Annotated in this window: 102 protein-coding genes (1 of these 102 only partly in view); 62 read left to right on the top strand and 40 right to left on the bottom strand. The window is 44.1% G+C overall.

The window, feature by feature from the left end; genetic code table 11:
• From Q0230_RS04080 to Q0230_RS04105, 6 genes are all read left to right on the top strand, one after another.
• Window positions 1-247: the final stretch of a hypothetical protein gene (locus Q0230_RS04080; RefSeq protein ID WP_298608439.1), read on the top strand. It extends 437 nt beyond the left edge of the window; only the last 247 of its 684 coding nucleotides appear in the window; the start codon falls outside the window, past its left edge; the stop codon is at window positions 245-247.
• Window positions 244-1,944 carry a vWA domain-containing protein gene (locus Q0230_RS04085; protein WP_298608442.1) on the top strand — a complete coding sequence of 567 codons (1,701 nt, stop codon included), beginning with the start codon at window positions 244-246 and terminating at the stop codon, window positions 1,942-1,944. Before Q0230_RS04080 ends, Q0230_RS04085 begins: the two co-directional genes overlap by 4 nt.
• A 9-nt stretch (window positions 1,945-1,953) precedes the next feature.
• Window positions 1,954-2,340 carry a hypothetical protein gene (locus tag Q0230_RS04090; RefSeq protein ID WP_298608445.1) on the top strand — a complete coding sequence of 129 codons (387 nt, stop codon included), beginning with the start codon at window positions 1,954-1,956 and terminating at the stop codon, window positions 2,338-2,340.
• A 128-nt stretch (window positions 2,341-2,468) separates the two neighbouring features.
• Complete coding sequence (locus Q0230_RS04095; RefSeq protein ID WP_298608446.1) at window positions 2,469-3,557, top strand: GSCFA domain-containing protein; 1,089 nt, start codon at window positions 2,469-2,471, stop codon at window positions 3,555-3,557.
• A gap of 4 nt (window positions 3,558-3,561) precedes the next feature.
• Window positions 3,562-4,317, top strand: coding sequence for a hypothetical protein (locus Q0230_RS04100; RefSeq protein ID WP_298608448.1), 756 nt, complete (start codon window positions 3,562-3,564; stop codon window positions 4,315-4,317).
• Window positions 4,318-4,902: a hypothetical protein gene (locus Q0230_RS04105; RefSeq protein WP_298608450.1), complete on the top strand. Its 585-nt coding sequence runs from the start codon at window positions 4,318-4,320 to the stop codon at window positions 4,900-4,902. It begins immediately after the preceding gene.
• 159 nt (window positions 4,903-5,061) lie between these two features.
• Here the strand turns inward: Q0230_RS04105 and Q0230_RS04110 are convergent, their stop codons facing one another.
• Window positions 5,062-6,279 carry a nitrate/nitrite transporter gene (locus tag Q0230_RS04110; RefSeq protein WP_298608452.1) on the bottom strand — a complete coding sequence of 406 codons (1,218 nt, stop codon included), beginning with the start codon at window positions 6,277-6,279 and terminating at the stop codon, window positions 5,062-5,064.
• 151 nt (window positions 6,280-6,430) lie between these two features.
• Here Q0230_RS04110 and Q0230_RS04115 point away from each other — a divergent pair, with 151 nt between their 5' ends.
• Genes Q0230_RS04115 through Q0230_RS04125 form a run of 3 tightly spaced genes read left to right on the top strand, consistent with a single transcriptional unit; the run spans window position 6,431 to window position 9,745 of the window.
• Window positions 6,431-7,954 (top strand): GTPase, encoded by a 1,524-nt coding sequence (locus Q0230_RS04115; RefSeq protein ID WP_298608454.1) that lies wholly within the window; start codon window positions 6,431-6,433, stop codon window positions 7,952-7,954.
• Window positions 7,944-9,266, top strand: a complete 1,323-nt coding sequence (locus tag Q0230_RS04120; protein ID WP_298608455.1) for a YcjF family protein — start codon at window positions 7,944-7,946, stop codon at window positions 9,264-9,266. Before Q0230_RS04115 ends, Q0230_RS04120 begins: the two co-directional genes overlap by 11 nt.
• Complete coding sequence (locus Q0230_RS04125) at window positions 9,266-9,745, top strand: DUF3465 domain-containing protein (protein ID WP_298608456.1); 480 nt, start codon at window positions 9,266-9,268, stop codon at window positions 9,743-9,745. The genes Q0230_RS04120 and Q0230_RS04125 overlap by 1 nt, the downstream gene beginning before the upstream one ends.
• Before the next feature lie 43 nt (window positions 9,746-9,788).
• On the opposite strand, the gene Q0230_RS04130 is transcribed toward Q0230_RS04125, so the two are convergent.
• The 5 genes from Q0230_RS04130 to Q0230_RS04150 form a co-directional block, all read right to left on the bottom strand.
• The gene (locus tag Q0230_RS04130; protein ID WP_298608458.1) at window positions 9,789-9,947 is read right to left on the bottom strand and encodes a hypothetical protein; all 159 of its coding nucleotides are present in this window, start codon (window positions 9,945-9,947) and stop codon (window positions 9,789-9,791) included.
• A 26-nt stretch (window positions 9,948-9,973) separates the two neighbouring features.
• Window positions 9,974-10,303, bottom strand: coding sequence for a hypothetical protein (locus Q0230_RS04135; RefSeq protein WP_298608460.1), 330 nt, complete (start codon window positions 10,301-10,303; stop codon window positions 9,974-9,976).
• A gap of 137 nt (window positions 10,304-10,440) precedes the next feature.
• The gene (locus tag Q0230_RS04140; RefSeq protein ID WP_298608462.1) at window positions 10,441-11,229 is read right to left on the bottom strand and encodes an NRDE family protein; all 789 of its coding nucleotides are present in this window, start codon (window positions 11,227-11,229) and stop codon (window positions 10,441-10,443) included.
• A gap of 63 nt (window positions 11,230-11,292) precedes the next feature.
• Complete coding sequence (locus Q0230_RS04145) at window positions 11,293-11,490, bottom strand: hypothetical protein (protein WP_298608463.1); 198 nt, start codon at window positions 11,488-11,490, stop codon at window positions 11,293-11,295.
• 49 nt (window positions 11,491-11,539) lie between these two features.
• A complete protein-coding gene (locus Q0230_RS04150; protein ID WP_298608465.1) occupies window positions 11,540-12,637 on the bottom strand; it encodes an anthranilate phosphoribosyltransferase in 1,098 nt (365 codons plus the stop codon).
• A 139-nt stretch (window positions 12,638-12,776) separates the two neighbouring features.
• Here Q0230_RS04150 and Q0230_RS04155 point away from each other — a divergent pair, with 139 nt between their 5' ends.
• A complete protein-coding gene (locus Q0230_RS04155) occupies window positions 12,777-13,214 on the top strand; it encodes a sel1 repeat family protein (RefSeq protein ID WP_298608467.1) in 438 nt (145 codons plus the stop codon).
• A gap of 359 nt (window positions 13,215-13,573) precedes the next feature.
• On the opposite strand, the gene rlmKL is transcribed toward Q0230_RS04155, so the two are convergent.
• On the bottom strand, window positions 13,574-15,721 hold the full coding sequence (rlmKL, locus tag Q0230_RS04160) for a bifunctional 23S rRNA (guanine(2069)-N(7))-methyltransferase RlmK/23S rRNA (guanine(2445)-N(2))-methyltransferase RlmL (RefSeq protein ID WP_298608469.1): 2,148 nt from the start codon (window positions 15,719-15,721) through the stop codon (window positions 13,574-13,576).
• Between the two features lie 260 nt (window positions 15,722-15,981).
• Between rlmKL and sdhC the strand changes: the two genes are divergently transcribed.
• From sdhC to Q0230_RS04210, 10 genes are all read left to right on the top strand, one after another.
• Window positions 15,982-16,359, top strand: coding sequence for a succinate dehydrogenase, cytochrome b556 subunit (gene sdhC, locus Q0230_RS04165; RefSeq protein ID WP_298608471.1), 378 nt, complete (start codon window positions 15,982-15,984; stop codon window positions 16,357-16,359).
• 18 nt (window positions 16,360-16,377) lie between these two features.
• A complete protein-coding gene (gene sdhD / locus Q0230_RS04170; RefSeq protein ID WP_298608472.1) occupies window positions 16,378-16,758 on the top strand; it encodes a succinate dehydrogenase, hydrophobic membrane anchor protein in 381 nt (126 codons plus the stop codon).
• Between the two features lie 10 nt (window positions 16,759-16,768).
• Window positions 16,769-18,556: a succinate dehydrogenase flavoprotein subunit gene (sdhA, locus tag Q0230_RS04175; RefSeq protein WP_298608475.1), complete on the top strand. Its 1,788-nt coding sequence runs from the start codon at window positions 16,769-16,771 to the stop codon at window positions 18,554-18,556.
• A gap of 18 nt (window positions 18,557-18,574) precedes the next feature.
• On the top strand, window positions 18,575-19,357 hold the full coding sequence (locus Q0230_RS04180) for a succinate dehydrogenase iron-sulfur subunit (protein ID WP_298608477.1): 783 nt from the start codon (window positions 18,575-18,577) through the stop codon (window positions 19,355-19,357).
• 80 nt (window positions 19,358-19,437) lie between these two features.
• On the top strand, window positions 19,438-19,671 hold the full coding sequence (locus Q0230_RS04185; protein ID WP_298608480.1) for a succinate dehydrogenase assembly factor 2: 234 nt from the start codon (window positions 19,438-19,440) through the stop codon (window positions 19,669-19,671).
• Window positions 19,671-19,940, top strand: a complete 270-nt coding sequence (locus Q0230_RS04190) for a succinate dehydrogenase assembly factor 2 (protein ID WP_298608482.1) — start codon at window positions 19,671-19,673, stop codon at window positions 19,938-19,940. The genes Q0230_RS04185 and Q0230_RS04190 overlap by 1 nt, the downstream gene beginning before the upstream one ends.
• Window positions 19,941-19,978: 38 nt before the next feature.
• On the top strand, window positions 19,979-20,404 hold the full coding sequence (locus tag Q0230_RS04195; RefSeq protein ID WP_298608484.1) for a rhodanese-like domain-containing protein: 426 nt from the start codon (window positions 19,979-19,981) through the stop codon (window positions 20,402-20,404).
• A 164-nt stretch (window positions 20,405-20,568) separates the two neighbouring features.
• Window positions 20,569-22,275 (top strand): OmpA family protein, encoded by a 1,707-nt coding sequence (locus Q0230_RS04200; RefSeq protein ID WP_298608485.1) that lies wholly within the window; start codon window positions 20,569-20,571, stop codon window positions 22,273-22,275.
• Between the two features lie 23 nt (window positions 22,276-22,298).
• Window positions 22,299-22,424, top strand: coding sequence for a hypothetical protein (locus Q0230_RS04205; RefSeq protein WP_298608487.1), 126 nt, complete (start codon window positions 22,299-22,301; stop codon window positions 22,422-22,424).
• Window positions 22,425-22,436: 12 nt separating this feature from the next.
• Entirely contained in the window at window positions 22,437-23,174 is a 738-nt protein-coding gene (locus Q0230_RS04210) for a hypothetical protein (RefSeq protein ID WP_298608489.1), read from the top strand.
• A gap of 49 nt (window positions 23,175-23,223) precedes the next feature.
• On the opposite strand, the gene pgsA is transcribed toward Q0230_RS04210, so the two are convergent.
• A complete protein-coding gene (gene pgsA, locus Q0230_RS04215; RefSeq protein WP_298608491.1) occupies window positions 23,224-23,781 on the bottom strand; it encodes a CDP-diacylglycerol--glycerol-3-phosphate 3-phosphatidyltransferase in 558 nt (185 codons plus the stop codon).
• 9 nt (window positions 23,782-23,790) lie between these two features.
• The gene (uvrC, locus tag Q0230_RS04220; RefSeq protein WP_298608493.1) at window positions 23,791-25,617 is read right to left on the bottom strand and encodes an excinuclease ABC subunit UvrC; all 1,827 of its coding nucleotides are present in this window, start codon (window positions 25,615-25,617) and stop codon (window positions 23,791-23,793) included.
• A 356-nt stretch (window positions 25,618-25,973) separates the two neighbouring features.
• Here uvrC and Q0230_RS04225 point away from each other — a divergent pair, with 356 nt between their 5' ends.
• Window positions 25,974-26,972, top strand: a complete 999-nt coding sequence (locus Q0230_RS04225; RefSeq protein ID WP_298608496.1) for a class I SAM-dependent methyltransferase — start codon at window positions 25,974-25,976, stop codon at window positions 26,970-26,972.
• A 165-nt stretch (window positions 26,973-27,137) separates the two neighbouring features.
• Here Q0230_RS04225 and Q0230_RS04230 read toward each other — a convergent pair whose 3' ends face one another.
• Together Q0230_RS04230 and Q0230_RS04235 are read right to left on the bottom strand one after the other, a co-directional pair.
• Window positions 27,138-27,467, bottom strand: coding sequence for a multidrug efflux SMR transporter (locus Q0230_RS04230; RefSeq protein ID WP_298608499.1), 330 nt, complete (start codon window positions 27,465-27,467; stop codon window positions 27,138-27,140).
• 10 nt (window positions 27,468-27,477) lie between these two features.
• Window positions 27,478-28,680 carry a DUF1343 domain-containing protein gene (locus tag Q0230_RS04235; RefSeq protein ID WP_298608501.1) on the bottom strand — a complete coding sequence of 401 codons (1,203 nt, stop codon included), beginning with the start codon at window positions 28,678-28,680 and terminating at the stop codon, window positions 27,478-27,480.
• A 132-nt stretch (window positions 28,681-28,812) separates the two neighbouring features.
• On the opposite strand from Q0230_RS04235, the gene yciA reads away from it, so the two are divergent.
• Window positions 28,813-29,214 carry an acyl-CoA thioester hydrolase YciA gene (gene yciA, locus Q0230_RS04240; protein ID WP_298608503.1) on the top strand — a complete coding sequence of 134 codons (402 nt, stop codon included), beginning with the start codon at window positions 28,813-28,815 and terminating at the stop codon, window positions 29,212-29,214.
• Between the two features lie 3 nt (window positions 29,215-29,217).
• Here yciA and Q0230_RS04245 read toward each other — a convergent pair whose 3' ends face one another.
• Entirely contained in the window at window positions 29,218-30,141 is a 924-nt protein-coding gene (locus Q0230_RS04245; RefSeq protein WP_298608505.1) for a DMT family transporter, read from the bottom strand.
• 164 nt (window positions 30,142-30,305) lie between these two features.
• Here Q0230_RS04245 and recJ point away from each other — a divergent pair, with 164 nt between their 5' ends.
• Entirely contained in the window at window positions 30,306-32,078 is a 1,773-nt protein-coding gene (gene recJ, locus Q0230_RS04250) for a single-stranded-DNA-specific exonuclease RecJ (protein ID WP_298608507.1), read from the top strand.
• Here recJ and tsaB read toward each other — a convergent pair.
• Genes tsaB through mrcB form a run of 4 tightly spaced genes read right to left on the bottom strand, consistent with a single transcriptional unit; the run spans window position 32,075 to window position 38,090 of the window.
• Window positions 32,075-32,773: a tRNA (adenosine(37)-N6)-threonylcarbamoyltransferase complex dimerization subunit type 1 TsaB gene (tsaB, locus tag Q0230_RS04255; protein ID WP_298608509.1), complete on the bottom strand. Its 699-nt coding sequence runs from the start codon at window positions 32,771-32,773 to the stop codon at window positions 32,075-32,077. The genes recJ and tsaB overlap by 4 nt on opposite strands.
• Window positions 32,754-34,733 carry an ATP-dependent DNA helicase gene (locus Q0230_RS04260; protein WP_298608511.1) on the bottom strand — a complete coding sequence of 660 codons (1,980 nt, stop codon included), beginning with the start codon at window positions 34,731-34,733 and terminating at the stop codon, window positions 32,754-32,756. Before Q0230_RS04260 ends, tsaB begins: the two co-directional genes overlap by 20 nt.
• 18 nt (window positions 34,734-34,751) lie before the next feature.
• Window positions 34,752-35,558, bottom strand: a complete 807-nt coding sequence (locus tag Q0230_RS04265; protein WP_298608513.1) for a M48 family metallopeptidase — start codon at window positions 35,556-35,558, stop codon at window positions 34,752-34,754.
• Entirely contained in the window at window positions 35,559-38,090 is a 2,532-nt protein-coding gene (gene mrcB / locus Q0230_RS04270) for a penicillin-binding protein 1B (RefSeq protein ID WP_298608515.1), read from the bottom strand.
• A 271-nt stretch (window positions 38,091-38,361) separates the two neighbouring features.
• Here mrcB and Q0230_RS04275 point away from each other — a divergent pair, with 271 nt between their 5' ends.
• On the top strand, window positions 38,362-38,991 hold the full coding sequence (locus Q0230_RS04275; protein ID WP_298608517.1) for a DedA family protein: 630 nt from the start codon (window positions 38,362-38,364) through the stop codon (window positions 38,989-38,991).
• A gap of 142 nt (window positions 38,992-39,133) precedes the next feature.
• Here the strand turns inward: Q0230_RS04275 and Q0230_RS04280 are convergent, their stop codons facing one another.
• A complete protein-coding gene (locus tag Q0230_RS04280) occupies window positions 39,134-39,715 on the bottom strand; it encodes a glutathione peroxidase (protein WP_298608520.1) in 582 nt (193 codons plus the stop codon).
• A 114-nt stretch (window positions 39,716-39,829) separates the two neighbouring features.
• Between Q0230_RS04280 and fsa the strand changes: the two genes are divergently transcribed.
• Window positions 39,830-40,486, top strand: coding sequence for a fructose-6-phosphate aldolase (gene fsa, locus Q0230_RS04285; protein ID WP_298608522.1), 657 nt, complete (start codon window positions 39,830-39,832; stop codon window positions 40,484-40,486).
• Between the two features lies 1 nt (window position 40,487).
• Here the strand turns inward: fsa and Q0230_RS04290 are convergent, their stop codons facing one another.
• Window positions 40,488-40,961, bottom strand: a complete 474-nt coding sequence (locus tag Q0230_RS04290; RefSeq protein WP_298608524.1) for an NYN domain-containing protein — start codon at window positions 40,959-40,961, stop codon at window positions 40,488-40,490.
• 87 nt (window positions 40,962-41,048) lie between these two features.
• On the bottom strand, window positions 41,049-41,429 hold the full coding sequence (locus Q0230_RS04295) for a hypothetical protein (protein ID WP_298608526.1): 381 nt from the start codon (window positions 41,427-41,429) through the stop codon (window positions 41,049-41,051).
• Between the two features lie 129 nt (window positions 41,430-41,558).
• Between Q0230_RS04295 and yaaA the strand changes: the two genes are divergently transcribed.
• From yaaA to Q0230_RS04320, 5 genes are read left to right on the top strand one after another with little or no spacing between them, the layout of a single operon-like run.
• Window positions 41,559-42,359, top strand: coding sequence for a peroxide stress protein YaaA (yaaA, locus tag Q0230_RS04300; RefSeq protein WP_298608527.1), 801 nt, complete (start codon window positions 41,559-41,561; stop codon window positions 42,357-42,359).
• 36 nt (window positions 42,360-42,395) lie between these two features.
• A complete protein-coding gene (locus tag Q0230_RS04305) occupies window positions 42,396-42,989 on the top strand; it encodes a HupE/UreJ family protein (protein ID WP_298608529.1) in 594 nt (197 codons plus the stop codon).
• Window positions 42,986-43,528, top strand: a complete 543-nt coding sequence (locus Q0230_RS04310; protein ID WP_298608530.1) for a HupE/UreJ family protein — start codon at window positions 42,986-42,988, stop codon at window positions 43,526-43,528. Before Q0230_RS04305 ends, Q0230_RS04310 begins: the two co-directional genes overlap by 4 nt.
• Window positions 43,529-43,542: 14 nt before the next feature.
• A complete protein-coding gene (locus Q0230_RS04315; RefSeq protein WP_298608532.1) occupies window positions 43,543-44,163 on the top strand; it encodes a DUF1007 family protein in 621 nt (206 codons plus the stop codon).
• Window positions 44,164-44,214: 51 nt separating this feature from the next.
• Window positions 44,215-44,832 (top strand): DUF1007 family protein, encoded by a 618-nt coding sequence (locus Q0230_RS04320; RefSeq protein WP_298608534.1) that lies wholly within the window; start codon window positions 44,215-44,217, stop codon window positions 44,830-44,832.
• Window positions 44,833-44,884: 52 nt separating this feature from the next.
• On the opposite strand, the gene Q0230_RS04325 is transcribed toward Q0230_RS04320, so the two are convergent.
• On the bottom strand, window positions 44,885-45,394 hold the full coding sequence (locus tag Q0230_RS04325; protein WP_298608537.1) for a hypothetical protein: 510 nt from the start codon (window positions 45,392-45,394) through the stop codon (window positions 44,885-44,887).
• A 390-nt stretch (window positions 45,395-45,784) separates the two neighbouring features.
• Here Q0230_RS04325 and Q0230_RS04330 point away from each other — a divergent pair, with 390 nt between their 5' ends.
• Window positions 45,785-46,060 carry a hypothetical protein gene (locus Q0230_RS04330; RefSeq protein WP_298608540.1) on the top strand — a complete coding sequence of 92 codons (276 nt, stop codon included), beginning with the start codon at window positions 45,785-45,787 and terminating at the stop codon, window positions 46,058-46,060.
• On the opposite strand, the gene Q0230_RS04335 is transcribed toward Q0230_RS04330, so the two are convergent.
• The 3 genes from Q0230_RS04335 to uvrA all read right to left on the bottom strand — a co-directional run bounded on the left by Q0230_RS04335 (window position 46,057) and on the right by uvrA (window position 50,759).
• On the bottom strand, window positions 46,057-46,698 hold the full coding sequence (locus Q0230_RS04335; RefSeq protein ID WP_298608542.1) for a hypothetical protein: 642 nt from the start codon (window positions 46,696-46,698) through the stop codon (window positions 46,057-46,059). The genes Q0230_RS04330 and Q0230_RS04335 overlap by 4 nt on opposite strands.
• A 77-nt stretch (window positions 46,699-46,775) precedes the next feature.
• Window positions 46,776-47,759, bottom strand: coding sequence for a right-handed parallel beta-helix repeat-containing protein (locus tag Q0230_RS04340; protein ID WP_298608545.1), 984 nt, complete (start codon window positions 47,757-47,759; stop codon window positions 46,776-46,778).
• Window positions 47,760-47,936: 177 nt separating this feature from the next.
• Window positions 47,937-50,759, bottom strand: a complete 2,823-nt coding sequence (gene uvrA / locus Q0230_RS04345; RefSeq protein WP_298608547.1) for an excinuclease ABC subunit UvrA — start codon at window positions 50,757-50,759, stop codon at window positions 47,937-47,939.
• 254 nt (window positions 50,760-51,013) lie between these two features.
• Between uvrA and Q0230_RS04350 the strand changes: the two genes are divergently transcribed.
• From Q0230_RS04350 to Q0230_RS04360, 3 genes are all read left to right on the top strand, one after another.
• Complete coding sequence (locus tag Q0230_RS04350; RefSeq protein WP_298608549.1) at window positions 51,014-51,493, top strand: hypothetical protein; 480 nt, start codon at window positions 51,014-51,016, stop codon at window positions 51,491-51,493.
• Window positions 51,494-51,528: 35 nt separating this feature from the next.
• Window positions 51,529-52,923 carry a radical SAM protein gene (locus Q0230_RS04355; protein ID WP_298608551.1) on the top strand — a complete coding sequence of 465 codons (1,395 nt, stop codon included), beginning with the start codon at window positions 51,529-51,531 and terminating at the stop codon, window positions 52,921-52,923.
• A gap of 122 nt (window positions 52,924-53,045) precedes the next feature.
• Window positions 53,046-53,501, top strand: a complete 456-nt coding sequence (locus Q0230_RS04360) for a hypothetical protein (protein ID WP_298608553.1) — start codon at window positions 53,046-53,048, stop codon at window positions 53,499-53,501.
• Window positions 53,502-53,622: 121 nt separating this feature from the next.
• On the opposite strand, the gene Q0230_RS04365 is transcribed toward Q0230_RS04360, so the two are convergent.
• The gene (locus tag Q0230_RS04365; RefSeq protein WP_298608556.1) at window positions 53,623-55,227 is read right to left on the bottom strand and encodes an NAD(P)/FAD-dependent oxidoreductase; all 1,605 of its coding nucleotides are present in this window, start codon (window positions 55,225-55,227) and stop codon (window positions 53,623-53,625) included.
• Between the two features lie 878 nt (window positions 55,228-56,105).
• Here Q0230_RS04365 and Q0230_RS04370 point away from each other — a divergent pair.
• Together Q0230_RS04370 and Q0230_RS04375 are read left to right on the top strand one after the other, a co-directional pair.
• Entirely contained in the window at window positions 56,106-56,393 is a 288-nt protein-coding gene (locus Q0230_RS04370; protein ID WP_298608559.1) for a hypothetical protein, read from the top strand.
• Window positions 56,394-56,779: 386 nt separating this feature from the next.
• Window positions 56,780-57,151, top strand: coding sequence for a hypothetical protein (locus tag Q0230_RS04375; RefSeq protein ID WP_298608561.1), 372 nt, complete (start codon window positions 56,780-56,782; stop codon window positions 57,149-57,151).
• A 65-nt stretch (window positions 57,152-57,216) separates the two neighbouring features.
• Here the strand turns inward: Q0230_RS04375 and Q0230_RS04380 are convergent, their stop codons facing one another.
• From Q0230_RS04380 to Q0230_RS04395, 4 genes are read right to left on the bottom strand one after another with little or no spacing between them, the layout of a single operon-like run.
• Complete coding sequence (locus tag Q0230_RS04380) at window positions 57,217-59,169, bottom strand: acetoacetate--CoA ligase (RefSeq protein WP_298608563.1); 1,953 nt, start codon at window positions 59,167-59,169, stop codon at window positions 57,217-57,219.
• A gap of 23 nt (window positions 59,170-59,192) precedes the next feature.
• Complete coding sequence (locus Q0230_RS04385) at window positions 59,193-59,849, bottom strand: SPOR domain-containing protein (protein ID WP_298608564.1); 657 nt, start codon at window positions 59,847-59,849, stop codon at window positions 59,193-59,195.
• Window positions 59,834-60,607 (bottom strand): type III pantothenate kinase, encoded by a 774-nt coding sequence (locus Q0230_RS04390; protein ID WP_298608566.1) that lies wholly within the window; start codon window positions 60,605-60,607, stop codon window positions 59,834-59,836. Before Q0230_RS04390 ends, Q0230_RS04385 begins: the two co-directional genes overlap by 16 nt.
• Window positions 60,604-61,410: a biotin--[acetyl-CoA-carboxylase] ligase gene (locus Q0230_RS04395; RefSeq protein WP_298608567.1), complete on the bottom strand. Its 807-nt coding sequence runs from the start codon at window positions 61,408-61,410 to the stop codon at window positions 60,604-60,606. The genes Q0230_RS04390 and Q0230_RS04395 overlap by 4 nt, the downstream gene beginning before the upstream one ends.
• A gap of 179 nt (window positions 61,411-61,589) precedes the next feature.
• Here Q0230_RS04395 and Q0230_RS04400 point away from each other — a divergent pair, with 179 nt between their 5' ends.
• The 4 genes from Q0230_RS04400 (at window position 61,590) to Q0230_RS04415 (ending at window position 67,309) form a co-directional block, all read left to right on the top strand.
• Complete coding sequence (locus Q0230_RS04400) at window positions 61,590-62,807, top strand: M24 family metallopeptidase (RefSeq protein WP_298608569.1); 1,218 nt, start codon at window positions 61,590-61,592, stop codon at window positions 62,805-62,807.
• A 256-nt stretch (window positions 62,808-63,063) separates the two neighbouring features.
• The gene (locus tag Q0230_RS04405; RefSeq protein ID WP_298608571.1) at window positions 63,064-64,650 is read left to right on the top strand and encodes a hypothetical protein; all 1,587 of its coding nucleotides are present in this window, start codon (window positions 63,064-63,066) and stop codon (window positions 64,648-64,650) included.
• A 13-nt stretch (window positions 64,651-64,663) separates the two neighbouring features.
• On the top strand, window positions 64,664-65,608 hold the full coding sequence (locus tag Q0230_RS04410; protein ID WP_298608572.1) for a hypothetical protein: 945 nt from the start codon (window positions 64,664-64,666) through the stop codon (window positions 65,606-65,608).
• Between the two features lie 207 nt (window positions 65,609-65,815).
• Window positions 65,816-67,309, top strand: coding sequence for an AAA family ATPase (locus tag Q0230_RS04415; protein WP_298608573.1), 1,494 nt, complete (start codon window positions 65,816-65,818; stop codon window positions 67,307-67,309).
• Window positions 67,310-67,382: 73 nt separating this feature from the next.
• Here the strand turns inward: Q0230_RS04415 and Q0230_RS04420 are convergent, their stop codons facing one another.
• From Q0230_RS04420 to sufB, 6 genes are read right to left on the bottom strand one after another with little or no spacing between them, the layout of a single operon-like run.
• Window positions 67,383-67,805, bottom strand: coding sequence for a SufE family protein (locus tag Q0230_RS04420; protein WP_298608575.1), 423 nt, complete (start codon window positions 67,803-67,805; stop codon window positions 67,383-67,385).
• An 11-nt stretch (window positions 67,806-67,816) separates the two neighbouring features.
• Window positions 67,817-68,143: an iron-sulfur cluster assembly accessory protein gene (locus tag Q0230_RS04425; RefSeq protein ID WP_298608637.1), complete on the bottom strand. Its 327-nt coding sequence runs from the start codon at window positions 68,141-68,143 to the stop codon at window positions 67,817-67,819.
• 6 nt (window positions 68,144-68,149) lie between these two features.
• Window positions 68,150-68,524: a DUF59 domain-containing protein gene (locus Q0230_RS04430; RefSeq protein ID WP_298608576.1), complete on the bottom strand. Its 375-nt coding sequence runs from the start codon at window positions 68,522-68,524 to the stop codon at window positions 68,150-68,152.
• A 9-nt stretch (window positions 68,525-68,533) separates the two neighbouring features.
• Complete coding sequence (gene sufD / locus Q0230_RS04435; protein ID WP_298608578.1) at window positions 68,534-69,823, bottom strand: Fe-S cluster assembly protein SufD; 1,290 nt, start codon at window positions 69,821-69,823, stop codon at window positions 68,534-68,536.
• Window positions 69,820-70,572 carry a Fe-S cluster assembly ATPase SufC gene (sufC, locus tag Q0230_RS04440; RefSeq protein WP_298608579.1) on the bottom strand — a complete coding sequence of 251 codons (753 nt, stop codon included), beginning with the start codon at window positions 70,570-70,572 and terminating at the stop codon, window positions 69,820-69,822. Before sufC ends, sufD begins: the two co-directional genes overlap by 4 nt.
• A 13-nt stretch (window positions 70,573-70,585) precedes the next feature.
• Window positions 70,586-72,034, bottom strand: a complete 1,449-nt coding sequence (gene sufB / locus Q0230_RS04445) for a Fe-S cluster assembly protein SufB (RefSeq protein ID WP_298608581.1) — start codon at window positions 72,032-72,034, stop codon at window positions 70,586-70,588.
• A 188-nt stretch (window positions 72,035-72,222) separates the two neighbouring features.
• Between sufB and Q0230_RS04450 the strand changes: the two genes are divergently transcribed.
• A complete protein-coding gene (locus Q0230_RS04450; protein WP_298608582.1) occupies window positions 72,223-73,170 on the top strand; it encodes an ornithine cyclodeaminase family protein in 948 nt (315 codons plus the stop codon).
• A 330-nt stretch (window positions 73,171-73,500) separates the two neighbouring features.
• On the opposite strand, the gene Q0230_RS04455 is transcribed toward Q0230_RS04450, so the two are convergent.
• A complete protein-coding gene (locus Q0230_RS04455) occupies window positions 73,501-74,394 on the bottom strand; it encodes a LysR family transcriptional regulator (protein ID WP_298608584.1) in 894 nt (297 codons plus the stop codon).
• 110 nt (window positions 74,395-74,504) lie between these two features.
• On the opposite strand from Q0230_RS04455, the gene Q0230_RS04460 reads away from it, so the two are divergent.
• Window positions 74,505-75,710, top strand: a complete 1,206-nt coding sequence (locus tag Q0230_RS04460) for an MFS transporter (protein ID WP_298608587.1) — start codon at window positions 74,505-74,507, stop codon at window positions 75,708-75,710.
• Here the strand turns inward: Q0230_RS04460 and Q0230_RS04465 are convergent.
• Window positions 75,707-76,492 (bottom strand): enoyl-CoA hydratase, encoded by a 786-nt coding sequence (locus Q0230_RS04465; RefSeq protein WP_298608589.1) that lies wholly within the window; start codon window positions 76,490-76,492, stop codon window positions 75,707-75,709. The genes Q0230_RS04460 and Q0230_RS04465 overlap by 4 nt on opposite strands.
• A 222-nt stretch (window positions 76,493-76,714) precedes the next feature.
• Between Q0230_RS04465 and hflK the strand changes: the two genes are divergently transcribed.
• From hflK to Q0230_RS04550, 17 genes are all read left to right on the top strand, one after another.
• Window positions 76,715-77,920, top strand: coding sequence for an FtsH protease activity modulator HflK (hflK, locus tag Q0230_RS04470; RefSeq protein WP_298608590.1), 1,206 nt, complete (start codon window positions 76,715-76,717; stop codon window positions 77,918-77,920).
• Window positions 77,917-78,840 carry a protease modulator HflC gene (gene hflC, locus Q0230_RS04475; protein ID WP_298608592.1) on the top strand — a complete coding sequence of 308 codons (924 nt, stop codon included), beginning with the start codon at window positions 77,917-77,919 and terminating at the stop codon, window positions 78,838-78,840. The genes hflK and hflC overlap by 4 nt, the downstream gene beginning before the upstream one ends.
• Complete coding sequence (locus tag Q0230_RS04480) at window positions 78,837-79,031, top strand: DUF2065 domain-containing protein (RefSeq protein WP_298608594.1); 195 nt, start codon at window positions 78,837-78,839, stop codon at window positions 79,029-79,031. The genes hflC and Q0230_RS04480 overlap by 4 nt, the downstream gene beginning before the upstream one ends.
• 6 nt (window positions 79,032-79,037) lie before the next feature.
• Window positions 79,038-80,225, top strand: coding sequence for an ATP phosphoribosyltransferase regulatory subunit (locus Q0230_RS04485; protein ID WP_298608596.1), 1,188 nt, complete (start codon window positions 79,038-79,040; stop codon window positions 80,223-80,225).
• Window positions 80,226-80,237: 12 nt separating this feature from the next.
• Window positions 80,238-81,533, top strand: a complete 1,296-nt coding sequence (locus tag Q0230_RS04490) for an adenylosuccinate synthase (protein WP_298608599.1) — start codon at window positions 80,238-80,240, stop codon at window positions 81,531-81,533.
• A 351-nt stretch (window positions 81,534-81,884) separates the two neighbouring features.
• A complete protein-coding gene (gene hfq, locus Q0230_RS04495) occupies window positions 81,885-82,106 on the top strand; it encodes an RNA chaperone Hfq (RefSeq protein WP_298608601.1) in 222 nt (73 codons plus the stop codon).
• Window positions 82,107-82,130: 24 nt separating this feature from the next.
• Window positions 82,131-83,015 carry a DUF533 domain-containing protein gene (locus Q0230_RS04500; protein ID WP_298608603.1) on the top strand — a complete coding sequence of 295 codons (885 nt, stop codon included), beginning with the start codon at window positions 82,131-82,133 and terminating at the stop codon, window positions 83,013-83,015.
• A 207-nt stretch (window positions 83,016-83,222) separates the two neighbouring features.
• Complete coding sequence (locus Q0230_RS04505) at window positions 83,223-84,194, top strand: KpsF/GutQ family sugar-phosphate isomerase (RefSeq protein WP_298608605.1); 972 nt, start codon at window positions 83,223-83,225, stop codon at window positions 84,192-84,194.
• Window positions 84,194-84,724 carry a 3-deoxy-manno-octulosonate-8-phosphatase KdsC gene (gene kdsC / locus Q0230_RS04510; RefSeq protein WP_298608607.1) on the top strand — a complete coding sequence of 177 codons (531 nt, stop codon included), beginning with the start codon at window positions 84,194-84,196 and terminating at the stop codon, window positions 84,722-84,724. Before Q0230_RS04505 ends, kdsC begins: the two co-directional genes overlap by 1 nt.
• Window positions 84,721-85,302, top strand: a complete 582-nt coding sequence (lptC, locus tag Q0230_RS04515) for an LPS export ABC transporter periplasmic protein LptC (protein WP_298608608.1) — start codon at window positions 84,721-84,723, stop codon at window positions 85,300-85,302. Before kdsC ends, lptC begins: the two co-directional genes overlap by 4 nt.
• The gene (gene lptA / locus Q0230_RS04520) at window positions 85,259-85,783 is read left to right on the top strand and encodes a lipopolysaccharide transport periplasmic protein LptA (RefSeq protein WP_298608610.1); all 525 of its coding nucleotides are present in this window, start codon (window positions 85,259-85,261) and stop codon (window positions 85,781-85,783) included. The genes lptC and lptA overlap by 44 nt, the downstream gene beginning before the upstream one ends.
• A gap of 6 nt (window positions 85,784-85,789) precedes the next feature.
• Window positions 85,790-86,515, top strand: a complete 726-nt coding sequence (gene lptB, locus Q0230_RS04525) for an LPS export ABC transporter ATP-binding protein (RefSeq protein ID WP_298608612.1) — start codon at window positions 85,790-85,792, stop codon at window positions 86,513-86,515.
• A gap of 119 nt (window positions 86,516-86,634) precedes the next feature.
• Window positions 86,635-88,140 (top strand): RNA polymerase factor sigma-54, encoded by a 1,506-nt coding sequence (locus Q0230_RS04530; RefSeq protein ID WP_298608614.1) that lies wholly within the window; start codon window positions 86,635-86,637, stop codon window positions 88,138-88,140.
• A 55-nt stretch (window positions 88,141-88,195) separates the two neighbouring features.
• Window positions 88,196-88,531, top strand: a complete 336-nt coding sequence (gene raiA, locus Q0230_RS04535) for a ribosome-associated translation inhibitor RaiA (protein WP_298608615.1) — start codon at window positions 88,196-88,198, stop codon at window positions 88,529-88,531.
• Window positions 88,532-88,543: 12 nt separating this feature from the next.
• Window positions 88,544-89,017 (top strand): PTS sugar transporter subunit IIA, encoded by a 474-nt coding sequence (locus Q0230_RS04540; protein ID WP_298608616.1) that lies wholly within the window; start codon window positions 88,544-88,546, stop codon window positions 89,015-89,017.
• 11 nt (window positions 89,018-89,028) lie between these two features.
• On the top strand, window positions 89,029-89,898 hold the full coding sequence (gene rapZ, locus Q0230_RS04545; RefSeq protein ID WP_298608617.1) for an RNase adapter RapZ: 870 nt from the start codon (window positions 89,029-89,031) through the stop codon (window positions 89,896-89,898).
• A 227-nt stretch (window positions 89,899-90,125) separates the two neighbouring features.
• A complete protein-coding gene (locus tag Q0230_RS04550; RefSeq protein WP_298608619.1) occupies window positions 90,126-90,950 on the top strand; it encodes a transglycosylase SLT domain-containing protein in 825 nt (274 codons plus the stop codon).
• 44 nt (window positions 90,951-90,994) lie between these two features.
• On the opposite strand, the gene Q0230_RS04555 is transcribed toward Q0230_RS04550, so the two are convergent.
• The 4 genes from Q0230_RS04555 to Q0230_RS04570 all read right to left on the bottom strand — a co-directional run bounded on the left by Q0230_RS04555 (window position 90,995) and on the right by Q0230_RS04570 (window position 94,771).
• Window positions 90,995-92,668, bottom strand: a complete 1,674-nt coding sequence (locus Q0230_RS04555; protein WP_298608620.1) for a formate--tetrahydrofolate ligase — start codon at window positions 92,666-92,668, stop codon at window positions 90,995-90,997.
• 85 nt (window positions 92,669-92,753) lie between these two features.
• Window positions 92,754-93,173 carry a hypothetical protein gene (locus Q0230_RS04560; protein ID WP_298608621.1) on the bottom strand — a complete coding sequence of 140 codons (420 nt, stop codon included), beginning with the start codon at window positions 93,171-93,173 and terminating at the stop codon, window positions 92,754-92,756.
• Between the two features lie 36 nt (window positions 93,174-93,209).
• A complete protein-coding gene (locus tag Q0230_RS04565) occupies window positions 93,210-93,875 on the bottom strand; it encodes a TetR/AcrR family transcriptional regulator (RefSeq protein WP_298608623.1) in 666 nt (221 codons plus the stop codon).
• A gap of 29 nt (window positions 93,876-93,904) precedes the next feature.
• Window positions 93,905-94,771, bottom strand: a complete 867-nt coding sequence (locus Q0230_RS04570) for a quinoprotein dehydrogenase-associated SoxYZ-like carrier (RefSeq protein WP_298608625.1) — start codon at window positions 94,769-94,771, stop codon at window positions 93,905-93,907.
• A gap of 280 nt (window positions 94,772-95,051) precedes the next feature.
• Between Q0230_RS04570 and Q0230_RS04575 the strand changes: the two genes are divergently transcribed.
• The 3 genes from Q0230_RS04575 to Q0230_RS04585 all read left to right on the top strand — a co-directional run.
• Entirely contained in the window at window positions 95,052-96,950 is a 1,899-nt protein-coding gene (locus Q0230_RS04575) for a methanol/ethanol family PQQ-dependent dehydrogenase (RefSeq protein ID WP_298608627.1), read from the top strand.
• 92 nt (window positions 96,951-97,042) lie between these two features.
• Entirely contained in the window at window positions 97,043-97,927 is an 885-nt protein-coding gene (locus Q0230_RS04580; RefSeq protein WP_298608629.1) for a quinoprotein dehydrogenase-associated putative ABC transporter substrate-binding protein, read from the top strand.
• 11 nt (window positions 97,928-97,938) lie between these two features.
• Window positions 97,939-98,621, top strand: a 683-nt coding sequence (locus tag Q0230_RS04585; RefSeq protein WP_298608631.1) for an SRPBCC family protein, incomplete at its 3' end; no start/stop codon positions are given.

A 98,621-nucleotide genomic window follows, 5' to 3' on the forward strand; every position in this document is an offset into this window, starting at 1 on the left:
TGGACATAGTATGTCTAGTATTCAGAATAATCTGCAAGCAGGTGGCGACCAAAAAAATAGTCGCTATTTAGAGCAATCTGAACGAATTGCCACTCTCTTAGATGAGAATAAACAACTTTTTTCTGCTTTAACCGAAACTGCTGTTGAAGTAGCCAATATGCAATCGATTAGTGAGTTTGAACGTACCGATACTTTGGCACGTTTACTAGCTCTTGCTGAGATTGCCAATGGATCAGGTAAAAAATGATGAAAATAACTGCCCCGTTCTTTGCTGTAAGTTTGAGTGCTATTTTGCTGGTCGCTTGTGGTGACTCAAGTACTGTTGCTGGTTTAGGAGGTAATGCGAAGCCCACTCCCGAGGCAGCTACTAAAGAAATTGCTAAACTGGTTAAGGATCAAATTCAGCCTAGTTACAATGAAAATACAATTCGCGCGAATATTCAGCTAACTCAAACCAATTTATTATCACTACTACCTGATTTAAAAGAATACCCCATCACTTTAGAAGCTCAAGATAGCGATCGAGTGGAAGCAGCTGAGATTTTCACCTCTCCAGAAAAGGCAGGACAAGGGCGTGATGGTTTCTATTTAGAGCTGGCTAAAACCTTTAACCAACAAAATCACACGATTAGCAATGGTAAAGTCGCCCAAATTGCGATTCGTAAAATGGATTCTGGCTTAGGCGCACAATACATCATGGCGAATCGCTATGTGCCTGAAGCCTATACCCCAAGTAATTATCTTTGGGGCATGTTGCTAGGCGCTAATGGAGTTAAAGTAGATACGATTGCTGCCAAAACTGCTCCGAATGTGGCGGGTATTGTCGTTAAGAAAGATAAAATCGATCAGATCACTAGCAGTGGTAAATTGGACATTGCCAAGCTATTGACCAATGTGAGTAATGGCTCTTTTGCAATGGGCTATACCAACCCTTATCAATCGAGTACTGGCCTAAATTTCCTGCTGAATGTTCTAAACGCCTTTGCTCAAGGTGATGAAAGTCAGATGCTCTCACCGGATGTGGCTAGTGCTTTCGAAGCTTTCCAAGCAGGCGTGCCCTTCGTTGCCCAAAACACCTTGCAAATGCGCGACGCTGCTGTCGGTAGCGGTGTATTAGATGCTTTAGTCATGGAGCATCAATCGTGGGTAAATGTCACCGGTATGAATGACTATCAGTTTGTGCCATTTGGTGTACGGCATGATAGCCCGCTGTATGCGACTAGCGAAGCTGATCCTGCTGAGCGCGAAGTGTTACAACAATTTGCTAAATTTATCGAGCAGCAACAAAGTACGGTGAGTAATTTTGGTTTCGGACAATTAGCCGATTATCAAGATGCTTACACAATCAAAGATGGCACAGTAATTGGACAGGCTCAGAAATTATGGAAGCAGAAAAAGTCAGGTGGTAAACCGATTGCCGCCGTATTCATTGCTGATGTTTCGGGGTCAATGGAAGAAGGTGATCGGATTAAAAACCTGAAAAAAGCCTTAGTTGAATCTTCAGATTTAATCAGCTCTGGGAATGCCATTGGTTTGATTACTTATAGTGACTTAGTAAATGTTGATTTAGAAATTCGTCCTTTTAATGTTCAACAAAAAGCATTGTTTACAGGTGCAGTGGAAAGTCTAGTGACGGGTGGGAAAACCGCCACTAACAATGCAGTACTGGTGGCTGTTGATCAATTAGAACAGTTTGGCAAGCAACATCCCGAATATAAGAAAGTTATTTTCTTACTATCGGATGGTGAAACCAATGTGGGCTTTGACTTTAATAGCGTCCAAGGCTTATTAGAGGCTGCTGGTATTCCTATCCATACCATCGCTTATGAACTCAAGTCAGATCACTTAAAAGCCTTATCAGGTTTGGCAGAAGGGGCTTATATTGAATCCACTACTGGCAACGCCTCGTATCGCATCGGCAACCTACTCAATGCAGAAATGTGAGTAACTTAAATGAAGTTTATCAAAGTTTTTGCGTTATTTACTCTTATTCAAGCAGCGGCTTGGGCAGGTGCTCATATGTACCAAAACCAGCACCGTGAAACTATCCTGATCGTGGCTGATACTTCCTATGCGATGAAACCCAAATTCCCTGCTATGCAAGAGTGGATCGACAACTATCAAGCCAAAGCCCGCTACAAAAATCTGCTGATTGGCACTGATAAAGCCATGTTAGGTGATCTCGCTGAGCTGAAATCAAAAACAGTCATTTTTCGCACCTCATTCGGCAGTATGACTGCCGAAAGTTTGGCTCGTTATGCAGATACCCCAGCTAAACAAAAGATATTATTGTCAGATGGAAAAGCTCAAGTTAATGGCTGGGAGATTATTAAATTTTAAATTTAACCTCCAACTCAGCTTTAGGTATTACTCACCTCAGTCAAGCAAGCTTGATCTTATCTTTTTGCCCTATTAAAAAATAAGATGTTAAAATAATTAACACTTAGAGCACTTTGTTTCATCTAAAAATGACAGTATCAAATCCCTATACCTCTTTAACCGACCAGGCTTTCTGGAAAACAGCGGTTGCTAATCGTAGGCCTCGAGAAATAACAGGCTTATGGAAGCCGAAATTTGAGATAAAAAAACAAGATACGATTGCTACAGCAGGCTCTTGTTTTGCACAACATATTGGAAGGGCTTTAAAAGTTAGAGGTTATAATTGGCATGATAGTGAACCTGCACCTCTGTTAATGCACTTGAACAAAGAAAAAAGTACTTTGTTTAACTATGGTATCTTCACTTTCCGCACTGGCAATATTTACACGGTGGCTTTACTCAAACAGTGGATTGATTGGAGTTTAGGCAAAGCGCTCCCGCCTGAAGAAATCTGGCAAAGCCCAGAAAACCGCTATTACGATCTTTTCCGCCCTAATATTGAGCCAAATGGCTTCAAATCAGCAGAAGAAGCTCTCAAATCACGGCAAAGTACGCTAAAAGCGATTAAACGCTCACTCGCTAAAACAGATTTATTTATCTTTACCCTCGGTTTAACAGAAGCGTGGGTAAATAGCAGGGGGCAATATGTATACCCAATGTGCCCGGGCACTTTAGCAGGAAACTTTGATCCATCCCAACATCAGTTCAAAAACTTTGGATTTTTAGAGGTTTATACAAGTCTGAATACGGTTTTAGACACACTTAAAACTATTAATCCCACTATGCGTTTTTTGTTAACTGTGTCACCAGTACCTCTCACAGCAACAGCTTCAAATGAACATGTGGTAACTGCGACTATTCACTCGAAGTCAATTTTACGTGCCGTAGCGGGGGAGCTGAAAATAGCTAGAGAGGATACAGACTATTTCCCCTCCTACGAAATTATCTCTGCTTTTCCTTTTAAGGCAGTTTTCTATGCAGAAAATATGCGGAATGTCTTACCCCAAGGCGTAAACTTCGTAATGAATTCATTTTTCAACTGCCAAGAGCGTGCTTTTGGTACACAGACTGAGCAAATTCCTCAACAAGCTCTAGTACAATCAAACACTCAAACTTCCATCAAAAAATCTTCTGATGAGGTTTGTGAAGATGCTCTCTTAGAAGCATTTAAAAAATAAATTTATGAAAAAACTTTGTTTCATTGGCACCTCACATCTAGGCTCGGTGGCGAGTGCTTGGCATAAACGAGTTGCACCCCTATATCCTGAGTTTCAACCGACCTTTTTTGCAGGGCCAGGTACTTCTTTATATCAAGCTGAGTTTTTACCTGATCAAATTATTGCTCCAGCTGGAAGCGAACTTGAAGAATATTTCAAACTATCCGCAAATGAACAAACTACAATTGACTTAAAGGGCTACGACTGCTTTATTTTTCAAAGCCTAGATCATCACTTTATAGCTATTTCAGCACTCTGCCAACAAATGGCTAGAGAGAATGAGGATGAGCAAATCTTTTTTTCAGAGGCTTGCTTAGAAATTGTTGTAGATACCTTAATAGAAAGCTCGCCTATTATAAACTATGTTAAACATATACGTTCTTATATCGAAACCCCAATCATTGTTTCAATAACTCCCAAAACCTCCATTTTAGCTCTTGAAAAACATCCGGAAGAATATGTACCTTATTTAAAATATGCTGAGCTTTTTGAGTGCCTTTTTAACCAGTCTTGTAGGAAGCTTTTAGACTATCCTTCTCTAACAATCATTGAGCAGCCTGAAGAGACCTTAGCAACTCCTTATTTTACCAAGCTTGAATATCTAAACCCTTATGACAAGCAAGATTTAGCTAAGGTTACTGACTATTGGCATAAAAATACTAAATATGGCAAAGCGGCTTTAAGTAAAATTCTTAAACACATTAAGAGTTTACATCCCTAATTGTCTATGAAAAAGATTTGCTTTATAGGAACTTCACATCTAGCCGCCTTAGCACATGCTTGGATCGACACTGAACCTGCTTGTAACTCTCATGTGCAAGCCTCATTTTTTGTTGGAGGAGGAACATCCCTATATGAAGCATGTTTTTTCCCTGAAAGCATTGAAGCCCCAGAAAATAGTAGATTAGCTGCAAACTTTCAGCGCTTTACAACAGGGGAATCAAGGATCATTCTTAAAAATTATGATTATTTTGCATTTCACGGTTTAGACTTTCCTATCATCGAATCTCTCGAGCTTTCTAGTTTATTATGCGCTAAAAAGCAGTTTTTCTCAGATGCCTTTTTAATAGAATCCTTCTCTAACTTTATTGAAAACCTACCAATAACCCCTAGCATAAAACATATAGCTCTGAATACAGAGTGTCATATTTTAGTTTCCCTAACACCTAAAACCTCAAATCTTGCTTTACAGCAAGGTATTTTTGCCTACCAGAATTACTTGCTATATGCCGAAATGCTCGATAATTTTTTTCTAAAGGCGTTTAAGGAAATATTTAATTATCCTAAGATGATACTTATATTTTAACCAACTGAAACATTAGCTAATCCATTTTTTACAAAAACTGAATATTTAAATGAAGCATGCTATAAGAAACACCAAGACTATTGGCATAAAACACCTGATTATGGCAAAGCCGTCCTTAAAAAAATACTCAATTATATTGAACATATTGAAAGATAAGCTTTAACGTTTGCTAGCTTGCCAAAAATACCAAAGCATTGTTAAAACCTGCACTGCTAGAGCAATACTAAAAGCGATTTGATAACCCAGCGGATTATAATGATGGGTATCGCCCGCTGAATACCAGTTGATCACTACGCCAATACCCCATTGGGCAATAAAAGCAAAGACGAAGACTAATAAATTCAAGGCCGTATTCACTCGCCCTGCTAATTCAGGGGCAAATTGTTGGGATAAATAAGCATAAGCAAGTACACCTGTCGTTCCAAAGAAACCAAAGAGAATCCACCAAAGGGTGGAGAGACTCGTCCATTCAAGAATTAAAGCAAATTGCACAAGAATAAACATAACTAGGCCAATACTAGCAACATGCAGTGTGGAAAACCCATGACGCGCTAAGCGTTCAGCCATTACGCCTAGAAAGAAATAGCCAGCAATCACCCCAATCGCCAACCATGATAGTACTGGCGCTATCGCTGCACGCTCTAAACCGGCCACATCTCTTAACCAAGGCCCCGCCCATAGACTCATAATCGAGAGAAAGCTAGCTTGTGTAGCCACTGCCCAGGGTGAAATACCCCAAAACTGGCGCGAGGTGAAAATATGCAGGATGCCATTAATATGTTCTTTCAACGTTGCTTGATTAGCGGGCATGGGTTTATCAGGCACAACAAAGAAGACCAGTAAACTCACCATTAAAGTCAGTACAGCTAAGCCCATAAAGACGCCACGCCAATCGGTAAAGTTTAAGGCATATTCAACTGGAATGGAGGCCGCTAAAATCCCAAAGCCACCAGCAGTGAACTGCAAACCATTGACCAGCGGTAATTTTTCTTTGGGAAACCATTGTACAAAGGCTTTAAATGCAGCCATCAAACAAGCTGAGACACCGAAACCAATTAAAGCACGCCCCACAATCAGCCAGCCTAAGGATTGTGCCATTGCAAACACCACGGCACCGGCTGCTGCAAATAGCAATAATAAAGCCTCAATCTTCCTTGGGCCATAACGATCTAACAGAATCCCTAAAGGTAACTGTACCGCAGCGAAGGTAATTAAATAGGTACTAGTGAGTAAGCCAAGTTGCCCTGCATCAATCTGAATATCCTTGGATAAATCACCCGCGATAATGGTATTCACCACTCGGTATAAATAAGAAAGGAAATAACCTAAGGCAAAAGGGATAAAAATACGCGCAAGTAAACTAGGGCTTAAATTCATGCACACACTCAATTTTAAAGGCCAATCGCTTGATCTAGCACACTATACGCAGGCCACTAAGAAGAATAAAGGGCTAGACTTGAACCCACGCATTCAAGCTCCGTTCTAAAGCATGCTAAGATAGTTGCATGAAAAACCAACTGACTTCTTTATGAAAATTTCTAAAAACCTTCGTTGGATTCTGGCAGGTGCGATTGTCTTCGGCACCTTCATGTTTTTGCTATTTTTATTCTATGCCACCCAAAGTGCATTGAATCTTTGGGATCGCTTACAGCAGTTACCCAGTGGCTTGTTTTACCTTTACGTGGGCTTGATTGCTTTAGTGCTTTTGGGAGGACTCGGGTTAGCTCTCAAACTGGTATTGGGGAGTAATCGGGTAACGCCTAATTTCCAGCGCCCTGCGACGCCTGCGACTATTGAGCAAGTCGAAGCGGAGATCAAACAGATTGAAGCAGCGGGAATGGATATTACACCGTTTCGAGAAGAACTAGAGCGCTTAAATGCCCGGAAAGAAACGGGGCAAATTAATATTGCGTTCTTTGGTGATGTCAGTACGGGTAAATCTTCTATTATTAAAACTCTGCTCCCAAGCGCTGGAGTGGAGATTAGTTTGCGTGGTGGCTCCACTCGCGAAATTCACGAATATATGTGGCAAACCAGCTCAGGTGATCGTTTGCTACTTACTGACTTGCCAGGGCGGAATGAAGCTGAGGGCTTTTTAGATGAGTTAGCCCGTGATGAAGCGGTACGAGCGCAAATTGTCGTTTATGTCGTGGATTCGGATTTGAGCCGTAGTCAATTCGAAGATATTCAAGAGCTTTATACTTTTGGCAAGCCTTTGATTATTGCTTTCAATAAAAGTGACTTGTATACCCCCGAAGAAAAACAACAACTGAAAGAACGCATTCAAAGCCGCTTTGGTCTTGGTACGTCCAAGGAGCTGCTACCTAAAGTAGTGTTTATTCAGTCTGGTGGAGTAGAAGAAGTCGTTAGAGTCTATCCGGATGGGCGAGAGGAAACGCTTCAGCGTCAGCGCAAAGCTGATGTCAATGCATTGTCTGAAACTTTACAAACCGAAATTGATAGCCGCATCGAGTGGTTAGAAAAACTGCGTGACTCGAGTGTCTTTAGCTTAGTACAAACTAAATTAGACGAAAGCCGCGCTAGTTTCCGCCGCGAACAAGCCGAAAAAATTGTACGTAATGGCACCCGTAATGCAGTAATTGGCGCTTTAGCGGCGATTAGTCCGGGTACGGATATTATTATTCAAGGGGTGATTGGCACGCGCATGATTCAAGAATTGTGCAAACTATATGATGTGCCGGTTAAGCAAATTGATATTGATCAGTTCCTCGATTTCAGCCAAAACCAAATGAAGAAAAGTATTCCATTGATTTTGGCAGTAGCGGGGAATGGTTTAAAAGCATTTCCGGGGATAGGCACGGTGGCCGGTGGCTTAGTGCATGCCGTCGCCTATGGCTTGATCTTTGATGCTTTGGGGCATGCCGTCACCCTCACTTTAGAACAACGCGGAGCTTTAAAGGCAGCTCCAGCAGCACTGACGTTTCGGGAGATGCTGAGTGGAAATCTGGAAGAACGTACAAAAACATTGGCCCGATTGGTTGTCGATCAATACAAAACCAAAGACAGCGAGCGCATCAGCAGTGAACAATGAAGAACCGAGTACGAAAAAAAACGCCCAAGGCGACTCGCATTTAAACTTAGCTACCGCTAGTTTGCGTCGCTTATTGGAAGATAAAAATCTGCCCGAGGATGTACGTAACACCCTAAAAGATGACTATACCCAAGTCCAATCCATGCTCGACAAGCTGGAGCATGGGCATATTCATATTGCAGTATTTGGACGAGTCAGTGTGGGCAAATCCTCACTACTTAATGCGCTGTTGGGCAAAGATGCGTTTAGTGTCAGTGTCTTGCATGGCGAAACTAAAACCACAGATTTTCACGCTTGGGACGAATATGCGGATGGCGGCTTATACCTAATTGATACTCCGGGGATCAATGAAATCGCCGGTGAAGATCGCGAGCGCATGGCACATGAGGTTGCCACTCGTGCTGATTTAGTATTGTTTGTCATTGATGGCGATTTAACCGATGTGGAGTTTCGTGCTTTAAAGACCGTTACTGCCAGTCATCGTCCGACGATTCTGGTGGTTAACAAAGCAGATCGTTACACCGATAAAGAAAAGCAGCAATTACGCACTGTACTTGAAGAGCGCACTCAAGGGATTTTAGAACCTGAGAATATTATCTTCACCACCGCTCAGGCTAGCCGCCAGACCGTGATTTATGTCGATGCTGAGGGTAACGAGCAAGAAGGTTTGCGCGTGCGCCCTGTCGATGTACAAGCTTTAAAAACACGCTTGTGGGCAATTATTGAGCATGAAGGTAAGACCTTAGCTGCTTTAAATGCCTCGCTCTTTGCGAGCAATTTAAGTGAGGAAGTGGGTAAGCGTATTCTAGCGGTTAAGCACGAACTCGGTTTAAAAACCATCCAAATGTACTGTATCGCCCAAGGGGTAGCGGTCGCCTTGAATCCTATTCCAGTCGCGGATTTAGTGGCGGCGGCGGCCATTGATGCGGGGATGATTGTGCATCTCTCCAAGCTTTATGGATTACCGATGTCGAAGAGTGAGGCGGGTGATTTACTCAAAACCATTTCGGGGCAGATGATTGTCTTGATTGGTACTACTTGGGCAGTGCATTTAATTTCTACAGTGCTCAAGTTAGGCACAGGTGGTATCTCTACCCTACTCACTGCAGCCACCCAAGGCGCGGTGGCTTGGTATAGCACTTTAGTGGTGGGGCGAGTTGCTGAAAGTTGGTTAGCGAATGGGAAGTCTTGGGGTGAAGCAGGGCCTAAGTTTACGGTTGAACAAATCCTTGATTCGCTTGACCGTGACTCCGTCATTGCCGAAGCACGTGAAGAGATTACAGCGTATATCCGTAAAACGGTGAAAAACTAATGGCGGGTTATAGCTGGCGAAATATGCTAGTAATCGCCCTCTTCCTACTGGTGGCGGCTTGGCAATATTTTTCTGGGCAAGTGGGTCACCCCCCCTCACAAACGAAGAGCAACGCCTCAACTAATCTAGCAAGCAATACCCCAGCTAAAACACTGGAACAACTGCGTGCTGCAGCGAATGATCCAAATGCTAAATTTTGGACGAATATTCAAGGCACGGTAATCAAAAACCTGAAAGATGATCAAGAAGGTGATCGGCATCAGAAGTTTTTGGTAGCTGTTGCTAAGGATTTAACTTTATTGGTTTCACATAATATCGACGTGGCTAGCCGTGTACCCATACGTGAGGGTGATGTAGTCAAAGTACACGGCGAATATGTGTGGAATAATCGAGGTGGTGTGATTCATTGGACGCATCATGATCCGAATGATCGCAAAACGGGGGGGTGGATTGAGTTGAATGGCAAACGTTATGACTAAACAGCCGAGTAGAGACTGAAAGACTCGGCTGCTTAGCTTATCTTCACCAGATAAAGGCTGGCTCAGAATAAGTCATAATCATGCAACCACAAGCATTGGGCTTGGGCGGAACATAATGAGCATGGGCAGTACTAGTCGTAACTAACATAGTGGTCGTACCAATAACGGTTAAGCCTAGTAGTAATAATAGTTTCTTTTTCACGATAGTTCTCCTGATTGACACTTACTTTATGAGTTGTAGTGAGGGTGCGAATGGTTCGAACGGTGATAACCTAATCTAAACGCTTTTTTCGCGAGCTTATTAGACTCCACCGCATATTTAGTCGCACAACGCCGCATCATTTTAGCTTTGTAACGCAACTCCACCACATCGATACCCTGACGTTTTAAACTTTGCATGGTCTGCTCTAGCGTGGTCGCTTGATCATTCAAGGTCCAAGCTGTAGCGCGTAGCTTATTGGCTTCATTGACAATTGGCGCAAGAGGGCCTGCTTCAGCTTGGCCGCTTACCAGAGGAATTGCGCCAGCCAATAGAGCGCCATGGATTATTTTTTTCATCACTAACACTCCAAGTGTATTTGCTGGTTTTAAGGCTGGTTTCAAACACCAGCACTTAGTAGTTTAGAAGTAGTTTAATTAAAAAGGTGCAGATTTTTAATATTGTTATTTCATATAGCAAATAGAATTAACTTAACTTAAACTGGAGTGAAAGAATATCCTGAATTGGATGACCTATTATCAGAATAATAAGTCCGCTCATAACAAAACACTTGTTTATTTTTATCCATTAAAATGATTGTCGAACAACGTGTTCCATAATCCATAAAACCAGGAGCAATAAAAATCGGTGATAGCCAAAGCTCCTTCTCAATACCAATACCTGTGTTCGGAAGCTGCTCGGGCTTGGCCAGAGTTCGATCCACTAGCAATTCAAATAATTTATCTACTAGGTAAGTTTGCTGTGCTATTTGTGAATTAATTACTAATTGCTCAAATTCAAATAAACCCCGCTGCACTTTCGGCCAAGGAGCATTTAAACTGGCATTACTTAAACCATAAAAACCCTGTTTTAAGGCTTGCCAATCAGTTGAATAACGATTACTCAGATAATAAATCTCATTAGGTAAATATCCGGCTAGTAAATTAAAACCAGCATATTGACCCTTACTTTTTTCTAACTGCTTTAAGTCATTTAAAGCTAGTTCGGTGCTTTCTACAAACTCACTGACTAATAAACCACGCGAGCGCTCACCAGTCTGCGGAATACCTTGGCGTACATTAGTCACCAGCGCAAATTTAAGGGTAGTTTGGTTGAGGGCTAGCCAAGAGCCTTGGGAGCTTTGATCAATCCCACCGACAATTTCAGGATGATTCGGCCAAACGCCTAAAGCCGTCGCAGGGCGATTAAACAACTCATCACGATTGGCTGCGAGAATAAAAGGATATTGAGGATGTTGCTGCAGGGCTAATAAAGCAAAACACATAAAACATCTCCTAAAAAGCGAAGATAATGCCCACTTTTTAGGAGGAGTACTATAAGCTCTAAGTTAGTCCTGTACCCAATCTTTATAGGCCTCTAAATCATGACTTTTGCCAGCATCATAACCTGCCTCATAAGCTGCATTTAAGCGTTGTTCTTCACGCAATGGATTATACAAATAGCCATTTTGCCAGCCCTGTACAAACTCACTGTTTGTGCCTGCCTTTTCCATCGCAACTACGGCTGCATAATATTGTTGATTCATTCAAAGCTCCTCTCAAAACTAACTCATTATTAACTACTGTCAAACTGGCTTAACGCTGTTGAGCAGCTTTAAAAACCGTTAAGGCTTGCCCGCTATCAAGTACGGCACGCACCGCCTGAGCTGCAGTTGGTAAATCTGGATAATGTCGTAGCTGACTCAAGCAAATTGTACAGGCATACACCAAACTGTCATAAGTTAAGCCCCGCTCCCCTGCTAAAGCCGCTAAGCCTAAGCGTGCGGCTTTCGTAGCTAAAGCTTCACTATCAATTAAGGCATCCTCTGCTGGTACTAAATCAGGTGGTAAAGGCACAGCCCGAGTTTCTGCAAGAATGCCTAAATCTTGGGGTGCTAAGTCCACTTGACATTCCTGTGCCTGAGCAGGATAAGCAAATAAACGTCCAGCCTGTTGCAAAGATGGAATAACACCACCTTCAACCCCGCGCACAAAAATCGCCGTCGCAAAACCTGCCTGACGGGCTAAGGAGGCATAAATGGGTGGATAGGCTTTATGTACATACCCACCCATGCAATGCGTTTTCCCACGCGCTCGAATCGGCCCAAGCATTGTTTCAACAGTGGTTAAAACTTGACGTTTAACCATGCGTTGACGTAAGGGCACAAGCGCATGTAAAGCGGGTGCAAAGCTGGCTTGATCAATATAAGTCCAACCGAGTTGCTCTAATTGTTGAGTCGCCTGTTGTGGAGTTAAGTCAACTTTAACCCCAGCTGCTTTTAAAACTTGATGGTGAGTTGCACCATATTTTGGCCCCACAGTCTCTAGTCCATGTACTACAGCTGGCACACCTAAACTGGCTAATACCGCAGGTACAAAACTTGAAGCGGGAATGCCACGCGCAAAACCATCATAAGGGTCAGAAATATCCACCAACTCCTCAACGGCCGCATGGCTAATCGTGGAATGATCAATTAAAGCTTGAAGCGTGCCCCGATTTTCTTCATCGGTTTCACGCTTCATCCGCAAAGCGATGAAATAAATAGCAGTCTGCACCGGATCAGCTTCAGCACTAAGCATATGCTGCATTGCCTGATAGGCTTCGTTATAGGACAAATCCTTACTGTATTCAGGCCCTGTGGCGACTTTTTGAATACAGTGTTTGAGGTGTAGCGCCAAATTAGCTTCAGACATAGTACAAGTTTCCATAGCAAACTAGTGTAGAAAGTGCTGCAGCGCTTAGAAATACCCCTCTCGGGGTAAAGCTTTGCAGGCACTCTTATTCTAACTTAGGCTAAACGCTTTGTAGCTAGCTACCTTGAAGGAGTTTCCTATGTCTAATCTAGAGTACACGGACGCTGATGCTGGCTTAGCCAGTGGCATGGCAGCGTTTGAAGCTAAGCATTTCGCGCGTGCGATGCAATTACTCTACCCTTACGCTGAACAAGGCCATGCATCCGCTCAATATCATGTCGCCATTATGTATCAAAATGGCTTAGGCATTACGCAAAGCGATGTAGCAGCTTGGAAATGGATGCATGATGCCGCTCAACAGGGGTTTGCACTAGCTCAACATGGCTTAGGCTTTATGTACTTAGCAGGTGAATGTATCGATCAAAACAGCAGCAAAGCTGCAGAATGGTTTAAACAAGCCGCTCAACAAGGTTTAGCAGGCTCTTTATTGACCTTAGCTCACTTATATGAAACTGGTAATGGGGTTGAGCAGAATCAAGCCGAGGCTCAGCGTTTATATGCACTCGCTAATCTTTAAGATAGTTAGTTATAGTTAGCTAAGTTCACTGTTAAATTAAGTTACAATTCAGTACTTGCCATTTAATTTATTGATTAGGAAAAAAGAAAACGATAAGGACAGAGCAGAAAGCGAAGCCGATGTAAATGTGTAGCGTATTCACATCGGCTTGCTATTTATAACATCAATTGTTGCTAAGTTTGGGCAAACTTACTCACCAGGGTCGCACTTGGTCGTTGATGTATAATTAAAAAAATAACAATAGAATAGATTAAAGAGGAATGGAGTACTAATAGCTAATTACTCAGTACTATGATTCCTCTTACTTTTTTACTGTAATTTTAGTTAACTTGCAAGTGCTTACTGATAGCTTGCTTTAATTAGCCCTTATGCCTGAGTAACCAACACCCATGAATCTTCATATCTCTTTGAAAATCCTCAGGTATTGAAGGCACACGATAATCCTCAACTAAATAACGTTCAGTAATTATTGGATCTAATTTAAACTTTCGGAAATTATTGGAAAAGATCAATGTACCGTCGCTAGTCAGTACGCGCATTGCATGATCTAGTAAGCCTGCATGGTCACGCTGCACATCAAATATATCCTGCATCCGCTTGGAATTACTGAAAGTGGGCGGATCTAAAAAGATTAAATCATAAGTCTGTTTACAATCCGCTAACCACTCCACGGCATTAGCGCGAATCATCCGATATTTATAGGGATTGAGCTTAAGCTGATTTAATTGGAGATTCTCTTCCGCCCACGCTAAATAAGTCGCAGATAAATCGACACTATCCACTCGACTCGCGCCGCCTACTGCCGCATACACACTAACCGCACCGGTATAACAAAATAAATTTAAAACTGATTTACCTTGGGCTTGCTGCTGCATCCACCAACGCATCGGTCGATGATCCAAAAATAGCCCCGTATCAAGATAATCGCTCAAATTAACCTTAAAACGTACACCATGCTCCTGCACAATCAAGTTATGTCCCGCCTGAGCTTGGCGTTCATATTGCTCTAAACCCTTTTGACGCTTACGCTGTTTAAGAACAATTTTCTCGGCAGGCACTTGTAACACTTCCGCTAAAGTAATCAGTACTTGGTCCAGCCGTTGCTGAGCGCTTTTCTCATCAATCGTTGCAGGCGGTGCATACTCTTGTACGTGCAACCAATCAGCATAACGATCAACGGCTACTGCATATTCTGGAATATCAGCATCATAAATCCGGTAAGCATTTGTGTGTCCACGTTGAATAAACCCTTTTAGTTTGCGTAAATTTTTCTCGATGCGATTGGCAAAATCCTCTGCAATCCAATTGGTTGGCTTGGCTTTTTGAACAACTTTATCCAAAGTCCATAGCTGGTATTCATCGCGCCCATTGAGGAAACGATACGTCTTGCTATAAAACAAATCGGTATAAGCTAGCGGTGCAGCTGCGGGGGCAAATAAAGCGCCTTGAAAAGTTTCCGGCAATTGCGCACAAGCTTGCCCAAACTCCGCATACTGAGTGCGCCAAACAATAGAATTTTGTTCAACATCATAAGGCAACTTAGTCAGCATTAACCCCAGTTCGGCTTTAAACTCCGCAAATTTAAGTTGTTTAGGTACCTTTTTGAACCACTGAGCCAATGGAAGCTTTAAAGCAGCCCAATCGGCTTGAGCGGTAGTAAGTTTTTCTCGGTCTGCATCTGCACCACTAAAGCGAAACCGCTCGGCCTGAGCTAAACCCGCTTGTTGGCGCTCACGCGCTTCCAATAGCAACTGACTATATAAATTCGCATCATGCTTGAGCCAACGCTGTGCGACGGTAGCGCCTCTCAGTAAAGCCGGTGCTATGTCTAAAGCCATTAAGGCAGCTTCTGTGATAAGTTCCCCTGAGCCACACACGGGGTCAAGAAAGTAGATAGTCTTAGCTTCAGATTGAATCAGATTAAGCCAGCCTGAGCGAATTAATACAGCCGCTGCTAAATTCTCATGCAATGCGTAATAAGCATCCGGATCACGATAACCACGTTGGTGTAAGCCTTTTTGGTTGAGGTCGATACCAATACTAGCCTTACCTTTATGCAGATTAACAGACACCACTAAATCAGGGTTAGCGCTCACACTAGGACGTTGCCCCTCCGTAGTACGCATTAAATCCACAATCTGATCTTTAACCCATTGCGCCCCAAATTGGGTATTGCGGATGTCTGCATTTAAGCCAGAAAAGCGCACTTTAAAACTGCCATCAATGCGCAGGTGTTCTTCCCAAGGAATAGTTTTAATTAAATCAGCCAGTTCTTCTTGATCTTTCCCAAAGCCATGAGCCAACTGCAAACTAGCGCGCGAAGCTAAGCGACTCCAGATTAAAGCTCGATAAGCAAAGGCCAAATCGCCCCAAGCTTGCACACCGGAATGCCCAATTTTAGTTTGGGCTGCACCTAAGCCCAACAGCTCATCAGCGAGTAAAGGTTCAATAAACTGGGGGCAGGCAAAAAACCACTCAGTCTGGGTATTAGTGCTTTCAAATTGCATGGGGATGACCAAGAAATCGACGGCTTATGATTTTAACATCATTTCAGGTGTTGTATGCTCTCAGTTCGGTCATCGCGATAGACTTTTCGTCTGCCAGAACAGGAGTCTATAAAGCTGGATCAGTTAGCAACTATGTCAACAATGTTGCAGCTGCACACTTGGAAAGCCTTAAGTTTCCAGCTATTATTCACCACCTGTCAGCACACATGTCGACAATCCGAAGGCTTAAGAAAACATGTCCCAACATAGGTTCCGAGCAAATGAAAACCACCAGTAACAGACCGCTTTCTCCGCATCTGCAAGTCTATAAGTTGCCGCTTCCGGCTAAATTATCCGTTCTTCATCGTGGCACTGGCGTGGTGCTGGCTATCGGCAGCTTGCTGGTGGTGTATTGGCTCACCGCGTTAGCGGCGGGTCCTGAGGCTTATGCTACGGCGAGTAGTATTTTAGGTTCTTTCCTCGGCAAATTAGCCTTATTCGGTTGGACTTGGGCACTGTTTTATCATATGTGCAATGGTATCCGACACTTATTGTGGGATACCGGCTTTGGTTTTGATATTCCAACCACTTATTTGACCGGCAAAGTTGTGTTAGGCGCTTCTGTGGTTTTAACAATTTTGCTGTGGCTAGTGGCCTAAAGCTTAAAGGAGATTGTCATGAGTTTGGTAACACCTTTAAAGAAAGCACGTGGTTTAGGCTCAGCGAAAGCAGGTACTCATCATTTTTGGGTACAACGGGTGACTGCAGTCGCTTTAGTCCCCTTGACCTTATGGGTTGCTTTTACCGTTGCTGCCTTAAGCGATAAAGACTACACCACAGTCTTAACCTATTTTTCATCACCTTTTAGCGCTGCGATGTTCAGCCTATTCATTTTCACTGCTTTTTATCATGCTGCCTTAGGTTTACAAGTCGTGATTGAAGACTATGTACACAATGAAGGTGTGAAAATTGGCGCTTTAATTGGCATAAAATTATTTTTGGCCTTAACTGGGGCCACCAGTATTATCGCCGTGTTGCTTGCGGCGTTTGGCAACTGAGGAGCCTTGCATGTCTGAGTATAAAATTGAAAACCATACCTATGACGTCGTTGTGGTTGGGGCTGGTGGGGCTGGTTTACGTGCTACTTTTGGTATGGCAGTAAAAGGTCTATCCACTGCCTGTATTACCAAAGTATTCCCGACTCGCAGTCACACGGTTGCTGCGCAAGGTGGGATGTCAGCGGCCTTAGGGAATATGGGTCCAGATAAATGGCAGTGGCATATGTATGACACAGTCAAGGGTTCGGATTGGTTGGGCGACCAAGATGCGATTGAATATATGTGCCGCGAAGCGATTCCAGCGGTGATTGAATTAGAGCATCAAGGCGTACCCTTCTCGCGTACTGAAGAAGGTCGTATCTATCAACGTCCTTTCGGTGGGATGACTACTAACTACGGTGAAGGCATTGCCCAGCGTACTTGCGCAGCCGCTGACCGGACGGGTCATGCGATTCTGCATACACTGTACCAGCAATCTTTGCGTCACGATGCTGAATTCTATATCGAGCATTTCGCGACTGACTTGATTATGGATGAGCAAGGTGTTTGCCGTGGTGTGTTGGCGTGGGATTTAGCGACGGGTACTCTACGGGTGTTTCGTGCGCAAACCGTGGTATTAGCAACCGGCGGTTATGGTCGTGCTTATTTCTCTGCGACTTCAGCACATACTTGTACTGGCGACGGTAATGGTATGGTCACGCGTGCGGGCTTACCGTTGCAAGATATGGAGTTCACTCAGTTCCACCCAACGGGTATCTATGGTTCAGGCTGCTTGATTACCGAAGGTGTGCGTGGTGAAGGTGGCTACTTAACTAACTCCCTTGGCGAGCGCTTCATGGAGCGTTATGCACCAAATGCAAAAGACTTAGCGTCGCGCGACGTTGTTAGCCGTTCAATGACTATTGAAATTAACGAAGGCCGCGGCGTTGGCCCGAATAAAGATCACATCCATATCCACTTAGAGCATTTGGGTGCGGAAGTTATTCATGAGCGCTTACCCGGCATCGCTGAAAGCGCGAAGATTTTCGCTGGCGTAGATGTTACTAAAGAACCGATTCCTGTATTGCCAACTGTTCACTACAACATGGGCGGTATTCCAACCAACTATCATGGTGAAGTGGTCACTCTGAAAGATGGCAACCCTGATAGCGTAGTTCCGGGCTTAATGGCGATTGGTGAATGTGCCTGCGTATCAGTCCACGGAGCGAATCGTTTAGGCTCTAACTCTCTGTTAGACATCGTCGTGTTTGGGCGGGCAGCAGCCAATCGTTGTGCCGAAACCTTAAAAGCCGGTGCTAGCCAACCTGACCTGCCAAAAGCCGGTTTAGAGAAAGCTTTAGATCGCTTCAAACGCATTCATAATGCCAACGGTAAAACCACCACTGCCGAAATCCGCGACAATATGCAACATGCGATGCAAAAGCATGCAGCAGTCTTCCGTACAGGTGACTCCTTGCAAGAAGGCGTGGATAAGATGAATGCCATCTACGCTAGCTACAATGATGTTAAAGTTAGCGATCGTGGTTTGATCTGGAACTCTGATTTAATGGAAACCTTTGAGTTAGCTAATCTGTTAGATTGTGCTCAAGTTTCCGTCCAATGCGCGCTAAATCGTCAAGAAAGTCGTGGTGCTCATGCGCGTGAAGACTTCCCAGAACGCGATGACGCAACTTGGATGAAACACTCATTGGCTTGGGTGAATGAGCAAGGTCAGGTCAATATTGACTATCGTCCGGTGCATACTTATACCCTCACTGATGAGGTTGAGTATATTGCACCGAAGAAGCGTACCTACTAAGAAGGGAGTGTAACGAAGATGGCTGAATTTAAACTTCCCGCGAATTCGATCATTAAAGAAGGCAAAACCTGGCCGACACCTACCGGTGCTAGCCGTGTGAAAAACTTCAAGATCTATCGTTATGACCCTGATAGTGGGCAAAATCCACGTTGGGACACCTTCCCGATTGATCTAGATGATTGTGCACCCATGGTTTTGGATGCGCTGTTAAAGATCAAAAACGAGATTGATCCTACCCTAACCTTCCGTCGTTCTTGCCGTGAAGGGATTTGTGGTTCATGTGCGATGAATATTGGTGGCTCAAATACCTTAGCCTGTATTAAAGCCATCGAAGATATTCCGGGTGACATTACCATTAGCCCGCTGCCACATATGGAAGTGGTAAAAGATCTAGTGCCCGATTTGACTCACTTCTATGCACAATATGCTTCGATTAAGCCTTGGATGCAGACTTCAACACCTGCACCACAAGATCGTGAGCGCTTACAATCTCCAGAAGATCGTAAAAAGCTCGATGGTTTATATGAGTGTATTCTGTGTGCAAGCTGTTCAACTTCTTGTCCAAGTTACTGGTGGAATGGAGACCGTTATTTAGGTCCATCCGTGCTGCTACAAGCTTATCGTTGGGTGATTGATAGTCGTGATGAAGCAACGGGTGAACGCTTAGATAATCTTGAAGATCCATTCAAGCTCTATCGTTGCCATACCATCATGAACTGTACCAATACTTGCCCTAAAGGCTTGAACCCAGCAAAAGCCATTGGCGAGCTGAAAAAAATGATGGTAGAGCGCCTGTATTAAGCTTGCTTAATTAGGCTCGTTCTAGCGCCCTTCTTTTCGTGTGGAAGAGAAGGGTTTTGCAGATAGTAAAGGTGGACTGCATGAACGAACTCTCTCGCTATAAATTGCGTTGTCGGCGTGGTATGAAAGAATTAGATTTTGTACTGGAGCGTTACTTAAGCAATCATTTTCCGCAGGCTGATGCCGAAGAAATCCAGCGCTTTGACGAATTACTCGAACTTCAAGATCCTAGTCTGTTTGGGATCATTTTTCAGATAGAGCCTACCCCTGAACCATTTCAGGCCTTAGCTGCTAAAATTCGCGCCCTCTCTTGATGGGCATCTTTAATCAAACCGAAGAACAATGGCAGGAACGCTTAGTACGCCTACGCTGGGCTTGCCATCGCACACAATCCGAACTCAATAAACCCTTACTCAGCTTTCTGGAAAACGTCTATCCCTCTTTGGCAATGGGTGATCAGTTTGCATTCGAACGCTTGCTAAGTGCAGCTGATAAGGATATTTTGCAGTGGTTAGCGGGCAAACAACTACCGAATGATCCGGGCATTGTAGCTATTCTCACGCTGATGCGCTCGCCTAGCTAATCATCCAAAACACTCATTATTATTTTAGAGGAAGACTCATGGCTGAGTTGATCGACTTATCGCCTATTGCTGCTTATCAATATTTACAGGAAAATCCTGCTAACAGCGTTCTAGTCGATATACGCTCATCTATGGAGTATTTATTTGTTGGTCACCCCATCGGTTCTATCCATATTGCGTGGATTGATGAACCTGATTGGGATGTAAACCCCAACTTCGTGAGCGATGTCGAGCGCTTATTACTAGGGCGCTTTAAAGGCTTAGACCCGAAAACTGAAACTGCCATCGTTTTGTGCTGTCGTAGTGGTAAGCGTACTCAAGATGCTGCAGCTGCCTTACTTGCCGCAGGCTTTCAAAAAGTTTTACATGTGAATGAGGGCTTTGAAGGCGAACGTGACGAACAGCATCATCGCAGTACTCTAGGCGGTTGGCGTTTTCATGGTTTACCTTGGGAACAATGTTAGGTTTTAGGCGACTAAATCAAAATTATCGAAAATTATAGTGCTAAACTGTCACCCGAATCCAAGGAAGTGGGTAGCGGGTGACTAGCCATGACAATGGCTAACTAGAATCACGCTTACCCAACCGTACTGGGATTGAGCTAAACCATAAAGGAGTTATCAAAATAATGAAAGCAAAAGCGCTAGTAGTACTAGTTCTTGCTGGTGTATGGGGTCTAGCCAGTTGGTGGTGGTACGCTTGTAATATCAAAGGCTTCTGCGGTACGCCCGTAGCGCATGCTGAAAATGCCACTGAATCGCAGGGTTCAGAGCCAGCAGCGAAAACCCCAGATACTAATGCTGATGCCCATAAAGTTGCCGATCTCCCTGTAGCAACCACTACTCAATTAGCTGCTATTAATCCCAGTTCAGAAACTAAGCCTGAAAACAGTACAGAAGCAAGCACTCCTCCAGCAGTAACTACCGCTACCCAAACTGAAGAGAAACCTGCTGATTCCTCTACAGAACCTAAAGTTGTACCAGAGACTAAACCTGAACCGATTGAAGCCAAGCCCGCTGAAACGACTGAAACAGCAAAACCAGAAAAGACTAATACAGAAGATACGACTGCACTTGAACCCGCACCATCGACTGAGCCAGTCACCACGACTACTGATGATAGCGATAAAGATGGCGTACCAAATGAACTAGAGAAAAAGCTCGGTCTTGATCCTTATATGTCAGACTCAGATAAAGATGGAGTCAGCGACAAAGATGAGCTAGGCGATAAACCTGCAGAAGCCCCCCTAGATACCGATGATGACGGTACTATTAATGCCTTAGATACTGATGATGATGGCGATGGTGACTTAACTTCGAACGAAGCGGTCGATCCAAATAAAGATGGCTCAGTCGCTGATGCGCGTGACAGTGATCAAGATGGCATTCCCGACTATTTAGATAAAGATAGTGGCTGGGCAACCTTAGATGACGACCATGATGGCATCAGTAATGGTGAGGAAAAAGCAGCGGGTACTAATCCAAGCCTAACTGACTCGGATGGGGATGGTGTGCCAGATAGCATTGAATTAGCCGATAAAAAAGATACTGATGAAGACGGAGTTTTAGATGCACTCGACACCGATGATGATAATGATGGTGTTATGACAGCAATGGAAAATCCTGATCCTAATAGTGACGGCAAACTTAACGATGCAGCAGACCATAATAAAAATGGTGTACCTGATTATTTAGATGCTAAATCCTCTGGTGAAACGGTCGCACAAAATAATAGCACCGCAGAACCTAATCCTAAAGATCCAGACATGGCAACAGGAGTGCCTGTCACTAAGCCCACTAAAGCAGCTACAGAGCCTGAGCCTACTCCTACTGAGGCTGCAGTAAAACCCGAAGTAACCACTGAAAAAGAAGTTACCGAAGATAAACCTGCAGCAGAAACCGCAAAGCCAGAACCTAAAGAAGAGAAGCGAGCCGCTAAGACGGATGACAGCAATAAAATCACTGTCGATTTAGAAAAATCGGCTGACAAAAAAAATGTGAGTTCAGCACGCTTATATTTCCCCTTCCGTTCAAGCAAACCTGAGCTTGCAGATAGCACCAAAGAGTACTTTGATGATTTAATAAGCTTCTTAAAAGCCAACCCGCAAGCCAAGGTGAAAATCATTGGGCATACCGATAATGTCGGTGATGCTGATATTAATGAAAAGCTAGGCTTACAGCGGGCTGAGCGCATTCGTACCTTGCTAGTGAGGCGAGGTGCACCCAAGGATCAGGTTGAAGCCAGCTCCAAAGGTGAAACGACTCCTTGGGTGACTAATAAAACTGAGGAAGGTCGTAATAAAAACCGGCGCGTTGAAGTGAAGCCGATTAAATAACTTGGCTATAGGAGTACCGACTGATGTTCGAAAATATGACTAGCCGTGTTGACCTGGGTGACGCTAGCTTAGAACTAGCCGTTATGTTGGGCGTTGCCTTTATCTTGGGCTTCTTATTCTGCTATCTACAAAATAAATCCAATGACTAAAGGATCTAGACTGTGAACGAAACGACTAATTCCGCCTACACCTTCGGCACAGCTAGCTTTGAGATTATATTATTACTCATTGGCTGTTTCGCACTGGGTGCTTTGCTCTGTTATGTGCTGAAAAAAATGGGCTTATGTTGCAAGAAATCCGTTAAACCTACTTTAGTAGTGGAAGACCAAGCAGAGTCGGAGCCTTTAGACCCAGTAGCACAAATGCGCGCACGAATTGGGACAAGCTCCCCGACTGCAAGCTATCCGCCGCCAGTAAGCGCTCAAATGCCTAGAATGGAACAAGAAACAACTTATGAGGCTGATCTACGTAGCCTCTTAAAAGGTCGTAGTAGTGATAATGAGACTATTAGTACCAACTCGAACTCTTCAAATAACACGCGCAGCACTGCTTTTCCAAGCCGGATAACTCCATCAATGCCGCCTAAAGCCACCCAAGTGGTTGAACCCACGGTAGCGCCTATCGTTATCCCAGATGAAGATCATGTAGACGACTTGAAAAAACTAGAAGGAATCGGCTCAAAAATTGAAAAACTACTGAATGAAGCTGGTATTAAAAGCTATGCAAAACTTGCCACCATGGATCGAGATGCTTTAAAAGCGATTCTAGACGCGGGTGGCGGTCAATTTAAGCTGCATGAGCCTAAATCTTGGCCTTATCAAGCGGAGTTAGCTGCAAAACAAAATTGGCAACGTTTGAAAGAATATCAAGACTTCTTAATTTCTGGTCGGAACACCTAACTTCACTTTAAACAGCTCTTCAATTTAACCTGAAGAGCTGTTTACTTTCCTACTTTTCTTCTTGAGTCGCTACAAAAGCACTTTGCAAATACTGCAACATTGACACCAAAGTCAGAATCGTTGCTAGTACTAAGGCAATAATCCCTAGTTCACGCATGGGTAGGAAACCAAATAAATCTTGGTTATAAAGCAAGAAAATTAGCGCAATAATTTGGAAAGTCGTTTTCAGTTTACCAATAAAAGCGACTGCTACTTTCCCATGTAAGCCTACTTGTGCCATCCACTCGCGTAAAGCAGAAATGACAATCTCACGCCCAATAATGATCATCCCCGCTAGGGTGAACCAAATATTAGCTTCACGCTCAACAATCAGCAGCATGGCCACAGCGACAATTAACTTATCCGCGACTGGATCCAGAAAAGCCCCGAAACGTGACTCTTGCTGCCATTTACGGGCTAAATAACCATCAGCCCAGTCCGTTAAGCCCGCAAGACCAAAGACTAAAGCTGCCGCAAATGGTGCCCAAGTTCGATCAAGATAAAAAAACAGGATCAGTAAAGGAATAAAAGCAATCCGCACCCAAGTCAGTAGGATGGGTAGATTCATGTTTTTCAACTACCGATCTCCATTAAATTTATCGTAAATTTTTTGTGCTAAGGTCACGCTAATTCCCGGCACTTTCGCTAACTCTTCAACACTCGCACGCTCAATCGCACGTAAACCACCAAATTGCTTTAGTAATAATTGGCGGCGTTTACTACCTAAACCATTAATCTCTTCTAAAGCGGATTGGGTACGTGCTTTCTGCCGTTTCGCTCGATGGCCAGTAATGGCAAAACGATGCGCTTCATCCCGAATCTGCTGCACTAAATGCAAGGCTGGTGAATGCTCGGGCAAATTAAGACGCTCAGTATTGTTCTCAATAATCAAGGTCTCTAAGCCGGGTTTACGCCCTTCTCCTTTTGCTACCCCCACCACATTGACGTGGGTGATCGCTAAGCTTTGCAGCACATCTAAGGCTTGGTTGACTTGCCCACTACCGCCATCAATAAACAGAATATCAGGCAGTTTACCATCCTGCTCAGTACCCCGACGAAATCGCCGCGTTAACGCTTGATGCATCGCTGCATAATCATCACCCGCTTGAATACCATTGATATTGTAACGCCGATATTCTGATTTCATTGGTCCTTCCATGCCAAAGACGATACAAGAAGCCACCGTCGCTTCACCCATCGTATGGCTTATATCAAAACACTCCATCCGTGCTGGCGGTGAATCTAAACCTAAAGCCTCTTGCAAAGCAAATAAACGCTGGCGCATGCCCGCTTTGGAAGCAATCTGCATTTGCAAAGCTTGCTCAGCATTACGGATCGCCATTTCCACCCATTTGGTGCGCTCGCCCCGTTGAGGCTGGCGAATTACCACTTTGCGCTCCTGTTTGAGGGTCAGCATATCCTCTAAGACTGCCTGCTCTGCGGGTAACTCTGAAACTAAAATCTCACCCGGCACATCGTGATTCAAATAATATTGAGAGAGGAAACTCTCTAAGATCTCCTCGGTTTTGATTTCATCATCCGGCAATTCAGGAAAGAAGTTACGATTCCCCAAATTATGCCCATTGCGAATCGTGAAGACCTGTACGCTAGCTAAACCTGCATCGGTAGCAATCGCGACTACATCCACATTACCGCTGGTGCCTGTAACGTATTGCTGCTGAGAGATGTGACGAAGACTCTCAATCAAATCGCGCTGTTCAGCGGCTTTTTCAAAATTGAGTTGCGCTGCCGACTTCTCCATCTTGACGATCAATTCATCAATCGCATCTTGGGTATGCCCTTGTAGAAACTGCACGGCATGACGGATGCTATCGGCATACTCCTCTTTTTCAATCAACCCCACACAAGGCGCACTACAACGCTTGATTTGATACTCTAAACAAGGCCGCGAACGATTCGCGAAATAACTATCCTCACATTGGCGAGCCTTAAATAAACGCTTCATTAGATGTAAGGTTTGGCTTACCGCACCTGAGCTGGGATATGGACCAAAATACTGCCCCGGTTCTTTACGTGAACCCCGATAAAATTGAATGCGTGGGTACTCATGTTTGGAAATATAGATATACGGATAGCCCTTCCCATCCTTGAGGCGAATATTGTAATGCGGTGCATGCTGTTTAATCAGATTACTTTCTAGCAGCAAAGCTTCCGCTTCAGTAGTAGTGATCGTTACCTCCACTCGCTGAATTTGCTGCACCATTGCATAGATGCGTGAATTGGCTACTTTTGAACGAAAATAACTTGAAACTCGATTTTTCAGATCCTTAGCTTTGCCCACATAAAGAATTTCCTCATTTTTGCCGTACATGCGATACACACCAGGCTTATGCGGCACGGTCTTGAGGAAGTCTTGAGAGTCGAAAGCATTGGGGGTTTGCATGTAGCTATTTTGCCACAGGTAAGCTAGGAATGGTAAAACCTAATGACTTACTTGGGAAAATACTCCGCCATAAAAGAGCGAACACAACTTAGCTTGCTAAATGAAATAGCACTTAGGATATATACAATATTTTTCGGCCATTCACATATAAATTTCACCCGCCTATCATTCTGCACTAAACACTTTAACATTCATTTAACTATCATTTATTAATTGCCAACTTTAATTTATTAATTAACTAGTAAATTAAAATACAAAGCACTTATTTTAACTAACACTTAGATTTACATGACGAGTCTTGTTGATTTTTCTCTAAAGAATCCATTGAAAAGACGATAAATTACCAAGGAAGAGATGTGACTACGCCTATAAATATCAAAAACCTTATAAAGCCTTTATTAACCCCTCCAATCCCCAAAGATATTTCTTCTAGATTCAGATACCTAGATAAAAAAAACCTATCCATTATCGAAGCCTCCTTAAAGGCGCATTTCTTCATACAGCAAGATGCTTGGTATAGTGATGCTAACTATTTATCCTCTGCTGCAGGTCAAGAAGACTTGCAAGATCATCTAACTGGAAGGCTTGAGCATTTTCGGCTTAGTGTGATTCCTTGGCTGAATAGTGTGCGCCCCTTGGCAGGCTCTAAAATTCTTGAAATAGGTTGTGGTACTGGTGTTTCAACAGTCGCCTTAGCCGAACAAGGTGCTAAAGTGACCGCGCTTGATGTGGTAGAAGAGAGCTTAATCGTCGCTAAAAAACGCTGTGAAGTGTATGGCCTAGATGTAGCGTTTCTGCTTGCCAATTCCACAGAAGTACATAAGTTATTAGCAGGCCAAGACTTTGACTTTATTATTTTTTTCGCCTGCCTTGAACATATGACCCACAGTGAACGCATGCTTGCCATGAAAAGCACCTGGGACATGCTCGCTACGGGTAGCTTTTGGTGCTTGGTGGATACACCTAATCGCTTATGGTATTACGATCAACATACTGCTCACCTGCCATTTTACTCATGGCTGCCGGATGATTTGGCTTTTGCGTACTCACGTTTCAGTCCTCGCAAACCTTTTTCTAGTTTGTATCACGAAATTACTGATGATTCGATGCTCGATTTTCTCAGGCGGGGTCGAGGAGTCAGTTATCACGAATTTGAACTCACCATGAAACCAGCCGAGCAGCTTGAAGTAATAAGTAGCCTTACAAACTTCTTAAAAAGTCGGAATTTTTTAACAAAAATTTTATGGAGCTTAAAAGATAGAAACCCTTTTGAGTCACTCCTAATCAAACTAGGTCCGAAAATTCATCAAGGCTTTTATCAATCTAGCTTGGATCTGATTATTAGGAAAAATTAAATCGCTATCCATGCTAGTAGTAGTAGTAGTAGTTAATATAAAGCTCTTAATTGAAAAGCTTTGCCCTGCTCTGCAAACAAAACAGGTTTAAACTATCAGTTTCAATCTTAAAAGCTTATTTTAAATATGAGTGAAATGCCTAAAGGCTCATGGTATAGCTGAGACTTAGTGCACTACCATTTTCGAAAATAAATTAATCACCAACACACCAGCAATAATTAGTCCCATGCCAAGCACGGCTGGTAAATCCAAGCGCTCATGATAAAACACTACCCCAACCAAGCTAATCAGCACAATCCCTAGTCCTGACCAAATCGCATACGTAATCCCCAAGGGAATGGTACGCAACGCTAAGGTCATGAAATAAAACGCACTACCATAAGCAGCAATCATAATAAGCGTAGGCCATAGCTTGGTAAATTCAGCCGAATTTCTTAAGGCACTAGTTGCAACAACTTCAGACAGAATGGCAATCGCCAAATAAAAATAAGACATAAAACCTCAATTAATACAGTAGATAAGGCTGGCGTTGCGCTAGCCAGGCTTGCTCATCGACTCTTGCTAAATGTTCTAAATCGGCTACTGTTGCCGCAGGATCATCCACCCATTCACGCAATAAGGGCGAACCATTTATGACATCAATCGCGAGCTTATCAAGCTCATATTCATAAGGGAAATCACGCCACAAAGGATAATCAGCGTCTAATAAACGTAAAGCTTTGAAAGCTAAGGCTTGAATACGCCAAGGTCTGAACAGTTGATGCTGATAACTCGCATCTTCCACATGAATGTGCACGCCTGCACACAGTTTGCCCACATGCTTATGGAAAGTCGGCTCAAACCAACACTCACGCAAGCGGCAACCTTGTAGCCAATTAGGCGCTAATTTATACATCAGCTTCAAGAGTGCTTTAGGATCAATATCGGGTGCACCAAATAACTCTAAAGGTCGTGTCGTACCACGCCCCTCCGATAAAGTTGTACCCTCTAGCATCACAGTCCCTGCATAGCAACGCGCCATAAATAAATTGGGCGCATTCGGGCTAGGATTAATCCAGGTGCGTTCACCTAAAGGCCAACCGAAACCTGCGCCTAACTCGGGTTGCCAGCCTTGCATGCTAATCACTTGATAATCTACATTGAGCTTGAACTCAGCAATGAACCACTGCCCCAGTTCGCCCATGGTCATGCCATGCCGCATCGGCATTGGGGCTGCACCGACAAAGCTTTCCCAGCCTTTGCGTAAGCTCAAGCCCTCGACAGGTCGCCCAGCCGGATTCGGTCGATCTAACACCCAAACCGATTTTCCAGTTTGCGCAGCCGCTTCCAAAATATAAGCTAAGGTAGTGATAAAGGTATAAATCCGGCAACCTAAATCCTGCAAATCGACTAGCAAAACATCAAAGGTATCAAGCATGGCAGGCGTAGGGCGACGCACTTCCCCATACAGACTAAATACTGGGATTTTGTACTTAGGGTCGACGAAATCTGGCGATTCCATCATATTGTCTTGTTTATCGCCTTTAATGCCGTGTTGTGGGCCAAAAGCAGCCGTTAAGTTGATGTCATCCAGTGCTGCTAGAGCATCTAAAGAGTGGGTTAAATCGGCAGTGACTGAGGCAGGATGCGCCAGCAGAGCCACACGCTTACCGTGCAAAGCCGTTCTTAATTTAGGTTCTGCGAGAAAACGATCAATTCCAAACTGCATCACAGCCTCATCATTTAGCCCTTAAATCAGGCGCGTACTTTACAAGGAATAGCGTCTCAAGCCTAGCGAGCAGTGAATAGCTGTGTTTAGATAGACTGATTAAATGACAACTTTAATCACTAGGACTTTACTATGGACGAAATCCAAACCTTACAACCCAAAGGCCATCTACTTCTAAGAACTGTCGCTATGCCTGCAGATACCAACCCGAATGGCGATATTTTCGGCGGTTGGATTATGGCGCAAATGGATATTTCCGGCGGCATTATGGCTAAAGAATTGGCGCAAGGCCGCGTTGCTACGATTGCAGTAAATGCCATGAAATTTATTCGCCCTGTGAAAGTGGGCGATGTGGTGGCCTGTTATGGTTCTCTAGTCCACACCGGCACGACCTCTCTCACGATTCACCTGCAAACTTGGGTCAAACCCGCTTGGCGTGATCCAGAATCGGGTTTATTTCAAGTAACAGAGGCTGATTTTGTCTATGTGGCGATTGATGAACACGGACAGAAACGTCCACTCAAAATAGGTTAAACCTTAGGCATTGCGCTGCTCCTCAGTGCGGCGCTGTAACCACCCATACCCACTCACCACTATCAAGCCCAACAGCACCATCCCCGCACCTATCATAAAATGCAGTTCTAAGGATTCATTCAATAAAATCACTCCAAATAAAACCCCAAACAGCGGTGTTAAAAAGGAGAAAATACCCAGTTGGGCAGCCATATAGCGGCGCAGGAGAGCAAACCAAATTAAAAAACTCGCAAAAGAAACTAAAATCCCCTGAAAGGCCAAACTAGCCCAAACCACAGGAGTAGGATTAAATTCAGCTTGCCCCATCACAAAAGCCAGAATGAGTAATAAAATAAAAGTAGCCACTAGTTGATACTGTAAAGTTTCCGTGGCAGGTGCATTGGCGAGACTAGAAGCACGCACCACTAAAGTCGTTAAGCCCCAAGCTAAACCACTTAATAAGCCCAGAAAATCGCCCCAGAGCATATTACTCCCTGTGCTGGGCTGATCATGCCCTAAGAAGGTCACGCCAATTCCGACAAAAGCTAATAGCACCCCAATCCATTGCACCGCTGCCAAGCGCTCCGCAGGAAATAGCCAGTGCATCCCTAAAGCCACAAAAATGGGCGCGGTATAAACTAAAACAATCATGTGTGAAGCGGCTGTATGGCGTAAACCCTCCGCCACAAACACGAACTCAACGGCAAACAATAAACCTACAATTAAACCGGGTTTCCAGTTTTGCGCGATATTCATGCGTTCATTTCGATAACGCATCAATAAAGCTACCAATAGCGCACTCAAGCCTGAACGTAAGGCAATTAACAACATCGGGCTAATCTCATCTACAACCGCTTTTAAGTGCGATTGTTGCACACCCCACAGCATACACAGTAAGACCATAATCCCCATGGCTTTTCCATCTAGTGCTTGGCGAGTATTTGGCATGAGCAACTTCCAGTGATTAGCAAAGCTGCAGATTATCCCTTAGTTTTGCCAGACAAGCAGCAGAATTCCAGCCCTTATGCTAGATAATGGTGCATGCGAATCAGGCCAAGACCTAAGATTCGCCGCATGTTAGACTTAAACAGCCTTCCTAACTTAAACTCACTATGTCTTATTTCGCAGCCAAACAGATTGAAGTACGCCCTTATACTGGCGCCATCTTGCAAGACGCTTCCAGCAGCTATCCGCCGCTGATTAAGCGTATTCTGGCCGCGCGCGGAATTAACCACAGTGACGAATTAAACTTTGTTTTAAAGCAATTGCACCCCGTTTCAAGCTTAAAAAACGTTAAAGCGGCTGCACAATTATTGGCTGAAGCGATTAGCAATCAGCATCAAATCCTGATTGTGGGTGATTATGATGCGGATGGCGCGACCGCGACTGCTTTATGTATTCGCGCTTTACATCTGTGTGGACATCAAGCCGTTGATTTTCTAGTCCCTGACCGCTTTAAATATGGCTATGGTTTAACTCCAGCGATTGTGGCATTAGCCCAAGCTTATCAACCGTGGCTCTTGATGACGGTAGATAATGGGGTCTCTAGCATTGAAGGGGTTGAAGCTGCACATGCTTTAGGCATTAAAACCCTCATTACCGATCATCATTTACCCGGCCAGCAACTACCCGCTAGCCATGTGATGGTCAACCCAAATCAGCCAGAAGATCAATTCCCTTCCAAAGCTTTAGCCGGAGTCGGGGTCGCTTTTTATGTGATGCTCGCCTTAAAACAAGAACTGATTGCCCAAGGCCATTTCGCTAAACAAAACCTACCTGAACCCAATATAGTGAGCCTGCTAGATTTAGTGGCTTTAGGCACAGTGGCGGATGTTGTCCCCCTAGATGCGAATAATCGTATTTTAGTGGAGCAAGGCTTGCGGCGGATTCGCTCAGGTGCTGCGCATGCAGGCATTCAAGCACTCCTTACGGTAGCGAAGAAAGACCCGAAACGGGTGGTAAGCAGTGATTTCGGGTTTGCCTGTGGCCCTCGCTTGAATGCGGCAGGGCGTTTGGCAGATATGGCGGTTGGCATTCGCTGCTTATTAACCGATGACCCCAAGGAAGCCGCACGTTTAGCCTTGCAATTAGATAGCCTGAATCATGATCGCCGCCAGATTGAATCTGATATGAAAGAAGATGCCGAACGCATCATGCAATCCTTAGGTTTTGAGCGAAATGCTAATTTACCACCGATTATGTGCCTGCATCATGCAGACTGGCATGAAGGTGTCGTTGGCATTTTGGCCTCGCGCATTAAAGATCGCTATCACCGCCCCGTGATTATATTTGCCAATTCTGAAGATGGATTGCTGAAAGGTTCTGGACGGTGTATTGAAGGCTTACATTTACGTGATTTAATTGATGAAGTGGCAACCCAGCATCCAGGCATGATCCAGCGCTTCGGTGGGCATGCGATGGCTGCTGGCTTAACCTTACTTCCGGAACATTTCAAGCAATTCCAAACCAGTATCATTGCTGCGGTGAATCGGCAGACTAAACCCGATACTTTCCGCGAAACTATTTATACTGATGGTAGCCTCAATCCACAAGAATTGAACCTAAGCACTGCTGAGCAATTACACGCTTTAGCCCCTTGGGGACAATGGTTCCCTGAGCCGCAATTTGAAGGTGAATTTGAGATCAAAAAAATCCAAATTCTCAAAGACTTGCATGTGCGTGCTACCCTCATTCCGATTTATGCCGAACCGAGCCTAGTTTCAGCAGTAACAGCTATGCATTTCTTTGCCGATTTGCGCCAATGGCCTGCGGAGGGTGAACGTGTAAAGTTAATTTACAAATTGAGTGTGAATGAATACCGCAATGAGCGCTCTTTGCAACTTATGGTCTCTTATGTCGTACCTAAAAAAGATCTTGCTGCTTAACTCGCTTTCAGTGCAAGCCGCTCTTGGGTAGTTTGGGCAATTTTATTTCTTAAATAAATTGGCTGTGCTTGTTCCGCAGGAATGGCTAGCCCCGCTTGATAGTCTTGCCAAGCGAGTTGGGCAATAAATTCTGCTGAAGGTAGCCAATCTGCATAAGTAGCGGTGACTAAGTCGGAGGCTCGTTCTGCCAATTCAGGATAAGCTGACCAGCCATTCCCAACTGCAATCCAGCCTGAATCTTTAGGTAAGTCAATTGCATTAGGGGTTAGAACTTGCTCTTCTGCCTGCAACTGTACCTGTCCAGCTAGTACTTGAAATACACCCCAATAAACCTCCCCCATGCGGGCGTCTAAAGCCACCAGGATTTTCTCTGCTTGTAATTGTTGATAAGCCTGCTGTGCTAGAGCCGCTAAAGTTGAGATAGGTAAAACCAATGTATTCGCTGCTAAGGCCAAGCCCTGCGCAACTCCTGTAGCAATCCGTACTCCAGTAAAAGCACCTGGCCCACGTCCAAAAGCAATGGCATCCAACTGGGCTAATTCTAAATGTGCTTGCTTTAAGACTGACTCCACCATCGGCAAAATTAATTGCGTATGCGCGCGTGGGGTCAGTTCAAACGCAGTGAAACAAGCTTCACTCGTTAGCACAGCGGCTGAACAAGCATCACTAGAAGTATCAAGGGCTAATAGGGGCATGAGTTTCGTTCAAGTTGGGGGTAGAAGGTAGTTTTAAGGGTTGTGCTGAGAAAAAGCGTTCGACAACTTCCAGTTTTTGGGTACGCGGCATCCGTGGCAAACTATCTAAAAACACAGAGCCATAGCGACGTGTACGCAAGCGGGCATCACAAATCATCAAAAGGCCACGGTCTTCTTGATCACGAATCAAGCGCCCTACTCCTTGTTTTAAGGCAATAACCGCTTGTGGTAATTGATAGTCCGCAAAAGGATTGCCGCCTTCACGCCGCAAAGTTTCCAAGCGTGCTTCTAAAACGGGATCATTCGGCGCTGCAAAGGGCAGTTTATCAATAATCACGCAACTTAAAGCTTCGCCGCGCACATCAACTCCTTCCCAAAAACTTGCTGTACCCAACAAGACCGCATTGCCTAGCTCACGGAATTTATCAATCATTTCACGTTGTGGTGACTCACCTTGAATCAGCATCGGGTAATCAAATTCACCCTCGAGTAATTCAGCCGCTTCGTGCATAGCTCGATAACTGGTGAAGAGCATAAAAGTACGCCCACCGCAGGCTTTAATCACTGGAATAGCCGCAGCGACCATTTTCTCCACAAAATCGGCTTGCTGTGGCTCTGGTAAACCCGTCGGTAAATACATCAGAGCATGATGCCAATAATCAAACGGGCTATCGAGTTTTAGGGTAGCCGCTTGTTTAATACCTAAGCGTTTGGTGAAATGTTCAAAAGAGTCGCCGACCGCTAAAGTGGCGGAAGTCATCACCCAACGACAAGGCAAAGTTTCCATGCAGCGTTGTAAGGGTGCGGCAATATCTAATGGGGTGGCAGTCAAACTAAAGCTACGGGTAAAGGTTTCAAACCATTGAATCACATCCGTTTGCGGTATTTGCATTCGCGACAAGCGCTCGCGTAACTCTACCAAACGCTCATGGCAAAGCTCTAAACCTTTGCTGCGCTCAACAATTTCAACCAGCAGGGCTTCTAACTCTTGCATTACTTCCAGCAAGGCATTGGTGTGTTCAATAATCCCCGGGCGATCACGCATCATCAGCCACGAAGAACGTTGTCCTGGTGCATCCATGACTAAACGTAAATCTAAAACGGCTTTATCTAGCTGGCTTAACTTATCACGCAACTGCGGCATATCTTTAGCATTGACTAGAAACTCAGCCAAAGTATCACGTGACCATTCTTGGAGCTGGCGACTACTGATGGTTTCACTAAAAAAGCTTGAAGCAATTTCAGGTAGTTGATGCGCTTCATCCAAAACAATCACATCCGCAGCCGGCAGCAACTCACCAAAGCCCTCTTCTTTTAAAGCCATATCAGCAAAAAAGAGATGATGATTGACGACGACTACATCCGCTTCTTGAGCTTTGCGGCGTGCTTTGGCAACAAAGCAATCGCTATAATACTCACACTCTAAGCCAGCACAGTTTTCAAGGGTTGAAGTAACTTTAGGCCATACTTCCGCATCATGTGGAATCGCGGTCATTTCAGCTATATCGCCGGTTTCGGTAAGGCGGCTCCAGCTTTCTAAGCGCCTGATCCAGCCGATTTCGCGCCGATCCGTGAACCGACCCTCTTCTAAAGTTAGCTCTAATCGCTGTAAGCAAAGGTAATTTGCGCGCCCTTTTAACAGAGCTGCTTTGAGTGGAAGTTTGAGTGCCTCACAGACCACCGGCAAATCTTTGAAGAAGAGCTGATCTTGTAGAGTCTTACTACCAGTAGACAGGATCACACGTTCGCCTGAAGCCAGAGTAGGAATTAAATAGGCAAAAGTTTTCCCAACACCGGTACCCGCTTCGACCACTAAGACGCCTTCACCCGCTAATAACTCAGTAATAGCTTTAGCCATTGCCTGCTGCTGTGGGCGCGGCTGGAAACCTTCAAGGCTTTGCGCTAAGGCACCGCCTTCTTCAAGCCAAGCTAAAGCGGGCTGCTCAGAATCTGTGCTCACCACCCGCTCTCCTCTAAACTAATTGGTCAAACGTTGGGCACGTAAACGCAGAGCCGCATCATCTGGCGCTAAATCTAAAGCCTTTCTCGCCATTGAGGAAGCTTGCGATTTATTACCCAGTTGCTCATTCACCTCTGCTAAGCGCAGCCACAAGTTGGCATCATTGGGCGCAATGCGTAAAGCACGTTCTAAAGTCGTTGCAGCACGATCAGCCTTGCCAACACTCAGCTCGTTATTCGCTTGTTTTAGTAAGACAGCGACCGCAGGCGAGCTAGTTGTGGTTTGTGCACTACTACTTGAACTGGAGCTAGTCGGCATACTGTTTTGCGTAGTGCCCAAACCCGTTTGGGGTGGTACAGTGGTATTTACAGTGGGAGCAGGCTGTTTTTCCACTGGCAAATCCATCACTTCTACTTGAACTTTACCTTGATCCCAGAAAGGAACACCCGCAGGCTTTTGGGTACTAGTTTGAGCACTAGATACAGGTTGTTGCTCAGGAATATAAGTGACTGAAGGACCTGCCGATTTTTTGGGAGCACTTGGCTCTGGTAAGGATTCAGCTACAATTTTGGTGCGTGCTTCAATCGGTGTCACAGTAGGTGGTGGATTATAGCTTTGCTGACGTGGTGGCTGTTGCACTGGTGGCATTGGCTGAGGAATCGGTTGAGGCAACTGCTGGGGCATAGGCGTTAACGGCATGGCTTGCGGAGGAGCTGCATAAATAGGCTCGGGTGGCAAAGCAGGCGCACAGCCCGCTAGACCAAGCATAACTAGAACTAACGGAGCGTAAGCTAAAACGCTTTTAGAATGATTTATTGACATCATTTATCGATTCCCAGAGTTGTTCATCAGATCGTCGACCCAAGTTCCACCATTAGCGGCAGGAGCGGGACGCGGAGCAGCTTGCGGTGCAGGACGTGGTGCTGGCGCAGGACGTGGAGCAACTTGCGGTGCAGGCGCTGCCGGTCTTACTTGAGGAGCCGGTGCACCGGTTTCAGAAGCCGGTGCTTCTAACTGTGGCTCAGCACAATAACTAATTTTCTGCGGTTGTGTACCACGAATAAATGGCATTCTTACCGACTTACCACAAGCTGGATTAAATAATAAGCCAGTCGCAGCGTCGACATCGACCCAGACTAAGCGCGAAGACTGGCCGACTTTAAGTGGTTGTGAAGGCATGACTTTCATCATATCCGCCCATACCTTCAAAGCACCGGTACCGCCAGTCATATTAGTTGGTTTACTATCATCACGCCCTACCCAAACAGTCATCACATGCTGGCCTGAAAAACCTGCAAACCAGCTATCTTTCTTATCATTCGTCGTACCGGTTTTGCCAGCTACATCTTTCCAACTTGGCAATACACCTTGCAAGGCTTTTGCGGTTCCATTGGTAGTCACTTGATGTAAACCAAAGTTAAGCATTTCCACCGACTCAGGGCGTGCCACTTGTTGGACTGTTAGCGGATAGCGGGTCAGCGTTTTGCCATTAGAGACATTCATTACACTGCGAATCGACTTTAAGGGTGAGTAAGAACCATTAGCCGCAAGGGTTTGGTACATCTGTTGTACTTCAAAGGGCGACAATTCCAAAGCACCTAACAAGATAGCGGGATAAGCTGGAATTTCTTTCTTAATCCCTAAATCACCCAAAGTCTTAATCACTTTATCTAAACCAACCTCTACCCCAACCCGTACTGCAGGTGTGTTCCTGGACATCATTAAAGCCTGCATCACAGTCATCGTGCCGGTGAAGCGTTGGTCATAGTTACCAGGTTGCCAATACTTATTACGTCCTATTTTTACCGTCACTGGCCCATCACTTACACGATCACCGAGCGAACCATACTTACCTTTGTTCTCAAAGGCCGCCAAATAAATTGCGGGCTTTACCAAAGAACCAATTTGCCGTTGGGCAATTAAGGCATGGTTATAACCGGGATAACGCACATCTAAACCACCAACCAAAGCAATAACTTCACCACCTTGGACAGTGCTAATAATCATGGAGCCGCTAAGTTTATTTTTCGGAATACGATTAGCACGCTCTAATTGTTGCACGCGTTTAATGACAATTTGCTCAGCCATTAGCTGTACAATCGGATCCATTGAAGTAAAGATTAGCAAACCTTCAGAACGCAAATCTTCTTCACGGTAATCACGTTGCAACTGAGTACGCACCAAATCTAAATAGGCTGGGAAAGGACTTGCACCAGAGGGGCGATGCTCACTCACACCTAAAGGCCGTTGACGTGCTTCTGCACCTTCAGCAGCCGTCAGCACACCTTCTTGCTCCATAACCGTCAAGACTACATTGCGGCGTTCTAAAGCACGCTCAGGGAAACGACGAGGGTCATAAAAAGCAGCACCTTTAGCTAAACCAATCAAAAGAGCAATTTGATCGGATTTCAGTTCACGGATGGGGCGATTGAAATAGAACTGCGCGGCTAAGCCAAAGCCATGAATCGCCCGCGAGCCATCTTGCCCCAAATAGATTTCATTTAAATAAGCCTCGAGAATTTCCTGTTTGTTGTAATGCAGCTCTAAAAGCAAAGCCATCAGCGCTTCTTTCAGCTTACGTTCCCAACTACGCTCGTTGGTGAGATAGAAGTTTTTCACCAACTGCTGGGTGATAGTACTACCCCCTTGCACAGTCTGACCCGCTTTGAGATTAGTTACCATCGCACGGGCAATCGCCATCGGGTTCACACCCTGATGTTCATAGAATTTCTTATCCTCGACGGATAGGAGGCCATTAATTAACAGCGGCGAGACATCTTTAATACGGACTAAAACGCGGTCTTCATTCTGGCTAGGGTAGAAATTGCCAATCAGCACAGGCTCCACCCGCATGACCGGCAGTGCTTCTTTATTCGCTAAAGCAAGGGAGGTAACTTTGCCACGCGCAAGGCTAACTTTAATACTTCGAGGTGGCTCTACATCTTCTGCAAATTGGAAGCCACGTGTAATGACCTGAAAATCATCACCCTTACGATAGTACTGCCCTGTCTCAGTAGGAGCTTTATCAACCTGAACATAGCTGAGTAATTTTAACTCTTGCTCAAGGTGATCTGCATAGAGTTGTTGTCCATTGAATAATTCTAAAGGTCGAGCAAATACACGGGCAGGCAAAGCCCAACGTCGTCCTTCGAACTGTTTACGTACAATTTCGTCTAGTTGCATTGAATATACAACTAACGCTAATACGCCTAAAACTAAACCAACAATAAGAACAATGCGGAAAACCCGCCCAAAGAGAGCCATAAAAAATCCGATTCCTTTCACGGGGAAGAGCCACCAAGCAGTCTTTGATGTTTTTACTACTGCGGGCGGATTCTGATTGGATTCCTGAGTCAAGGTGCTATCCTGCTTAATGTGCAACTATGCTAAATTTGACTCGCTTCATGCGAGCCTAGTTCACCCAGCCTAAGTGCAGGCGGAAACAACGGGGCATTTTACACAATAAGCTTGCAGGAAACATTAACCTCCTGTGCAAGTTTAATGGATAAACGCTCAAATACTGCTGCTTTGCAACAAAAATTAATCATTGCCTTGATCAAAGTTTCTAGACATTTGTGAGCTGATAGTTTCTAGTAAGCGCCATTTTTTATCAGAATGAGTGCTTAACATGCTGCACGATTTAGTTAATTGGTTACTCGAGCACGATGTAGTTAATTGGTTACTTGAGACTTTAGGTGCTTGGGGTTACACCGGAATTTTCATCTTAATGGCAATGGAGTCTACTGTATTACCCATCCCTAGCGAGCTAGTCTTAATTCCTGCTGGCTACTTAGCACATAAAGGGGAAATGAACTTCGCCCTCATTCTACTCGCTTCCACACTAGGCAGTTTAGCAGGTGCCACCCTCAACTATATAGTAGCCTTATGGCTAGGTAGACCTTTCTTAGAGAAGTATGGGAAATACTTTTTTGTGCGCCCCGAATTGCTACGCAAAACTGATCAATTCTTCCTCAAGCACGGCGCAATTTCGACTTTCACAGGGCGTTTAGTGCTAGGCATTCGCCATCTCATCTCCATCCCTGCTGGTTTAACCCGAATGAATTTTGGCAAATTTAGCTTTTATACTTGCTTAGGAGCAGCTGTTTGGTCGCTGGTACTGACTTTGATGGGCTATTTTATTGGCGGTAATGAACAGTTGATTAAAGATAATCTGCCTGTCATGACCGCAGCCATTTTAGGTTCAGTAGCGACTATTCTGGCTCTTTACTATTTTTGGCAAAAGCGGCAAAAAGCTTAAAGTCTCTCAACTTGGACTGGCCTAAAGCGCGCGCGTTATTTAGATAATTAATAACCTAGCCACCCTAACTTAACACTTGAGTTAGGGCAGGATCAGCTAAAGCTTTGGCAAAGAACCTTAGAGTTAAACTAGTGAGCAACTACTAACTGTGACTAGGCAAATTAGCTTCAATCAGTTTAATCAGCTCAGCATCTTGTGGCTTTACAAAGCTTGAAAAGCTGCCAATTAGCTCACCTTTAGGGTTCAACAGATATTTGTGAAAATTCCATTTGGGATATTCGCCTGCCATCTCACCTAACATTTGGTAAATCGGTGAAGCTGCATCCTTGGCGGCATGGGTTTTCTCAAACATCGGGAATTGCACATCATAGGTGAGTTTGCAGAAGTCTTTCACTTCCTGCTCACTACCTGGGTCTTGTCCGCCAAAATCATTAGAAGGAAACCCCAACACCACTAAACCTTTATCTTTATAGTCTTTATAAAGCTTTTCCAAACCTTCAAACTGCGGGGTAAAACCACATTTGCTTGCGGTATTAACGATTAATACCAGTTTATTTTTATAAGCTTCACACAGATTAATTTGTTCTTGGCTATTGAGTGCCCTTAGGGTGAAGTTCAAGGGAGCGGGGCAACCATTGGCGGTTGCTGGGCCTTTAATCGGTTCTGCCATCACTTGAGTCGATGCTAAAAAACTTAAGGCTAAACCAAAAAGCTGTTTCAACATAATGTTCAGTCTCCAAGTACTCGTATTAATCAATTACCGTCCATAATTCTTCGCCCGCTTTGGCGCATATTTCTTTATACTCTGTCAGCAAAACGATGATATGAGGAGTTAAGCATGAAATTTTTTATTGATACCGGTGATATTAACGAAATTCGCGAACTGTGTGCTACTGGCATGGTAGATGGGGTGACGACTAACCCTTCTTTAGTTGCCAGTTCTGGCCGCGATTTCGTTTCTTTGATCCGCGAAATCACTGAAATCACTACAGGACCTGTCAGTGCTGAAGTCTTAGCAACTGATACTGCTACTATGCTCAAGGAAGCAGAAGTTTTGAGTAAAATCGCGAGCAATGTTTGCATTAAATTACCCTTGACGGTCGATGGCTTACGGGCTTGTAAAGAGTTGTCTAGCCAAGGCATCAAAACCAATGTCACACTTTGTTTCAGCCCCTTACAAGCTTTATTAGCTGCAAAAGCTGGTGCGACTTATGTTTCGCCTTTCATAGGGCGTTTAGATGATATTGGCGAACTAGGCTCTGAGCTAATTCGCAATATCATTACGGTGTATGACAATTACCCTGAATTAAACACTGAAGTCTTAGCTGCCTCCATTCGTGGCCCACAGCATGTGTTAGAAGCAGCTTATGCGGGCGCACATGTGGCTACGATTCCGCCGAAAATCCTTAAGCAGATGTATAACCATCCACTGACAGATAAAGGTTTAGCAGCATTCATGGCAGATTGGGCGAAAACGGGGCAAAAACTGCTGTAACTTACAACAGTAGATCCTCTTTAATCGGTATATAACGGGTGGCACTATTGATTAAAGCATTCGAAGTTAACACCGGCACGCCATAGACTTCGGTTTCTACACGATACCGCTGCTGTACTCGTTGCAGCAGCAAATCAAAATCACCATCACCCGAAGCCAACAAAATCACCTCGGTATGCGGAGCTGCCTCCATCACATCTAAAGTAATCCCGACGTCCCAATCCCCCTTCGAAGAGCCATCACGGCGTTGAATATAAGGCTTGAGTTTGACCTGGAAACCGATACCGCGCAGAATATTCTGGAATTGTTGCTGCTTTTGATCGCCACGATCAATGGCATACGCGTAAGCACTCACCACACTCCGCTCCTGAGTGGCTTGTTGCCAAAATCGGTTGTAATCGAAGTTACGATTATAGGCATGTCGAGTTGTGTAGTAGATATTTTGTACATCTACAAACAGACTTACTTTCTTCATGTAGTTATCTTACAACAGTGTAGTGAATTTGCATGCCTTAAATCCTTAGTTTAGAAAAGCTTGCTAAGTATTTGATGGATCTCAAGTTCAACCCTTAGGCTTACAAGCAGTGACTTGCGCATCTGGTAATTTTCTCAACAAGTCAAACCCCAGAGTTTGAGCTTTTTTTAAATCCCGGGGTTGAATCTTAAAGATATTGATGTGCCCATCAGGCGCACCACAAACCGTAGGATAGATTAAGCCATCAACTCCACATTGTCTGACTATGACTTTCACACCCAGTTTGCTTAACTGTCGATTCATGGACTCTAAAGGTTCGCCACCACCCTCACATTGTAAGGAACCTTGATATTTATAGATTTTTATTAAATTAGGAGGTGCGAGAATTGGTCTAGCCTCCAGTGAAATCGGCAGCAACACCAAACAGCTCAGACTCATCAGCCAAGCTGCCAACTGTAATTTGAGCATGGTTCTCTCCTCCCGATTGCTCTAGTTTTTGTCGTCTCTAAGTCGTCAACAGTAGTCTGCTAACTAGGCTAGTATTCTGTATAGTTAAGTTTGCTATACTCCCGCTCGCGTACCCCTTAGTAATTTTAAATGGCGCTTGCTGAGACTGCTATCTTGATGATTCTACTATCACCTGCGAAGAAATTGGATTATCTATCCCCTTTTACTAGCATAAAGCATACTCAAGCGCGTTGCTTAACTGATTCACAAATATTAGTTGAACAATTAAAAGCTTACGCACCCCAGCAACTGGCTGAGCTTATGCATCTCAGTGATGAACTCGCCCAACTTAACTTCGAACGTTATGCACAGTGGCAACTACCTTGTCAGTTAGACAATGCAAAACCAGCAATGTTTGCTTTTGCTGGAGATGTTTACACTGGTTTAGCTGCTTTAGACTTGGATCCAACAACCTTGAACTATGCTCAAGAACGCTTGCGGATTTTGTCTGGCTTATATGGTTTATTGCGCCCCTTCGATTTGATCCAACCCTATCGGTTAGAAATGGGTACGGCGTTAAAAACAGCTCGTGGTCACAACCTCTATGAATTTTGGGGTGAAAAGCTTACCAAAATTTTAGATGCAGATTTACAAGCTTTAGGCGAAGCTAGCTTATTAAATTTAGCCTCAGCCGAATATGCTAAAGCCATTCAACCCAAACACTTATCTCAAAAGCTTATTACCCCAATCTTCAAAGATTGGAGTCGAGGGCAATATAAAGTGATTAGTTTTTTCGCTAAACGCGCCCGTGGCTTAATGGCGCGCTTTGTACTTCAGCAGCGAATTACCTGCTTAGAACAAGTTTTGGCGTTCAATGCAGAGGCCTATGCCTATAATCCAAACTTGACTCAGCACCCCTATCAACCTGTATTTACCCGCAAAATTTTTTAAATCCTCACTTTAACTTAGTTTCACAGGAGTTTGGCTATGCACAACAGCTATAAAAAACTGGGATGGATAATTACTCTATTTATCTTTATGCAATCAGCCGCTTGGGCACATACGGGTGCGGGTGCGATTGGCGGTTTTATGAGCGGTTTTACCCATCCTTTATATGGCTGGGATCATGTGGCAGCCATGGTAGCGGTCGGTATTTTAGGTGCATTTTTAGGCCGCCCAGCTATTTGGCTATTGCCTGTGGTGTTTCCAGTAGTGATGGCTTTGGGCGGTGTGTTAGGCATTTTAGGTATACCGTTACCTGGGATTGAACCGGGTATTGCCATTTCCTCTATTGTCTTAGGTAGCTTAATTGTCTTAGCAGTACGTCCACCTTTATGGGTCGCGGCAGTCTTAGTAGCTAGTTTTGCTATTTTTCACGGTTATGCGCATGGCGCTGAACTACCGAATGCAGCGAATCCTTTAGCTTATTCTGCAGGCTTTGTCATCTCCACAGGACTATTACACTTATGCGGTATTGCCATTGGTGAGTTAATTCGTTGGCCTTGGGGAAAAGCAGTGGCCCGAACTGTAGGTGGTGTGATTGCTTTGACCGGTATCGGCTTCCTGACAGGCGTATTGTGAGTTCTTTTTTCTGGCAAGGTTGCCTGCACCCTTTGATTGTGCCCGCACATCTAATGGTCATACTGGCATTAGGCTTATTACTGGGTCAACAGACACCTAGGACTATTCGTACTAGTTTAACCGTGTATGTAGTGAGCCTAGGTGGAGCATTACTTTTAACTCGTGTTTTACCCCGCTTAGGACAGGGAGAACTGAGCTTATTAGTGCTAGCTTTGAGTTTAGGGGTATTAGTGATTCTGAAGCTCAAAATCAATCTTGCTTTAGTTATAACTTTGAGTATGAGTGCAGGCATTTTGATTGGTTTAGATTCTAGAATAGCCAATCTCCCCGGCCTCAGTGCTAATAAAATCTATCTACAGTTATTAGGTACAGCACTTAGTGCTTCACTGCTTTTAAGTCTCCCTACATTGATCAGCTTTTATCTTAATAAACTCTTAGACGGGATTGCGGTCAGAGTTATCGGTGCATGGGTGACGGCTGGTTCATTAATGGTCTTAGCTTTACTCTTGCATGGTCTATTACAAGCTAGCAACTCATAAAAGGACGTTTCCACGTGTTTCAGGTAGTTAAATTGAGCATCCGAGCTTTCAAGCACATTATGGCAAGCCTATTGATAGTCGTTTTGATACAGACAGCACAGGCTGATGGCTATCATTATCAGCTCAAAACGAGTGCTAAATTTTTAGCAAATACCACTGGTGAATTAACTGCTATCCAGCTAGCTTGGACTTATGCCCCAAATGAAGGCCAGCAGTTATTAGCGGATAAAGATTTATCCGTAGCTCAAAAAGAGGCCACACTAAAAACTTTGGGCAAAGCCATGTTGGATGATCTTTTTGAATCGGGTTATTACACTCAATTGGCTATTAATGGCCAGCCCGTGTTATTAAATAAAGTACAAACTTATAGTGTGAGAGTTGGTGCTGATCAAAGTCTCACTTTAGACTTCACTTTACCCTTAAAAACACCGACTAAACTCTCTACAAAGCAGCTGAGTTTAAAATTAGTTGATCCTGATGGTGTCGCTACCTTGGTATTTAATAAACCGCCTGAACTAGCTTTAGAGGCAAGTTTAGCCAAAATGTGTACTCTACCCAGCCTGAGTGAAGAAACCTTAAAATTACCCAATGGTCACCAACCTAGCGTGCCTACTATTCAATTTAGTTGTAAATAAGTTAATAAGGGCAGTTCTAACTGCTTTTCAGTTTATATAAGGAATTTCAAGGTGAGACTTTTTACCCAATTAATACGCCCCTTATTAGGGCTTGCTGCAAGTGCTACTCTATTAAGCTTGGCTACACCTGCCTTGGCTGATGGCTTTCATTATCAAATTCAAGCAGCGACTAAGTTAGTGAGTAACTCTGCTGGTCAACTCAATGCTGTCGATATGGTTTGGACTTATGACCCTGAATTGGCTGCGATTTTATTAGAGGATGAAGACTTATCCGAAGCGAATAAAGCCGCTACGCTTAAGCAACGCGCCAATGATATTTTGGTAGACCTGTCTAAACTCGGTTATTTCAGTCAATTAACTGTTGATGGTCAAGCACTCAGCTTCAGTGAAGTTCAAGATTACACTATGGTACTCAACCCGGATCAAAGTATGAGTCTAAGCTTTCATGTCCCGTTGAAAGCTCCAGTGATCGTAGCCGGCAAGAAAGTCAGTTTGAGTTTGGCTGATCCAGATGGGGTTGCAACTCTATTTTATAAAAACCCAAGCGATGCAAGCTTAGATGAACATTTAGCAAAAACTTGCTCTACACCAAGCTTAAGTAAGATCACTAATAGCATGCCGAATGATCACAAAGTAGATGTCCCCACGGCACAAACTGAATGTAAATAAACTTAACCGCAGCGCTTAGAGTCTAAGCGCTGTTTACTAAACTATCACTAAACTAATAGCGATCACTGCTCCAGCCACCATAATGAGGGCGATGGTGCTCACCACGACGCTCATTATCATTGCGTTCACGCCAAATATCACGACTAGCTTGATTCAAGCGGGCTACTAAATCATTTCGCTCCTGTAGAGTGAGACAACCATCTCTACGCATACGCTCCTCTATCGAGGCAATATGATCTTGTTGAGCTAATAAAGACTCCATTTCCGAGCGTGTCAAATCACCTTCTTGACGACCTGCATAAATTTGACTGGACTGTCCAGCTTGCATTTGATCCACTTGATGCCCAGGCACACAGCGAGGTGGTGGTTCGTAATAGCGGGGTGGTGCATAGCGAGGGGGTACAGGTGGCACCACATGAATACTAAAATGCCCTCCTGGGTTTCCATAATATTCGGGTTGTTCCCAATCATTATTTTCATACATATAATTTTCTGCACTAGCTAAGCTGCTCAAACACAAACCTGCTACTACTAAACTCAACGATAAAGCTTTCTTAAACATACTCCACTCCTTAACTCAGCCTTAGGCTGCTTTTCCTTGGGGTTAGGCAGTTAAACACTTTTAATTTGCTTACCAAGGATCATCAAGACCCTTAATAATTGCTGAATTTATTATGAAAATCAGGCTGCTGTTATGCCATAACAACCGCTAGTCTATTTAATAAAAGGTTTATTTGAGTTGTTTGGAATTTAATAACAGCTGAAAATTCCAGCGGATTGGCGGTGCAGGTTGCAATGACTAAAAAACAAATAAGTTATTGTTTATATTAAAAATAATTAACTGTTATTGTATAACAAGACTAAGTTATCGAATAATCTAAACCATGCTGTTAGGCTTAAGGCTTTAATAAAACTGGCTAAATTAAATAGGGCAACCCAAGGGAGAGCGATAATGAAAAAACTAAACTATAGCCTGCTAATTCCAATACTAGTCGGCATGCAGGTCAATGCTTATGCATTAAGCTGTGAAGTCGAGTTTCGGGCTAAACGTGATGTGCAAGAAACGCATTGGTTTGGCAATGTGGAACGACCTGAATTTAGATCAGGTACAGTTGCAGGGATAGGTGAGAATCCCCGTGATTGTGAGCGGGATGCTTTAGCACCCATTATTGAAGAAGGCTGGCAAATTACTTTTCAACGTACCCGAATTAATCAGACTGAGGGCTAGTGCGGCTCGGTCTCATCTTCTAATACATGGATATGGGCAGCTTCCATATCCAACCAATAGCCTTTCCCACGTCGATTCTGAATTAAACTTTTTTCTAATAAACGCGCCCCCAATTCCTCTCGTAAGCGCTTAATCAATTGCGTGCCATTGTCACCGGGTAAATCAGCCGGATGTAAGGGCAACTCGGCTTGACGCTTTGCTACTAACTCGCGCAGGGTTTGCATCTGTGCACGATTTAGCTCTAACTCCATCTGATTTAAACGTAAACGATTGCCACTCAAAAAATCCAACCGTTCTACTACTAAGCCTTGTTCACGCCATAGCGCCAAACGGCGTTTATCCCGACTCCAGCCATACATTTGTACCCCAAATAGAATTAAGGTAAGCACTAAAGCAGCGATTAATATACCAATCAAGGTGGTCATAAACTCAAAGGTCAGCGCGACAAAGCGCACATACTCCTCGAAGCTTTGCTCCTCAGTAATGGCACTACCCGCAGGGTATAAAGGCGAGGCTGAGAAATTCAGCAGTGAAAAGATCGCTATCCCCACTAAAGCGATAATGGACAGAAGCAAAATTAAGGCAATCACTAAAGAGAAATAGGAATGCCCGAATAGTTTGCTGAACTTATCTTTCATAGCTGCCTTATTATTAACCTTGCTGTGCTAGGCTTGGAGTAGCGTCTTAGCCATAGGTTCCTTAGCAGCCAATTAGCTCAGGGACTAACTGTATTATTCACCAAAGGATCACCCTTGAGACGTCTCACCACACTATCTACATCCACATGTTGTTCATTATTCAGGATGGTATTGTTGTCAGTCCGTACATCAATCGAGCCATTGCCACGATTCGCCTCCACCCGATTGTAGCCTGAGTTATCCCAATAATACTTAAAGCTCAGAAATCTGGCATACACTGGCTTGGCACAATCCCAATCTTCTAAATTCCAATCGACCCGTTTACCAATTTCTACTGCCCCACCAGGGCCATTGTCCTTGATCAAGTTATTGCGAATTAAATTACGCTCAGCATCAAAAGTCCGTGGAACATAATTAGGATCGGTATGAAACTTTTCGCCACAATTAGAATATAAATGCACGCCACCTCGAGCATTACCTTGCAAAGTATTCCGTGCAATTCGATTATCATAACTGCCATCTACTGCAATGGCTTCACGTAGACCACGCCCTTTTCGGGGTATGCTTTGTGAGTCTAGATAACCACTATCGGTAATCACATTATCGACTACTACATTACCAAAGGAGGCTATCCCCAGAGTCACAGCCGGGCCTTGTGCTTTGGTAATCGTACTATTTTTCAATGTAACCCGATTATTGCCTACCCAAATATAAACGGCTGAGCCATGCGGATTGATAAAATTAAGATTATCAATCGTGACATTACTAGTGGCCGTCTGTTGGATATAAGGATAATAGTTTTGTGGATTAGCCCTTAAGGCTTGTAAATCTTCTTTGGTTAGGATGCGATTGATAAATAAGGCCGTACCGTAACCCTTAATGGTGCCATTCTTAATCCCGACATTCCGGGTCGGATTTTGTGGATTGCTAGTTAAAAAATTAATAGCTATCGCTAGACTCTGACTAGTTAAGGTAGCTCCATTCAAATCTAGCGTGACATTTTGCACATTCTCAAACACAAAGCGCGTATCCGTGAGATTGCAACCAGCAGGTAAAACCATATTCGTTTTTACCTGCACCGTCTGACCATTCAAATTGGCACAAACAGGCTCTGCCCTATTACTCTTTGCAAAGCAAGGCTGAGCCAGAAACCCAATACTAAGAAGAAGTAAACCTAGTTTATTTAACACAGCAGCACCTAAGTGAAAGGATTAACTATTTTCAGTTTAGCTAGAACTCTACAACATCCGCTTCAGAAACTCCCCAGTAAATGAGCCTTTAGTTTTTGCGACTTGCTCGGGTGTACCAACTGCAATAATTTTCCCGCCACGGCTACCACCTTCAGGGCCTAAATCGACGACCCAATCCGCTGTTTTAATCACATCCAGATTGTGCTCAATCACCACGACGGTATTACCGCCATCTCTTAAACGATGTAGCACTTTTAACAGCTGATCAACATCGTGGAAATGTAAACCAGTGGTTGGTTCATCAAGGATATAAATGGTTTTTCCCGTTTCGCGCTTAGAGAGTTCTTTAGCTAATTTGACCCGTTGTGCCTCACCACCTGAAAGAGTAGTGGCATTTTGGCCGAGTGTAATATAAGACAAGCCCACATCAATTAAAGTTTTCAGCTTGGTATAAATCGATGGGACGGCAGCAAAAAATTCACAGGCATCCTCTACCGTCATCTCTAAAACTTCGCTGATATTCTTACCTTTATAGCGCACATCTAAAGTTTCACGGTTATAGCGCTTACCATGGCAAACTTCACAGGTGACATACACATCTGGCAAGAAATGCATTTCGACTTTAATCACCCCATCACCCGCACAAGCCTCACAACGCCCTCCTTTGACATTAAAGGAGAAACGTCCGGGCTGATAACCCCGCGACCGTGCTTCTTGAGTCGCCGCAAAAATATCCCGAATCGCGGTAAAAACTCCCGTATAAGTCGCTGGATTGGAGCGTGGAGTGCGCCCAATCGGGCTTTGGTCAATATCAATAATCTTGTCGATTTGCTCGACACCTTCCACTGCTTTAACGGGTGCTACTTCCACACTGCTATCGTGTAAATGCCGCGCTAAATAAGGGTAAAGGGTGCGATTAATCAGCGTCGACTTTCCAGAACCGGAAACCCCTGTAATACAGGTCAATAAGCCCAAAGGAATCTCTAAACTAACATTTTGCAGATTATTCCCCGTAGCACCTACTAGTTTAATTAAACGTTCCGGATTAACCGGCGTCCGCTGCTTGGGAATTTCAATCCGGCGCTGACCACACAAAAACTGCCCCGTCACTGACTCAGGGACTTCAGCCACGTCTAATGGTTTGCCTTGAGCAATAATTTGCCCACCATGCACCCCCGCCCCTGGGCCTATATCAAGTACAAAATCCGCACTACGAATCGCATCCTCATCATGTTCGACCACAATCACCGTATTACCTAAATCACGCAGCCGGAATAAAGTACGCAATAGACGATCATTATCACGTTGATGTAAGCCAATCGAAGGCTCATCAAGTACATACATAACCCCAACTAAACCCGCGCCGATTTGTGAAGCTAAACGAATCCGTTGTGCTTCTCCACCGGACAAGGTTTCTGCACTACGACTTAAAGTTAAATAATCCAAACCGACATTGACTAAAAACTCTAAACGCAAACAGATTTCCCGAATGATTTTTTCGGCAATTTTGCCCTGAGTACCCGGCAGAATTAAATCGCGGAAAAAAGCATGTGCTTCGCCAATCGGCAATAAACTTAAGCTGGGTAAATTCTTTTCCGCTACTAACACATTGCGTGCCTGCTCATTTAAGCGTGTACCTTGGCAATCGGGGCAAGGACGACTGGATAAGTATTTAGCTAATTCCTCCCGCACCATATTCGAATCCGTATCTCGATAGCGACGCTCTAGATTATTGATGACGCCTTCAAATTCATGGCTACGCTGATAAACCTGCCCTTTTTGCCCAATATAAGTGAAGTCAATTTTATCTTTACCGCTGCCATACAGAATAATTTTGCGGGTAGTTTCGGTTAAGTCTTTCCACGGATCATTCACATCAAAACCGTAGTAATCCGCCAGCGAAGTCATCATCTGAAAGTAATAGGCATTGCGTTGATCCCAACCACGCACAGCACCTTCAGATACACTTAACTTCTCACTTTGAATCACTCGCTCGGGATCAAAATATTGCTTTACCCCTAAACCATCACAGGTTGAGCAAGCGCCTTGGGGGGCATTAAAAGAAAATAGTCGTGGCTCTAACTCGGGTAATGACCAACCACAATGCGGGCAGGCGTAATTTGCAGAAAAGGTAAACTCTTGCCCTGCACCGGCTTCCATCGGCGCAATCACCGCTAAACCTTCAGAAAGCTTCAGGGCGGTTTCAAAGGATTCGGCTAAACGGAGCTGTAAATCTTCACGGACTTTAAAACGATCTACAACCACTTCAATCGTATGCTTTTTACGCAGCTCTAATTTAGGTACATCTTCTAAATCATAGACTTGCCCATCCACCCGCACGCGCAAAAAACCTTGTAACCGCAAAGACTCAAGCAGTTGCACATGCTCACCCTTACGCTCGCGAATCACCGGGGCTAAGAGCATCAAGCGCGCTTCTGCAGGTAGGGCTAGGACTTGATCCACCATTTGACTCACAGTCTGTACTTGTAGATCTACATGGTGCGTTGGACAGCGTGGAATGCCTGCACGTGCAAATAACAGGCGTAGATAATCGTGAATCTCCGTGATCGTACCAACGGTAGAGCGTGGATTATGTGAGGTAGTTTTCTGTTCGATAGAAATCGCTGGCGATAAGCCTTCAATATGATCAAGATCGGGCTTATCCATCATCGATAAAAACTGGCGAGCATACGCTGACAACGACTCTACATAGCGACGCTGACCTTCAGCGAAAATCGTATCAAAAGCTAAAGACGATTTACCCGAACCGGACAAGCCAGTAATGACAATCAACTGATCACGTGGCAGATCCACATCAATATTTTTTAGATTATGCGTACGCGCTCCACGCACGCGGATGTACTTGTCCATGGGGGTTTGCAAGCCTAAACCAAACAAAAAACGAATCTTAACAGGTTTAGTGAGTGGCTGGCATTATCTGTTTAAAACTTACTGTTTTAGTTTTTTTATTAGGCGTTTTAATTTAATGATACCCACCTATTATCTGCTGAGTTTTGCCTTTAAACAGATCAATTTGCATGTACTGAAAAGCCCCTGCATATACTGAGCCAATACCTAGAGTTTGTTAATTTCTAGCAATTTATCCAAACCTAAGGAGGTGAGAAATGGATATTCAAACAAGACGCGGGCAAAACACCATTCTTCCCCGTCAACCTGATACACAAGCACAAACCTTACAAGCTGGACAACGTTTAGATCAGTTTAGTGGACGTAACCAAGGCTTTAACTTCAGTGGTGGTGGGAATAGCCTTCAACAATTAGTCCTGCAACTGATACTGCAATTATTAAATCAATTAAAAAATGGCGGTGCTAACCCAGAACCTAAACCTACCAAGCCTGACCCTGGGGTAGTACAACCAGTATATGGTGCAGTAATTGACCCGATTGATGACCCTGTGATTCAACCCGTTTACGGAGTGGTGATTGATCCCATTGGCGGCGGTAGTGTACAACCTGTGTACGGTGCAGTGATTGACCCGATTGATGACCCTGTGATTCAACCCGTTTACGGAGTGGTGATTGACCCCATTGGCGGCGGTAGTGCGCAGCCGGTTTATGGGGCGATTATGGATACAAGCAAGTAAGCTAATTAAACTAAGAATAATAACTGGGACGCTCTATGGAAACAGCATTATCTTCTTCGCAATCTTACCAACCTCGTCAGCGTAAGTGCTACGCCGTCTGGGAGATTACGCTTAAATGTAATTTGGCTTGTACCCATTGCGGATCACGTGCAGGCGATGCGCGCTCGAATGAACTAAGCACCGCAGAAGCCTTAGATTTAGTTCACCAAATGGCCGATGCAGGTATCACGGAAGTTACTTTAATTGGTGGTGAGGCTTATCTGCGCAAAGATTGGTTAGAGATTGCTCGGGAGATTGTCAAGGCTGGGATGGTGTGTTCCATGACCACAGGTGGTTATGGTATTAGCCTTACTACTGCAGAGCGCATGAAAGCTGCGGGCATTAATCAGCTCTCAGTTTCAGTCGATGGGATGAAAGCCACGCATGATCGTTTGCGTGGCAAACTGGACTCATGGCGACAAACCTTCACAACCATGCAGCATTTGCGCACAGTTGGCATTCCCTTTGGCGCAAATACCCAAGTGAACCGTTATTCTGCTCCAGAATTTGCCTTAATGTATGAAGCTTTATTAAAAGCCGGTGCACAAGCTTGGCAAATTCAAATGACGGTTCCAATGGGCAATGCAGCGGATAACTCCGATATGCTGCTGCAACCCGCTGAACTGATTAATTTCCATCCTTTGCTGGCTTATTTGGCGCAGCGTGGGCATCACGAAGGCTTGATTGTTCAGCCGGGGAATAATTTTGGCTATTACGGCCCTTATGATCGCTTGCTGCGTAGCTTCGGGCGTAAAAATAATGAATGGGCATTTTGGCGCGGCTGTTCCGCTGGCCTAGCTACCATTGGTATTGAGGCAGATGGGATTATTAAAGCCTGCCCCTCTTTACCGACTTCCGCTTATTCTGGTGGAAATATTCGTAATCACTCTTTAGCGGAAATTCTCACTGAACGTGAAGAACTAACCTTTAATTTGAATGCAGGCACAGCGGAAGCCACTGCGCATTTATGGGGTTTTTGTAAGACCTGTGATTTTGCTGAACTCTGTCGTGGTGCTTGTAATTGGACGGCGCATGTATTCTTTGATAAACGCGGTAACAATCCCTACTGCCATCATCGCTCTTTAGTAAACGCTGCCAAAGGTATTCGCGAACAGCTCAACATGAAGCGCCAAGCAAGCGGCCTACCTTTCGATAATGGCGAATTTACTATTACTGAATTGCCTTTCGATGCCACATGGAGCAACGATCCGCTCCATTTCACTTTAGACCAAGTGCAATGGCCAAGCGCTTGGGAAAAAGAGGTGCCAATGATTTTGGAACGTTTACAGAATGAAATTGGCAAAAATATAGAGAACACTCAAATGGCCTTAGGCATTAAAGCTAGCAATTTGGAGCGGAAAAATACATTTTTCGCTAGCCTAGGCAGCTAGTACCCCTAGCATCAATGATTCTTGATGATTAAAGAATGCATAAGAACTCACCGAAGACTGCACATTCGTTGCACACGGTGAGCTTATCTTAGCTAACTAATCGAACTGTATAGAGAATCAAGATGCATTACTTAATCGCCTATACCAGCATTTTTCTAGGTGCTTGTTTGTCTTGTGGGCTTGGGATCATGGTCATTAGCCATAGCTCAAACCTTGCTAGTATTACCTCTTTAGCACCCTTTGCAGGTACTGCCGCAGTTCTCAGTGCCTTACTGCTGACCAAGGCTTATTTATACTTTTTGCAAAAAAATCAAATGGGCCGGCTATTTCTCTTAAGTTTGGCCGGAATTCTTTTAGCAAACCTACTCTTTGGGATTTTATTTACCTGCCATATTGTCTTTGTAACTGATAATTCACCCATCATAATCAAAGAATTTTTCGGCTTTGTTAGTTTAGTGACGGTTATTTCCGCAGTTTTAGGGCTAGTTCCAAATTGTTTATTTATGCTGGGATTTAATTTAGTCGCAAATCATCTGCAAAAAAGAACTCACACTCAATCCATGGCCACGTCTATTTAAAACCTTGTTTATACCTAAAATACTAAGCCGGCTGCTTGGTTGATTCTCCTAAATTAAAGATTTAGGCTCTGCAAGTATAATAAGACACTGTTATTAACAATAAGCACTGCCTTAAAATTGCTTAAATAGCAGTTTGTAAACTCAAAGCCACCGCTTCCGCGACTTTAATCCCATCCACGCCCGCGGATAGAATCCCACCTGCATACCCTGCGCCTTCACCCGCAGGATATAAGCCCTGCACATTTAAACTTTGGAAATCTTGTCCACGCGTAATCCGGATCGGTGAAGATGTGCGGGTCTCGACTCCGGTAAGAACAGCATCATATCTAGAAAAACCCTTGATTTGCTTTTCAAAGGCCGGCAAAGCCTCTCGCACCGCATTGATGGCATAATCGGGTAAACTGGTAGCTAAATTAGTCAAATGCACACCCGGTTGGTAGGAAGGCTCGACCCCTCCCAATTGCTTGGAAGGTAAATTTTTCAGAAAATCGCCGACTAGTTGCGCAGGCGCTTGATAAGACTCTCCACCTAATTCAAAGGCACGCGACTCCCAACGGCGCTGAAACTCTAAACCGGCTAACACATTACCTGGATAATCCTCAGGCGAAATACCCACCACAATCCCTGCATTCGCATTGCGCTCAGCACGCGAATACTGGCTCATGCCATTGGTCACCACACGTTTTTCTTCTGAAGTTGCTGCGACCACCTGCCCACCTGGACACATACAGAAGCTATACACGGAGCGTCCATTTTTGGCATGATGCACCAGTTTATAATCAGCAGCCCCGAGTAACTCATTACCTGCATGCTTCCCAAAGCGAGCTTGGTCAATTAAGGTTTGTGGGTGCTCAATCCGAAAGCCGATTGAAAAAGGCTTAGCTTCCATAAAGACTTCACGCTCAAACAGCATTTTGAAAGTATCACGGGCGCTATGTCCTAGCGCTAAAATCACATGATCACTGCGTAATTCCTCGCCATTCGCCAACACGACCCCACGCATCTGACCCTGTTCAATCAGTACATCGGTCACATGCTGTTGAAAACGGATTTCTCCCCCTAAAGCTTCAATCTGGGCACGCATATTTTCGACCATTTTCACCAAGCGGAAAGTGCCAATATGCGGCTTACTCACGTATAAAATTTCTTCAGGGGCACCCGCTTTCACAAACTCAGTTAAAACCTTGCGCCCATAATGTTTTGGATCTTTGATTTGGCTGTAGAGTTTGCCATCAGAAAAAGTCCCTGCGCCGCCTTCCCCAAACTGCACATTCGACTCCGGATTCAGCACACCTTTACGCCATAAGCCCCAAGTATCTTTAGTGCGCTCCCGAACCTTTTTACCACGCTCCAAAATAATCGGCTGAAAGCCCATTTGTGCGAGTACTAAACCCGCCATAATTCCGCAAGGACCGAAGCCAATAATCAGCGGCCGATGTGGTAATTGTTTAGGGGCTTGCGCAACAAACTGATAGCTCGTATCTGGACTCACTGAAACATGTGGGTCTTTTACAAAGCGCTTGAACAACTCAACTTCGTTGGCTACCTCTACATCCAAGGTGTATACCAAGATAATGGCATCCCGTTTGCGCGCATCGTAACCGCGTTTGAATACTGTGAAGCTGCTTAAGTCAGAGGATTTAAGGGCAAGCTTGTCTAGGATCGCGGCATTTAAGGCTTCGGGACTATGGTCGATGGGTAGGCGGATTTCGGTTAGGCGGATCATGACTGGGTTTCAAACTTAGTCGAGAAAAACGCGAATTGTAAGCTATTTGTAAGGAAATATCCGCTAACAAGCGGCTGGAGACTCTGCAAAAACTTTATTATCAGTAGCTTATTCAAGTCAGGCTTTGATCAGTTTATTCCTAAAATCACAGTTTACTACAAGGAGGGGAGTTGCTACCTCCGATCCAAAATTTTTCACCAATTTTACAGATTAAGTAAAATACAAAATATTATTTGGTTTAAAAAATAGATAAAACCTTACTCGATTTAATTGGAGATTAAGTATAATTTTTTTGAGAACTGCGATTTCGTCGATTCTAATCATATAGAATTTAACTCGAAAGAAAAGGGTGTTAGATTTGACTTTTGTAGTACGCATTGGTTAGGTATTCTTTTAGTAAACCACATAAAAGGCGACGAATTATTAAATATTTTTATAGCCATATCAGAAGATAGAAAAATATATCGTGGAACTCAAAGACTAGTTATTCAATTTTTGGATTTTACTTATACTTCGTAGTTAACTACTCTGGATCAATTAATGTCAACTTACCCAACTACGTTTTGAATAATAATGGATTGCTAGGAAGTGCCGCTAGAAACAGTGGCACCTCTGTTTCAGAGCAACGTATGAAGAAATTTTAGTTGTAGTATTTATGAGAAAAATTGTACATATAGTATTTGTGATTTCTATATCTTTATTTTTTATTTCTGCTTGCAAGAGTAATGGAATAGTCAAAAGACAAAATAGCTGTGATGAGGGGCTTTTTGATAAATATATACAATATAGAAAAGATCTTTCAAGTAATAAAGATACTAGTTATTTTTTAATAAAAATTATTTATTTGGCAAAGAAAAGGATTTTAATAGTAAAAAAATATGTATGAAAAATTATTTTTGGATTTGATTTATAGTATAAACGAAAATCAAAAAGATGTTAGATCAATTTCTGGATTCTATATTGGCTGCTACAGTGATAGCTCTAGTATCTTAATAAAAATAAACTCACTTAATAGTTCTAGAAAGTTGGATTATTTTATGTTTGATTTTGTTGATGGCAAAGCTGTTAGTATTATTTATGGTAACTCTAATGGCGGTAAAATTGAGAATATGTTCTTGGATAAAAATATAAAATTCACAATTGTAAATCATGAATTCTATAAATAAATGTTAATGTCCCAATAGATTTGATTGAGTTATTCGAATCGTCTGATGTGACCGATTGGATAGATCAAGGAAATCATGGTGAGTGTGGTGGTAACATGTCGTCAGTGAACAATTGTATAAACACGGTCGCTTGCTCAGCGGGGAGCCGCGCTACCGCTGTCGGGATTAACACTGCTGCTTCCAGCTTAACTATCGCAATAAAGTTAACTAAATTAGGTATTCGCGAGAAGATCTTGACGATGGCGCTGAGTGACTCAGGGATTCGTTATATAATGCAGGTCTTGGGGGGAGCAAAAATACGGTGTTAGCAAATGCCTATAGGGGAGTAATTTTACTTGTAAATCAAATACTTAACTCCATTCCAAAGGGACAATGACAATTATAATATGCAGCAGTGTTCATGTAAAAAAATACCAAGGCTCCGACTTTTTTTATCTACGAAAACATGGCCTTATCAATGTAAAGAGTGTAAGGGATATAGCTATATAGAAGCTCATCTGGTTGATGCCTATATCAATTCTGGAATGGCTCTCATTCCTGCTGCCTTTATTCTATTCGCTTTATATAAAGGTTTAGGGTTACTGATTTTACTGATAATCCCGATTATTTTTAGGATGTTTGAGCTTTATTTGTTCAAAGTTAAATTTATTAATGAGGAAGAAAAACGCATCAGAGACCAGCGTACACCTCCTGGTATAGGTGCATTGATTTTCTTCGTTTTAATACTGCTGGCAATTCTTATCTATAATTATATCTGAAAGCTAGACTTTAAATATAAAGCTAGTTAGTAATTAACTTAACTAGCTTTACAAAAAAAATCAAACTAAACCTGTAACTCCGCCAAACTCCGATACAATTCCAAAGCCTCTGGATTCGCCAATGCATGGGTATTTTTCACTGGGCGATTATGTACCACTTCACGCACTGCTAATTCCACGATCTTACCGGATTTAGTCCGTGGGATAGCGGCCACTTGAATGATTTTGGCGGGAACATGGCGGGGGGTGCATTTAGTACGAATGGTGTCACGAATTTTCTTTTTTAAGGCTTCGTCTAAGCTATAACCTTCACGCAGCACGACGAATAAAACCACGCGCACATCATTATCCCAATCTTGGCCAATAGCGATGCTTTCAAGCACTTCTTCTAGCTGTTCGACATGACGATAAATCTCTGCCGTACCAATGCGCACGCCTCCAGGATTCAAAGTCGCATCCGAGCGCCCGAAAATAATCACCCCACCCTGTTCGGTAAGCTCCACATAATCGCCGTGATGCCAAACATTGGGGAAACGTGCGAAATAAGCATCATGGTATTTTTGCCCATCTTCATCGCCCCAAAAGAAGGCTGGCTGACTGGGGAAAGTCTTGGTACAAACTAATTCGCCCTTCTCACCTACTACTGGCTTGCCTTCATCATTAAAAACATCAACCGCCATCCCTAAACCACGGCACTGTGTTTCCCCACGATACACCGGCAGAATCGGGCAACCTAACACAAAGCAAGAAACAATATCTGTTCCACCTGAAATGGAAGATAAGCAGACATCTTGTTTAATCGAGCGATACACATAATCAAAACTTTCAGGTGCTAGCACTGAGCCTGTCGAACATAAAGTGCGTACTGTCGATAAATCATGGGTTTTAAGCGGTTCTAAACCTGCTTTGCTCAGCGCCTCTAAATATTTGGCTGAAGTTCCAAATAGAGTTACACCCACCTCTTGCGCATAATCCCACAGCACATTGCCATTCGGATAGAACGGTGAACCATCATACAGCACGAGCGTAGCTTGCGAGGCTAAGCCACTCGCGAGCCAATTCCACATCATCCAACCGCAAGTGGTGAAATAAAATACTTTATCGCCGGGGCGCACATCGCTTTGTAATTGATGCTCTTTCAGATGCTGAAGCAATACACCGCCAATTTTATGCGTAATGCATTTTGGCTTGCCCGTCGTACCAGAGGAATACAAAACATACAGCGGATCATTGAAGCCACAACGGACGAAATTGATTTCTTCAGACGGCTGTGTTTCTAGCACATTGGCCCAAGCCAAACCGGGTAAATCAGTCGTAGTACCTAATAAAGGAATTACTACAGTCTGTATTAAGCTTGGCAAGGCTTGCTTAACCGCTTCGACCTTGGCGCGAATATCAATCCGCTTCCCATTGTAGAAATAGCCATCGGTCGCAAACAAAACTTTGGGCGTAGTTTGGCCAAAGCGCTCAATCACGCTATCTTCACCAAAATCGGGAGAGGTCGAAGTCCAAATTGCCCCTAAACTAGTCGCAGCGAGCATAGCAATTATAGTTTCAGGCATATTCGGCAAATAGCCTGCAACCCGATCCCCTTTAACTACGCCTTGTTCTTTTAACCAATTGGCAACCCGTGAAACCTGATTATACAGTTGCTCATAACTCAGGCTGGAGCGTATTTGGTCTTCGGCTTTAAATTCAATGACGATGGTATCTTTGCCCGTTGCAGGTTCACGCAGCAGATTTTCAGCAAAGTTTAACTGAGCATCAGGGAACCACTGTGCACGCTCAATATCATGGCCATCGACTAAAATGCGTAAGCCTTTCTCGCCAATAATATTGGAAAAATCCCAAACCGCTGACCAAAACATTTCGCTGTTATCAATCGACCATTGATAGAGTTCTTGATAGGTTTTTAGATTATGTCCGCTGCGATCTTGAGCGAATTGGATGAAATCATCAATTAAGGCAGCATCCATGCGCTCAGGGCTGGGTGACCATAAGGGTGTAATTGGCTCCATCTTGTCTCCTCCAAATTTTTTATTTAGCTTGCTGGACTCGTCTGGCAAGCGCGGGGAAGCACTTGTAGGCGTAAGTTCGGGTCAATCGCCTCGCTCCACAATTTCACTGGAGTATTGCTCCCGAACGGCTCATCATAATCCAGCCATTGTACTTTACGCGGTATTTTCTGCTCGGTATAACGTGCATCGTAGCCTAAATAACGAATGTATTCAGCGTGCCGCTTAGCTTTATTCAAGTCTTCAAAAAAGCCTAAAGAAATCGCATTTTCATAAGGTCCTGAATCAATCACTAGTTGATCTTTTACATCAAACCGCTGCATATCCTGCACCACGGCTTCTGCTTCAGCGCGGGTGGGCAAAGGAGGGATATAGACTAAATAATTCAAGACTTCCATGGTTTGCAAAGAGCGCAAAGCGACTGACAAGCCATAACTGCGTACTTTATCTACCACCTGATCTGCTACACCTTGGCTTAGATAAGGTCCAATCGTATAACAGCTACTGGGTGAACTACCATTAGCACTGCTATACACAGCGGGCGCTATATCTTTGACTAGTTTTAGACTAGGTACCTTCGCTTCAGTCAATGGAGTTGGCTCAGGCACATCTTCTGGCCCCCAGAGATTCAGTGCCAAAAAGCCTAGATTCAGTAGCACTAAAATCACTAGCAAGGCTTGCATGCATCTTGCTCCGCCACATACTGTAAGCCCTCCATTAAAGCGTCTGGACAAGCTTGATGCACTAAGCGTAATTGTGGACTTAACAGCTCAGTATCACCCCCACACAGCAGCACCTGTGCAGGCTCCAGCATTTGCTCCTGCATACGTGTACAAATTCCCTCCAATGCTCCGACTAAGCTGAATAAGCAGCCGCTACCCATGCCTTGCAAAGTATTGTCATTAAAGACTTGAGGATGATCAAAAGGGGTAGCTGACATATGTGCAGCCTGAGTGCGCCGAATTAACGCATCACTGAGCAATTGTAAACCAGGCAAAATGACCCCACCTAAATGCTTACCGTCTGCTTGAATTGCATCAATAGTCACGGCAGTACCCGCATCAATAATAATCGCTGCCTGCTCCCCCAAAAGCTTACGTGCTGCTAGTAAACCGACAAATCGATCTGCTCCAAAATGTGCTGGATTGGGATAAACCACTTTAATCCCATAAGCACCTGCACGGGATTGCACCACAGTCAAAGACACTGATAATTGTGCACATAAAGCCTCTAGTCCCTCGGTAAAAGCCCCACCCAGTACATGCACCAATACGATTTTTTCAGCATCTTGTTGAGTCATGAGGGTTCGTAACTGCTGCAAAGCACCTGCTTGTGGGGTGTGCTCGCCATAGGCTAAAGCTTGTTGAGGGCTACGTTGACCTTGAGAGAAACTTGCCCATTTCAGGCGGGAATTACCTGCATCGATCAGAAGGGTTGTCACGAAAGCTGTCTCACCGAAACATCTGCTGAAGAAAAAGCTCTGCGGCTTCCATCCGCGAGTGCCACCTGCAATTGCCCTTGCTCATCTAATCCGCAAGCTCTCCCTTGCAGAACTTCTTTACCGGTATCAATCCGCACCGCTTGATCCGCCAGCCAATCCCAGCGCTGCCATTGTTGCTGAAACTCAAACATATTGAAGTGTGGAAAGGCTTGTAAGGCTGGGATTAATGCCTTGAGTATAGCTGCGATCAGGCGGTTGCGGTCAATGCTCTCTTGCAGGATTTCCGACAAATCGCACCATGCCTGATCAATACTAGTAATACTTGCACGCTGCATGCCGGTATTTAAACCAATTCCAATCACGACTTGCTGCAAAGGTTGCGCCGTTTGTAACAAAATCCCACCCAGCTTCTGACCCTGATAATAAATATCATTCGGCCATTTGAGCATTTGCCCCTGCAAACCATAAGCCGCTAAAGCCTCAGCGACCGCAACACCAACGACTAAACCTAAACAGCCATAATTCGCGGGTACTGCTTGAAAACACCAGCGCAAAGAAAAATAAATATTCCCGCTATTGGGCGATTGCCAAGTGCGGCCACGCCGCCCGCGCCCGGCAGTTTGTTCTTCCGCCAGACAGACACTGAAGCAAGTATTTGGCTGTTCTAATAGCCAGGTATTGGTCGAATCAAGGCTTGGAAAAATGTAAATCTGCTGCAACACAGCTTGCAGCTCAGGGGTAAGCTCAGTCAGGATTTGAGCTTGATTTAAGGGGGGCACGGCAGGCATAACAGGCTTGAGCAAGTAAAAACCTGACCTTAACTTAAATAGGCGTATAGGTATAGCTAATCGCGCAAACCTCGCTCACCACTGGCATTTTCCTTGCCTACACTTAAGCTTAGAGCTATGCGCCTGTTGATTGGCAAATGCACCAAAATGGCGCATTATCTATTCACCCAACACAGTTAAGAGGACAGTACACTATGGCGAATCTTCCCCAAGTCATCCGCATCGAAAATGGCGAACGTGTTCAAAATACTTTCTCAACAGCCGAATTCCAGAACCGCCAAGCCAAACTCCGTGCTTTGATGGCTGAACTTCAAGTCGACGCTGTATTGTTTACCTCGATTCACAATATTAATTATTACTCAGACTTTTTGTACTGCTCGTTTGGCCGACCTTATGGCTTGGTGGTAACGCAAGATAAAGTGGTGAGCATTTCTGCGAATATTGATGGTGGCCAACCGTGGCGACGCACGGCGGGCGATTACAATTTAGTTTATACCGATTGGCAGCGCGACAACTATTTCCGTGCGATACAACAAGAAATTAAAGATGGTCAGCGCGTTGGAGTTGAGCATGATCACATCACGCTGGAACGCTTGAATAAATTACAGGCTGCTCTGCCCTCTTCGCAAATTGTAGATATTGCAGCAGCGGCAATGCGCTTACGCATGATCAAATCCGCCGAAGAAATCGCGCATATCAAACAAGGCGCACAAGTCTGCGATATTGGTGGTGCTGCTTTAGTGGCAGCAGTACATGAAGGCGTAAGTGAACATGAAGTCGCGCTCGCTTCGACGCAAGCGATGGTGCGCGAAATTGCCAAGCGCTATCCCCACGGCGAATTGATGGATACTTGGACTTGGTTCCAATCCGGCATCAATACCGATGGCGCGCATAATCCGATCACGAGCCGCAAAGTCCAACACGGCGATATTCTCTCCCTCAACTGCTTCTCGATGATTGCAGGCTATTACACCGCTTTAGAACGCACTTTATTCTACGGCGATTGCGACGAAGCTTCGTTGAAACTTTGGGAAGCAAATGTGCATGTGCATGAAGAAGGCATCAAACTGATTAAACCGGGCGTGCGCTGCTGTGATATTGCTTTGGAATTAAATAAGATTTTTGCAGATTATGGCCTATTGCAATACCGCACTTTCGGTTATGGACATAGTTTCGGTGTGCTCAGCCATTATTATGGGCGTGAAGCGGGTTTAGAATTACGCGAAGATATTGAAACCGTGTTAGAACCAAATATGGTCATTTCAATGGAACCGATGATTATGCTCCCTGAAGGACTACCAGGTGCGGGGGGCTATCGGGAGCATGATATTTTGGTGTTAACGGAAGATGGTGCGGAGAATATTACGGGGTTCCCGTATGGGCCGGAGAGGAATATTATTCGATCTAACTAACACCCAAGCTAGTGAAGTGTTAGTTTAACACTTCACTAGCAGTATCTTCTATAAACAAAAAACCTCAGTCGACCTACCCGAATTTTTTAAATTATATAAAAATTATTCAATGAAAATTGAGTAAAAATCATATTTTTTGTTAGATCATGTATTTCTTAATATTCAGCATAACTTAAAGGCGCTAATGTAAAGTAGTTGCTTAGATAAAAATTGATATACCCTAAATTAATAAAAAACAAAAATATAGGTATCGTGCATGTCTGAGTTCCTCTCGCCAATTAAAGCATCAACTAACATCTTAGATCTTTTAGACCAACAAGACTTTCAGGAACAACAAGCTACAAGACTGACTGAGGCAGTATTTGGTGATGAGCAAAATACTGAAAAGACTGGGATTTTAATTACTAAGTTTGTTAGGTCATATGAAAAACATAAAAATGATATGACTTTGGAAACTTGGTTAGTCAAAGCCTTTCAAAGCTTCCCTAGTATTTGGAAAGATCAAGATGAATTGAGTCAAACAGCTCGTGAGCTTATCTCCACAGTTGAGAACAATAACGCAGCTAAGGTTTCCTTATATAACCATCTTGAGGCAGGTAAAAGTCGCGAAACTTGGTTAGCAACAAAATTAGAGGAAGGTGCCGCAGCTAGTGGTGTTGCTAATGTTGGTCAGTATGCGTCAGAGATTGATAAAGCCTTAAATCAAGCTAATGAGGCTATGGCAAAAACCGTTACCACTCAAAGCGGTAACATCAATATGGGAAGAAACCTTGATGGTTTTCTTGCTGAACAACACCATGTTGATACATTTAATTTAGAGGCAGCTGCACAAGGTAGCGGTTACCTCGCAAAAGTTTTGTCTCCTAATGGTGATGCTTATGGAAAAAACTCCATGGACATCGGTATTTATGATCAAGACGGTAAGCTGCTTAAACGCTATCAGGCTAAATACGGTCAAAATGCGGATAGCACTAGCCAATTGTTTGAGAAAGGTGACTATCGTGGACAACGTAAACTCGGACCTGCAGACCAGATTGATCAGCTCAACAATGCCACTGATAGCATCGAAATAGATGGTATTAGCTCGAAACCACTCACTAAAGAGCAAGCAAAAGCCTTACAAGAACAAGCACAAATTGAGCAGGAAATTAGACAGTATGAATGGAATGACGTCAATCGTGTTCAAATAGCTAAAGAAATCGGCAAAGGTGCTGTAATTGCTGCAGGTTTAACAGCTGGTTCGCAAGGGCTCCGAATTTTAGGGCGCCGTGCTTGGAACTTCATTACAGGCAAACAAAACCAACCTGTGAGTGAGGATTTGAAAGAGTTCTTTGAAAGCTCTATCAAAAGTGCTAGTCATGTTGGAACACAAGTTGCTGTATCAGGGGCTGTTTTAGTGGCGGCGAAAAGTGGCTGGATGGGTACAGTCTTAAAAAGTACCCCAGCAGGTCGTCTCGCTGATATAGCTTATCTCAGCATGGAAAATGCTAAGATTCTTTACAAATACGCCAAGGGTGAGTTAAGCGGCGTAGAAGCCTTAGATGCAATGGGCACGACCAATACCAGTCTAGTAGGGGGGTTAATGGGAGCAGTCAAAGGAGTCGCCTTGGGTGCTACTTTGGGCACTGTTTTGGGACCGGTTGGTAGTACAGTCGGGGGGCTTGTTGGTGGTGTAGTGGGTGGTATGGCAGGTAGCAAAATCGGCCAAGCTGTTTACGAAGGTGGTAAAAAAATTGTGACCACAGCCGTCAAAGCTGTGCAAAGTGTTGGAAGGGCAATAACAACTGGAGCGAAGGCAGTGGCAAGTAAGGTTGGTAGTTTTGTTAGTAAACTTTTTGGTTAAAGGGTGAAACAAGTTGAGCATTATAAAAACAATAAAATTCGATCTACCGCTTGACGGAACTAAAATCAAAAATCTTGAAGAATTACGTGAGCATTTTACAGCAGAAGTCCTTGATCTTTACTATAGTGGCCTACTAACTCGCTGGTTAGAAGCACGCAGATTAGAAGAGGAATTAGTAGCCATTCGAGCTATTCAAAATAGTTCTGATCGTTTTTCACTAATGAAAAAATTATGCGAAATTTTCAAAGTGGCGGCTGATGATCTGTTAATCGCTCTAACAATAGGCGAATCACCTGCAAAAGCTGAAGCAAACTTTAAAGAAATTAAAAACAGCTATAAGAAAAAAATCCATTTAGAGCTGGCGCCAGAGTATGACCAACTAGTTTACGAAATAGATAAAAGCTTTTACCATCTTATTAGATTAAATGTTATTAGTTCAAACAGATATTCTTATGAGATAGATGAACAGCATAAGAAAGATTACAAAAAGGGGGAATCTATTGGATATTCCTTCAGCGTTTATATTGCAGGTCGATATGAATCTCATATAACCACCTCCACAAAAACCCACCTTCATGACGCTTTTGGATGGTATCAGTGTTCAAAAAAACTAAAAGACTATAAAAAACATGCTTACTTATTTCGCTCTTTTCAAGAGCAGCGCATAGCAATGTTACGTATAGTTGCTAGCAATATTAATATTGAAATTATTCAAATAAAGTTAAATCAACGCGCATTGCTATTAGAAAAATTACTTGGCAAAATCCCAGAATCAAATTTTTCTCACACCCAATCCTTTTTTACAGATCTGGAGAAAGCTGATTTTTTAAATATTAATAAATTCGATGAAGATGAGCTAGAACTTCTATTTTTAGAAAAACCACCAATTACCTCCTCAAATACTAATACCCAAAGCACCATTCATTCAGAGCTTAAAAAAGCTACAGATTCTGCTTGAGCGTCTGCTGCAGCGTATATTTAATTCATTAAATCGACCTAACGATGACGATGACGATGACGATGACGATGACGATGACGACTATTAAACTTATAAAAACGTTTAGCTGACCAATTGCTGTAAAAAAAATCTAGCCTTATAGTTAAAAATAAAACTTACTACAGCATCATGCCAACTAAATACAAATAATATAAAACCGATATTAATATGAAAAAATTAGAAAAAGAATTACGCTCGCATATAGAGTCACATTATCCAGCACTGTATTTAGTTACTCACGAAAGGCATGAAGCTGACAAGCTAATCACTAACTTATCCGAAGGTCGCAAGAGTATTGAATGGAATATGGCTCGTGGTTTAGTCGATTTCAAAACCAAGCGTCCACTTATGGAATGGTGTGATCTAGCTACTGCTCTGGAGAATCTACTGGATCAAGAGCTGAATGAGCATTTTATTATATTACATGATATTCATTTAGGTTTAAAAGATCAGCCGCTTGCTATTGCACGCTTAAAATCACTACTCGAAAAAATACTAATTAATACTGAAGGGGTAGTTACAGTTTTTCTTATATCTTCTCAAATACTCATTCCTCTTGAAATAGAAAAATTTATTACTTTGTTTGATGTACCCTTGCCAGATGAAGATAGTATTCGTGATATTATTAAGCAATATGCAGCTGTTTACACGCCGGATGTTGAAGGTTCAACAATAACTAAATTAGCCCTAGCTTTTCAGGGCTTGACGCGTTACGAAATCGGCCAGTTAATTAATCGTGGTTATCAACGTGATGGGAATATCGGCCTTGAAGATCTGGATTTAGTCCAAACTGAAAAAGCACAAATCATTAAAAAAACTGGCATTCTTGAAATGCTAACGGTGAAAGAGAAGCTTGAGGATATCGGTGGTCTAGATCAGCTTAAACCTTGGCTGCAACAGAAAGCTAATGTCATGAGCAACTGGTCAGATGCACGTAGTTTTGGTGTAGAAATGCCTAAAGGAGTAATGATTGTAGGCATGCCAGGTTGTGGTAAATCCTTAACAGCCAAAGCGACTGCTGCTCTGTTTAATTTACCTCTACTCAAATTAGATATGGGCTCTTTAATGGGCAAATATGTTGGTGAAAGTGAAGGGAATATGCGCCGTGCCATCAAAATGGCGGAGGCAGTAAGCCCCTGTGTGTTGTGGGTGGACGAAGTAGAAAAGGCTTTTGTAGGCATTGGTAGCGGCGGATCAGGCTCAGAAGTAGCAACGCGTTTATTTGGCTACTTCTTGACCTGGATGCAAGAAAAAACGTCGCAGGTATTTGTCATCGCTACCGCCAATGATATTTCCGCTTTACCACCTGAGCTATTGCGTAAGGGGCGTTTCGACGAAATTTTCTATGTTGACTTTCCCAACAAAGCAGAACGCTTGGATATTTTCAAAGTCCATTTAACAAAGCGTCGTAAATTAGAAAATAGTATCAATCTTGAAAAACTAGCTAATAAAACCGATGGCTACTCAGGAGCAGATATTGAATCAATTGTGACTGAAGCAATTGAGCAAGCTTTTATTGACAATAAAACTAGTTTAACTACCGAACGCTTACTAAAAGTCGTTGATGCCACACATCCTCTAAAAGAAGTAATGAAAAACAAAGTTGAAGAGTACCAAAAACGCTTTGCCGAAATGAAGATTAAGCGTGCATCCAAAATCTAAAAGCCTATCTAGTTGCATCGTTACTAGCAGGTTTTCATAGTAGCGATGCAACTAGATAATTACTCAAGATTGGCTAAACTGAAAGCTTTAAACTCTCCACCTGCCCCTTCATCACATCCACAATCGCATACACGCCCACATGCCGATTCGGGCTTAAATTCTCCGCCAATTGCAGGCGCTCGAATAAATCATCAACATCCATCGCTAAGATAGCTTCAGGTGTTTTGCCAGAAAATAACTGCACCAATAGCGCGACTACGCCTTTGATAATCGCCGTGTCGCAATCGCCATTGAAATTTATTTTACTAGAGTCTTGGGTATCCCAATGCGGCTTGACCCAAACCTTACTCATGCAAGCTTTCACCCGATTGGCATCAATCTTTTCGGATTCAGGCATAGGCGGCAGCGCTTCGCCTAATTCAGTTAAATATTGATAGCGCTGTTCCCAATCATCCAGAAATTCAAAGTCACTGGCGATTTCATCAATTTCAGTCATGCTGTCTGCTTTTATACGTTAAAGGATTCGCCGCAGCCGCAAGCATCTTTTACATTCGGGTTGTTAAATTCTAAACCCTGATTCAAAGCATTATTGCGTACATAATCAATTTCGGTGCCATCTACATAAGGCAAGCTTTCCTGATCAACCACGACTTTAACACCGTGCTGGTCATAAACTTGATCATTTGCACCGAGCTGATCCACATAATCAACGACATACATAAAGCCGGTACAGCCACTTTTGCGCACGCCTAAACGCATACCAACCGCATGACCACGTTTGTCTAATTGCTGGCGAATATGCTGCGCCGCTTTTTCAGTAACACTAATCATTATTCACTCCTAATACATATCCAAGGCTAATAAAGCCTCTTCGCTCATGCGCTCTCTGCCCCAAGGTGGATCCCAGACCAAATTCACATTCACATCATTTACTTCGATTTTAGAACGTGCTGCGGTTTCCACCAAACCTGGCAAACTACCCGCTACGGGGCAAGCCGGACTAGTCAGGGTCATATCAATATCGACATTATTATTTTCATCTAGATCGATTCGATAAATCAGGCCAAGGTCATACACATTCACTGGAATTTCAGGATCGTAAACTTGGCGAATGGCAGCAATAATTTCGTCTTTCAGCCAAGCACGACGGGCAACATTTTCATCATCAAACTGCTCAGCTTTTTCGGCTTTAGTTAAGCGCGATAATTTAAACATGCATCCCTCCTAAAGATTCGCAGCAACAGGTGCTAAGCGCTCTTGTAAAATACTTAAAGCCTTGGTTTCTAAAGCAGGATAATCACAATGCGCAATCAATTCCGCCGCAAAGCCTTGGCAAATCATGCTCGTCGCTGCTGCTTTAGGAATCCCACGCGCCCGCAGATAAAACAGCATTTCAGGGTCAATCTGCCCGACCGTCGTACCATGACTACATTGCACATCATCCGCATAAATTTCTAAGCGCGGTTTGGTATCAATCTCCGAGTCACGCGACAGCAGCAAATTATCATTACTCAAACGCGCATCCGTTTTTTGGGCATCCTTTTTCACGAGGATATTGCCATCAAACACCGCTTTACCTTGCCCGTAAAGAATACCTTTAAAAGCCTCACGACTGCTGCAATCGGGGACAGAATGCAAAACATCCAAATGCATGGATTGCATCTGTTGATCACCCGCTAAATAGAAACCATTTAACTCACAATGGGCATGACCACCGCTAAAATCAAGATGGAATTCAGTCCGTGACCAAGCGCTGCCTAAAGCTAAAGTTGTGCCCTTATACACACTCGATGCTGCTTGCTGCACATGCAAGCTGCTTAAATGGCGGGTGCGCAAACTATCATTCTGTAAGCGGGGATGAATCAATTCAGCGCCTTCACTTAGGAATATTTCAGTCACGCCATTATGCATTCCTAATACATCAGCAAACTGCGCATGCTGTTCAAGCAGAGTTAGGTTGGCATTGGCTTCCACTTGTACCAACACCCGCGGATTGCTCAAAACTTCGCTATCAAAGCTGTAATTGATATGAAGCAGTTCAACCGGCTGGGTAAGCTTTTCAGTGACTCGCAGATAAACACCCGCGCCTGTTAAAGCAGCATTCACTGCCCCAAACAGGTGTAAACACTCACCGCTTAAACTGCCTAAGCGCTCAATACCTGCTGCCGACGTTTGAATTGCTTGTGCTAAATCCAAAACTTCTAAGCCAGCTTGGACAGGTAAAGTGGATAGCTCTGGCATAAAAAAGCCATTGAGCAAGACAATGCACACATGATCAGTGGGCGTGACGCGTAAAGCAGCCACATCTTCAGGCACTAATAAACCGTCTTCACGGCTAGCAGCGGCAAACTGATAATCCAGCACGGGCGCAAGGGGTGTATAGCGCCAAGCCTCTTGCTTGCGATTCGGCAGCTCCACCAAGCTCAAACGCTGCTGACCCACTGCTTGATAAACATGCGCCTTGGGTGCAGTGGCCGCTAAAGTTTGATAGTGATCCAGCAAAGCAGCACTCATGCTGCGGCCTCCTGTTGCAACCAGCCATAACCCTTTTCTTCCAGCTCTAAAGCTAAGGATTTATCACCAGAACGAATGATCCGTCCACCACTTAACACATGCACATAATCTGGTTGGATATAATCGAGTAAACGTTGATAGTGGGTAATGACTAACATGGAGCGCTCAGGGCTACGCAAACTATTCACGCCCATCGATACCATTTTTAAGGCATCAATATCTAAGCCGGAATCCGTTTCATCTAAGATCGCTAAAGAAGGCTCTAGCAGCGTCATCTGCAAAATTTCATTGCGCTTCATTTCCCCACCAGAGAAACCCGTATTCACTGAACGCTTTAATAAAGCCTCATTCATTTCCAGCGCCTTTAATTTAGTCCGCACCAGTTTCATAAAATTTAGGGAATTTAATTCTGGCTCACCGCGTGCTTTACGAATCGCATTTAAAGAAGCTTGCATGAAATAAGTGTTATTCACGCCCGGCAATTCCACCGGATATTGGAAAGCCATGAAAATACCTTGATGCGCACGCTCTTCGGGTGACATATCTAATAGATTTTCACCTTTATAAGTGACTGTACCGCTGGTGACTTCGTATTCTTCGCGCCCCGCTAGGACTTTGGATAATGTGCTTTTACCTGAGCCATTCGGCCCCATAATCGCATGCACTTCACCCGCGCCCATCTCGAGGCTTAAACCTTTGAGAATTTCTTTGCCGTTGATGCTGGCGTGTAAATCTTTAATTGAGAGCATATTTCTTCCTTTATTAACCTACCGCGCCTTCTAAACTAATCGCGAGCAATTTACGCGCTTCCACGGCGAACTCCATCGGCAGCTCGTTGAAGACTTCTTTACAGAAGCCATTCACAATCATCGACACCGCATCTTCTTCGGATAAACCGCGTTGACGGCAATAGAACAATTGATCCTCACCAATCTTGGAGGTCGTGGCCTCATGCTCGACTTTAGCGGTGGGATTAGCGACTTCAATATACGGAAAAGTGTGCGCCCCACATTTATCGCCAATTAAAAGCGAGTCGCATTGGGTATGATTGCGCCCATTTTCCGCACCCTTATTCATCCGCACTAAACCGCGATAAGCATTCTGCCCACGATCCGCTGAAATCCCCTTGGAAACAATCGTGCTCGTAGTGTTTTTTCCGATATGGAACATCTTCGTTCCGGTATCCGCTTGCTGCGCACCCCGGGTCACTGCGACTGAATAAAACTCACCAATCGAATCATCACCTTTCAGCACACAGCTAGGGTATTTCCAAGTGATGGATGAACCTGTTTCGACTTGCGTCCAAGAAATCCGCGAACGATCACCCGCACACACACCGCGTTTAGTGACAAAGTTATAAATCCCACCTTTGCCATTCTCATCACCCGGATACCAGTTTTGTACGGTCGAATATTTGATATAAGCATCTTCCAAAGCGATTAATTCGACTACCGCTGCATGTAACTGATTTTCATCACGTTGCGGCGCGGTACAGCCCTCAAGGTAACTGACATAACTGCCTTTATCGGCAATAATTAAAGTTCGTTCAAACTGCCCTGTATTGCGCTCATTAATCCGAAAATAAGTGGAAAGCTCCATCGGACAGCGGGTATTTTCTGGGATATAAACAAAGGTACCATCGGTGAAAACCGCAGCATTCAGCGCAGCAAAATAGTTATCCGTTTGCGGAACTACTGTACCTAGATACTTTTTGATCAGTTCTGGATGTTCGCGCATCGCTTCTGAAATCGAGCAGAAAATTACTCCTGCTTCCGCCAATTGCTTACGAAAAGTCGTCGCTACCGACACGCTATCAAACACGGCATCAACGGCAACACCTGCGAGCATCTTCTGCTCTTCTAGCGGAATCCCCAACTTTTCATACACACGCAGCAATTCAGGATCCACTTCATCCAAGCTTTTGGGCGCATCGCCTGCCGATTTAGGCGCAGAAAAATAGGAAATCGCTTGATAGTCGATCTTGGTATACTTTAAATGCGCCCAGTCTGGCTCTTCCATTGCGAGCCAATTCTGGTATGCTTCCAGCCGCCATTCCAACATGAACTCTGGCTCATTCTTACGCGCAGAAATATAGCGAATGACTGATTCATCCAGCCCCGGTGGTACTGTTTCTGATTCAATGTTAGAAACAAAACCCGCTTCGTAGCCTGCTTTAGCTAGCTCAGCTAGTTGTTGCTCTGCAGCATCCATCACCCTCACCTTTGCAATAACCAAGCAATTTAGTCGGGAATATACGCGAAATTCAGCTAGTTTGCCAATAGGCTTGTGATTGCTCGGGAATCTTTCAGGATGTTTCTTGATAATGATTCGATAAACTGCATTTTTTTCTTCTGCAATCTCTTACAATCTTCAGGATGCTAGTTTTCAGTGAGTCACTCATGCGTATTTTTTCTGCCGATCAAACTGCTGCTGCGCTCCCTTATCCGACGTTAATCGCCAAAATTAGCGAGCTATTCGCAGCAGGACTGAAAGCACCTTTACGTCATCACCACACACTGGCTAATCCCCAAGGCCAAGAGGCTACTTTACTCTTAATGCCTGCATGGCAAGGCCAGCAAGGTTTTGGTGGCGTAAAAATAGCCAATATTCATCCTGATAATGCGAAACGTGGTTTACCTGCTGTTATTGCGAGCTACTTATTATTTCGTGAAGATACTGGTGAGCATCTAGCTCTATTGAATGGTTCAGTCTTAACCGCACGGCGTACTGCTGCTGCCTCTGCTTTGGGTGCACGTTATTTAGCTAACCCCACCTCTCAAACACTATTAATCCTTGGTGCTGGACGCGTTGCCCGTGAACTACCCGAAGCTTTTTCCAGTCTTTTTCCTCTCAAACGTATTCTGATCTGGAATCGTAGTGCCACGCGTGCACAAAGCTTAGTGAATCAGCTACAAGCATTGCAGTGTTGGGAAGTTGAACTAGTCAGCGATTTAAAAGCTGCGGTTGAACAAGCAGAGATTATTAGTTGTGCGACTTTAGCCCAGCAAGCAGTATTACTCGGAGCTTGGCTACAGAGTGGACAGCACGTAGATCTAATTGGCTCTTTCACCCCACAAATGCGTGAAGTCGATGACGAAACAATGCAAAAAGCACTAGTTTATATCGATACAGAAGCCGCCTTGCATGAGTCGGGCGATTTATTGATTCCTATGCAAACCGGAGCATTACACCCTAGGAATATTTGTGGCAGTTTTTATGATTTATGCAAACTTGAGCACAGTCTACACGATCCTAAACTAATAACCCTCTTCAAAGGCGTTGGTCATGCTGTAGAAGACCTAGCCGCTGCGATTGTGGCGTATCAAGCGCAATCTAAGATGGAGTAAAATAAATTTATTTTACCTCTTGCATCGTTGAGCATTTTGGTACTATATTGGATCTTATCCTATGCGAGGGATACTTTTTAACTAGTTCATCTAAATAAATCTAGTTTTTTTCATTAAGCTAAATTTCTTTTAAGAATGAACCGTTTGATCTCGTCAATATTAACTACTTAAGGCATAGTATTTTAAGTATTTGCTTTATAACTCCCTCTGCTAGGCTGATTAGGCTTTATCTTTGATAAACCCAATATTCAGTGAAGATGACTCCTGAAATAATAAACCCAATAGCTCCCCAGCTATGTTTTCCTCAACCTGACCTAGCGTAGTAAACTCCTAATTCACCCTTAGAGCGCTAGGTTCAGGTTTTTCTAATAAGAAATCTACAAAAGCTTGATTGGCTCGGGATAGATAACCGTCACGTCGCCAAGCAATGCACAAATCTAGCCAAACGGGTTCGGCAAAGGGTAAATCCACTAATTCAGGATCATTTTCTAAAGCCATCGCCAGCAAAGTTGAGATGCCAAAGCCTTGTTTAATAATCGATTTGATTAAAGGAATGAGATTGGTTTCAAAGCCAATCACGGGTTTAATGCCCACCTCCGCAGATAAACGATCCACAATTTTGCGATGAAAATAGCCATTGCGAAATAGAACTAACTCTTCTTTAAAAAAATCCTCAATGCTGACAGCTGTTTGTTGAGCCAAAGGATGCTCGCGCCCAACCACAACGCGCATTTCCTCACGCACAAGCACCCGCGCCTCCAATTCTTCCGGCAAGAAGTCCTGCACGATCACTGCCAAATCCAGCTGAGCTGTTTCTAACATTTGCTGTAATTGCCAAGTGCCACCTTCAATCACTTGCAAGCTGATATGCGGATAACGATGCCGAAAAGCCATCAGGATGGGCGGAAAATAATAAGACCCCATCATCCCTGGAATGCCTACTCGTACCTCGCCTTTGCTTAAGCCTTTCAGTTCTTGCATTTCCAGACGCGCATCGTCGACTGCCTGCAGAATCCGTTGTGTATGCAGCCATAAACGTTCGCCTTCTGCCGTCAAACTTACTTTGCGGTCATGGCGTTGAAAAAGTTGCAGCTCTAATTCCGCTTCCAGCTTACGAATAGCCACACTAATCGCGGGCTGTGCAATATGCAGGGCTTCAGCAGCTCGAGTGAAGCTCCCTAAGCGCACTATTTCATGGAAATAGCGCAGTTGTTTTAAATCCACTGGTCGACCTTATCGGTAAACAAAAATTATCGAAACCATGTTTATTATATATTTTATTAATTGTTGCACTGCATTTATTGTGGGCTGAGTTAAAACATGGACAGAGCACAATGATCACAACCGGTACTCGAGAGTTTTGGTTTGCCACCTTCGCCTTGGCTTTAGGCTCTTTTATGATTTTTGCCAATGTGCATATGACGCAGCCGCTTTTGCCACAATTAGCCCAAACCTTCCATTTAAGCCCGTTGCAAGCGAGTTGGAGCCTGACAGTCACGATTTCTATGCTGGGTTTATCTTTATTAATTTATGGCCCCTTGTCTGATGCACTTGGGCGTAAAAATATTATGGCTGTGACTTTACTCGGTGCTGTAGCGACGACCTTAGCCATTTCCCAAGTCGAAACGTATAGCAGTTTATTAGTCTTGCGTGGCCTCCAAGGTTTCTTCCTTGGAGGTTTACCAGCGATTGCTATTGCTTATTTAGGGGATGAATTTGAACGGAAAGCAGTGTTGGTAGCGGTAGGTTTATATATTAGTGCGAATAGTTTAGGTGGTGTCACCGGCCGCTTGGTAAGTGGCTTTGTGGGTGAGCATTATGACTGGCAAATGGTATTCCTTGTTTTAGGTTTTAGTAGTTTAGGCTTAGTGCTGCTATTTATCTGGCTTCTTCCAGCCTCTAAACATTTTCAAGCGAAGGCTTTTCATCCCCGCTCAGTCTTGGCTGATATGCGCAGTCATTTGCAAAATCCGCTGCTTCTGACTGCCTATTTAATTGGCGGCTTGAATATGATGATTTTCTTAAGCCTATATAGTTACATTACTTTCGTACTCGCTGACGCGCCCTATCATTTGTCTATCCATGCTTTGGGAATGCTATTTCTAACTTATTTGACTGGTAGTTTTGCCTCCGCTTGGTCAGGCCGTGCAGCTTTATGGCTCAGCCAGCCAATTTGCATGATTTTAGGTATCTTATTATTGATGCTTGGCACTCTTCTAACGTTGGCAGGCAGTTTACCCATGATTGTGAGTGGCTTTCTGGTTAATAGCTTTGGTTTTTTCTTAACACACTCGACTCTAAGTAGCTGGGTGAGCCAACATGCCTTGAAAGCGCGCGCTAGTGCCTCCTCTTTGTATTTAGTGTTTTATTATTTAGGTGCTAGTTTAGGTAGCTTTTATCTGGAACCATTTTGGCAATGGGCAGGCTGGGCAGGGGTGGTGAGTGCCTCCTTAGGGATTTTTGCTATGACTTTAAGTGCAGCCTTATGGCTACACTTTCGTCAAACACGCGTAACAAAGGCTTTAGTTGGGCAGTCTTAACGCTTCCAACTCGGATCACGTTTTTCCAAAAAGGCATTCACCCCTTCAATGGTGTCATCCAAGTAGAAATTACAAGTGATCGCTTCATTAGCTAACTCATAGGCAGTTGCTAAAGGCTGATTGAGCTGTTTATAGAATAGTTCTTTGCCCATTGTTACCGCTTCTGGTGGTTTAGCAGCAATTTTGGCTGCCATGGTAGCGACCGCGTGATCCAGCTCTTCGGCAGCAACAACTTGATTGACCAAACCATACGATTTTGCGGTAGCTGCATCAATAAAGTCCCCAGTCAATAACATTTCCAGCGCTTGTTTGCGGCCAAGATTACGGCTTAAAGCCACTGCAGGAGTGGAGCAAAACAGACCTAAATTAATCCCTGAGACTGCAAACTTAGCTTTGTCACTGGCGATGGCTAAATCACAGGCTGCGACTAACTGACAGCCTGCGGCAGTGGCTACTGCCTGTACACTGGCAATAATCGGTTGTGGCAGAGTCTCTAGACGCTGCATCATCGCGCCACATTGACTAAATAATTGTTTAGTCAGTTTGGGGTCATCTGCTTCGCGCATTTCTTTTAAATCGTGCCCAACGCAAAATGCTCGTCCATTAGCTTTAATCACCACTACACGCACACTGCTGTCACTACGTATCGCATCCAATTGAGCTGTTAAAGCCTCGATCAGGCCTGCTGAAAGTGCATTAAATTTATCCGGACGATTTAAAGTTAAAGTACAAATCCCCGCTTGGTCATCACGTAAGACCAAACTATCAGTTGTCGTTTGCATAGTTATCTCCTCCAAGTAAGCTAAGGTTTTTTCGATTATAGCGGGATACGACCCTAATTTTCTCAGGTGTGTTCAACTTTATAAGCCTGAATTTGATATGCTCTTGTAGGTCATTGCTAAGGTTGCCAGCATCCGCTAGCCTGCTTACAATGCTCGCTTTGTGAAAAAATGACCTCGCCTCAGTCGCTTGGGTACATTTAAACTAGTTTTTAGGAGTTTCATATGCCCTGGAATGAGCCGGGTGGTAATAATCAAGACCCTTGGACAGGGAAAAATAAAACAACTAATAAATCGACTGACACCGATGAGTTAGTTAGAAAACTCAATCAAACACTATTGGGGCTTTTTGGTAAAAAGTCGAATAGTGGTAGTGAGCCGGACGGCCCTGCTAACTACACAGGTATCTTTGTTATTCTTGGTGTACTCGTCGCGGGTTGGCTATTTTCTGGCTTCTACATGGTGGACGCGCGCGAAGAAGCTTTAGTCCTACGCTTTGGTGCTTATAAAACGACTAGTGGCCCGGGTTTGCATTGGCATTTACCTACCCCCATTGAAAACGTTGAATTTGTGGATGTTGCTCAAAACCGTAGTGCTCAAGACACCAGCAATATGCTTACGCAAGATGAGAATATTGTTGAGATCGCAGTTACCGCTCAATATCAAGTAAGTGATGCTGAAGATTACACTTTCAATGTAGCCAGAGCTGACGATTTAACTAATCAAGCCCAAGGTACTTTGTATCAAGCAATGCGGAGTGCAACTCGTGAAGTAGTTGGGCGCAGTAAAATGGATTACATCCTTGGTGAGGGTCGTGAACAGATTGCTGTTGAAACCCAAAAACTCATGCAAACAATTTTGGATAATTACAAAGTCGGTTTACGGGTCATTAAGGTCAACTTAACTTATGCCGAAGCACCCGATGCGGTCAAAGATGCTTTCGACGATGCGAACCGTGCTCGTGAAGATGCTAACCGCTTCCAAAACGAAGCCGAAACTTACTCCAATAAAGTAGTTCCCGATGCACGTGGTGAGGCTTCACGTTTAAGTGAAGAAGCGATTGCTTATCGTGACCAACTTATAGCACGTGCCCAAGGGGATGCGGCTCGCTTTACTCAATTGGCAACTGAATACAAGAAAGCACCGGATGTGACTCGGGAGCGCCTCTATCTTGAGGCAATGGAAAGTGTAATGACCGGTTCACGTAAAGTGCTTGTGAATAGTGAGAATAGCAATAATATGCTGTATATCCCGATTGACCCTAAAGCAGCTCCAGTACCGACTGAGCTGTCTCCGGCTGCCATTTCTAGTGCCGCTGCTGCTGCAATCAACGGTACCGAATCTAACACTAGTATGAATGGTGTGCCCAGTACTGATACACGCCAGCAACGCCCCTTATCACCGGGTCAAACACGGGAGAGCCGTCAATGATTGAAACTAAACAACTTGTCCTTGGTGGTTTAGTCGTCTTAGCGGTTGGTCTTTATGCAACTGCCTATACAGTAGATCAACGCGAACGCGCAATTAAATTCGCTTTCCGGGAAATCGTCGACTCAAATATTCAACCTGGTTTGCACTTTCAGATTCCATTGATGAATACCGTGCGCAAGTTCCCTGCTCAGGTGCTCACTTATGAATCGAAAGCAGAACGCTTTTTAACCGGTGAAAAAAAGTATGTCTTAGTCGATTTTTTTGTGAAATGGCAAATTGAAGATGTAGCTACTTTTTATCGTGCCACCAATGGTGGACGTATGATTGATGCGTCTAACCGCTTGGGCGATATTATGAAAGACGGCCTGCGTAATGAATTCAGCCGTCGCACCATTGAGCAAGCACTTACTGAACAGCGCGACCAAATTATGCAAGGCTTAGAGCTGAAGTCGAATGAAGCAGCTAAGCAATTAGGGATTAAAATCGTCGATGTCCGTGTCAGCAAGATTGACTTCCCTGATGAGGTTAGTGAGTCCGTATTTAAACGGATGCGCTCTGAACGCCAACGGGTTGCCCAGGACTTCCGTTCACGCGGTCAAGCGGAAGCTGAGAAAATTCGTGCAACAGCGGATCGTAATGCGACGGTTATTAAAGCTGAAGCTTATCGGGATGCGGAAAAGGTGCGCGGTGAAGGTGATGCCAAAGCAGCTGAAATCTATAGCAAAGCCTATCAAGGTGACGCTGAGTTTTACTCCTTCTATCGTAGTTTAGATATTTACAAGAAAACGATTGGGAATAATGCTGGTACCACGATGGTGTTAGAGCCTAATTCAGAGTTTTTCCGCTATTTCAATAGCTCAACAGGTGGAGCTAAAGCTATGCCTGCTGCATCCGCTACCCCAACTGTACCAGCACAGTGAATATCAACTGGTCAGACTTAATTAATGCCTTCGCCCTCTTGTTAATCCTTGAGGGCTTGTTGCCCTTCATCAGCCCTAGCCAACTCAAAAAAGCCTACACCCAAATTCTCAGCTACCCTGAAAAATCCCTAAGGATGTTTGGGCTAATTTGTGTTATAGCTGGTATTCTGTTGCTCTTTCTAACTGACTAATCAAACATGCCAACGACTGACCAATACTGGGCGCTACCAGACGGGATTAGCGAAGCATTGCCTGAAGAATCATGGCGCTTAGAAAACTTACGTCGTAGCCTTTTAGATGTCTACGCCACTTGGGGCTACCAAATGGTGATGCCACCTTTGGTGGAGTATATGCAGTCGCTGAATACAGGCATCGGCTCAAATCTAGATTTGCAAACCTTCAAAGTGACGGATCAACTCACAGGGCGCACGATGGGTATTCGTGCCGATATGACACCACAAATTGCGCGAATTGATGCCCACAAATTGCAAACTGAGCATCCGAATCGTTTGTGTTATATCGGTAGTGTGTTACGCACTCGTGCTTTCAATGAAGATGGTTCACGCTCACCTTTGCAAGTGGGTGCAGAACTATTCGGACATGCGGGCGAAGATAGTGATTTTGAAGTGATTGCTTTATTACTCACTACGCTTAAATATTGCCAAGTACCTGCGATTACTCTCGATATTGGGCATGTAAATATTTTCCGTAGCCTTGCAGCTCAAGCCGGTTTAAGTACTCAGCAGGAAAAAATCTTTTTTGACATGCTTGAGCGTAAGTCTTTACCGGATATTGAAGCTTGGCTTGCGGTTGCAAACTTACCTGTAGCTGAAACCGAAATGCTAAGGCAATTGCCGCGTTTGTATGGTAAAGCCGATATTTTAAATTATGCTTCAGAAGTCCTAAGCGCTGCGAACCTGCAAGTCAAAGCAGCTATCCAGTATCTCAGCTCCCTCGTTAAGCGTATTCAACATGAATTTCCAGATTGCCATATTCATGTCGACTTAACTGAATTATCAGGTTACGACTATCACACTGGCATTGTGTATGCAGTTTATGCCGAAGGTAGTGGTCGGGAGATTGCTCGCGGTGGCCGCTATGATGGAATTGGTAAGCTATTTGGCCGTACCCGTCCTGCGACTGGATTTAGTACTGACTTACGTATTCTGACACGCTATTGGCAAGCCCAACCGCAGCAGCCAATCAAAATATTTGCACCTGCTGATACTGATCCCTATTTAAGCAACACCATCCAGCGATTACGTTCCCAAGGGCATTGGGTGGTACGTCAACTGCAAGGTGATACCGTGAAAACCCCGCAGGATGCAGGCTGCGGACAACAACTAATTAAGCACGGCAACGAATGGATTATTACGGAAGTTTAAAGCGAGAAAGTCATGGGTAAAATCGTTGTTGTTCTAGGCACCCAATGGGGTGACGAAGGCAAAGGTAAAATAGTCGACTTACTGACTGAAAATGCAGCAGCTGTTGTACGTTTTCAAGGTGGGCATAATGCAGGCCATACTTTAGTCATTAAGGGTGAAAAAACTGTATTGCATCTGATTCCCTCAGGCATCCTACGTGACAATGTAGAATGTATGATTGGCAATGGAGTGGTACTTTCTCCAGAAGCACTGATGAAAGAAGTGAATACTTTAGAGGCTAAAGGCATTGCAGTACGTGATCATTTACGTATTTCTGAAGCCTGCCAATTGATTCTCCCTTATCACATTGCATCAGATTTAGCCCGTGAACGTGCACGCGGCAATCAGGCAATCGGTACCACAGGGCGTGGTATTGGCCCTGCTTATGAAGATAAGATTTCTCGTCGCGGCTTACGTGTGGGTGATTTATTCCAGCCTGCTGAATTTGAAGCCAAACTGCGCTTTATTCTCGACTTCCATAATTTCACTCTAAAAAATTATTATCATGCTGATGAAGTCGACTTCCAGCAGACTTTAGATAATGCTTTAGCCATGACTGAAATTTTGCGTCCGATGATTATGGATGTACCGCATCGCATCGCTGAACTGCGGAAAGCTGGCAAAGATATTATGTTAGAGGGTGCGCAAGGGACTTTATTAGATATTGATCACGGTACTTATCCTTATGTCACCTCTTCGAATACTACGGCAGGCGGTGCCTGCACCGGCGCAGGCATTGGCCCACGGAATATCGATTATATTTTAGGTATTACCAAGGCTTATACGACACGGGTTGGGTCAGGTCCTTTCCCGACCGAACTTTTTGATGAAGTGGGTAAATATTTAGGCCAAAAAGGCAATGAATTTGGTGCCACCACTGGTCGCCCACGCCGTTGTGGTTGGTTCGATGCAGTCGTCTTACGCCGTGCTATGGAAATTAATAGCATCAGTGGTTTGTGCATCACTAAGCTAGATGTCTTGGATGGTTTAGAAACTGTAAAGATCTGCACTGGCTATCGCTTAGATGGTAAAATCTATGAAGTACCGCCGGTGATTACTGAAGAATTTGCACGTTGCCAGCCAATTTATGAAGAAATGCCAGGTTGGTCTGAGTCAACTTTCGGTTTAACTCGTTATGAGCAATTACCAGCCAATGCCAAAGCTTATTTAAACCGCTTAGCAGAAGTTGTGCAAACCCCAGTAGATATTATTTCTACTGGCCCTGATCGCGAACAAACCATTGTTTTAAGACATCCTTACGCGGCTTAAATAAAAAATAACCCCACCGCTTTTGCAAGAGGTGGGGTTTGAAGCCACATGAGGCGTGTGGCATGGTCTGCACCGTTCTGACACTCTATTCTGTTAACTACTTTGCAGGCTTTATGCCAACTCCATAAGCCATTATTTATAAAGTATTTTTTAATAAAGCGCTTAATTATTAATAAAATTTATATAGACGAATTAAGACAAGTTTGCCAATAATCTGTCAGTTTGAGACACTAGGGGAAACCCTATGTCAATGTAGGCATAGAAAACTTAAGGCCATTTATCACAAACGGTTTAAATTGCCTTGAACGCGTGCGTATAATATTGCGACAAATCAAAATCATGGCAGATTCTATGCAAGAAACTTTTTTAAATGATCTGGCAAAAAGCCAAGCCCCTGTCTTTTGTTTCCTCGTTAACGGGATCAAATTGGAAGGGTTTATCATTGCTTATGATCAATTCTCAGTGATGTTGGCCTCTAACCGCGATGCGGCGAGTTCTCAACTAATTATGAAAAGTGCTATTTCCACAATAGTGCCGAAAGGTGCAGGTCCAGTAGCACCAAAGACCCATTAATTTTTTAAGAAAGGATCAATCCCAATGGATGCAATTAAGATTCTCGGCAGCTTGTTAAGCAGTGGTGCATTATCAGGCGGCTCAGCGGGTAATGTACTGGGTAACATTCTCGGTTCAGCACTCGGTGGCTCAAGTAACCGACAAGGTGGCGGGATGGCTGATGTCCTTGGGAGCTTATTAGGTGGTGCACAAAACTCTAACCAAGGTGGCTTAGGTAATGTATTAGGCAGCCTTTTAGGTGGCCAACAAGCCAACCAAAATCAAGGCGGCTTAGGCAATGTGTTAGGTAGTTTGCTCGGCGGTCAACAATCTAATCAAAATCAAGGTGGCCTAGGAAATGTATTAGGCAGCTTATTAGGTGGTGCGCAACAAAACTCTTCAGCAAGTGCTGGTGGTTTGGGTGGCCTTCTAGGTGGCTTAATGGGTGGACAACAAGGCGGTCAGGGTGGTGGTGGTTTAGCCGATTTACTCACAGGTGCAGTTAGCAAATACATGCAAAGCCAAGACCCCAATGTACCTGATTTAAGTAGCAAATTACTGCCTAATCAACAAGCGGCTGAACAACAAGCTACTTTAATCATTCGTGCAATGGTTAATTCTGCCAAAGCAGATGGCACTATTGATCAGCAAGAGCAAGAGCGGATTATTGGTAAGCTTGGTAATATCAGTGATTCTGAAGCTGATTTCATCCGTAAAGAATTTGAAGCGCCTTTAGATGTGGCTGGTTTTGTACGCAGTGTGCCACCAGACATGGCGCAACAAATTTATGCGATTTCTTTAGCAGCCATTGATTTAGATACCCGCACAGAAGCACAGTATCTGAGCCAATTAGCACAAGGCTTAAATTTATCACCTGAAGTTTGTAATGCATTACATGAGCAGGTGGGCGCACCTAAACTTTACTCCTAAGTAGTTTACTACTTAAAGTTGCTAAGGGTCTGTAGTGATACAGGCCCTTTTGCTTTTGGGCAAACAACAAAATTTTAGAGAGAAATTAGTCGCTGCCACTGAGACCTGTTAGAATCCGCGCCTTAATCATTAATAATGACTAGCTTAAGCAGATAGCTGTAAAACTTAACTCGCTTAGCTATTAATAACGAGAGAATCTCATTTAAGATGCATGCTGCTAAAGACATGAAAGCCTTGGCGCGCGCGGTTATCGCTGCGGAAATTAGCGCCCTTCAATCCCTACCCGAGCGTATTGACGATCAATTTGTTGGAGCTTGTGAAGCGATTCTTAACTGTCGTGGTCGAGTGATTGTCACCGGTATGGGCAAATCAGGGCATATTGGCAGCAAGATTGCAGCGACCCTTGCTAGTACCGGCACGCCGGCCTTTTTCGTGCATCCGGGTGAAGCTAGTCACGGTGATTTGGGCATGATCGTTGATGGTGATGTGATTATTGCCCTATCTAATTCAGGCACTAGCGAAGAAGTCTTAGCGATTATGCCGGTGGTACGCCGCTTAAAAATCAAACTAATCGCAATGACTGGCAACCCAGAGTCTGAATTAGCACAATTAGCTAACTTCCATATTTATACAGGTGTTGAGCATGAGGCTTGTCCTTTAGGTTTAGCACCGACATCAAGTACCACCGCGACTTTGGTGATGGGCGATGCGCTTGCGATTGCTTTATTAGAAGTGCGCGGCTTCACGGCTGAAGACTTTGCACGCTCCCATCCGGGTGGACGTTTAGGTAAGCGCTTATTGGTACATGTCCGCGATTTAATGCATATTCAAGGCGAGATTCCCCGTGTCCTGCCAACTGCTGATATTCGCGAAACCATTCTAGAAATGACACGACATGGCTTAGGGATGACCGCAATCGTCGATGAAAGTGACTATCTGCTAGGTGTGTTTACCGATGGCGACCTGCGCCGCTCCTTTGAAAATGGTCGTGAATTACAAGGTCGGCCTATCGCTGAGTTAATGACCACGAGCTCACATACTATTCTGCCTGATGAGCTAGCGGTGACTGCTTTGAATAGGATGCAAGAACATAGCATTACCGCTCTACCCGTGGTGCAGGCTGGGCAAATAGTCGGTATTATCCATATGCATGATTTATTGCGCGCAGGGATTGTTTGATGAATGTAGATAAACAGCTAGCTAGCAAGATTGAACTACTGATTCTGGATGTGGATGGCGTGCTCACCGATGGCAGCTTGTTCTACGATAATCATGGTCAGGAATACAAAGCCTTTAATTCACGTGATGGTCACGGCTTACGCATGTTACAAGATGCGGGGGTGAAAGTTGCCATCTTAACAGGGCGTAAATCTGAGTTAGTCCAACACCGTGCTAAGAATCTTAATATTCCTACTGAACTAGTCTTTCAGGGCTTCCGTGATAAGCGCCCTGCTTTTGCGGCTTTGTTAGAACACACTAGTTTGCCTGCAGAGAAGATTGCTTATATCGGCGATGATGTGATTGACCTACCGGTTATGAAGCAAGTGGGTTTAGCCATTGCAGTCGCTGATGCCCATCCCTTCGTTAAAGAGCATGCACATTGGGTCACTACGCGCTCTGGTGGACGTGGTGCAGTACGTGAAACTTGTGAAATGCTCTTAGATGCGCGCGGTCAACTGCAAGCGATTCTAGACAGTTATCTACGATGAAGTTCTTTTTAGTCTTAGTATCGCTTCTGCTAGCGGTGATTCTTTTGCATAATCTAGAAGAATACCTAAACCGTCCTGAAGCAGAACAGCCGAAACAAGACTATGTAGCTGTTGATTATTATCTAACCGACTTCAGCTTAAGTGCGATTACTGCTACTGGTAATGTGAGTCATACTATGGATGGCCTTTATTTGGCTTATTCCCAAGACACTAAAACCAGCAATATTGTTAACCCACGAATTATCAGCAAAGATACTCAATCCACGGAGCTAGTCGATGCCGCCACGTTAACGGCTGATGAGGCTGTGATGCGGCATGATACGCAAGAAGCTGATCTAAATGGGCATGTACGCTTACACATGGCCGGCCAAGCCAATTCGGCCTTTGATCTGCAGACCACTTTTTTACATTATCGCTTTGCTGATCAACAGCTTAGTACTGAGCAGCCTGTCACGATTACTGGGCCACAATTGGTTTTACAGGGTACTGGCTTGGAAGCTAAACTGGATGAGGCTTATTTGAGATTAAATGCTAATGTTAAATCAACCTATCAACCTGCTCCCCCAATTACTCACTAGCTTATTTCTGTTGGCTAGCACGGCTGCCTATGCGATCAGTAGTGATGTCGAAAAGCCAGTGATGATCGAATCGGATTCAGTGGTTTTTAATAAAGAAGCTGGCACTGCAGTGTATGCAGGCAATGTAGAAATTAAACAAGGCACCCTTAGCATTCGTGCAAGCCGTATTGAAATTTCCGCACCCGAAAATGAAATTCAAACCATCAAAGCTACCGGTTCTCCTGTGAACTTCCAACAAACGATGGATAGCGGTAAGCAAGCGTTGGGGCGCGCTAAAAATGTCCAGTATTTTGTCACCCAAAAAAAATTAGTCTTAGAAGGCGATGCTAGCTTAAGCCAAGATCGTGACAATTTTGCGAGTAATCGAATTGAATACTCCACCGCGAATGGCGAATTAAAAGCCGGTGGGCAAGCTACCACTCCAGGTGAAAAACCAGGGCGGGTGCGGGCTATTTTCTATCCCACTAACAAAGCGCAATAAGAACTTATGGCTATTTTGCGCGCAGAGCATTTACAAAAAAGCTATAAGAAACGTCAAATTCTCAAAGATGTTAATTTAGCTGTTCATAGTGCCGAAGTAGTAGGGCTACTTGGCCCAAATGGGGCTGGAAAGACGACTTGCTTTTATATGATTGTCGGCTTGGTCGGTGCGGATGCTGGCAAGATTTTCATTAATGACTTGGATATTACGCAAGCACCTATGCATGAACGTGCGCGTGCCGGTTTAGGCTATTTAGCACAAGAAGCGAGTGTATTTCGTAAACTGACTGTGACTGAAAATATTCTTGCGGTGTTGGAGCTACGTAAAGATTTAAACCGTACTCAACGCCAAGCTAAACTTGAGCAGCTCTTAGAAGAGTTTCAGATTACGCATTTACGTGATAGCTTGGGGATTAGTCTATCGGGCGGCGAACGGCGGCGTTTAGAAATCGCGCGTGCCCTGGCTACTGAACCCGCGTTTATTTTATTGGACGAACCCTTTGCAGGGGTTGATCCTATTTCTGTGTTAGAAATTCAAAAAATCATTCGTCATCTGGTCGCACGTGAGATTGGGGTGCTGATAACTGATCATAATGTGCGCGAAACCCTTGGCATTTGCCACAGAGCCTATATCCTTAGTGAAGGGCGGATCCTCACTGAAGGATCGCCAGATGATATTTTGAACAATGAACAAGCACGTAAAGTTTACTTAGGCGATAATTTTCAACTTTAACCCCCGTGCTTCACCGAGGATTCACCACCTATGCGGCATTTTTGCAGTTGTTTTCAATTGGGGCTACCATGTGAATCATGGTGCGACCCAACTGTTCAATCTGGAAAAAAGAATAACTAATGCTCAGACAAGGACTTGATATTCGAATTGGACAAACCCTGTCCATGACCCCGCAATTACAACAGGCTATTCGTCTGTTACAACTTTCCTCTATCGAATTACAGGAAGAAATTCAGCAAGCTCTCGAAGAAAACCCGCTCTTACAACTGGCTGAAGACTCTAGTTTAACTCATGAAGATACTGTCACTGAACGCTCACCCACTGCGGAGTTACCAACCGACTCTACAGAAACTTTAGGTGAAAGTGATTTAAGTGAGCTAGGTGAAGTTGACACCACTAGCAATATGGATAGTGATATCCCTGAAGATTTGAATTTAGATGCGGCTTGGGACGATGTGTATGACACTAGCACCGGTGGTAATCACGATGGGGATAGCGACAATCAATCTTTTCTAGAAAACCAAGGGAGTTTCTCCGAGGACTTGCAAGAACACCTGCTTTGGCAGATTACGATGAGCCAACTTTCCGAGATTGATAAGCGCATAGCCGTGACTATTGTGCAGTCATTGGATGAAGCTGGCTATTTATGCGAGTCTGTAGAGGATATTTTAGAGAGCTTGATCGACGAACTACCGATTGAGTTAGATGATGTAGAGATGGTTTTAAAGTATATCCAACATCTTGACCCTTTAGGTGTAGGTGCACGGGATTTACGGGAATGCATGCTCATTCAACTGTATAAACAGCCTGCGAATGAGTTACAAAAACTAGCGGTCGTTTTGGTCGAAAAGCATCTAGACTTATTAGAGAAACGCGACTATAAAGAAATACAGAAGCGACTAAAAATCAATCAAGATACTTTCGAGGCAATGATTACCTTGCTAAGAACCTTACAACCAAAGCCGGGCAATGCCTTTTCTGCCAATACAACCGATTACATTACACCGGATGTATTTGTGCATAAAGTTCGGAATGTGTGGGTCGTATCCTTGAATCAACGGGTGACACCGGAGCTGCAAATTAATCAAATGTATGCAGATATGATTGGGCAAGTCAAAAACAGCACTGACTCACATTATCTAAAAAACAATCTGCAACAAGCACGTTGGCTGATTCGTAGCCTTGAAAGCCGCAACAGTACCATTCTGAACGTAGCGAAAGCGATAGTTGAACGCCAATCGGCTTTCATGCAATATGGTGAACAAGCGATGAAACCGCTGATCCTCCGCGATATCGCTGAAGAATTGGAAATGCACGAATCGACTATTTCTCGCGTAACCACTAACAAATATATGTATACCCCGCGCGGTATCTTTGAATTTAAATATTTCTTTTCCAGTCAACTAGATACCGATACGGGTTCTAGTTGCTCATCCACGGCCATCCGCGCCATGATCAAACAGTTAATCGCAAAAGAAGATGCCCGCTCACCTTTGAGCGATAGCAGCCTTACTCAGCTGCTCAAAGACCAAGGCATCAACGTCGCCCGACGCACGGTTACAAAGTATCGTGAAGCCATGTCGATTCCGTCCTCTCATGAACGGAAAGGCTTGGTGACGACTTGAGTCAACCGCTAGGAGGTTGGCTATTTTTATAGACCTTGTTTTAAGGAGTCTGCACATGCAATTAGAAATTACTGGTCATCACATTGAAGTAACTCCTGCTCTTAATAACTATATCAAAGAAAAATTGGAGCGTATCAAACGCCACTTTGATCAAGTTCTTAATGTGCACGTTATTCTGGAAGTGGAAAATAAGACCCTGCATAGTGCTGAAGCAACTATTCATGTTAGTGGTAACCAAATCTATGCCAATGCTAAAGAAGATAATATGTATGCTGCTATTGATGCACTCTGCGATAAGCTAGACCGCCAAGTGCTCAAGCATAAAGATAAGCTAAAAAACCATCATCGCGATGAAAACTTACGGAATATCCAACTGCAAGCTGCAGACTAATAGAGACTAAAGATGGACATTGTTACCCTGTTGTCGCCGGATCGAGTGGCTTGTGTCAATGAGCTATCGAGTAAAAAGCGAGCTTTTGAAAAGCTTGCCGAATTACTCAGCCACGAAGACAGTGAACTTGGCTTTGAGCACGAGGCAGTTTTCAATGCCTTAATCACTCGTGAGAAATTGGGTAGCACTGCATTGGGGAATGGTATTGCCCTTCCCCATGCATCCTTAAGCCTGCCAGAGGCAAAAGCGGCCTTACTGCTTTTAGAGGAGGGGATCAATATGGATACCCCTGACAAAAAGCCAGTCCATGTGCTGCTTGCACTGATTGTACCCAACGGGCAAACCGAACATTACCAACCTTTATTAACCGATTTAGCGATTGGATTAAAGCGTAAAAACTTAGCCAAAACCTTATTAGAACTACGCGAACCTGCACTGATTTTAGATTATTTATCTTCGCTATTTGTACAGAAAATCGCAGCCTAAATTGAAGCTCCATGCAGATTGTTATTATTAGCGGGATGTCGGGGGCAGGCAAAAGTTATGCGCTGCAAGCGTTGGAAGATACTGGCTATTACTGCATTGATAACCTACCGTCGCAACTGATTGAAGCGCTGATTCAAACCCCGCAAATCGCCAGTTTAGAACGCCTAGCTATAGGGATTGATATACGTGGTGGCAAGGACAGTCTTAAAGAAATTCCTGAAACACTAACCCGCATTCGCCAACGCTACCCGAAAACCCATCTGATTTACCTCTACGCGCAACGTGATGTTATCCAAAAACGTTATAATGAAACCCGTCGTAGTCACCCACTGATTCATGAAGAAAAAGAACTCGCTAAAGCTATTGAGTTAGAAGAAAACCTCTTAGGCTTCTTAGCCCAACAAGCCGACTGGCGTATCGATACTTCACAGACCACTGTGTATGAGTTAAGTCTATTGCTACGTGCACGCCTTGGCGAAACGCCCTTGCCTAATTTCTCACTGATGTTTCAATCCTTTGGGTATAAACACGAAGCCCCCTCTGATTCCGACTTTGTCTTCGATGTACGTTGCCTACCTAATCCCTATTGGGTACCTGAACTACGCGCTTTAACAGGACGAGATAGCGCGATTGTGGAGTGGCTACAACAACACCCACGAGTACAGCAGTTGTACCAAGGTATGCGCGATTTTCTGGAACTCTGGCTGGCTGACCCTGAAGCTTGCCAACGCACTTATCTAACGGTTTCTATCGGTTGCACCGGTGGTCGGCATCGTTCAGTTTATATCGCTGAGGCTCTCTATCAACACTTTCACCAGAAACTTGGTGACTGCGTATTACTACGTCACCGTGAGCTTAACTATTTAGCTCCATCTCAATAAGCATTTGATTTTTTGCTGTTTATTCATTTTCATTTTGTTATCATACATTTTTCTTAGCTTATAAATAAAACATTCAAATGATTATATCTTCATCACAAAGCTTAATGCGAGCTTAACAATATTGATTTGCATCTCAAGCAATTGATTATTAAAAAGACAAGCTGCCTTCACCTACTCCATTAATTTATTAGTGAATGCACATTTTACTTCTTAAGCAGAGAGAACTTATGGACAAGTTAACCCCTTATACCCTGAGCTTCATGGTAGCTAGCGCTTTCATTTTTACGCAAAGTTTCCAGCCAGCAGAAGCAGCTGGTTGCCAAACACTCAGTAAGGAAAGCCTCGAATCGAAGGCCGACCCTTATGAGCAAACCATTCGTAAAGCAGCGCAAAAATACGGCGTTAAACAAGAACTAGTAAAAGCCGTAATTACGGTAGAAAGTTGCTTTAAAAAACGCGCACGCGGCAGCTCTGGTGAAAAAGGCTTAATGCAATTAATGCCAGCAACAGCACGGCGTTTTAATTTAAAAGGTGGCTATAGCCCTTGGCAGAATATTCACGCCGGAACTAAATATCTAAGCTATCTGCTAGAGCGTTATAATGGTGATTTAAGCCGTACAGTAGCTGCCTATAATGCAGGCGAAGGTAATATCCGTCCGGGTGGAAAAATCCGCAATCCGTACTATGTCAGCAAAGTTATGAGTGCGTATGGTAAATTTGCAGGCGGTTATAGTGGCTCTAATCTCATCAAAACTAAGGCTAGCACTGAGAATTTAGCTGAGCTCAAACCACACAAAGCCAGTAAGAAAACTAGTACAACTAAAACGGTCTTGACTCAAGCAGAGACTAGTATTCTGCCTTGGAAAGAAAAAACCAAAGGCCGGATAGCTGATGCTTCTAAAGTGCGTACAGCAGCTTTCACCGTGAAAACTGGGCATACCGTCTATGAAGTGATGCGCCAAACGGGTGTACCGGTGAAGCAATTGATTAGCATGAATAAACTAGCTATGCCTTATCATTTGCAAGCAGGGCAAAAATTGCGCTTAAGCTAACACCCCTGAATAGCCAGCTTAGCAATTAAGCTGGCTAACATTGATTAGAATAAACCTTCGATCTGGCCTTGTGGATTAATCCCAATACTATTAGCGGCCGGAACCCGCGGTAAGCCCGGCATGGTCATAATATCCCCACAAACGACAACCACAAATTCAGCACCAGCCGCTAAGCGTACTTCACGAATACCGACCATATGCCCACTCGGTGCGCCGCGTAATTGTGGATCGGTCGAAAAACTATACTGGGTTTTAGCAATACACACTGGCAAATGTCCAAAGCCCTCCTCTTCAAAGCGATTAAATTCAGCCCGGACTTTTTTGTCGGCAAGAATATCATCAGCTCCATACAAGTGCGTCGCAATGGTGCGTACTTTTTGCCAAAGTGGCAGGTTATCATCGTATAAGGGAGCAAATTGACTCGCACCACTTTCGGCTAAGGCGACAACTTTGTGAGCTAATTGTGCTGCACCTTTACCACCATCCGACCAATGTGTACAAACGACTGCTTCAACACCATAAGCAGCAGCCGCTTCGCGCACCGCTTGCAATTCAGCTTCACTGTCTAAAGTAAACCGATTGATTCCCACCACCACCGGCACACCAAAGCTTTTCACATTACGAATATGGCGAGCTAAATTAGCACAGCCTTTTTTCACTGCCTCGACATTTTCTTGCCCTACATCCGCAAAAGCGACGCCCCCATTCATCTTCAAAGCCCGTACAGTCGCTACTATCACCGCAGCGGCAGGCGCTAACTTAGCTTTGCGGCATTTAATATCAAAGAACTTTTCTGCGCCTAAATCAGCACCAAAGCCTGCTTCTGTCACCACATAATCGGCAAGTTTCAAGGCAGTTTTAGTCGCCATTACCGAGTTACAGCCATGAGCAATATTGGCAAAAGGCCCGCCATGAATAAAGGCGGGATTATTCTCCAAAGTCTGTACTAAATTAGGTTGGAGTGCATCTTTAAGTAGGGCAGCCATTGCTCCATCCGCTTGCAAATCACGCGCACGCACCGGCTGCTTTTGCCGATTGACACCAATGATAATATTACCTAAACGTTTGCGCAGATCCTCTAAGCTGGTCGACAAACATAAAATCGCCATCACTTCAGACGCGACCGTAATATCAAAACCATCTTCACGTGGGTAACCATTTGCCGCACCACCTAAGGAGCTAACGATATTTCTTAGAGCGCGATCATTCATATCCATCACACGCTTCCAAGTCACCCGACGCGCATCAATCTGTAGCTCATTCCCCCAATGAATGTGATTATCAATTAAAGCAGCTAACAAATTGTGCGCAGCGGTAATCGCATGGAAATCGCCAGTAAAGTGCAGGTTAATATCCTCCATTGGAATAACCTGCGCATAGCCTCCCCCAGCAGCGCCCCCTTTCATGCCAAAACAAGGTCCCAAACTAGGCTCACGTAGGCATATAGCTGCTTTTTTACCAATATAATTAAGCGCATCCCCCAGACCTACCGTCGTCGTGGTTTTACCTTCTCCAGCCGGTGTGGGGCTAATCGCTGTGACTAAAATCAGCTTGCCGTTGGGCTTATCTTGGAGGGAATTAATGAAATCAAGATCAATTTTAGCTTTGGTATGTCCGAAAGGACTGAGCGCTTCCCAAGGAATACTTAGTTTGTCGCCAATATCTTTAATTTCTAGGGGTTTTGCTGCACGGGCAATTTCAATATCGCTGTTGGCCATCTGACTCCATCCTGTGGTGTTAAGGATGCAGCTCACTATACACTTAAAATTTTATTGATTGAACAGTCAGTCAAACGACTTGAATTTATTCTTTACCTTCGGCATGTCTAGCTGCTATCTCATAGGGATTGTCCAAATAAAAGCGTTTACCTTTAGTCAAAGCCCATAAGCCCGCGCCAAAATAAATGAAAGGAAACAAAAAGCCCCAACGCTCAAATTGCCGCACATGCTCACGCTCATGCACACGTGTACAATCCAGATAGTAAGGCGAAATTCCTAGCACAATATGGCCTAAAGTAATGGCTGCTGCTGAGCCAAATAACGGCAAACCTTTATTTAAGCGCTGCCCAAGCTTGCCGCCACTGATTTCAATGACGCCGGAGTGAATAGCAAAACTGCCTCCAGTCCAATAAGCAAGCGGAATCAAGGGCAAGAATAAGAAAGTAATAGGCCCAACCCAAAGGTATTTGAGAAGCTTTAACAAGGAAGCTTTTGAGACAAGCATCAGGCTAGCCGCCTAAATTAAACATAGAGCTAAACCTCAAGCCGCTGCTTCTATACTCGCAGCTTGTAAGTCTTGTACTGGGACTGGAGTAACCAATTGAGCCGCTGACTGAGTGCATAAACCGACCCGAGCGGTTAGGAGGACTGCCTCTAAATACTCGGGTAGAGGCCGCTCGATCTTACCCTCGAGACGTAATTGAATCATCCGAATCGCCCCACCGAACATACCGGAAGCAGCTACCCAAGTATCCATTTGCCGAAACTCGCCTAAATCCATCCCTCTCTGCACAATACCGCGCATTTTTGTAAATGCTGAGGAATCAGACGGCCTTGGCTCTTCAGGAAGGAATTCAGCATGTTTGGGATGAAAAGCAAAAGCAATAATATTGCGATGGGTTTCGGTATAGTTAAATAAATCAGCCATCACGCGTTTACACTGTTCCGAAGGTGAACCCCCTTCTGCAATCACATCATCAACCGCTTGATCAAGCTCATTGAGAATATGTTGATATAAAGCACGTGCAATCCCTTCTTTGCCGCCAAAATAGTTATAAATCGAGCCAATACTCACTTGAGCTTGTTTTTGAATTTCGTGAATTGAAATATTGTGATAGCCATGTTGCACAAATAGATCCAGCGCTGCTGTTAAAATTCTGCAGTCAATGGGTTCAGGTTGAGGAATAACTTTTTTAAGGTATGGCATACGATTTTAAAGTTTTGGTTGTTAACACTTTATGAGCTGGTAGCCGTCGGAGTACCCACTTGAGCACCTGAAGACTCAATCTTTTGTTGATGTGTAAAAGTTTTACCATCGGTATCAGTGATGGTTGCAGACAGTATACCTGATTTACCAGAGCTGAGATAAAACTGAAAATCAGGATTCTCACTAATAGAAATATCGGTTTCTGCACTAAACACCAGCTGATTATCCAGTTTAACTTCAATCGCTTTGATATACCGTGGTGGAATTGGCAAAGTTGTTACTTGGTCGCGCTGTAAGCCGGATAAGTTCGGATGCACAATCGATAAACGTGTTGCTGGCACAATCTGCTGCTCGGGTGTTGCCTTGCTAAAGCGCATATCACCGATATGCTTTTCATCCAGCTTGGTAGGGGGCGGAGCTGAGCAACCACCACTCGCCTTAACATAACGCCCCGTCATGTAAAGTTTGCCGTCATTAGTTTCTGCAATAACACGCACTGGTGAATAAGCATCAACACGAATTAATAAATCTAAATTAGCTTGAGCTAATAAGGGCGTTAATTTGAATTTACCGGCTAGCGGATTCGGATTGTTGTCTATAATGATATGGAGACTTTGAATATAGTGTTCAGCAGTTTGAGGAAAACCAGCTTGAATATGGATAGGCACGAGGGCTCCGTCTTCGGCGCGCACAGGTGCTTGTAAACTAATGATTGATTCATCCCAAGTAATGTCTTTATCCGGAAAGTAGAAGTTTTTAAGGCGGCTGAGCCAAGCTTGTTCTTGTTCAGCTGTTAAAGATAGATTGGCTGTGAGCTTAGCTGCTAAATCAGCTTGAGCTGAGCTAAAACTCAAGATTAACCAAAATGAGACTATTAGATGACAAATAAACTTCATAGTACTCCACTCCGGACAAGTCAAAAAAGGAATATTACCGCATTACAGCAAGGACTATTGACAAGAATGAACATTCATTCTAATCTGATTTAGGCTTAAAAACCAATGAAATAAGTAGGTGCTCCCACGACAGTGAATTAAGGTAATTTTTCTCAGAAAAACACATTAGCTGTTTGGTTTTTGTGAGTTTGAGCTAAACAGGCTTAGTTTCTCTGAAAAAAAGACTTGCTGTGGCAGCTTCTGCTAACGCATTAGGTCATTTACCTTGGAGGAGTAAACTATGAAGCACTTAGCAAAGCGCTTGACTTTAGCTATGGTGGTAGCTGGAATTCCAGCTGGTATTGCATTAGCCAATGATTCTGTACTACAGGCTACTGCAGATCCCAATAACTGGGCCATCTGGGGAGGTAACTATGGCGGTAATCGCTATAGCAGCTTAGATCAAATCAATGCTGGCAATGTCGCCAATCTCAGACCTGAATGGACTTTCTCAACCGGTGTACTCAGAGGACATGAAGGTGGCCCTCTCGTGATCGGTGAAACGATGTATATCCACACACCCTTCCCCAATAAAGTCTTCGCCATCAACCTCAACGATCAAACTGTCATCTGGCAATACGAACCTAAGCAAGATACCAGCGTCATTCCTACCATGTGCTGCGATACAGTTAGCCGTGGCTTAGCGTATGCAGATGGTAAAGTCTTCCTGCAACAAGCCGATACTACGTTAGTGGCGCTGGATGCTAAAAGCGGTGCGGTGGTTTGGAGCGTGAAAAACGGTGATCCCAAACGCGGTGAAACCAATACCAATGCCCCGATTGTTATTAAAGACAAAATCTACACCGGTATTAGTGGTGGCGAGTATGGGGTACGCGGCTTTATGGCTGCTTACAATATTAAGGATGGCTCGCCCGCCTGGAAATGTTATAGCACTGGCCCTGATGCAGAAATGTGCATGGATCCTGAAAAGACCACTACTTGGGGTGGTACCGATAAAGGGATTGTACCAGTTGGGAAGGATTCTAGCTTAAGCACTTGGCAAGGGGATCAATGGAAGATTGGTGGGGGGACTACATGGGGTTGGTATTCTTACGACCCTGATCTGAACCTCATTTATTATGGAACAGGTAACCCAAGTACTTGGAACCCAGTGGTTCGCCCGGGTGATAATAAATGGTCAATGACCATTATGGCACGGGATGCAGACACCGGTATGGCGAAGTGGGTCTATCAAATGACTCCGCATGATGAGTGGGACTATGATGGTGTCAATGAAGTCCAGCTAGTCAAAACCAAGCTCAATGGTAAAGACATCAAAGCTTTAGTGCATTTCGACCGCAATGGCTTCTCTTACACCATGAATGCTGAAAATGGTGAAGTACTGCTGGCGCAGAAATATGATCCAGCGGTTAACTGGGCTAGCCATGTAGATATGAAAACGGGTCGGCCTGTTGTCATTGATCAATACAGCACGCATAAAAACGGCCAAGATGTAAATACCAAAGGCGTTTGCCCTGCGGCTTTAGGTTCTAAAGACCAACAACCTTCCGCATTCTCACCCAAAACCGGCTTATTCTATGTACCCACTAATCACGTGTGCATGGACTATGAGCCTTTCCAAGTCGACTATGTGGCTGGTCAACCCTATATCGGTGCTACTTTAAGTATGTATCCAGCTGGTAAAGTGACCAATAATGGCACTAGCAATCTGGGGAACTTCATTGCTTGGGATGCAACGACTGGCACTATTAAATGGTCGATTCCTGAACCCTTCTCTGTTTGGAGTGGCGCTTTAGCTACTGCAGGTGACGTAGTGTTCTATGGAACCTTAGAAGGCTATCTCAAAGCGATTGATGCCAAAACAGGCAAAGAACTTTATCGCTTCAAAACCCCGTCCGGCATTATTGGTAATGTCAATACTTGGACCTTTAAAGGTAAACAATATATTGGCGTCTTATCAGGAATTGGTGGCTGGGCTGGTATCGGCATGGCAGCAGGCTTACAAGGCAATACTGAAGGCTTAGGTGCTGTGGGCGCTTATAAGAGCTTAAGTGCTTATACACAACTAGGTGGTGTCTTAACAGTGTTTGCTTTACCCGATGCCCCCAAAGCGGCTGAAGCTCCAGCTGCCCCCGCTACTGAGGTAAAAAAAGTCGCTGAGTTAACTCAAACTCAGTAGCTCAATAGTTTGTGATTTGAAAGCTGCGTTCGGAAGTACCCATCTCTCTAGTATGGGTACTTCCCCTTTAGACCGGAAGGAAAGGATGACAGATGATTGTTTTCAAACCTGCTACTTTGAGTTACCTCGCTCTATCTTTATGTTTGATTTTTACCTCGACTTTACAAGCAGAGGATGCATCACCCGCGCGTACTGCTTTAAAAGTTTGTGCTGATCCTCAATACATGCCTTTTTCCAATCAAGAAGGTAAAGGTTATGAAAATCGCTTAGCACAATTGGTTGCAGCTGAACTGAAATTACCGCTTGAATATACTTGGTTTCCCCAACGCCTTGGCTTTATCCGCAATACCCTAAAAAAAGAACAGCCGGATGGCGAAGGTTTCCTCTGTGATTTAGTTATGGGTCTGCCGACTGGTTATGAATTAACTGCGACTACGGATCCCTATATGCAATCGACTTATGCTTTAGTTGTGCGTTCAGACGGTAAGTTAGCTAGCTTAAAACAAGCTACTGAACTACTGACTAGCCCTCCAGCTAATCCAGATGAGATTAAAATCGGTATTACTGAGAGTGGTCCAGGTGCTGAATGGCTCGCCAAATACCAGTTGCATCAATATATGGCACCCTACCCTGCACAATCGGGTGATCCTGCTGATTTTCCCGGCAAACACTTACTGACTGATTTATTAGCTGGCCATTTAGATGCGGCAATTGTTTGGGGGCCTACCGCAGCTTATTTTACTAGTTATCACCAAGATGGACGAAACTTGAGCCTTTTGCCCCTTAAATCTGAACCCGGGGTACGCTTTAACTTTCCTATTTCTGCTGGAGTACGCTTGGGTGAAAAAGCGTGGAAAGAGCAAGTTAATACGATTTTAAAAAGTAAAAAAGCTGAAATTCAGCAGATTTTGCAAACTGAGTATCACATTCCGCTAGTGGATGATACCGGTGAACTACTAGCCGCTGTCAGCAAATAGGAGAACTTATCGTGCAATTGATTAAAACTTTATCCTTAGCAGTTGGCTTAAGTTTAAGCTGTGCTTTGCCTACTTGGGCAGCGGATGTACAGCGTCTACATACTGAACAAAGCGTGCAATTAAATGTACCGGCTGCCCAAGCTTGGGCAGTGGTTGGTAAATTTGAAGGTTTGCATGAATGGCATCCCGGCGTGAAGTCGACCATCATGCGCAACCCTGTGACCCGCATTTTGGATTTAGGCTCAGGCTTATTTCTAACTGAAGAATTGGAAGCAAAAAGTGATAGCCAAATGTCGTTAAGCTATCGCATTAGCAATATGACCACGGTCGACACCCTACAAATCAATGGTAAGCCAATTGAAAAGAAAGTGTTACCCGTCAATACCTACTCCAGCACAATCAGTGTTAAATCTAAAGGCGCAGGTAGCCAAGTGATTTGGACAGGTGACTTCTATCCTGCTTGGTTAGAGGCTACCCCAGCACCTGCGGGTATGGGCAAGCAAGACGCACTGGATACGATTAATGAGGTATTTCAAGGTGGTTTGGCGAATCTGGCTAAAAAGCTGAATGCCAGTACGGGTGCAACGGTTGCTGCTCCACAAGCTCAAGCGGCTGGGCTTGGATCTATGACTATAGAAACACCTGCACCTGCACCTGCACCTGCACCTGCACCTGCACCTGCACCTGCACCTGC

It is taken from the genome of uncultured Thiothrix sp. (assembly GCF_937876535.1).
Classification (GTDB): Bacteria; Pseudomonadota; Gammaproteobacteria; order Thiotrichales; family Thiotrichaceae; genus Thiolinea.

Coding starts and splice junctions, on each gene's coding strand:
- sdhC (WP_298608471.1), top strand. CDS start 15,982: ATGAAAACCACCAGTAACAGACCGCTTTCTCCGCATCTGCAAGTCTAT.
- Q0230_RS04185 (WP_298608480.1), top strand. CDS start 19,438: ATGAACGAACTCTCTCGCTATAAATTGCGTTGTCGGCGTGGTATGAAA.
- Q0230_RS04505 (WP_298608605.1), top strand. CDS start 83,223: ATGCATGCTGCTAAAGACATGAAAGCCTTGGCGCGCGCGGTTATCGCT.
- fsa (WP_298608522.1), top strand. CDS start 39,830: ATGAAATTTTTTATTGATACCGGTGATATTAACGAAATTCGCGAACTG.
- sdhA (WP_298608475.1), top strand. CDS start 16,769: ATGTCTGAGTATAAAATTGAAAACCATACCTATGACGTCGTTGTGGTT.
- Q0230_RS04415 (WP_298608573.1), top strand. CDS start 65,816: ATGAAAAAATTAGAAAAAGAATTACGCTCGCATATAGAGTCACATTAT.
- hflK (WP_298608590.1), top strand. CDS start 76,715: ATGCCCTGGAATGAGCCGGGTGGTAATAATCAAGACCCTTGGACAGGG.
- Q0230_RS04245 (WP_298608505.1), bottom strand. CDS start 30,141: ATGCCAAATACTCGCCAAGCACTAGATGGAAAAGCCATGGGGATTATG.
- Q0230_RS04380 (WP_298608563.1), bottom strand. CDS start 59,169: ATGGAGCCAATTACACCCTTATGGTCACCCAGCCCTGAGCGCATGGAT.
- kdsC (WP_298608607.1), top strand. CDS start 84,194: ATGAATGTAGATAAACAGCTAGCTAGCAAGATTGAACTACTGATTCTG.
- Q0230_RS04575 (WP_298608627.1), top strand. CDS start 95,052: ATGAAGCACTTAGCAAAGCGCTTGACTTTAGCTATGGTGGTAGCTGGA.
- Q0230_RS04235 (WP_298608501.1), bottom strand. CDS start 28,680: ATGCAGTTTGGAATTGATCGTTTTCTCGCAGAACCTAAATTAAGAACG.
- Q0230_RS04340 (WP_298608545.1), bottom strand. CDS start 47,759: ATGGTTTTACCTGCTGGTTGCAATCTCACGGATACGCGCTTTGTGTTT.
- Q0230_RS04115 (WP_298608454.1), top strand. CDS start 6,431: ATGAAAATTTCTAAAAACCTTCGTTGGATTCTGGCAGGTGCGATTGTC.
- Q0230_RS04370 (WP_298608559.1), top strand. CDS start 56,106: ATGTATGAAAAATTATTTTTGGATTTGATTTATAGTATAAACGAAAAT.
- Q0230_RS04560 (WP_298608621.1), bottom strand. CDS start 93,173: ATGCTTGTCTCAAAAGCTTCCTTGTTAAAGCTTCTCAAATACCTTTGG.
- Q0230_RS04460 (WP_298608587.1), top strand. CDS start 74,505: ATGATCACAACCGGTACTCGAGAGTTTTGGTTTGCCACCTTCGCCTTG.
- Q0230_RS04180 (WP_298608477.1), top strand. CDS start 18,575: ATGGCTGAATTTAAACTTCCCGCGAATTCGATCATTAAAGAAGGCAAA.
- Q0230_RS04360 (WP_298608553.1), top strand. CDS start 53,046: ATGCATTACTTAATCGCCTATACCAGCATTTTTCTAGGTGCTTGTTTG.
- Q0230_RS04375 (WP_298608561.1), top strand. CDS start 56,780: ATGCAGCAGTGTTCATGTAAAAAAATACCAAGGCTCCGACTTTTTTTA.
- Q0230_RS04265 (WP_298608513.1), bottom strand. CDS start 35,558: ATGATGTCAATAAATCATTCTAAAAGCGTTTTAGCTTACGCTCCGTTA.
- pgsA (WP_298608491.1), bottom strand. CDS start 23,781: ATGAATCTACCCATCCTACTGACTTGGGTGCGGATTGCTTTTATTCCT.
- Q0230_RS04400 (WP_298608569.1), top strand. CDS start 61,590: ATGGCGAATCTTCCCCAAGTCATCCGCATCGAAAATGGCGAACGTGTT.
- rapZ (WP_298608617.1), top strand. CDS start 89,029: ATGCAGATTGTTATTATTAGCGGGATGTCGGGGGCAGGCAAAAGTTAT.
- Q0230_RS04085 (WP_298608442.1), top strand. CDS start 244: ATGATGAAAATAACTGCCCCGTTCTTTGCTGTAAGTTTGAGTGCTATT.
- Q0230_RS04355 (WP_298608551.1), top strand. CDS start 51,529: ATGGAAACAGCATTATCTTCTTCGCAATCTTACCAACCTCGTCAGCGT.
- Q0230_RS04140 (WP_298608462.1), bottom strand. CDS start 11,229: ATGTGTTTTGCTTTATTAGCCCTGCAGCAACATCCTCAATATCCTTTT.
- hfq (WP_298608601.1), top strand. CDS start 81,885: ATGCAAGAAACTTTTTTAAATGATCTGGCAAAAAGCCAAGCCCCTGTC.
- uvrC (WP_298608493.1), bottom strand. CDS start 25,617: ATGCAAACCCCCAATGCTTTCGACTCTCAAGACTTCCTCAAGACCGTG.
- Q0230_RS04550 (WP_298608619.1), top strand. CDS start 90,126: ATGGACAAGTTAACCCCTTATACCCTGAGCTTCATGGTAGCTAGCGCT.
- Q0230_RS04155 (WP_298608467.1), top strand. CDS start 12,777: ATGTCTAATCTAGAGTACACGGACGCTGATGCTGGCTTAGCCAGTGGC.
- Q0230_RS04290 (WP_298608524.1), bottom strand. CDS start 40,961: ATGAAGAAAGTAAGTCTGTTTGTAGATGTACAAAATATCTACTACACA.
- Q0230_RS04490 (WP_298608599.1), top strand. CDS start 80,238: ATGGGTAAAATCGTTGTTGTTCTAGGCACCCAATGGGGTGACGAAGGC.
- Q0230_RS04540 (WP_298608616.1), top strand. CDS start 88,544: ATGGACATTGTTACCCTGTTGTCGCCGGATCGAGTGGCTTGTGTCAAT.
- Q0230_RS04110 (WP_298608452.1), bottom strand. CDS start 6,279: ATGAATTTAAGCCCTAGTTTACTTGCGCGTATTTTTATCCCTTTTGCC.
- Q0230_RS04565 (WP_298608623.1), bottom strand. CDS start 93,875: ATGCCATACCTTAAAAAAGTTATTCCTCAACCTGAACCCATTGACTGC.
- Q0230_RS04280 (WP_298608520.1), bottom strand. CDS start 39,715: ATGTTGAAACAGCTTTTTGGTTTAGCCTTAAGTTTTTTAGCATCGACT.
- Q0230_RS04530 (WP_298608614.1), top strand. CDS start 86,635: ATGCTCAGACAAGGACTTGATATTCGAATTGGACAAACCCTGTCCATG.
- sufB (WP_298608581.1), bottom strand. CDS start 72,034: ATGGATGCTGCAGAGCAACAACTAGCTGAGCTAGCTAAAGCAGGCTAC.
- yaaA (WP_298608527.1), top strand. CDS start 41,559: ATGGCGCTTGCTGAGACTGCTATCTTGATGATTCTACTATCACCTGCG.
- recJ (WP_298608507.1), top strand. CDS start 30,306: ATGTCTTATTTCGCAGCCAAACAGATTGAAGTACGCCCTTATACTGGC.
- Q0230_RS04365 (WP_298608556.1), bottom strand. CDS start 55,227: ATGATCCGCCTAACCGAAATCCGCCTACCCATCGACCATAGTCCCGAA.
- lptB (WP_298608612.1), top strand. CDS start 85,790: ATGGCTATTTTGCGCGCAGAGCATTTACAAAAAAGCTATAAGAAACGT.
- Q0230_RS04500 (WP_298608603.1), top strand. CDS start 82,131: ATGGATGCAATTAAGATTCTCGGCAGCTTGTTAAGCAGTGGTGCATTA.
- uvrA (WP_298608547.1), bottom strand. CDS start 50,759: ATGGACAAGTACATCCGCGTGCGTGGAGCGCGTACGCATAATCTAAAA.
- Q0230_RS04090 (WP_298608445.1), top strand. CDS start 1,954: ATGAAGTTTATCAAAGTTTTTGCGTTATTTACTCTTATTCAAGCAGCG.
- Q0230_RS04385 (WP_298608564.1), bottom strand. CDS start 59,849: ATGCAAGCCTTGCTAGTGATTTTAGTGCTACTGAATCTAGGCTTTTTG.
- Q0230_RS04150 (WP_298608465.1), bottom strand. CDS start 12,637: ATGTCTGAAGCTAATTTGGCGCTACACCTCAAACACTGTATTCAAAAA.
- Q0230_RS04305 (WP_298608529.1), top strand. CDS start 42,396: ATGCACAACAGCTATAAAAAACTGGGATGGATAATTACTCTATTTATC.
- Q0230_RS04230 (WP_298608499.1), bottom strand. CDS start 27,467: ATGTCTTATTTTTATTTGGCGATTGCCATTCTGTCTGAAGTTGTTGCA.
- Q0230_RS04555 (WP_298608620.1), bottom strand. CDS start 92,668: ATGGCCAACAGCGATATTGAAATTGCCCGTGCAGCAAAACCCCTAGAA.
- sufC (WP_298608579.1), bottom strand. CDS start 70,572: ATGCTCTCAATTAAAGATTTACACGCCAGCATCAACGGCAAAGAAATT.
- Q0230_RS04125 (WP_298608456.1), top strand. CDS start 9,266: ATGGCGGGTTATAGCTGGCGAAATATGCTAGTAATCGCCCTCTTCCTA.
- Q0230_RS04195 (WP_298608484.1), top strand. CDS start 19,979: ATGGCTGAGTTGATCGACTTATCGCCTATTGCTGCTTATCAATATTTA.
- Q0230_RS04100 (WP_298608448.1), top strand. CDS start 3,562: ATGAAAAAACTTTGTTTCATTGGCACCTCACATCTAGGCTCGGTGGCG.
- Q0230_RS04335 (WP_298608542.1), bottom strand. CDS start 46,698: ATGAAAGATAAGTTCAGCAAACTATTCGGGCATTCCTATTTCTCTTTA.
- Q0230_RS04420 (WP_298608575.1), bottom strand. CDS start 67,805: ATGACTGAAATTGATGAAATCGCCAGTGACTTTGAATTTCTGGATGAT.
- lptA (WP_298608610.1), top strand. CDS start 85,259: ATGTTAAATCAACCTATCAACCTGCTCCCCCAATTACTCACTAGCTTA.
- Q0230_RS04135 (WP_298608460.1), bottom strand. CDS start 10,303: ATGAAAAAAATAATCCATGGCGCTCTATTGGCTGGCGCAATTCCTCTG.
- sdhD (WP_298608472.1), top strand. CDS start 16,378: ATGAGTTTGGTAACACCTTTAAAGAAAGCACGTGGTTTAGGCTCAGCG.
- Q0230_RS04295 (WP_298608526.1), bottom strand. CDS start 41,429: ATGCTCAAATTACAGTTGGCAGCTTGGCTGATGAGTCTGAGCTGTTTG.
- Q0230_RS04095 (WP_298608446.1), top strand. CDS start 2,469: ATGACAGTATCAAATCCCTATACCTCTTTAACCGACCAGGCTTTCTGG.
- tsaB (WP_298608509.1), bottom strand. CDS start 32,773: ATGCCCCTATTAGCCCTTGATACTTCTAGTGATGCTTGTTCAGCCGCT.
- Q0230_RS04325 (WP_298608537.1), bottom strand. CDS start 45,394: ATGTTTAAGAAAGCTTTATCGTTGAGTTTAGTAGTAGCAGGTTTGTGT.
- hflC (WP_298608592.1), top strand. CDS start 77,917: ATGATTGAAACTAAACAACTTGTCCTTGGTGGTTTAGTCGTCTTAGCG.
- Q0230_RS04570 (WP_298608625.1), bottom strand. CDS start 94,771: ATGAAGTTTATTTGTCATCTAATAGTCTCATTTTGGTTAATCTTGAGT.
- Q0230_RS04465 (WP_298608589.1), bottom strand. CDS start 76,492: ATGCAAACGACAACTGATAGTTTGGTCTTACGTGATGACCAAGCGGGG.
- Q0230_RS04580 (WP_298608629.1), top strand. CDS start 97,043: ATGATTGTTTTCAAACCTGCTACTTTGAGTTACCTCGCTCTATCTTTA.
- Q0230_RS04350 (WP_298608549.1), top strand. CDS start 51,014: ATGGATATTCAAACAAGACGCGGGCAAAACACCATTCTTCCCCGTCAA.
- Q0230_RS04205 (WP_298608487.1), top strand. CDS start 22,299: ATGTTCGAAAATATGACTAGCCGTGTTGACCTGGGTGACGCTAGCTTA.
- Q0230_RS04485 (WP_298608596.1), top strand. CDS start 79,038: ATGCCAACGACTGACCAATACTGGGCGCTACCAGACGGGATTAGCGAA.
- Q0230_RS04200 (WP_298608485.1), top strand. CDS start 20,569: ATGAAAGCAAAAGCGCTAGTAGTACTAGTTCTTGCTGGTGTATGGGGT.
- Q0230_RS04405 (WP_298608571.1), top strand. CDS start 63,064: ATGTCTGAGTTCCTCTCGCCAATTAAAGCATCAACTAACATCTTAGAT.
- Q0230_RS04145 (WP_298608463.1), bottom strand. CDS start 11,490: ATGAATCAACAATATTATGCAGCCGTAGTTGCGATGGAAAAGGCAGGC.
- Q0230_RS04430 (WP_298608576.1), bottom strand. CDS start 68,524: ATGTTTAAATTATCGCGCTTAACTAAAGCCGAAAAAGCTGAGCAGTTT.
- raiA (WP_298608615.1), top strand. CDS start 88,196: ATGCAATTAGAAATTACTGGTCATCACATTGAAGTAACTCCTGCTCTT.
- yciA (WP_298608503.1), top strand. CDS start 28,813: ATGGACGAAATCCAAACCTTACAACCCAAAGGCCATCTACTTCTAAGA.
- sufD (WP_298608578.1), bottom strand. CDS start 69,823: ATGAGTGCTGCTTTGCTGGATCACTATCAAACTTTAGCGGCCACTGCA.
- Q0230_RS04190 (WP_298608482.1), top strand. CDS start 19,671: ATGGGCATCTTTAATCAAACCGAAGAACAATGGCAGGAACGCTTAGTA.
- rlmKL (WP_298608469.1), bottom strand. CDS start 15,721: ATGCAATTTGAAAGCACTAATACCCAGACTGAGTGGTTTTTTGCCTGC.
- lptC (WP_298608608.1), top strand. CDS start 84,721: ATGAAGTTCTTTTTAGTCTTAGTATCGCTTCTGCTAGCGGTGATTCTT.
- Q0230_RS04275 (WP_298608517.1), top strand. CDS start 38,362: ATGCTGCACGATTTAGTTAATTGGTTACTCGAGCACGATGTAGTTAAT.
- Q0230_RS04330 (WP_298608540.1), top strand. CDS start 45,785: ATGAAAAAACTAAACTATAGCCTGCTAATTCCAATACTAGTCGGCATG.
- Q0230_RS04450 (WP_298608582.1), top strand. CDS start 72,223: ATGCGTATTTTTTCTGCCGATCAAACTGCTGCTGCGCTCCCTTATCCG.